The organism is Hymenobacter glacieicola, assembly GCF_014640315.1.
GTDB classification, from domain to species: Bacteria; Bacteroidota; Bacteroidia; order Cytophagales; family Hymenobacteraceae; genus Hymenobacter; species Hymenobacter glacieicola.
This window is the reverse complement of sequence record NZ_BMGS01000005.1, coordinates 1-115,343: the sequence shown is the minus strand read 5'-3', so window position 1 is coordinate 115,343 and position 115,343 is coordinate 1. Positions and strand designations below refer to the sequence as shown.

89 protein-coding genes and 4 tRNA genes (1 of these 93 running past the window's edge) are annotated in these 115,343 nt (G+C 60.0%); 41 read left to right on the top strand and 52 right to left on the bottom strand.

All coding sequences use genetic code 11. The annotated features are described in order from the left end of the window. Nucleotides 1–1,234: the 3' portion of an alginate O-acetyltransferase AlgX-related protein gene (locus IEW18_RS10490; RefSeq protein ID WP_188557803.1), read on the top strand. 68 nt of this gene lie to the left of the window's left edge; the window shows 1,234 of its 1,302 coding nt (coding positions 69–1,302); the start codon falls outside the window, past its left edge; it ends in the stop codon at nt 1,232–1,234. 109 nt (nt 1,235–1,343) lie between these two features. Here IEW18_RS10490 and asnS read toward each other — a convergent pair whose 3' ends face one another. Then, nucleotides 1,344–2,750 (bottom strand): asparagine--tRNA ligase, encoded by a 1,407-nt coding sequence (gene asnS, locus IEW18_RS10485; protein ID WP_188557802.1) that lies wholly within the window; start codon nt 2,748–2,750, stop codon nt 1,344–1,346. 282 nt (nt 2,751–3,032) lie between these two features. Here asnS and rpoN point away from each other — a divergent pair, with 282 nt between their 5' ends. The 3 genes from rpoN to IEW18_RS10470 all read left to right on the top strand — a co-directional run bounded on the left by rpoN (nt 3,033) and on the right by IEW18_RS10470 (nt 9,112). Further along, the gene (rpoN, locus tag IEW18_RS10480; RefSeq protein WP_229728691.1) at nt 3,033–4,622 is read left to right on the top strand and encodes an RNA polymerase factor sigma-54; all 1,590 of its coding nucleotides are present in this window, start codon (nt 3,033–3,035) and stop codon (nt 4,620–4,622) included. 141 nt (nt 4,623–4,763) lie between these two features. Beyond that, nucleotides 4,764–5,393 carry a hypothetical protein gene (locus IEW18_RS10475; protein WP_188557801.1) on the top strand — a complete coding sequence of 210 codons (630 nt, stop codon included), beginning with the start codon at nt 4,764–4,766 and terminating at the stop codon, nt 5,391–5,393. A 116-nt stretch (nt 5,394–5,509) separates the two neighbouring features. Beyond that, nucleotides 5,510–9,112, top strand: a complete 3,603-nt coding sequence (locus IEW18_RS10470) for a PAS domain S-box protein (RefSeq protein ID WP_188557800.1) — start codon at nt 5,510–5,512, stop codon at nt 9,110–9,112. Between the two features lie 93 nt (nt 9,113–9,205). Here the strand turns inward: IEW18_RS10470 and IEW18_RS10465 are convergent, their stop codons facing one another. After that, complete coding sequence (locus tag IEW18_RS10465; protein WP_188557799.1) at nt 9,206–9,940, bottom strand: LytR/AlgR family response regulator transcription factor; 735 nt, start codon at nt 9,938–9,940, stop codon at nt 9,206–9,208. A gap of 335 nt (nt 9,941–10,275) precedes the next feature. Then, nucleotides 10,276–11,655, bottom strand: a complete 1,380-nt coding sequence (locus tag IEW18_RS10460; protein ID WP_188557798.1) for an FAD-dependent oxidoreductase — start codon at nt 11,653–11,655, stop codon at nt 10,276–10,278. Between the two features lie 655 nt (nt 11,656–12,310). On the opposite strand from IEW18_RS10460, the gene IEW18_RS10455 reads away from it, so the two are divergent. Together IEW18_RS10455 and IEW18_RS10450 are read left to right on the top strand one after the other, a co-directional pair. Then, nucleotides 12,311–14,938 carry a TonB-dependent receptor gene (locus IEW18_RS10455; RefSeq protein WP_262891890.1) on the top strand — a complete coding sequence of 876 codons (2,628 nt, stop codon included), beginning with the start codon at nt 12,311–12,313 and terminating at the stop codon, nt 14,936–14,938. A gap of 313 nt (nt 14,939–15,251) precedes the next feature. Further along, a complete protein-coding gene (locus IEW18_RS10450) occupies nt 15,252–18,017 on the top strand; it encodes a TonB-dependent receptor (protein ID WP_188557796.1) in 2,766 nt (921 codons plus the stop codon). Between the two features lie 213 nt (nt 18,018–18,230). On the opposite strand, the gene IEW18_RS10445 is transcribed toward IEW18_RS10450, so the two are convergent. The 5 genes from IEW18_RS10445 to IEW18_RS10425 form a co-directional block, all read right to left on the bottom strand. After that, on the bottom strand, nt 18,231–18,830 hold the full coding sequence (locus tag IEW18_RS10445; protein WP_188557795.1) for an alpha-ketoglutarate-dependent dioxygenase AlkB family protein: 600 nt from the start codon (nt 18,828–18,830) through the stop codon (nt 18,231–18,233). A 9-nt stretch (nt 18,831–18,839) separates the two neighbouring features. Continuing rightward, on the bottom strand, nt 18,840–19,520 hold the full coding sequence (locus IEW18_RS10440) for a hypothetical protein (protein WP_188557794.1): 681 nt from the start codon (nt 19,518–19,520) through the stop codon (nt 18,840–18,842). Between the two features lie 115 nt (nt 19,521–19,635). Next, nucleotides 19,636–20,916, bottom strand: coding sequence for a kynureninase (kynU, locus tag IEW18_RS10435; RefSeq protein WP_188557793.1), 1,281 nt, complete (start codon nt 20,914–20,916; stop codon nt 19,636–19,638). Nucleotides 20,917–21,153: 237 nt separating this feature from the next. After that, on the bottom strand, nt 21,154–22,164 hold the full coding sequence (locus tag IEW18_RS10430) for an amidohydrolase family protein (protein WP_188557792.1): 1,011 nt from the start codon (nt 22,162–22,164) through the stop codon (nt 21,154–21,156). Nucleotides 22,165–22,184: 20 nt separating this feature from the next. Then, entirely contained in the window at nt 22,185–22,715 is a 531-nt protein-coding gene (locus IEW18_RS10425) for a 3-hydroxyanthranilate 3,4-dioxygenase (protein ID WP_188557791.1), read from the bottom strand. 146 nt (nt 22,716–22,861) lie between these two features. On the opposite strand from IEW18_RS10425, the gene IEW18_RS10420 reads away from it, so the two are divergent. From IEW18_RS10420 to IEW18_RS10410, 3 genes are all read left to right on the top strand, one after another. After that, complete coding sequence (locus IEW18_RS10420) at nt 22,862–23,647, top strand: SDR family oxidoreductase (protein WP_188557790.1); 786 nt, start codon at nt 22,862–22,864, stop codon at nt 23,645–23,647. A 120-nt stretch (nt 23,648–23,767) separates the two neighbouring features. Continuing rightward, nucleotides 23,768–24,493 carry a glycosyltransferase family 2 protein gene (locus IEW18_RS10415; RefSeq protein ID WP_188557789.1) on the top strand — a complete coding sequence of 242 codons (726 nt, stop codon included), beginning with the start codon at nt 23,768–23,770 and terminating at the stop codon, nt 24,491–24,493. 65 nt (nt 24,494–24,558) lie between these two features. Further along, the gene (locus IEW18_RS10410) at nt 24,559–26,397 is read left to right on the top strand and encodes a hypothetical protein (RefSeq protein ID WP_188557788.1); all 1,839 of its coding nucleotides are present in this window, start codon (nt 24,559–24,561) and stop codon (nt 26,395–26,397) included. 88 nt (nt 26,398–26,485) lie between these two features. Here IEW18_RS10410 and IEW18_RS10405 read toward each other — a convergent pair whose 3' ends face one another. Together IEW18_RS10405 and IEW18_RS10400 are read right to left on the bottom strand one after the other, a co-directional pair. Continuing rightward, a complete protein-coding gene (locus IEW18_RS10405; protein WP_188557787.1) occupies nt 26,486–27,049 on the bottom strand; it encodes a hypothetical protein in 564 nt (187 codons plus the stop codon). A 178-nt stretch (nt 27,050–27,227) separates the two neighbouring features. Then, the gene (locus tag IEW18_RS10400; protein ID WP_188557786.1) at nt 27,228–27,773 is read right to left on the bottom strand and encodes a carbohydrate binding domain-containing protein; all 546 of its coding nucleotides are present in this window, start codon (nt 27,771–27,773) and stop codon (nt 27,228–27,230) included. Between the two features lie 186 nt (nt 27,774–27,959). Between IEW18_RS10400 and IEW18_RS10395 the strand changes: the two genes are divergently transcribed. Both IEW18_RS10395 and IEW18_RS10390 read left to right on the top strand, forming a co-directional pair. Beyond that, on the top strand, nt 27,960–28,940 hold the full coding sequence (locus tag IEW18_RS10395; RefSeq protein WP_188557785.1) for a glycosyltransferase family 2 protein: 981 nt from the start codon (nt 27,960–27,962) through the stop codon (nt 28,938–28,940). Next, nucleotides 28,937–31,288, top strand: coding sequence for a DUF6311 domain-containing protein (locus IEW18_RS10390; RefSeq protein WP_188557784.1), 2,352 nt, complete (start codon nt 28,937–28,939; stop codon nt 31,286–31,288). The genes IEW18_RS10395 and IEW18_RS10390 overlap by 4 nt, the downstream gene beginning before the upstream one ends. 91 nt (nt 31,289–31,379) lie before the next feature. Here IEW18_RS10390 and IEW18_RS10385 read toward each other — a convergent pair whose 3' ends face one another. Continuing rightward, nucleotides 31,380–31,919, bottom strand: a complete 540-nt coding sequence (locus IEW18_RS10385) for a hypothetical protein (RefSeq protein ID WP_188557783.1) — start codon at nt 31,917–31,919, stop codon at nt 31,380–31,382. Nucleotides 31,920–32,232: 313 nt separating this feature from the next. Here IEW18_RS10385 and IEW18_RS10380 point away from each other — a divergent pair, with 313 nt between their 5' ends. The 3 genes from IEW18_RS10380 to IEW18_RS10370 are packed head-to-tail and all read left to right on the top strand — an operon-like array spanning nt 32,233 to nt 35,447. Beyond that, nucleotides 32,233–32,988, top strand: coding sequence for a class I SAM-dependent methyltransferase (locus tag IEW18_RS10380; RefSeq protein WP_188557782.1), 756 nt, complete (start codon nt 32,233–32,235; stop codon nt 32,986–32,988). Nucleotides 32,989–33,020: 32 nt separating this feature from the next. Beyond that, nucleotides 33,021–33,974, top strand: coding sequence for a glycosyltransferase family 2 protein (locus IEW18_RS10375; RefSeq protein WP_229728690.1), 954 nt, complete (start codon nt 33,021–33,023; stop codon nt 33,972–33,974). Between the two features lie 30 nt (nt 33,975–34,004). Beyond that, nucleotides 34,005–35,447 (top strand): aldehyde dehydrogenase, encoded by a 1,443-nt coding sequence (locus IEW18_RS10370; protein WP_188557780.1) that lies wholly within the window; start codon nt 34,005–34,007, stop codon nt 35,445–35,447. A gap of 14 nt (nt 35,448–35,461) precedes the next feature. Here the strand turns inward: IEW18_RS10370 and IEW18_RS10365 are convergent, their stop codons facing one another. Beyond that, entirely contained in the window at nt 35,462–36,043 is a 582-nt protein-coding gene (locus IEW18_RS10365; protein ID WP_188557779.1) for a Uma2 family endonuclease, read from the bottom strand. A gap of 196 nt (nt 36,044–36,239) precedes the next feature. Further along, complete coding sequence (locus IEW18_RS10360; protein ID WP_188557778.1) at nt 36,240–37,706, bottom strand: energy transducer TonB; 1,467 nt, start codon at nt 37,704–37,706, stop codon at nt 36,240–36,242. A gap of 165 nt (nt 37,707–37,871) precedes the next feature. On the opposite strand from IEW18_RS10360, the gene IEW18_RS10355 reads away from it, so the two are divergent. Next, nucleotides 37,872–38,792 (top strand): pirin family protein, encoded by a 921-nt coding sequence (locus tag IEW18_RS10355; RefSeq protein WP_188557777.1) that lies wholly within the window; start codon nt 37,872–37,874, stop codon nt 38,790–38,792. 198 nt (nt 38,793–38,990) lie between these two features. On the opposite strand, the gene IEW18_RS10350 is transcribed toward IEW18_RS10355, so the two are convergent. After that, on the bottom strand, nt 38,991–41,216 hold the full coding sequence (locus IEW18_RS10350) for a S9 family peptidase (protein WP_188557776.1): 2,226 nt from the start codon (nt 41,214–41,216) through the stop codon (nt 38,991–38,993). A gap of 172 nt (nt 41,217–41,388) precedes the next feature. On the opposite strand from IEW18_RS10350, the gene IEW18_RS10345 reads away from it, so the two are divergent. Next, on the top strand, nt 41,389–42,339 hold the full coding sequence (locus IEW18_RS10345) for a hypothetical protein (RefSeq protein WP_188557775.1): 951 nt from the start codon (nt 41,389–41,391) through the stop codon (nt 42,337–42,339). Between the two features lie 106 nt (nt 42,340–42,445). On the opposite strand, the gene IEW18_RS10340 is transcribed toward IEW18_RS10345, so the two are convergent. Further along, on the bottom strand, nt 42,446–43,963 hold the full coding sequence (locus IEW18_RS10340) for an OmpP1/FadL family transporter (RefSeq protein WP_188557774.1): 1,518 nt from the start codon (nt 43,961–43,963) through the stop codon (nt 42,446–42,448). Between the two features lie 82 nt (nt 43,964–44,045). Next, the gene (locus IEW18_RS10335; RefSeq protein WP_188557773.1) at nt 44,046–45,362 is read right to left on the bottom strand and encodes a hypothetical protein; all 1,317 of its coding nucleotides are present in this window, start codon (nt 45,360–45,362) and stop codon (nt 44,046–44,048) included. Nucleotides 45,363–45,551: 189 nt separating this feature from the next. Here IEW18_RS10335 and proS point away from each other — a divergent pair, with 189 nt between their 5' ends. Continuing rightward, a complete protein-coding gene (gene proS, locus IEW18_RS10330; protein WP_188557772.1) occupies nt 45,552–47,027 on the top strand; it encodes a proline--tRNA ligase in 1,476 nt (491 codons plus the stop codon). 266 nt (nt 47,028–47,293) lie between these two features. On the opposite strand, the gene IEW18_RS10325 is transcribed toward proS, so the two are convergent. Further along, complete coding sequence (locus IEW18_RS10325) at nt 47,294–47,539, bottom strand: hypothetical protein (RefSeq protein ID WP_229728688.1); 246 nt, start codon at nt 47,537–47,539, stop codon at nt 47,294–47,296. 54 nt (nt 47,540–47,593) lie between these two features. Beyond that, on the bottom strand, nt 47,594–48,112 hold the full coding sequence (locus tag IEW18_RS10320; RefSeq protein WP_188557771.1) for a GreA/GreB family elongation factor: 519 nt from the start codon (nt 48,110–48,112) through the stop codon (nt 47,594–47,596). Nucleotides 48,113–48,216: 104 nt separating this feature from the next. Here IEW18_RS10320 and IEW18_RS10315 point away from each other — a divergent pair, with 104 nt between their 5' ends. Beyond that, entirely contained in the window at nt 48,217–48,702 is a 486-nt protein-coding gene (locus IEW18_RS10315) for an NfeD family protein (protein ID WP_444542864.1), read from the top strand. Between the two features lie 7 nt (nt 48,703–48,709). Here the strand turns inward: IEW18_RS10315 and IEW18_RS10310 are convergent, their stop codons facing one another. Beyond that, nucleotides 48,710–49,945, bottom strand: coding sequence for an alpha/beta hydrolase-fold protein (locus IEW18_RS10310; RefSeq protein ID WP_188557769.1), 1,236 nt, complete (start codon nt 49,943–49,945; stop codon nt 48,710–48,712). A gap of 135 nt (nt 49,946–50,080) precedes the next feature. Between IEW18_RS10310 and floA the strand changes: the two genes are divergently transcribed. Then, nucleotides 50,081–51,082: a flotillin-like protein FloA gene (floA, locus tag IEW18_RS10305; protein ID WP_188557768.1), complete on the top strand. Its 1,002-nt coding sequence runs from the start codon at nt 50,081–50,083 to the stop codon at nt 51,080–51,082. Between the two features lie 156 nt (nt 51,083–51,238). Here floA and IEW18_RS10300 read toward each other — a convergent pair whose 3' ends face one another. After that, on the bottom strand, nt 51,239–53,281 hold the full coding sequence (locus tag IEW18_RS10300; RefSeq protein ID WP_188557767.1) for an OmpA family protein: 2,043 nt from the start codon (nt 53,279–53,281) through the stop codon (nt 51,239–51,241). Between the two features lie 405 nt (nt 53,282–53,686). Here IEW18_RS10300 and IEW18_RS10295 point away from each other — a divergent pair, with 405 nt between their 5' ends. Further along, nucleotides 53,687–54,664, top strand: a complete 978-nt coding sequence (locus tag IEW18_RS10295; RefSeq protein WP_188557766.1) for an isopenicillin N synthase family dioxygenase — start codon at nt 53,687–53,689, stop codon at nt 54,662–54,664. Nucleotides 54,665–54,857: 193 nt separating this feature from the next. Beyond that, nucleotides 54,858–56,084 (top strand): chromate efflux transporter, encoded by a 1,227-nt coding sequence (gene chrA, locus IEW18_RS10290; protein WP_229728715.1) that lies wholly within the window; start codon nt 54,858–54,860, stop codon nt 56,082–56,084. Between the two features lie 104 nt (nt 56,085–56,188). On the opposite strand, the gene rfbA is transcribed toward chrA, so the two are convergent. The 7 genes from rfbA to prmC form a co-directional block, all read right to left on the bottom strand. Further along, a complete protein-coding gene (gene rfbA, locus IEW18_RS10285; protein WP_188557765.1) occupies nt 56,189–57,067 on the bottom strand; it encodes a glucose-1-phosphate thymidylyltransferase RfbA in 879 nt (292 codons plus the stop codon). Between the two features lie 49 nt (nt 57,068–57,116). Next, the gene (locus tag IEW18_RS10280) at nt 57,117–58,124 is read right to left on the bottom strand and encodes an SDR family oxidoreductase (protein ID WP_188558091.1); all 1,008 of its coding nucleotides are present in this window, start codon (nt 58,122–58,124) and stop codon (nt 57,117–57,119) included. A 93-nt stretch (nt 58,125–58,217) separates the two neighbouring features. Beyond that, a complete protein-coding gene (gene rfbB, locus IEW18_RS10275; RefSeq protein WP_188557764.1) occupies nt 58,218–59,273 on the bottom strand; it encodes a dTDP-glucose 4,6-dehydratase in 1,056 nt (351 codons plus the stop codon). A 113-nt stretch (nt 59,274–59,386) separates the two neighbouring features. Then, nucleotides 59,387–60,406, bottom strand: a complete 1,020-nt coding sequence (gene galE, locus IEW18_RS10270; protein WP_188557763.1) for a UDP-glucose 4-epimerase GalE — start codon at nt 60,404–60,406, stop codon at nt 59,387–59,389. Nucleotides 60,407–60,499: 93 nt separating this feature from the next. Then, the gene (locus IEW18_RS10265) at nt 60,500–61,795 is read right to left on the bottom strand and encodes a nucleotide sugar dehydrogenase (protein ID WP_188557762.1); all 1,296 of its coding nucleotides are present in this window, start codon (nt 61,793–61,795) and stop codon (nt 60,500–60,502) included. Between the two features lie 74 nt (nt 61,796–61,869). Beyond that, nucleotides 61,870–62,502 carry an acyltransferase gene (locus IEW18_RS10260; protein ID WP_308428049.1) on the bottom strand — a complete coding sequence of 211 codons (633 nt, stop codon included), beginning with the start codon at nt 62,500–62,502 and terminating at the stop codon, nt 61,870–61,872. A gap of 96 nt (nt 62,503–62,598) precedes the next feature. Further along, nucleotides 62,599–63,462, bottom strand: coding sequence for a peptide chain release factor N(5)-glutamine methyltransferase (gene prmC / locus IEW18_RS10255; protein WP_188557761.1), 864 nt, complete (start codon nt 63,460–63,462; stop codon nt 62,599–62,601). A 103-nt stretch (nt 63,463–63,565) separates the two neighbouring features. Here prmC and ribD point away from each other — a divergent pair, with 103 nt between their 5' ends. The 3 genes from ribD (at nt 63,566) to IEW18_RS10240 (ending at nt 65,910) form a co-directional block, all read left to right on the top strand. After that, a complete protein-coding gene (gene ribD, locus IEW18_RS10250) occupies nt 63,566–64,606 on the top strand; it encodes a bifunctional diaminohydroxyphosphoribosylaminopyrimidine deaminase/5-amino-6-(5-phosphoribosylamino)uracil reductase RibD (RefSeq protein WP_188557760.1) in 1,041 nt (346 codons plus the stop codon). 146 nt (nt 64,607–64,752) lie between these two features. Continuing rightward, entirely contained in the window at nt 64,753–65,235 is a 483-nt protein-coding gene (gene msrC / locus IEW18_RS10245) for a free L-methionine (R)-S-oxide reductase MsrC (protein ID WP_188557759.1), read from the top strand. 102 nt (nt 65,236–65,337) lie between these two features. Then, nucleotides 65,338–65,910, top strand: coding sequence for a dihydrofolate reductase family protein (locus IEW18_RS10240; protein WP_188557758.1), 573 nt, complete (start codon nt 65,338–65,340; stop codon nt 65,908–65,910). Between the two features lie 82 nt (nt 65,911–65,992). Here the strand turns inward: IEW18_RS10240 and IEW18_RS10235 are convergent, their stop codons facing one another. The 4 genes from IEW18_RS10235 to IEW18_RS10220 form a co-directional block, all read right to left on the bottom strand. Further along, nucleotides 65,993–66,673, bottom strand: coding sequence for a phosphatidylserine decarboxylase family protein (locus IEW18_RS10235; protein ID WP_188557757.1), 681 nt, complete (start codon nt 66,671–66,673; stop codon nt 65,993–65,995). A 258-nt stretch (nt 66,674–66,931) separates the two neighbouring features. Further along, a complete protein-coding gene (locus IEW18_RS10230) occupies nt 66,932–68,221 on the bottom strand; it encodes a Glu/Leu/Phe/Val family dehydrogenase (RefSeq protein WP_188557756.1) in 1,290 nt (429 codons plus the stop codon). Nucleotides 68,222–68,541: 320 nt separating this feature from the next. Then, the gene (locus IEW18_RS10225) at nt 68,542–69,522 is read right to left on the bottom strand and encodes a phosphatidate cytidylyltransferase (protein WP_188557755.1); all 981 of its coding nucleotides are present in this window, start codon (nt 69,520–69,522) and stop codon (nt 68,542–68,544) included. 65 nt (nt 69,523–69,587) lie between these two features. Continuing rightward, nucleotides 69,588–70,640 (bottom strand): CPBP family intramembrane glutamic endopeptidase, encoded by a 1,053-nt coding sequence (locus IEW18_RS10220; protein WP_188557754.1) that lies wholly within the window; start codon nt 70,638–70,640, stop codon nt 69,588–69,590. Nucleotides 70,641–70,790: 150 nt separating this feature from the next. Between IEW18_RS10220 and dusB the strand changes: the two genes are divergently transcribed. The 3 genes from dusB to IEW18_RS10205 all read left to right on the top strand — a co-directional run bounded on the left by dusB (nt 70,791) and on the right by IEW18_RS10205 (nt 73,661). Next, nucleotides 70,791–71,780, top strand: a complete 990-nt coding sequence (gene dusB / locus IEW18_RS10215) for a tRNA dihydrouridine synthase DusB (protein WP_188557753.1) — start codon at nt 70,791–70,793, stop codon at nt 71,778–71,780. A gap of 144 nt (nt 71,781–71,924) precedes the next feature. Beyond that, complete coding sequence (locus IEW18_RS10210; RefSeq protein ID WP_188557752.1) at nt 71,925–72,884, top strand: DMT family transporter; 960 nt, start codon at nt 71,925–71,927, stop codon at nt 72,882–72,884. A gap of 402 nt (nt 72,885–73,286) precedes the next feature. After that, the gene (locus tag IEW18_RS10205) at nt 73,287–73,661 is read left to right on the top strand and encodes a hypothetical protein (RefSeq protein ID WP_188557751.1); all 375 of its coding nucleotides are present in this window, start codon (nt 73,287–73,289) and stop codon (nt 73,659–73,661) included. Between the two features lie 144 nt (nt 73,662–73,805). Here the strand turns inward: IEW18_RS10205 and proA are convergent, their stop codons facing one another. Together proA and IEW18_RS10195 are read right to left on the bottom strand one after the other, a co-directional pair. Further along, nucleotides 73,806–78,644 carry an anti-phage protein ProA gene (gene proA, locus IEW18_RS10200; protein ID WP_188557750.1) on the bottom strand — a complete coding sequence of 1,613 codons (4,839 nt, stop codon included), beginning with the start codon at nt 78,642–78,644 and terminating at the stop codon, nt 73,806–73,808. A gap of 106 nt (nt 78,645–78,750) precedes the next feature. Further along, nucleotides 78,751–80,529 carry an amino acid permease gene (locus IEW18_RS10195; protein WP_373285720.1) on the bottom strand — a complete coding sequence of 593 codons (1,779 nt, stop codon included), beginning with the start codon at nt 80,527–80,529 and terminating at the stop codon, nt 78,751–78,753. Nucleotides 80,530–80,723: 194 nt separating this feature from the next. Between IEW18_RS10195 and IEW18_RS10190 the strand changes: the two genes are divergently transcribed. Beyond that, a complete protein-coding gene (locus IEW18_RS10190; RefSeq protein ID WP_188557749.1) occupies nt 80,724–81,428 on the top strand; it encodes a carboxypeptidase-like regulatory domain-containing protein in 705 nt (234 codons plus the stop codon). Between the two features lie 53 nt (nt 81,429–81,481). Continuing rightward, nucleotides 81,482–82,612, top strand: a complete 1,131-nt coding sequence (locus tag IEW18_RS10185; protein WP_188557748.1) for a lipocalin-like domain-containing protein — start codon at nt 81,482–81,484, stop codon at nt 82,610–82,612. 24 nt (nt 82,613–82,636) lie between these two features. Here IEW18_RS10185 and IEW18_RS10180 read toward each other — a convergent pair whose 3' ends face one another. Continuing rightward, a complete protein-coding gene (locus IEW18_RS10180) occupies nt 82,637–83,824 on the bottom strand; it encodes an ATP-binding protein (RefSeq protein WP_308428048.1) in 1,188 nt (395 codons plus the stop codon). A gap of 276 nt (nt 83,825–84,100) precedes the next feature. Here IEW18_RS10180 and hemA point away from each other — a divergent pair, with 276 nt between their 5' ends. Then, entirely contained in the window at nt 84,101–85,372 is a 1,272-nt protein-coding gene (hemA, locus tag IEW18_RS10175; protein WP_188557746.1) for a glutamyl-tRNA reductase, read from the top strand. 96 nt (nt 85,373–85,468) lie between these two features. Here hemA and IEW18_RS10170 read toward each other — a convergent pair whose 3' ends face one another. After that, nucleotides 85,469–85,777, bottom strand: a complete 309-nt coding sequence (locus tag IEW18_RS10170) for an ArsR/SmtB family transcription factor (protein ID WP_044003755.1) — start codon at nt 85,775–85,777, stop codon at nt 85,469–85,471. A 328-nt stretch (nt 85,778–86,105) separates the two neighbouring features. Here IEW18_RS10170 and IEW18_RS10165 point away from each other — a divergent pair, with 328 nt between their 5' ends. Then, nucleotides 86,106–87,335 (top strand): Glu/Leu/Phe/Val dehydrogenase dimerization domain-containing protein, encoded by a 1,230-nt coding sequence (locus IEW18_RS10165; protein WP_188557745.1) that lies wholly within the window; start codon nt 86,106–86,108, stop codon nt 87,333–87,335. A gap of 117 nt (nt 87,336–87,452) precedes the next feature. Next, nucleotides 87,453–88,562: a mechanosensitive ion channel family protein gene (locus IEW18_RS10160; RefSeq protein ID WP_188557744.1), complete on the top strand. Its 1,110-nt coding sequence runs from the start codon at nt 87,453–87,455 to the stop codon at nt 88,560–88,562. A gap of 86 nt (nt 88,563–88,648) precedes the next feature. On the opposite strand, the gene IEW18_RS21860 is transcribed toward IEW18_RS10160, so the two are convergent. Then, a complete protein-coding gene (locus tag IEW18_RS21860) occupies nt 88,649–89,554 on the bottom strand; it encodes a TerB family tellurite resistance protein (RefSeq protein WP_188557743.1) in 906 nt (301 codons plus the stop codon). A 181-nt stretch (nt 89,555–89,735) separates the two neighbouring features. Beyond that, on the bottom strand, nt 89,736–92,222 hold the full coding sequence (locus IEW18_RS10150; protein ID WP_188557742.1) for a YhdP family protein: 2,487 nt from the start codon (nt 92,220–92,222) through the stop codon (nt 89,736–89,738). Nucleotides 92,223–92,406: 184 nt separating this feature from the next. On the opposite strand from IEW18_RS10150, the gene IEW18_RS10145 reads away from it, so the two are divergent. From IEW18_RS10145 to IEW18_RS10135, 3 genes are all read left to right on the top strand, one after another. Then, nucleotides 92,407–92,481: transfer RNA gene (locus IEW18_RS10145), tRNA-Val, on the top strand. 23 nt (nt 92,482–92,504) lie between these two features. Further along, a tRNA-Val gene (locus IEW18_RS10140) sits at nt 92,505–92,579 on the top strand. Between the two features lie 78 nt (nt 92,580–92,657). Further along, the gene (locus tag IEW18_RS10135; RefSeq protein WP_188557741.1) at nt 92,658–94,325 is read left to right on the top strand and encodes a glycosyltransferase family protein; all 1,668 of its coding nucleotides are present in this window, start codon (nt 92,658–92,660) and stop codon (nt 94,323–94,325) included. Here the strand turns inward: IEW18_RS10135 and IEW18_RS10130 are convergent. Further along, nucleotides 94,257–95,552 carry a hypothetical protein gene (locus tag IEW18_RS10130; RefSeq protein WP_188557740.1) on the bottom strand — a complete coding sequence of 432 codons (1,296 nt, stop codon included), beginning with the start codon at nt 95,550–95,552 and terminating at the stop codon, nt 94,257–94,259. The two genes, IEW18_RS10135 and IEW18_RS10130, sit on opposite strands and share 69 nt — an antisense overlap. Nucleotides 95,553–95,627: 75 nt before the next feature. Between IEW18_RS10130 and IEW18_RS10125 the strand changes: the two genes are divergently transcribed. Both IEW18_RS10125 and IEW18_RS10120 read left to right on the top strand, forming a co-directional pair. Further along, a complete protein-coding gene (locus IEW18_RS10125; RefSeq protein WP_188557739.1) occupies nt 95,628–97,271 on the top strand; it encodes a glycosyltransferase family protein in 1,644 nt (547 codons plus the stop codon). Nucleotides 97,272–97,317: 46 nt separating this feature from the next. Further along, entirely contained in the window at nt 97,318–98,493 is a 1,176-nt protein-coding gene (locus IEW18_RS10120; protein ID WP_188557738.1) for a GNAT family N-acetyltransferase, read from the top strand. Between the two features lie 171 nt (nt 98,494–98,664). Here IEW18_RS10120 and coaE read toward each other — a convergent pair whose 3' ends face one another. The 8 genes from coaE to IEW18_RS10080 form a co-directional block, all read right to left on the bottom strand. Next, a complete protein-coding gene (gene coaE, locus IEW18_RS10115) occupies nt 98,665–99,276 on the bottom strand; it encodes a dephospho-CoA kinase (protein WP_188557737.1) in 612 nt (203 codons plus the stop codon). Between the two features lie 31 nt (nt 99,277–99,307). Further along, nucleotides 99,308–100,273, bottom strand: a complete 966-nt coding sequence (locus tag IEW18_RS10110; RefSeq protein ID WP_188557736.1) for a YbbR-like domain-containing protein — start codon at nt 100,271–100,273, stop codon at nt 99,308–99,310. Between the two features lie 143 nt (nt 100,274–100,416). Then, nucleotides 100,417–100,734 carry a preprotein translocase subunit YajC gene (yajC, locus tag IEW18_RS10105; protein ID WP_188557735.1) on the bottom strand — a complete coding sequence of 106 codons (318 nt, stop codon included), beginning with the start codon at nt 100,732–100,734 and terminating at the stop codon, nt 100,417–100,419. Between the two features lie 93 nt (nt 100,735–100,827). Continuing rightward, entirely contained in the window at nt 100,828–101,352 is a 525-nt protein-coding gene (locus tag IEW18_RS10100; protein WP_188557734.1) for a DUF1573 domain-containing protein, read from the bottom strand. A gap of 191 nt (nt 101,353–101,543) precedes the next feature. Further along, entirely contained in the window at nt 101,544–102,548 is a 1,005-nt protein-coding gene (locus IEW18_RS10095; RefSeq protein WP_188557733.1) for an isocitrate/isopropylmalate dehydrogenase family protein, read from the bottom strand. Nucleotides 102,549–102,825: 277 nt separating this feature from the next. Next, the gene (locus IEW18_RS10090) at nt 102,826–103,137 is read right to left on the bottom strand and encodes a YtxH domain-containing protein (RefSeq protein ID WP_188557732.1); all 312 of its coding nucleotides are present in this window, start codon (nt 103,135–103,137) and stop codon (nt 102,826–102,828) included. 132 nt (nt 103,138–103,269) lie between these two features. Beyond that, complete coding sequence (gene nusB / locus IEW18_RS10085; RefSeq protein ID WP_188557731.1) at nt 103,270–104,454, bottom strand: transcription antitermination factor NusB; 1,185 nt, start codon at nt 104,452–104,454, stop codon at nt 103,270–103,272. 99 nt (nt 104,455–104,553) lie between these two features. Continuing rightward, entirely contained in the window at nt 104,554–105,645 is a 1,092-nt protein-coding gene (locus IEW18_RS10080) for a Glu/Leu/Phe/Val dehydrogenase dimerization domain-containing protein (protein ID WP_188557730.1), read from the bottom strand. A gap of 476 nt (nt 105,646–106,121) precedes the next feature. Here IEW18_RS10080 and IEW18_RS10075 point away from each other — a divergent pair, with 476 nt between their 5' ends. Further along, nucleotides 106,122–107,906: an ABC transporter ATP-binding protein gene (locus tag IEW18_RS10075; RefSeq protein WP_188557729.1), complete on the top strand. Its 1,785-nt coding sequence runs from the start codon at nt 106,122–106,124 to the stop codon at nt 107,904–107,906. An 85-nt stretch (nt 107,907–107,991) separates the two neighbouring features. Here IEW18_RS10075 and IEW18_RS10070 read toward each other — a convergent pair whose 3' ends face one another. Further along, nucleotides 107,992–108,405, bottom strand: a complete 414-nt coding sequence (locus IEW18_RS10070; RefSeq protein WP_188557728.1) for a T9SS type A sorting domain-containing protein — start codon at nt 108,403–108,405, stop codon at nt 107,992–107,994. A gap of 295 nt (nt 108,406–108,700) precedes the next feature. On the opposite strand from IEW18_RS10070, the gene IEW18_RS10065 reads away from it, so the two are divergent. Then, nucleotides 108,701–108,774: transfer RNA gene (locus IEW18_RS10065), tRNA-Pro, on the top strand. Nucleotides 108,775–108,878: 104 nt separating this feature from the next. Beyond that, nucleotides 108,879–108,952, top strand: a tRNA-Pro gene (locus IEW18_RS10060). A gap of 128 nt (nt 108,953–109,080) precedes the next feature. Here the strand turns inward: IEW18_RS10060 and IEW18_RS10055 are convergent. The 5 genes from IEW18_RS10055 to IEW18_RS10035 form a co-directional block, all read right to left on the bottom strand. Next, nucleotides 109,081–109,605, bottom strand: coding sequence for a hypothetical protein (locus tag IEW18_RS10055; RefSeq protein ID WP_188557727.1), 525 nt, complete (start codon nt 109,603–109,605; stop codon nt 109,081–109,083). A gap of 66 nt (nt 109,606–109,671) precedes the next feature. Next, a complete protein-coding gene (locus IEW18_RS10050) occupies nt 109,672–111,450 on the bottom strand; it encodes an ABC transporter ATP-binding protein (protein ID WP_188557726.1) in 1,779 nt (592 codons plus the stop codon). Nucleotides 111,451–111,553: 103 nt separating this feature from the next. Continuing rightward, nucleotides 111,554–112,345 carry a tRNA pseudouridine(38-40) synthase TruA gene (gene truA, locus IEW18_RS10045; RefSeq protein ID WP_188557725.1) on the bottom strand — a complete coding sequence of 264 codons (792 nt, stop codon included), beginning with the start codon at nt 112,343–112,345 and terminating at the stop codon, nt 111,554–111,556. A 93-nt stretch (nt 112,346–112,438) separates the two neighbouring features. After that, a complete protein-coding gene (locus IEW18_RS10040) occupies nt 112,439–112,978 on the bottom strand; it encodes a GNAT family N-acetyltransferase (RefSeq protein ID WP_188557724.1) in 540 nt (179 codons plus the stop codon). 41 nt (nt 112,979–113,019) lie between these two features. Next, the gene (locus tag IEW18_RS10035; RefSeq protein WP_188557723.1) at nt 113,020–114,219 is read right to left on the bottom strand and encodes a thiolase family protein; all 1,200 of its coding nucleotides are present in this window, start codon (nt 114,217–114,219) and stop codon (nt 113,020–113,022) included. 91 nt (nt 114,220–114,310) lie between these two features. On the opposite strand from IEW18_RS10035, the gene IEW18_RS10030 reads away from it, so the two are divergent. Beyond that, nucleotides 114,311–114,787, top strand: coding sequence for a DUF4293 family protein (locus IEW18_RS10030; RefSeq protein WP_188557722.1), 477 nt, complete (start codon nt 114,311–114,313; stop codon nt 114,785–114,787). Nucleotides 114,788–115,343 lie beyond the last annotated feature (556 nt).

Here is a 115,343-nt window from a genome sequence, read left to right as displayed (position 1 = left end):
GCGCTTTTACCCGGAAGGGGAGCTGGCCGGAGCCTTTACCCGGGCCCCGCACCCCGATTTCAGCTGGGAAGGGCTACGCAGCACCGCCTACCAGGAAGCCCTGGGGCGGTACGTAGAAGACCGTCTGGGCTTTCGTACCCTGGCAATTCGGCTGCACAATCAGCTTTCCTTTTCGCTATTCCGGGTAGCTGGCCTCACCGACCTGACAGTGGGGGAGCACGAAGTACTTTTCCAGCCCGGCCCCATTGCCACGTTTGCCGGCCAAGACTTACTGGATGAGGCCGAGGTGCGGTTCCGGGTGCGGCGGCTCCGCCTGGTGCAGCAAGAACTGGCCCGGCGCGGGGTGAAGCTGCTGTTCGTGCTGGCGCCCAACAAGGCTCGTTTTCAGCCCGAAGACCTGCCGCTTCGCCTGCGGCCCGCTCCCGGCACCGTCACCAACTACGACCTGTTCACGCGGGCCATGCGCGCCGACAGCGTGGCCCTGCTGGATCTGGTGCCCGTATTTGCCCGCTGGAAAACCACCAAGCCCTACCCTCTTTTCCCGCGGGCCGGCACGCACTGGAGCGGCTACGGCGCCACCCTGGCCGCCGACACGCTTTTGCGGCACCTGGAGCAGTTGGGCAACTTGCGCTTTCCGCAGGTGCGCACCGTGGGCCCGCCCCGCATCATTAGCTCCTCTGATTCCTTGCGGGCCACGGATAACGACCTGGGCTGGCCCCTGAACCTGCTGTGGCAGCGCGAGGCTACTCCGCTGGCTTACCGGCGCCTGGCGTTCCTGCCCCCGCAAGCCGGCCAAACGCGCCCCTCGGCCTTATTCGTAGGCGACAGTTTCACCTGGGGCCTGATGCAGTTCAGCCCCTACGTACAGCGTGAGTTTGCCGACGATACCCGCTTCTGGTACTATAACAACGAGGTGCACCTGCCCGACAGCACCTACCACGATACGGGCGAGCGAGTAGCCAACCTGAACTTGCAGCAACAGCTCGAAAGTCGCCGTTTCGTCATCCTCCTGTTCACCGAGCACAACCTCAAAGACCGGGAATACGGCTTCACCGACCACGTGTACCGCCTATACCATCCGCTTACGGCTACCGACCAGGCGGCTATTGATCAGCTCGCGCAAAAGCTAGCCCGCGAGGCTTCCTGGGAAGAGCAAACCAAAGACCTGGAGGGTTTTCAGCAGCGCATCCGCGCCAAAGCCCAGGACCTGTATGAGCGGCAGCTGCTGCAGTAAGCAAGCACAGTCAACCATTACGCACGCAAACGGCCGCCCTACGCAAGCAAGGCGGCCGTTTGTCATATACAAATCCGTGCAATCCGATAAATCCGGCTAAATCCGTGATTTAGAATTCCGCGCTTTTGGGGAAGCGGGGGAAGGGAATGACGTCGCGGATGTTGCTCATGCCGGTGATGAACAGGATAAGGCGCTCGAAGCCCAGGCCGAAGCCGGCGTGCGGGGCGGTGCCATACTTGCGCAGCTCCAGGTACCACCACAACTCATGCTCGGGCACGTTCATGGCGGCCATGCGGGCCTGCAGCTTGGTCAGGTCCTCCTCGCGCTGGGAGCCCCCGATGATTTCGCCGATACCGGGGAACAGCACATCCATGGCCCGTACGGTTTGGTCGTCGTCGTTGAGCTTCATGTAGAAGGCCTTGATGTCCTTGGGGTAGTCCGTCAGGATAACCGGCTTCTTGAAGTGCTTCTCTACCAGGTAGCGCTCATGTTCGCTCTGTAGGTCGGTGCCCCAGTCCACGGGAAACTCAAACTTCTGCTTGGCTACCTTCAGAATTTCCACGGCCTCAGTGTAAGTAAGGCGCTGGAAATCATTGTCTACCACAAACTGCAGGCGACTGAGCAACTCCTTGTCATACTGCTCGTTGAGAAACTGCAGATCGTCCTGGCAGTGCTCCAGGGCGTAGCGCACCAGGCTCTTGAGGAAGTCCTCGGCCAAGTCCATGTTGTCCTGCAGGTCGTTGAAAGCTACCTCGGGCTCGATCATCCAGAACTCGGCCAGGTGGCGGGCCGTGTTGGAATTTTCGGCTCGGAACGTGGGGCCGAACGTGTACACCTTGCCCAGAGCCATGGCGGCTACCTCGGCCTCCAGCTGCCCGGAAACCGTGAGGTTGGTTTGCTTACCGAAAAAGTCCTGCTTGTAATCTACCGCCGACTTGTCTTCCGTCAGGGGCGGGTTTTGGTCGGGCAGGGTGGTGACGCGGAACATCTGGCCCGCACCCTCGGCATCGGAGCCGGTTACGATGGGCGTATGGACGTAGTAGAAGCCTTTGCTGTTGAAATAGTTGTGCACGGCAAACGCCATGGCGTGCCGGATGCGCAGCACCGCCCCGAACGTGTTGGTGCGGGGGCGCAAGTGGGCAATGTCGCGCAGGAACTCCAGGGAGTGCCCCTTCTTCTGCAGGGGGTAGGTAGTCGTGTCGGCCGAACCGTACACGGTGATTTCCGAGGCCTGAATTTCAACGGTCTGGCCCTTACCCTGGGAGGCTACCAGCTTGCCGCGTACGGCTACAGCGGCCCCGTTTTCTACTCCGTCCGCCTTCAGCTTTTCCTCCGGAAACTGCTCGGCGTTGGCTACTACCTGAATGGAATTAAAGCCGGAGCCGTCATTCACGGCAATAAACTGCACGTATTTGTTGCCGCGGCGGGTGCGTACCCAGCCTTTCACCAGCACTTCGCGGTCCAGGTCAGTGCTGCAGAGCAGTTCCTGCACGCTGGTTTTTCGGAGGTCGGACATCGGGAGGTTGTTCTTCTGAAAAGGTAAATCACTAAGAACAGCAAAGGTAGAAGTTTTAAGGGGTGCGAAAACCGCTATTTGCCGGCCAGAACCAAGCACAACGCCTTGCCCGCGCCCAACTGCCGGCCGCGGCGGCCCCTACCCCTCAAGCCAGGCGGCACTTTGCGTCGTCCAAGCCCACCAGGAAAGCCAACATTTTCGCCGTAACTCCAGTAGAGAAAGGGCTATATTTGGCCTAACCACCCCGTTTCCAAACCGGCGGGGCGTACGCGTTTTTGGAGTATGCAACGACTGGACATGAAGCAGCTTCTCTCGCAGAAGCTGAGCCCCCAACAGATTCAATTTATTAAGCTCCTGCAGATTCCGACCGCAGAGCTAGAGGCCCGTATTAAGGAAGAGCTGGAAGTAAACCCGGCCCTGGAAGAAGGCGACGAGCCCGATGATGAGTTTGAGGACCAGGACCGTGACGACTCCAGCGACTCGGACGAAGACTTCGACAACGACCCCGACTCGGAGTTCGATAACCCGGATAACACCCTCGACGAGGATTTTGACGGTGGCCAAAGCGAAGAGCAACCCGAAATAGAGCTTCCCACCAAGGAGGAGCCCGCCGATAGCAAGGAGTCGTCGGATAACGACGACCTGGACCTGAGCGACTACCTCAACGACGACGAAATAGCGGGCTACAAAATGCAGGGCGACGGCCCGGGCGAAGACGAGGACGACCGGGAAATGCCCCTGGCCGACACCAGCGGCTCCCTGATGGACAACCTGCTGGACCAGCTGGGTTTTGCCAACCTCGATGAAAAACAAGAAGCCATTGGCCGCCAGCTGATTGGCTCCATCGACGGGGACGGTTACATCCGCCGCGACTTGTCGGCCATTGCCAACGACCTGGCGTTTTCCCAGAACATTGAGGCCTCCGTGCCGGAAATTGAGGCCGTGCTGCACGTCATTCAGTCGTTTGACCCGCCCGGCATTGGCGCCCGCGACCTGCAGGAGTGCCTGCTGCTGCAGCTGGAGCGCCGCCCCCAGGACGAGGCAACCGAGCACGCCGAGCAGATCCTGAACGAAACCTTTGACGAGTTTACCAAAAAGCACTACCCCCGCATTCAGCAGAAGCTGGACCTGGAAGACGACGAGCTAAAAGAGGCCATTGCCCTGATTCTCAAGCTTAACCCCAAGCCCGGTGGCACCGGCCCGGTAGGCATGGGCAAGGTGCAGTACATCATTCCCGACTTTATTCTGACCCACGACAACGGCCAGTTCAACCTGACGCTGAACTCGCGCAACGCTCCTGACCTGCGGGTGTCGCCGGCCTACACCGATATGTTCCGGGCCTACGACAAGGCCTCGAAGAAGGACAAGAAGATGAAAGAGGCCGTAACCTTCGTCAAGCAGAAGCTGGACTCGGCCAAGTGGTTTATTGACGCCATCCGTCAGCGCCAGAACACCCTGCTGCGCACCATGGACGCCATTGTGCGCTATCAAAGCGAGTTCTTTGCCGAGGGCGACGAGAGCAAGCTGCGGCCCATGATTCTGAAGGACATTGCCCAGGAAATCGGCATGGACATCAGCACCGTAAGCCGGGTAGCCAACTCCAAATCGGTGCAGACTGAGTTCGGCATTTATCCGCTTAAGTACTTCTTCTCCGAAGGCATTGCCACCGACTCGGGCGAGGACGCCTCGAGCCGGGAGGTAAAGCACATTCTAAAGGAAATCATTGAGGGCGAGCAGAAAAACAAGCCTCTTTCGGATGACAAGCTGGAAAAAATGCTCAACGCCCGCGGCTACAATATTGCCCGTCGCACGGTAGCCAAGTACCGCGAGCAGCTGAACATTCCGGTAGCCCGCCTGCGCAAGGAGCTGTAGGCCGCCCGCCAAGTGGCAAACCAACCGGGCCCCCGTTAGCGTAGCTTCGGGGGCCCGGTTGGTTTGGGGGGTAGCCCCGCCGCTTCCCTACATTGCCGGCTGCCGTACCTTCGTTTGCTTCTGCCCTAGCTCTGCCTATTCGTGACGCGTGGTTTTGCCACGGCTCTGTCGGCGGTGTTTCATCCGCTGCTGGTGCCGTTTTACCTATTCTACATCGTCTGCTACCAGTTGCCTGGGGTAGTAATTCTTCCGCCCCTGCCCGACCGGTGGCTGGTGCTGGCGGTGGTGTGGGGCTTCACGTTTCTGCTACCCTGCCTGGGCACGGTAGTGCTTATTAAGTTTGGGCTGGTCGACTCGTTGCAGATGCCCGAGCGGGAGCAGCGGGCCTGGCCCCTGCTGCTGGCCGCCAGCAGCTTCGGGGCGGCGGCCTGGCTGCTGCACCGGCCGGGCCTGTTCGATCCGCTGCTACCCCGCATGATGACTGGCATGACCGTGGCCGTGCTGCTCACCTTCCTGCTCACCCTGCGCTGGAAGATTTCGGCCCACGGCGTGGGCATGGGCGGGGCCGCCGGACTACTGGCGGTTCTGCACTTAAGTGAGCCCGACAGTGGCCCTACTGTGTGGTGGCTGGCCGGCACTATTCTGGCGGCCGGGGCCGTGGGCAGCGCCCGGCTGGCCCTCAATGCTCATACCGAAGCACAGGTATGGGCTGGCCTGGCACTGGGCGCGGGGCTGGTGCTGGGAGTAAGTGCGGGGCTGGCCTTGGGCTAGCCCGGAATCATTCCTATCTTTCCTATACCAACCGGCATTCTCGCTTGCCGGCTCTACTACCTTACTAGCTCCAGGTTAGCGTCTTAAGCTGCTACTGCCTGATTCTGCCGTTTTCTATGTCTTCCTCTGATTCAACTATTGACGCGGGTACCCTGGCCGACCAGTTGGCCCAGGAGCGACGGGAACGAATGGCGGCGGAGCGGCAGGTGCAGGCACTGCGCCGCCACCTGACGGCTACTCAGCGGGTTGTTGGGCGCCTGACGGGCAGCATTACCCGCCTAACCCAGAACCTGCGGGTGGCGGTGTTGGTAGCCCACCAAAATGGCAAAGTCGTGTTGCTGAACCAGGAGTTTTGTGACTTGTTTGGGCTGGAAGACGCCTCGCCGGGCATGCAGGAGCAGCCCGCGGAGCCCCTGCTGGAAGGCCTCATTAACCAAGCAGCCCGGCCCGAGGCCATGCGCCAGCGCCTGGAGGCCATGCGTGCCGTAAACCAGCGGGTGCTGGGCGAAGACCTGGAGCTGGCCGATAGCACGGTGCTGGAAATGGACTTCATTCCGCTCAGCGGCCCGGATGACCTGGTGCCGACGGGCTTCATGCTCTCCTTCCGCGACGTAACCCAGGCCCGCCGCGCCGAGCAGTACCTGAACTCCCTCTCCCGGATTCCGGGCCAGAACCCCAATCCGGTGCTGCGCCTGCACGCCAACGGCCGCGTGCTGTACGCCAACCCGGCCGCCGAGGAGTTGCGGCAGGAATATATGGACCCGCGGGAGGAGCCGGCCTTCTCCCAGAATCTGTACCAGGCCGCTACTAACGCCCTAGCGGCGGGGGTGCCCACCCAGGCCGAAATCGGCTTTGCTGACCACTGCTTTCAGCTGGCCATTGTGCCCTTCGTGCACGACCAGTACGTGAACCTCTACTTCACCGACATTACCCAGGTAAAGGACGCCGAAAAGCGCTTGGTGGAGCAGCAGGAGTTTTACGAGACCGTACTCAACCAGCTGCCCGCCGACGTGGCCGTTTTGGATACCCAGCAACGCTACCGGTTCGTGAACCCCTCCGCCATCCGCGACGCAGCCCTGCGCGAATGGATTATTGGGCACAACGACTTTGAATACTTCGAGTACCGGAACCGCCCACTGGAACTGGCCCATCGGCGGCGGGCCATCTTCGAGCAGGCCGTGCAGCAGCGCCGCCTGATGGCCTGGGAAGAAACCCTGGATACGCCCGAAGGTCAGCGCCTGTCTTTGCGCCACATGCACCCCGTGTTTGGCCCGGAAGGCGACCTACGCATGGTTATTGGCTACGGGCTGGATATTACGGAGCGTCACGAGGCCGAGGAGAAAGTGCGGCGTAGCGAAGCCCGCCTGCAGGAGCAACAAGACTTTGTGCAGCAGGTAGTTAACACCACCCCTATCATTATTTGGGTGTGCGACGCGGAGGGGAAAACGCAGTTTTCCAACCAGGCCTTCGAGGATCTGATGCGCACCGGCCGCCACCGCACCACCAGCTCGGCCAGCCCCGAAGACCCGGTAGCCACCGAAAACTGGGCCCACGAGCAAAGCATTCAGCAAGTGCTGAAAACGGGCCAGGAAATAGCCTACGAAAGCTCCTTTACCCAGCTCAGCGGGGCCGTGCGCTGGTTCCAGACCAGTATTCGGCCCTTGCTTCGGGCTGATGGCAGCCTCAACGTCATGGGCGTGAGCACCGACATTACGGAGATAAAGCAGGCCGGTACTACCCTGGAGCGCACGGCCAAGCAGTACCGCGACCTGATGCACTACTCCCAGGCCCTCATCTGCACCCATGACTTGCAGGGCGTGCTGCTGTCGGTGAACCCCGCGGCGGCCCAGCTGGTAGGCGTGGTACCGGAGCTGCTGGTAGGCCGCACTCTGCACCAGGTGCTGAGCCCTGAGCTGCATCCCCAGCTTGAGCTGTACCTGGAGCAGGCTCACCAGCAGCAGGAACTCATGGGCCTGATGACCCTGCACGGCGCCGACGGCCGCCCTCACCACCTGATGTACAACAACTACCGCGTGGAGGAGCCCGGCGAGCTGCCTTATGTCATTGCTTACGGTCAGGAAATAACCGAGCGAATTCAGGCCGAGCAGGAGCTGCTGCGCGCCAAGGAGGAAGCCGAGAATACGGCCCGGGCCAAGGAAAATTTTTTGGCCAACATGAGCCACGAAATTCGCACACCCATCAATGGCATTTTGGGCATGGCCGGGCTGCTGTCCAAAACCCCGCTCGACCCCGCCCAGCAGGAGCACCTGCGCATCCTGCGCAACTCAGGCCGCCACCTGCTCACCGTCATCAACGACGTGCTGGACGTGGCCAAAATCGAGGCCGGCAAGCTGGAGCTGGAGCGCATGGCCTTCGATATCAACCAGTCGATTCAGGATGCGGTGCAGAGCCTGGCATTTCGGGCCGAGGAAAAGGGCATTGGCTTCCGGCTGGAGCTGCTACCGCTGCCGCACCCCGTCGTCATCGGCGACCCGGGTCGCATCAACCAGATTCTGCTCAACCTGCTCAGCAACGCCGTAAAGTTCACAACCCGCGGCGAGGTAGCCCTTACCTCCCGCCTGCTCGAGGAAACCCCAACGGAGCTAACCCTGGAGTTTGAGGTGCGCGACACGGGCATTGGCATTTCGCCGGATAAGCAGGACACCATTTTCGAAAGTTTCTCGCAGGCCTACGCCGATATTTCGCGCCGCTTTGGCGGTACGGGTCTGGGCCTGACCATCAGCCGCAGCCTGGTGCAGCAGCTGGGCGGGCAGATGCGGGTGGAAAGTGAACTGGACAAAGGCAGCTCTTTCTTTCTTTCCCTGACCTTGCCCCGGGCTCAGCACGCCCTGCCCGAGCCTACCCGCCTACCCCCACCCGACTACGCCAAGCTGCGCGGCAAGCGCGTGCTGCTGGTGGAAGACCACCCCGTAAACCAGCAGCTGGCCCTGCTGATTCTGGAAGGCTGGGAGGTGGAAACCCATGTGGCCTCCGATGGCAACGAGGCTCTGGACCAACTGGAGGCCCGCCTGTATGACGTAGTGCTGATGGACATTCAGATGCCCGGCATGAGCGGCCTCGACGTGACCCACCGCCTGCGCCAGCACCCTGACCCGCTGCGCGCTACTACTCCCGTTATTGCCCTCACGGCCAACGTGATGCGCTCCGATAACGAGACGTACCAAGCCGCTGGTCTGGACTACCTCTCCAAGCCCTTTGAAGAGGACGATTTGTTTCGCAAGCTGGAAGCCAACCTGCGCCCCGTTGCGGTGGCCGTGCTGGAAGCTCAACCAGCCCCGACCCCTACCCCGGCCGATGCGCCAGCACTTGCCGGAGCCCCAACCGAGGTGCCAGTAGAAGCGCCGGCCTCGCTGTTTGATCTTACCCGCCTGCGCGATACGGCCCACGGCAGCACCATCTTCATGCAGAAAATAGTGGGCTCTTTCCGGACACATACGCCGGCTGCTGCCGCTCAGCTGCGGGCCGCCGGGGCCGCCGCCGATTGGCCGGCCGTAGGCGCTGTTGTGCACAAGCTGCGGCCGTCCTTGCAGTTGCTGGGCATTGAGGCCGCCCAGGAATTAGTAGCCGCGCTGGAGCCGCTGTCCAGGCCCAATGCGCCCGCCCTGGCCACCCCCGACCAGCTCCCGGCCCTAACCTGCCAGCTTGCCGATTTGCTGGAAGCCGCCGTAGAGCAGCTTGGCAATGCCCACGTTGAGTAGAAAACAGCGCCCAAAAGCGTTAAGCGGGCTACCTTTCCGCACCCGCTGGAAAAGTAGCCCGCTCCGTATGTTCAGAGGGAAGCCGGGGCAGCGCTAAATGCGGTTTAGCTTCCGGAAGAAGGCTTCCTGGTAGGATTTGCCGATGGGCACGTGCTGGCCACCTGGCACCACGGCAGCCCCGTCCTCGATGGCTTCTATGCGGCGCATGTTCAAGATGTAGGACCGGTGCACGCGCACGAAATGGTCGAAGGGCAAGCGGGCGTCCAAGGCCTTCATGGTGGTGTACACAATGTACTTCTGCTTGTCCGTGACAATAATGACGTAGTCGGACAGGGCCTCGATGTAGAGCACCTCATCGAAGTTGATGCGCACCATCTTGTTGTTGACCTTCACGAACAGGTCGTTGTCGGGCGGGGCCGGGGCAGCTACGGGGCTGGCGGCGGCTGGCACCGGGGCGGCGTGCTGCTGCAGAGCCCGCTGCACGGCGCGGCTGAAGCGGGCATAATCAAAGGGCTTCACCAGATAGTCGGTCACGCGCAGGTCGAAGGCATCGACGGCAAAGTCCTCGTGGGCAGTGGTCAGGATGACGATGGGCGGATCGGAGAGCACGCGCAGCAAATCCAGGCCGTTGAGTTGGGGCATCTGGATGTCGAGAAAGAGCACATCAACCCGGTTACCGGCCCGGAAATAGTTTAGACCCTGCAACGCGTCATCCAGGGAAGTAACCAGTTGCAAGGAATCAGTCAGGGAGATGTAGTGCTCCAGCGTCAGCCGATTGATTTCTTCGTCATCAATAATAGCACAGGTCAGAACGGGGGCAGTAGCCATAAGGAGCGGGGAAAGGAAATCGGGGCGTGTACCACCTTACTACCCATTGACACGCAAGATGTACCTGTCAGACAAGTGGTTTGGGGTTGTTTTGAATAGCTAAACTACTCTACTTCTAGTAGTCAATCAAGTTAATTGTATTTCTTCCGTCCTATTGTCTCAATCTTGGACCGACTAGGAGCTAGCCAAGCAGCAAAATAGCCTTTAGAAGCTGCTTGTACTACTTTAACCAGCCCAACCCGCTACCGAATATTCCCGGATTGGGTTGCCCGTACCAACGAATTGTCCAATGATCTGGATTGCAGATGGGGGTTAGCAACTGGTTTTTGTGTGGGCTACGCCCGGCGGCGCGCCATTTCAGCGGCCACCAAGGCCTGCACTTCCGGCCGCTGGTAGTCCTCCTCCGACTGGATGTGGGGCATGAGCCGCTGCATAATCTGCTCTTGCTGCTGGCCGTTGGCCCAGGCCTCGGCGTAGGGCAGGTGGGAAAAGGTTACCTGCGAGTACAGGGGTAGCCACTGGTTAGGGTACTGGGCGGAGATTTTGCTCTCGATTTTTTTCTGAAGCAGAAACCGGGGGTCGGCCACCCGGTCGCGCATTTCCTCGAAATTGTACACGGCCAGATCTGCCATAGCGTCGGCATTGGGCTTGCGCACCTGCTGAAACTCCTGAAAAATGGTGTTCCAGTCGTGGCCGTGGCGGCTGAGCAGCTCGTGCAGTACGGTGCAATCCTCGAAGCCGGCGTTCATTCCTTGCCCGTAAAATGGCACAATGGCGTGGGCTGCATCGCCGAGCAGCAGCACTTCATCGTGGTGGGTCCAGGGGTAGCAGCGCACGGTTACCAGGGAGCTGGTCGGGTTTTCGAAGAACTCGGTTTCCAGTTCCGGCATCAGGGGCACGGCGTCGGGAAATACTTGCTCGAAGAAGGTTCGCACCTGAGCGGGCGTTTGCAGGGCCGCAAAGGAGGCCGGGCCTTCAAAGGGGAAAAACAGCGTGCAATTAAAGGACCCATCGAGGTTGGGCAGGGCAATCATCATGTACTGCCCGCGGGGCCAGATGTGCAGGGCGTGCTTTTCCAGGGCCCAGCCACCGCCGGGGGCGGCCGCAATGGTCAGCTCTTTGTAGCCGTAGTCGAGGTAGTGCTGGGAGTAGTTGAAGCGGTCAGTGCGTTGCAGGGCGGCCCGCACGGCGGAGTAGGCTCCATCAACCCCAAACAGGCGCCGGAAAGGAATGGTCCGGCTTTGGCCGAGCTCCGTATCGAGCACATCCACGGTTTGCTGGCGCAAATCAACGCGCTGGCACTGCTGGTTGAACGCCACCCGGATGCGCGAATTCCGCTCCACCAAATCCAGCATGCGGCGGTTGAGGCCCGCCCGCGACACGGAGTAGATAGACTGTCCTTCCTGCCCATAGGGCTGATACGTGAGCTGACCCTGCACGGCGTGCATCATGCGGCCGTGCATGGCAATGGCCACATCCCGCACCGACTCGGCAATGCCTACCCCTTCCAGGGCCCGCCACCCCCGGTCAGAAAGGGCTAGGTTAATGGAGCGAGCCTCCACGGGGCCAGCCTTTCGAATGTCGGGCCGCCGCTCAAACATTTCCACCGAGTGCCCGTGCTGCGCCAAGTACAGGGCCAGCAGGGAGCCGACTAAGCCGCCGCCCATGACGGTAAGAGTTTCAGAGTCAGCGGCAGTAGATGCAAATTCGGCCATGGGGCGCACAAGGGTAAGCGAAAGGAAAAGGAGCGGATAGACCAACGAAAGTAACCGATTCTGCTGGTATCGATTGGCCGAGAATCTGCGGGGGTTGAACGGGCAGAACACGGGGGTTGAACGGAAGAACGAAAACTGGGTCAGTTCATCCGGCTTTATTTGAACTATTAAATGATTTTATATCCCTCGACCTGGACAATATGCCGGCCAAACTTCCTACTGCACGCCTGATTACGGCAACTGGCTGCTGCCACCACCGGCCGGCAAGGCCCCGCTGGGTCCGGCTGGTCCGGAACGGAGCCGTTGCTCCGGCAACGGCAGCAGCACCCACCTCTCGCAGTTCACAAACTCCGGTTCGCTCATCGGATGCTACCTCTGCGAAGCCATCGGTATTGCGGCTTGGCGACTATGCCATTGGCGACGAGGACTGCCCTTTGCTATACGGCCCGTCTGATATACGGTACTAATCCCAGAAACAGAATGCACGAACCATCTTTCTGGCGGCACTCAACAGCAGTATAGTACAATTCCTAATTCTTAAGCTAACCATAAGTCTATCAATAGATTAGTATTAGGTTATTTAGCCTTTATAGGATACATTTGCAGCCCTTTCTGAGTAGAATGGGCTTTTTCATTTTTGTAATTTTTTCTTGATATGGGAAAACCTTACCGTTTTCTATTACTTCTTCTGGTACTACTGGGGTCATTCTCAGTGGCTTTAGCGCAGGAATTAGGGACCGTGGCCGGTGTAGTGCAGAACCAGGCCGGGGACCCAATGCCCGGAGCGACGATATTTATTCGGGGCACTTTTATTGGGACTAGCACGAACCGGGAAGGCAAGTTTCTTCTGCGCACGGAGTTTAATCAGGGCCCAGTGGTGCTTTCTGTTTCGTTTGTGGGCTACGAAAGCCGCGAGGTCACCCTCTCGCAGCCCGACAACGCAGTCATCATACAGCTTAAGATTGACCCTACCCAGACCAACGAGGTAATTGCTTCCGCTTCGCGGGTAGAGGAAGGCATTCTGCAGGCGCCCGTAACGGTGGAAAAAATAACTTCCCAGCAGATTCTGCGGCTGCCGCCGCCCGATGTGCAGGTGGGCCTCAACCAGTTCAAGGGCATCGACGTGAACAGCACCAGCATGCTAATGAACTCCTTGAGCACGCGGGGTTTCAACTCGGCCAAATCGGAGCGTCTGATTCAGCTGACGGACTATTTCGACACCCAGTCGCCCTCCCTGAACATCAACGCTGGCAACCTCACGGGCCTGCCGGAGCTAGATATTGAGAGCATCGAAATTATCCACGGTCCGGCTTCGGCCTTGTACGGCGCCAATGCCTTCAACGGCGTGCTGCTGCAAAACTCCAAGGACCCCTTCGTGAGTGAGGGCCTGAGCCTGCGGGTGCGGGGCGGCGAGCGGAGCTTCTTCGACGGACAGGTGCGCTACGCCAAAAAACTAGGCGATAAGCTGGCGTTCAAAATCACGGGCGCCTACCTCACGGCTAACGACTGGCTGGCCAGCAACTACGCTGCCACCAGCACCCAAGTGCAGCAGAACAACAATGCCCAGGGCTCTACGCTGGGCTACGAGGCCGTGAACCGCTACGGCGACGTGGCTTACGTGGTGCCGGCTACTTACCCGGTGGCAGATTTGCGGGGCAAAACCCTCTTTATGCCGGGCTTCGAGGAGAAAATTCTGGTGGGCGACGACGATAAGGCCAAGTCGTTGAAGGTGCACCCTTCGCTTTCCTACCTGCTTACCAGCACCGTTAAGGCTACCGTTGGGGTAAACTACAACCGGGGTACGGCCAGCTACCAGAGCACGAGCCGCTACCGGCTCAATGACTTCGGCACCAACCAGTACCACGGTGAAGTAAAGGGCGAGCGGTGGTTTGTACGGGGACAGTCGGTGCAGGACTTTGGCGGCGCTACCTATGACTTGTCTTTCCTCGGGGCCTTCCTGCAGAACTCTCCTATTGCTACCAGCGGGGCAGGCACTACCTACGCGCAACGCTATTTCGGTACGTACCTGAGCACCTACGCCGGGGCCCGCCAGAGCGGCCAGAGTGCGGCCCAGGCGCAGGCCACAGCCCAGGCGGCAGCTACTCCGCTGCAGCTAGACCCCAACAGCGCCGAGTTCCGCAACTTGCGCAATCAGATTGCGCAGGATGCCACGGCGGGCCGCGGCGCCCGGATTAATCCCAGTTCGTTGCTGAACGAAGGCAACGCGCAGTATAACCTCAACTTAGGCGAAACCTCCGACCTGATTGTGGGCGCTGCCTACCGCAAATTCCGCATTGGCTCCCAGGGCAACCTGTACTCCGACGTGGATGGCCGGATTCAGAACCACGAAGTAGGCGGTTACGCCCAATTCACGAAAAAACTGCTGGAAGAGCGCCTGAAGCTGGCCCTGGCCGGCCGGCTGGACGCCTTTAAAAACTTTGATCCGGCGTTTTCGCCTCGGGCCTCGGCCGTATATTCGGCTGGCAGCAAGCGCCAGCATAACTTCCGGGCCAGCTACGGCCGTGCCTTCCGCTCCCCCACCCAGCTCGACCAGTACATCCGCCTGGATCTGGGTCCGGTGTTGCTGCTGGGCAACGTTGACAATGGCTTCCAGGGTTATAGCCTGACCAATGGTCAAGCCGTTAATGTTGCGGCGCTGGAGCTGGAGCGCCTGAGCAGCTACGAGGTAGGCTACAAAGGTGCCCTGAGCGAGAAGCTGGTACTGGACGTGAACTACTACCGCAACTACTACAACGACTTTATTGGAGCTCAGCGCTTTATCGGCAACGCCGATGGCAGCCGCCCCGCCACGCCGGCCACCGGCCGGGTGCTGCAAGTGTGGACCAACGCCAACCAGGAAGTGCGCACCCAAGGCGCCGCCGTGGGCCTGACCTACGCTTTTGCTCCCTTCCTGAACCTGGCGGCCAACTACTCCCTCAACGTGCAGGACCGCAGCGACGTGCAGGACGCGGAGTTCCAGACCTACTTCAACACGCCCAAGCACAAGTACAACGTGGGCGCTACTGGCACCGTTGTTTCTCACCTGAGCTACGCCCTGAACTACCGTTGGGCCCAGGGCCACGAGTACGGCTTGCCCTTCGCCGTTGGGCAACTTTCTGATTACAGCTCGTTGGATGCCTACTTAGGCTATAGCTTCCCCAAAATGGGGCTTACTCTGCAGGGTGGCGGGTCTAACCTGCTCAATTCGAATAACATTCAGGTATACGGTGGCCCCCAAATCGGGCGGCTGGCGTACGTAGGTGTACAGCTGGACATCAAGTAAAGCCTGCTTTACCCGGTTTAATTAAAGCGCGGCCTTCCTTACTGGAAGGCCGCGCTTTTTTGCGCTTATGGGGCGGTCTGCAGGCATGATCAGTCTAGAAAAGGCCACTCAGTGGCGGAAGGATCCAAGGCAACCGAGTTATTCCCAAAACAGGAAAGTTATCCGGGAGTGAGAAAACAAGGGGCACCCTTGACTTTGCCGAAAGCCTAGTTTAACCGTGTAGGTACCCGGTTCACCGAAAAGCTCAACTATAGCGCCAGGAGGGCAGGTAGGTTTGTCGCCGATTTATAGTTGACTTCTTCGCATTCCGCACATGAAACCTTTGTACCCGTCCGTTCTGACGGCTTTGCTGCTACCTCACCTTGTTGCCGCTCACTCTTCACCTGCTACCTCTAGCAGCCCTTCCACTACCATCCGCGTTGCGGAGCCAGACCCGGCGGAACGCTCTGTGGCCGGCCAGGTACTCACCGATAGCGGCGAGCCGCTGCCCGGAGCCACCGTCTTTATCAAAGGCAGCTTTATTGGCACCAGCGCAGACCAATTCGGAAAATTCAGCCTGAACACCAGCTTTGAGAATGGCCCCGTAACGCTGGTTTTCTCCTACGTTGGCTACGACAGTCGGGAAATTGTGCTGCCGAACCCAGAGCTAACCCTCACTATTGGCCTCAGCCCCAGCGCTACCCTGCTCAACGAAACGGTTGTATCGGCCTCGAGGGTGGAGGAAAACATCCTGCGCGCCCCCGTCACGATAGACAAGCTCTCGACCCGCCAGATCGAGAAGATTACGACCCCGGAAATTCTTAGCGGCCTGGGCCAGCTCAAGGGGCTCGACGTTAGCTCGGCCTCCATGCTGTTTACCAGCGTGAGTACGCGCGGCTTCAACACGGCCAAATCGGAGCGGGTAATTCAGTTGGTTGACTACATGGATACCCAGCTGCCCTCCCTGAACCTGAGCCCAGGCAACCTGGTCGGCATTCCGGAGCTGGACATGGAAAGCATCGAAATTATTCACGGCCCGGCCTCGGCGCTGTACGGCTCCAATGCCCTGAGTGGCGTGATTCTGTTCAACTCCAAGGACCCGTTTGTGTACGAGGGGCTGAGCGTGCGCCTGCGCGGCGGCGAGCGAAACCTGCTGGACGGGCAGGTGCGCTACGCCAAAAAGCTTACCGACAAGCTGGCCTTCAAGATTAACGCCAGCGCTTTCCGGGCCAACGACTGGATTGCCGACAACATGGAGGCTACCCGCAGCTCCGTGAACCCGGCCGGCTCCACGCTGGGCTACAACGCCGTAAACCGCTACGGGGAATCCAGCTACACCTACACGTCCAGCCAGGCCGGCACCAACGCCGAGCTGGTGGGCCGCACGGTGTACCTGCCCGGCTTCACGGAGCAGCAGCTGATTGCCGACGACACCCGCACTTCCTCGTACCGGGTGCAGGGCGCCCTCTCCTACCTGCTCCGCGACGACTTAAAACTCACGGCAGAAGCCAAGTACGCCGAAGGCACGGCTACCTACCAGAACATCAGCCGCTTCCGGGTGAAGGGCCTGGGCACCACCCAGTACCGGGCTGAGCTAAAGAGCAGCAAAGGGTTCCTGCGCCTGTATTCTACCGAGGACTTTACGGGGGACTCCTACGAGCTAAACCAGTTGGGCTCCCTGATTCAGGCTTCCCCGGCAACGGAAGGGGGTAGCGTGAGCTACGCCCAGCAGTTCTACGGCAGCTACAACGCCGCGTACACCCAGGCCCGCCGGGCCGGGCAGTCGGTAGAAGCGGCGCTGGCTACGGCCCAGACGGCGGCCAGCGCTACCCAGCTCAAGACTTCCGATCCGCGTTTTGCTACCCTGCGCGAGAGGATTATCCGGGACCGGCAGCCGGGTCGGGGCGCCCAGCAGTACTTTAACTCCTTCCTGCACGACATCAGCGGGCAGCGCAGCTTCCGCCTCTCCGATGCTGGCACCGACCTGACCGTGGGCGCGGCCTACCGTGAGTACCGCCTGGGCTCCAACGGCATCCTGTTTTCAGACCAGAACGGCAAGCGCATCCGTAACTACGAGTACGGCGCCTACGGCCAGCTAACCCAGACGTTGCTGGATGAGCGCCTGAAGCTGGCCTTGGCCGGCCGCGTAGATGAGTTCAAGAACTTTAAGCCAGCGTTTTCGCCCCGGGCCTCGGCCGTGTACTCACTGGGCAAAAACAAGCAGCATAACTTCCGGGCCAGCTACGGGCAGGCGTTTCGCTCGCCCTCACAAACCGAGCAGTACCTCTACAACGACATTCGCACGGGCCTGCTGATTGGCAACATTGGCAATGGGTTCCAGGGCTACAATGTGACGTTGTTCAACTCCCCGCAGCTGCTGGCGGCAGCCCAGAGCAATCCGGCTGTGCTTAAGCCCTACGAATATACCATCAGCCCACTGAAGCTGGAGCAGGTACAAACGGCTGAGGTCGGCTACAAAGGCGTCTTGCTGCCCAACCTGTACGCCGACGTGAGCTACTACCGCAGCCGTTACCAGGATTTCATTGGGGCTCAGACCTTTGTAGGCAACACCGACGGTAGCCGCCCCACGCCCCAGCAGCTAGCTGCCGGCTACAGCACTGCCTACACCAACCAGGCGCAACCCACGCGCGTACTGTTCGCCTACTACAACAGCAACCAGGAAGTGCGCACCCAGGGCGTTACGGCAGGCCTGACCTACTACTTCCGTAAAGCCTTCAACCTGACGGGCAACTACTCCCTGAACGTACTGAACCGCAGCAACTTACCTACTAACTTCCAAACCTATTTCAACACGCCCAAGCACAAGTACAACATAGGCGCCAACGGCGCGGTAGGCAACCTGACGTACTCCGTAAACTACCGCTGGGTGCAGGGCCACCTGCAGGAAATGCCCTTTGCCGTGGGCACCATTCGCGACTACAGCACCACCGATGCCTACCTGGGCTATACCGTGCCCAAGCTGGGCAGCACTTTCCAGGCCGGGGTTTCCAACGCCTTCAACGCCAACAACGTGCAGGTATTCGGCGGCCCCCAAATTGGCCGTCTCGCCTACCTGGGCTTGCGGGTGGATATAAAATAAGCGGAGATGCCGGGACTGAGTGAGTGGTTGTACAAGGCCTAGCCGCAGCCATTCGTCATTCAAAAAGTGTTACCCCGCTGAAACAGAACAAGCCCTTACTTCCCGCACGGAGGTAAGGGCTTGTTCTGTTAGTAGGCTTATTGCGGAACCGTGGACGAATGGCTGCGGCCAGGCCTCACTTAACTACACATCTACCCATTCCATTACCGCTCTCTATTGTACTATCACTTGGCGGAACGTGAGGTTCAGGCGGGGGCCAACGGGACGGGTGGTTTTGGGCAGGGCGTGCAGCCAGTGTTGCTGAGTAGGGCCGCGCATGAGCAGCAGGCTGCCCGCAGTGAGCGGCAAACTCAGGGGCGCGTGCGGCGTGTGGTGGGGGTTGCGGGGCTTAAGCCGGAAAGTGCGGGTAGCCCCCAAAGTCACGGAGGCAATTACGGGTTCCGAACCTAGCTCCGGCTCATCGTCGGCGTGCCAGCCCATGCTGTCCTGGCCAGTGCGGTAAAGGTTGAGCAGCACGCTGTTGAAGGCAGTACCAGCGGCAGCCTCTACTTGCTGGCGCAGACTAAGCAATGCGGGCGTCCAGGGCTGGGGCTGCAACTGCAGCCCAGAGTACTGGTAGCTGGCGCCCGAGTCGCCGTGCCAGGCCGTAAGGCGGGGCTGTAGCAGCTCGCGGCCAAAAATCCGGATGGCCTCGTGCCGCCACGGAATGGTAGCGGTTAACTCCGTCAGCAAAGCCGCGGCCGCCGGCGGAGCCAGAAAATCAGGATCGAAAAGCACTTCGGCAGCAGGTAGCCGAATGGGAAGCAAGGCCATCGGGCAGGGCTACATCACCGGCATAGCTCCTTTGAAGCGGAGCGCGAAGTAGTAAAAAGCCAGCATAATCAGTCCGCACACTAGCAGCGGCCCCAACCACGACCGGCTGCGGTAGGGTTGCGGCCCAATGTAGCGGGGCCAGAAAAACAAGTTGTAAAGCAACACAGCCGGCAAATTGAAAAACGACCCGAGCCAGTTGTACTGGTCGCCATAGAGCTGCTTGAGCCAGAACAGCAGGTAGCCCCCGCCTACCATGTACGCAATCATGAAGGCGACTACCAATAAGGCGGGCCCGGTACGGCGGAGCGTGCGCAGATTAAGCACCAGCAGCAACCCGCCCGCCAACATGCTGAACAGCACCGAGAAAATGGTAATCGTGCCCGGCGAGTACAGCGCCGGGCCGGTAGCCTCCGCCAGCTCCGGGTCGACCTGCCCGCGGGCAATCCGGCGGGTTTGCTCCTGTTCGACAACTAGCTCCCGCGCGGCGGCTTCGCGGCGGTTAGTGTCCTGCTGGCTGATGCGTAGCTCCTCAGCCAAGGCGGCCGCCCTTGGCTCGGGCGTGCCGCGGCGGGCCAACTCGTCCAGGGCCGCCAGCACGGCTTCCTCCCGGTACTGGTAGCGGTTATCGACGTAGTCGCGCAATTCGGCGTCGGTTTTGCGGCTCATTTTCGCCGCGTAGTCTTCGGCCATGATGGATAAGTGCTTAATTCAGAAACTGAAACAGCCCGCGGGCTATTCCCTCTACGCATAACAGCCGCTGCCAGCGAAAAACTTCCCCACTGGGGCCGAATTCTATTACTAACGGCTACGCCTGGCCGGCCCACTCGGCCAGCACCGCCCCTACCCGGTACACGTCCTCGAAGGTATTGTAGAGCGGCACCGGGGCCAGCCGAATCACGTTGGGCTCGCGCCAGTCGCCGATAACGCCCACGGCCATCAGGTGCTCGAACAGGTCGCGGCCATTCTGGTGTACCAGCAAGGAGAGTTGGCAGCCGCGCTGGGCGGGGTCAGCAGGGGTAATGATTTCGAGGCGGGTTTTGGGTAGGCTGAGGCGGGTGATGAGAAACTCCAGGTAGCCCGTCAGCAGCTCGCTTTTGCGGCGCAGAGCTTCCATGCCGCCGGCGGCTTCGTGGATGGCCAGGGCCGCCTCGTGCACGGCCAGCGTCAGGATGGCGCCGTTGGAAAGCTGCCAGCCGGCCGCCCCGCGCATGGGCCGAAAGCCCTTTTTCATCTTGAAGCGCTCCTTGTCATCGTAGCCCCACCAGCCGGCCAGGCGCACCAGCTCGGGCTGATCGGCAAACCGCTCGTGCACGAAGGCGCCAGATACGCCCCCGGGGCCGGAGTTCAGGTATTTATAGGAGCACCAGCAGGCAAAGTCCACGTCCCAGTCGTGCAGATGCAGGGGAATGTTGCCGGCGGCGTGGGCCAAATCGAAGCCCACCAAAGCGCCCACCGCGTGGCCGGCCCGGGTAATAGCGGCCATGTCGTAGACCTGGCCCGTGTAGTAGTTGATGCCGCCCAGCAGCACGGTAGCCAGCGAATCGCCCAGCTCCTCGATTTTGGCCAGAATGTCTTCGGTGCGCAACGTATGCTCGCCGGGCCGGGGTGCCAGCTCCACAATGGTATCGTCGGGGTTGAGGCCTCGCATGCGCACCTGGCTTTCCAGGGCGTATTGGTCAGAGGGGAAAGCGCCGCCCTCCATCAGCACCTTGTAGCGGGTAGCCGTGGGCTGGTAGAAGGAAATCAGCAGCAGATGCAGGTTGGTCGTGAGGTTGTTCATCACCACTACTTCCACGGGCTTGGCCCCCACAATGCGGGCCGAAGCCGCCTCCAGGCGCTGATGAAAGTGCATCCAGGGCGTTTCGCCCTTGAAGTGTCCTTCCACGGCCAGCTGCTGCCAGTTCTGAAACTGCTGCTCGGCGGCGGCGCGGGCCGTGCGCGGCTGCAGACCCAGGGAGTTACCGCAGAAATACAGGCACTCCTCCCCGTTGGGCGCGGGCGGAATCAGGAATTGCTGGCGGAAGTCGCGCAGCGGGTCCTGCGCATCAAGTTGGCGGGCGAAGTCGAGGGTGGGTTCGAAGGTCATCGGCAGTAAAGATACCAGCGGTGAAGTTGTGAAGTGGTGAAATTGTGAGTTGGTGCCATGGCGAGCGTCGCGACGCTCTCCGTCCTGAAACAGGACAAGCCCTTGACGCAACCCCACATCAAGGGCTTGTCATGTTATTAAGCTGGCCACAGAAGAGGGAAAGAATGGCGACGCGTGCCTCCTCGCCCTGACAGCTTGGTAGAAACTCAGGCGTAGGCAACTCACTAAATCATCATCTCACCGATTGAAACGGGACGCTTCCAATCCCAGCCAGTCCAGGGCATTCTGGCCCAGCATCCGGGCTTTTACGTCCTCAGGATAAGATAAGGAACGGATCAGCTCACCGGGCACGGCTTCACCCAGGGGGAAGGGGTAGTCGGTGCCGAGGGTGATTTTATCGGGCCCGATGGTTTGGGCCAGGTAGTCGAGCAGGCGCGGGTCGTGAACCAGGGAATCAACCCAGAAGCGGCCCAGATACTCGCGCGGGTGCACCGGGTTATCGACGGCGCACAGGTCGGGCCGCACCTCGAAGCCGTGGCCGATGCGCCCGATGGTGGTAGCAAAGGTGCCGCCGCCGTGGGCCACCGCCACCCGCAGGCGCGGCAGCCGCTCCAGCACGCCCCCAAACACCAGGGAGCAGAGGGCACGGGTACTTTCGGCAGGCATGCCCACCAGCCAGGGCAGCCAGTACTTGGGCATCTGCTGCTGGCCCATCATGTCCCAGGGATGAATGAACACGCAGGCACCCAGCTCCTCCGCGGCCTGAAACACCGGAAATAGCTCCGGGGCATCCAGGTTCCAGTCGTTGACGTGGGAGCCAATCTGCACCCCGGCCAGCCCGATTTTCATGCACCGCTCTAACTCCCGGATGGCCAGATCGGGGGCCTGCAGGGGCAGGGTACCCAGCCCTACGAAACGGGTAGGGTAGCGCCGCACCACGTCGGCAATGTGGTCGTTGAGCAGCTGGCTCAAATCCAGCGTATCGAGGGGGCGGGCCCAGTAGCTGAACATCACGGGCACGGTGCTGAGCACCTGTACTTGGGTCCCGAACTGGTCGTACTCGCGCAGGCGCACCTCCGGGTCCCAGCAGTTGTCCTGCACCTCCCGGAAAAACCGGTCGTCCTGCATCATGCGGGCGCAGCAGGGCCGGTGGTGCTCCAGCCGCACAAAGCCCCCGTACCCGTACCGCTCCCGCAGGTCAGGCCACCGCTCGGGCAGGATATGCGTGTGAATGTCAATAGTTAGCACGGCGGGGGCGGGGCAACAGGTTATTCGGCGGGGGCGGCCTTGGGGGGCGCTTCCATGTAAGTACCGCACACCGGGCAGGTGCGCAGCGTATCGGAAGCCCAGAAGCGGTTCATGATGGGTGGCAGCTGGGCTACGATGTCGGTGATTTCGGCAAATTCCTCGTGGAGCTTGTGGCCGCAGTTTTCGCAGTACCACTGGAAGCCGTCCAGCTCGCCGGGGGTGCGGTAGCGCTCCAGCACCAAGCCCACGGAACCGGCCGGGCGGCGCGGGGAGTGGGGCACGCCGGCGGGCAGCAGGAACATGCTGCCGGCTTTAATTTCAATGTCGACGGGCTTGCCATCCTCAATGACCTTCACCACCATGTCGCCCTCCAGCTGCAGGAACAGCTCCTCGCCCTCGTCCACGTGGTAGTCTTTGCGGGCGTTGGGGCCGCCCACCACCATCACAATAAAATCTTTGTTATCCTTGAATACCTGCTGGTTACCAACGGGCGGCTTGAGCAGGTGACGGTGCTCCTCAATCCACTGCTGAAAGTTGAAAGGCCGAATCATAAGGCGAAGTGCTGGGGTGAAGACGTGAGTAGGCAACGGGTGCGTACCGGCAAATAACGACAATCCCGCGTATCGGGTCTACCGACTTTGCCTGCATATTTGGCGGGTAGCCCTTGTCTTTTCCGTATTCCCTACCCCCTTCCCCAATGGACTTACTTTCCCGTCGCGCCCTGGTGGGCGGCAGCACCCAAGGAATTGGCCGGGCCGTGGCCAAGGAGCTGGCCCGGCGCGGTGCCACCCTCACGCTGGTGGCCCGCAACGAAACCGCCCTGCGCGAGGTAGTGGCCACCTTGCCCACGCCGGCCCAGCTACCGCACACTTTTATCGTGGCCGATTTCAGCTCGCCCGCTACCTTGGCTCAACGCGTTCAGGAATACCTGGAGCAGGCGCCCTACGGCTTCGATATTCTGGTCAACAACACGGGCGGGCCGGCCGGCGGACCCATTCTGGAGGCGCCGGTGGAGGCGTTTCGGGCGGCGTTTGAGCAACACGTGGTGTGCAACCACCTGCTGGCCCAGGCCCTGGTGCCGGGCATGCGCCAGCGCGGCTGGGGGCGCATCATCAACATCATCAGCACCTCCGTGAAGCAGCCGCTGCCGGGCCTGGGCGTGTCGAACACCATCCGGGGGGCCGTGGGTAACTGGGCCAAAACCCTGGCCAACGAGCTGGCCGCCGACGGCATCACCGTGAACAACGTGCTGCCCGGCGCCACCGTCACGCAGCGCCATACTTCCCTCATTGCCAAGAAGGTAGAACAGACGGGCCAGACCACCGCGGAGGTGGAAGCGGCCATGCTGCGGGGCATCCCGGCCGGGCGGTTCGGGCAGGCCCGGGAGGTAGCGGCAGCCGTGGCTTTTCTGGCCTCGGAGGCCGCCGCCTACATCACGGGCATCAACGTACCCGTGGACGGGGGGCGCACCAGCAGCCTGTAGCCCGAGCAGCCTGAACCCTGCACGCATAAGGTCAGCCGCCGGGGCCGGGGCGCGCCCGAGCCCTGGTTTCCGGGTCTCACCAATATCTTTGGCTGTTCTTGACCTTTAACGCTCCTGCATTTGGTACCCTTCCGTACGCTTTCTATCATCATTCCGGTTTATAACGAGGCCCGCACCATCCACCAGATTCTTGATGTGCTGCGCGAGCTGGAGCTGATCAATACCATTGGAAAGGAAATTATTCTGGTCGATGACTGCTCCTCCGACAACTCGGCGGCGGTAATTGAGGCCTACGCCGCCCGCTACCCCGCCCTGGGCCTGCGGCTGCTGCGCCACCGCGTAAACCAGGGAAAAGGCGCGGCCCTGCACACCGGCATCCGGGAGGCGACCGGCGAGTACGTAATTATTCAGGATGCCGATTTGGAGTACGACCCGCAGGAGTATAACCTGCTCATCCGGCCCATTCTGCGGGGTATGGCCGATGTCGTGTTTGGCTCCCGTTTTATGGGGGGCCGGCCCCACCGCATCCTGTTCTTCTGGCACAGCATCGGCAACGGGCTGCTCACCTTCCTCTCGAACATGGTGACCGATCTGAACCTGACCGACATGGAAACTTGCTACAAGCTGTTCCGCCGCGACCTTATTCAGGGCTTGCCGCTAGAGGAAAAGCGCTTTGGCTTTGAGCCCGAAGTAACGGCCAAAATAGCGCGGGTACCGAACGTGCGCATCTACGAAGTTGGCATCAGCTACTACGGCCGCACCTACGCCGAGGGCAAGAAAATCGGCTGGCGCGACGGGTTCCGGGCCATATATTGCATCCTGAAGTACGGGCTGCTGGCCCGTTAGGCGGCTGGCGAAACCGGTTTCTTCCTTATCGGGGGCTACTACCACGCGCCCTTTCCCTCCCAACTATGCTCCTTTCTAAACAATACGCCACCCGGTGGCCGCTGCGCCTGGCGTTGGCTACCATGCTGGTTCTGCTGCTGTTTGCCTGGCATTTCTACCTGGAGCGGGCGGCCTACTACGACTTGGCCTACCACTTGTTTATCTACCTGAAAGACAAGGCGCTTTTCGTGCAGAACCGGCGCTTCGTGGCCATTGTCACGCAGCTACCCACGCTGCTGGCCCTGAAAGCCGGGCTGCCGCTGAATGCCGTGCTACGGCTGTACTCAGTGGTGTTCATTCTGTACTACCTGGCGGTTTTCCTGGCCTGCGCCTACTGGTTTCGCAACGAGCAGGTGGCCCTCGTTGTGGCCCTGCTCTACGTGCTGCTGGCGTCCCGAACTTTCTACTGGGCGCAGTCGGAGCTGCCCCAGGGCCTGGCGGCACTGCTGCTGTTTTACGCCGGAGTGGCCCGGCAAGCTCCTCTGCAACTGCGGTTTAGCACTCTGGCCCTGGCGGCGCTGGTGCCGGTTTTTATCTTCGGGCACCCCCTTATTATTCTGCCGTTCCTCTTCCTTTGGGCTTACGATTGGCTGCTGAACCGTCGGTTTCGGGATTGGGCGTACTACGGCATGTTGGCCCTGGCCCTGGGTATGTACCAGCTGCGCGCCATGCTTATTCCGCCCGGTTCGTATGAGGCGACCCACATGACTTTCACGCCCAACCTGGTCAAGTACTTCCCGAACTACCTGGCCATCGGCAGCTTCGATACTTTCTGGCAGCTGTGCACCCACGGTTTCCTGGCCTTGCCTCTGCTGCTGCTGGCGCTTACGGTGTTGTACGTTCGGCAGCGCACTTGGCTGGCCTGGCTCCGGCTGGGGCTGATGTGGGGCTTTGTGGCGGGCTACACCTTTATTATCAACGTCTCGAACCCCGGCTACACCGAGGCTACGTACCTGGAAAACCTGTACCTGCCGCTTACGCTTTTCGTGGCGGTTCCCTTTGCTCTGGAGCTGCTACCGGCCCTGGAGCGCAGCTGGAACGGGCGCGGCCCCGTACTGGTGGCTTCCTTGCTGGCGGTGGTGCTGGTGGCCCGGCTTGGGCTGGTGTGGTACCGCCACGTGCCGTACACGGCGTATCAGCAGTGGCTCAGTCACTTGCTGACTTATACCAGCCGGTTTCCGGAGCGGAAGTTCATTATGTACCCCGACAATGTGGACCCGCACCGCCTGCGGGCCGGCTGGCCCTGGTGGGCATCGGCTAGTGAAACCATGATGGTTAGCGCCCGGCACAGCCCCGATTCGGTGCAGACCGTGCGAGTGGGCTGGGATATTGATCAGCTGGCCGAGGCTGGCTCGCGCCCAGGCGTGCTGCTGGGGCCCTTTGAAACCATGAACACGGCCGACTTACCCGCTGCCTACTGCCGTTTTCCCAAGGCTGCCGTTTACCGCGTCCTCAACACCCTACCCCCACTCGATACGGCGGCCCTACGCCCCTACATTGCCGCACATCAGCAGGTGAAATTATCGTTGCCGGGCATGGTGCCAACTACGTGGCGGGCCGGCCGCCAGCAAACGGTACAGGTGCTGATAGACGTACCCGCGGCCGCGCAACCCCTGCACTCGGGCACGCGGGTTCCCCATCCTACCCTGCTGCGCACGGCATTTTACAAGTCACACGACTGGCCCTCCGACACGAACCCCATGGAAGTAGCCCTGGAAGTTGACGTCTGGCAGCCCTGGACGCAAACCGTGCCGCTGCAGGCGCCGCGCCAGCCGGGCCACTACACCTTCGAGGTCAGCCTCATCAGCAAAGACTACCGCGACTGGCCCGTGCGCCTACGCTTGCCGGTGGAGGTAGTGAAATAGGTTACTTTTCTACAATACAGAGCGGGTAGTGAGGAGAAGATGACTGGTTTTCTGCCCTTACTACCCACCGAACTATTTGCTGAACAAGCTATTTCTGGCCCGCCAGTGTGATTTTCAAGTCGTCGAGGTAAACGGGTTCTTTGCTATCGGCGCGCCACAGGTATACGAGCAGGCGGCTATCGGGCTTGGCGGTAGTGGGCAGGGTAATGGTTTGCTCCACGTATTGCCACTTGTTGTACCCCTTGGCTTCTTTTGCCAAATCGACTCCCACCCAAAGCAAGGAAGGATCTTTATCGGTGGGGCCTTTCACCTCAGTAACTAGCTTGGCGGCGGCCTGCTCGCTGGGCAGTAATACCCAGCCTCCTATTGTGAGTTGGCCGGGCCACTCGGGGGAGAGGCGGCTGAGCGCATTCATGTAGCCTAGGCTGAAGTCTTTTCCGGGGCCTACCATGGTACTATAGCTGCCCGTGTGGGCTTGGTCGCGGGTGAGCGTGGCGCGGGCGGGCAAATCGGCCAGCCAGCCATCCAGGTTCTCGAAGCTAGTGGCAGCGAGGGGCTGCGTACCGGCCGGCACTTCCGTTTCGGGGACCGAAGAACAGCTGGTCAGCAACAGGGCTGGGAGCAACGCCGCCACAAAGGCATATTTGAGCATAGCAAGTAAAAAGTCAAAAGGAAATAAACTGGCCGAAACAAGTAAGAAGCTGCCAGAAGCAAAGGACCTTACTCAAGGAAGAAGCCCGGGAGCGGATTACCCCAGCCGTTAACCCATTGTTCGTCAGCTGCCTGTAAGCCATCCAGAGTTGGTTACTCTTCAACTGACCCGGGCTTATCTACTCCAGGCGGGTCAGGGTCAGATCGTCGAGGTAGGAGGGCTGGGCGGCGCTATTGCGCCACAGGTACACGTGCAGTTCCTTTTCAGCCGTGAGGCCCGCAGGCAGAGTGAATTCTCGTTTGAAAGGCTGCCACTGATTTACTTCCTTGAGCTCGTCGGCGAAATTGATGGACTGCCAGAACAGCTGCTTGCGGTTTTGGGCGGGGTCAATTACTTCGGTTACCAGCGTGGCCGTGCCGTCTTTGCCGGCCCGCATGGCCCACCCACTTATTACCAGCTTGTTGATGCGGTTGGTGCTGGCTTTACCCAAGGCGTTGGCGTAGTTGAGGCTGTACTCCTGGGCGCCATCTACTTTTATCGAAAACCGGCCGGAGTGCGCGTGCTCCGTAGTTAGGGACGGCACGGGAGTTCCCCAGCCATCCAGGGCCTCAAAGTCATTAAAAGTAATTTGTTGGGCGGTTTTGCCAGGAGCCGGGTCCGAGCACGCCGCCGCCCCGGCCAGCAGGGTGACGCCCAGCAGCTGGGAAAAACGAAATTTCAGCATACGTGATAATGAGTCCGTGAGGAGCCCGGCAAAGATAGAAGCTCCTTGCCGCCGGCCAAGCCAGGAGGCTAAAGCAGCGTGAGGATGTGGCACTTCACAGGATATCCCGTAGTTTTGACCGCCGCGGGCCCCCTTTTACTACAGTCGCTCCTTTCCGCGTTCCGCTTTTCAGAGGTCCTAGCTTGCATGAAGATATCCGTCGTTATTCCGGCCTATAATGAGGAGGAAAATCTACCGGAAATAGCGGCGCGGGTGAAAGAGCACCTGCCGGGCCGCTACGAGCGGGAAATTATTTTCGTGGACGACGGCAGCAAGGACGACACCCAGCGCATCCTGCGGGAGCTACGCACCCAGGACCCCGAGATTCACTACATCCTGCTTTCCCGCAACTTTGGTCATCAAAGCGCCCTGCGCGCGGGCATCGACTACGCCACCGGCGACTGTATTATTTCCTTGGATGCTGACTTGCAGCACCCGCCCCGGCTGCTGCCCGAGCTGCTCGGTCATTGGCTGAACGGCTACGATATTGTGTACACCCAGCGCGCCGACGATGAGCGCCTGCCCTGGCTAAAGCGGCAGACGTCGGCCGCCTTCTACCGGCTGATGAACAGCCTGTCCAGCGTTGATTTTGAGCCGGGTACGGCCGATTACCGCCTGATTGACCGGCGCGTAGCCGAGGCCGTGCGCAGTAGCCCCGACGTGGATTTATTTCTGCGGGGCTTTGTGCACTGGGTGGGGTTTCGGCAGAAGCGCGTGGCCTATACGCCGGACGCGCGCTTCCGGGGCCAAACCAAGTACACCGTCCGCAAAATGGTGAAGCTGGCCCTGAATGGCATTACCTCCTTCAGCGTCCGGCCCCTGCATTTTGCTACCCTGGCCGGCATGGGCATCTCGGTGCTGGCGTTTTTGTACGCCTTGTATGCGCTTTATATTCTGATGTTTACCCAGGACGCGGTGCCGGGCTGGGCTTCCGTATTGATTAGTGTACTCTTTATTGGGGGCATTCAGCTGCTGGTGCTGGGCATCATGGGCGAATACCTGGGTAAGCTCTTCGTGCAGGCCAAGCAGCGCCCACCGTACCTGGTGCGGGAAACCGACCCGGGCCTGGCCGACCTACGCCCCGTGCGTCCTCCTTCCGATTCCTTTGCTTCTGACTCCGCCCTATGATTTCGCCTCGAACACTGCCGCGCCCCACCACTACCGACCGGTACTGGCTGGTAGCGCTGGTAGCGCTTCACTTATTCATTCTGTGGCTTCGGGTTGGGCCTTTACTGCTACATCCTTCGCAGTACCTGTTTACTACCGGCGGCGACGGTCTTAAATCGTACTTTTCCCTGCTTTACTACCTGCAGGCCGACCACGGCGTGCGGTTTACAGGAATGCACTACCCTTATGGGGAGTTGCTCCTCTTCACCGACGGTTTTCCGCTGCTGGCCTGGCTTCTCAAAGTCTGGAAAAACCTGTTTGGGCTAAGCCTGAACGATGCCTTGGGCGTTTTCAACCTTACGGTACTGCTCTCCTCGGTGCCGGCCACTCCGCTGGTGTTCACTCTAATTCGGCGGGGCGGGGTAGCGCCTTGGTTTTCTGCCCTTAGCGCCCTGTGCATCGTCTTTCTTTCGCCCCAGTTCCACCGCATTGGGGGGCATTATACCCTGGCTATTCCGGTAGTAGTGCCGCTGCTGTGGTACGTGCAGCTTCGCGTAACGGAAGCAGCTACGCTGCCCGTTCGGGTTCGGTGGGTAGCTGCCTATACGCTGGCGACGGTGCTGCTGGCTCTGATTCATCCGTACTACCTGTTGCACGCCTTGCTGCTGCCCGCCGCTACGGCCCTGGTGCTGCTGGTGCAGCAGGCCGCCAGCCGGCAGCCGCGGTGGTGGCGTATGCCAGCCTGGTTGCTGGCTACGGGCCTACTGCCGGTGGTGCTTTTTCAGGGCTGGATTAGCTGGCTAGACCCCATTGCCGACCGTCCCATCAACCCGTACGGCTTTTTTGTCTACCATTCTAGCCCGGCCGCCGTGTTCGGACCAGCTACGGAGCCGTTTAAGTCGGTATTTCGGTTTATTTTCCGCACCGGCGACCCCGCCTTCGAGGGCGTGGCCTACGTGGGCTTACCGGTGGTGCTGGGCTTGCTGCTGTGGGTAGCGCGCGTCGGCTGGCACTTGGTGCACCGTCACTGGCGGCGGGTTCTGCGCCCTACCCTGCCCAACTTTCTGCAACCCACCGTATGGGCCGCGGGGCTGGTGCTGGCGTTTGCCATGTGCCTGCCGTTCAAACTCCCCGGCTTCGAGCCTTTGCTGGATTGGCTACCGGCGCTTAAGCAGTTTCGCTCCCTGGGCCGCTTTACCTGGATTTTCTACTACGTAGCCGCCGTGCTGGCTGCCGTGCAGTTCTGGCAGCTCTACCGGTTTCTGCGCCAGCGGGGCGCGGGCCGCGTGGGGCAACTTATACTGGGGCTGGTACTGCTCATTTGGGGGCTGGAAGCCAAGTACCAGCTGGAGGCCATTACCCGACCCTTACTAGCCAACCGGGTGGCCACTACCTTCCTGCAGCCTGGCAATAACTACGCCGAGCTATTGGCCCGCGCCGGTCACTATCCCGATCAGTATCAGGCCATTCTGCCCATGCCCTACTTTTCGCTGGGCTCCGAGAAGTTTGATTTGTCGGGCATTATCGACGTCAGCGCGGCTGAAAGCTTCCGGGCAGCACTCAGCCTGAACCGCCCCGTGGCCGCCACCATGATGTCGCGCACTTCCACGGAGCAGACCCTGCGCCTGCTGGAGCTGTTTTCCTCCGACCTAACGCCCAAATCGTGGCCTAGGCAGTTGCCTTCCCAGCAGCCGCTGCTGGTGGTAGCCTCCCGCCGCGACGCCCTTCGGCCCGCAGAGCAAGCCCTGCTTCGGCGCGGGGCCAAGCTCCTGACGGAAACCCCACTGGTCCAGCTCTATGAGCTGCCGCTTTCGGCCTTTGCTACCCAGCGGCCGGCCGCCGAGCGAGCCTGGTTTACGGCCCACCAAACGGAGCTGCTCCGCGAGGGAGAGCTGTGGCGCACGGCCCCCGGGCCAGCAGTTATCTGGCGCAGCTTTCAAGAGAAAACCGCGCCCGGCGGCGTAAGCTTCACCCGCCCTGGCGCCGCCCACGCCGCCAAAGGCATGCTTCCTATTTTCGATGGCCCCTTGCCCGGCGCAACGGACACGACAACCTACGAACTGAGCATTTGGGCCTACGCCAAAACCTCCGACTGGCTGCCCTACATCAGCTACCGGCAGCTAACGCCCGAAGGGCAAGAGCTGGAACGCCTGGATCTGTCCCTGAAAGAATCCACTGAAATTCACGGCGACTGGGCCCGCTTCAGTCTGCCCATCCGCCTGCGCAACCCCGCCAACCGAGTAGTGGTAGAAATGGGTGGGGCCGATATTGTGGTGGACGACCTGCTGATCCGGCCCCGCAGTACCCATGTGTACTGGCTGGATGCCCGCCAGCAGCCCGTGCTAGATGGTTTTCCATTGGCAGAATAGGCGCTGGCTAACAGTAAAAGGCCCAGCCGGCGCGGCTTCCTGATTCCGGAAGCCGCGCCGGCTGGGCCTTTTACTGTTTTGCGGCTGGTGCTTACTCGGCGGCCGTTACGGTCAGATCATCCAGATACACCGGAGCCGCACCGCCGGTGCGCCACAAATACATTTGAAACTTGTTGGTAGGCGTCACGCTTTCGGGTACGGTCAGCTCATTACTGATTTCCACCCACTTACCATACTGGCTCTTCACGGCGGCTACCACGTCGAGGCCGTCCCATACGGCGGGCTTGGCGTCGGGAGCCGGATCAGTTATTACGGTTACCAGCTTGGCCCCAGCCTGGGCGCCAGACACAAATACCCAAGCGTTGATCTTAAGCTTTTTAGGCCGGGTATCGTGCATCTTACCCAGCTGGTTGGTGTAGGTTCGGCCGTATTCGGTGGTGCCATCTACTTTCAGTGAGTACTGGCCGGAATGTGCTTTTTCGCGTGTGAGGGAAGTGGTATTTAAGTCGTTCACCCATCCTTCTAGGCTTTCGAAATCGTTCGAAATCAAGGTATCGTGGCTCTTGGGGGAGGTTTTTTCACCACAGCCGGCCAGGCTCAGCACCAGCAGGGCCCAGGGTAATTTTTTCATCACGCGAAAGAAGTGCTAAGAGGTTCAGAGTGTAAAAGTAAAGGTATTTGCCAGCCATCAGGTAATGTTTCTACTAATCTAGCGCGTCCGTTTAGCTGGCGTCACTTACCCATCGTCGGGCGCTATAACCAACAGTAAGCAGTAGCGGGTAGCAACTGCCAATAGCGCTGCCCGCGGCGCGCATCTGACAGCAGGTTGGCGCTGGCCGCCGGGCAGGGCGGGCTGAACCAGTACAGCTTGATTACCTGTTTACTAGCAGCAATGCAGCCCCAGGTAGCAGGCATGGCGTTAACTCATTCCGTACTTTCGCCTCATGCAAGTTCAATATGAGGCTCTTTATCATCAACTAGAGGAAAATCACTGGTGGTTCCGGGGGCGGCGCGACATCGTGTTTGACCAGATAAAGCGCCTGGACCTGCCAGCTACAGCGGCTATTCTGGAAATTGGGTGCTCCGGCGGGCCCCTACAGCAGCAGCTGCGCCAGGCGGGCTTTCACAACCTGACCGGCATCGACATCAGCGAAACAGCCATTGCCCTGGCCCACCAGCGCCAGATTCCCAACGTTTCGGTGATGGACGGGGCCCGGCTGGATTTTCCGGATGCTTCCTTTGACCTGGTAGTGGCCTCCGATGTGCTAGAGCACATTGATGACGAGCAGCAAGCCCTGCGCGAGTGGCGGCGGGTGCTGCGCCCGGGCGGGCAGCTACTCGTGTACGTGCCTGCATATCAGCAGCTTTGGAGCCAGCACGACGTGGTAAACCGCCACTTCCGCCGCTATACTGCTGCCTCCTTGCAGCAGGCCCTGCGCACCGGCGGGCTGCAGGTGCTGCGCCATTCGTACTGGAATTTCGCCCTGTTTTTCCCGACCTACCTCATTCGGCAGGCCCAACGCCTGACTAGCGGTACAAAACCCGCCGAGGCTGGCGGCACCGGCGACCTGGCCGCCCTGCCCCAGCCCCTGAACCGCTCCCTAATCTGGCTGCTTCAGGTGGAAAACCGCCTGTTGCGCCACATCAACCTGCCGGTGGGTGTGAGCGTGTTTGCCCTGGCCCGTAAGCCGGTTTCCTGATGCAGCCGGTCGCTTTCCCTTCCGCCCGCCCCGTGGACTTGTCCGTTATCATTCCCATCTACAACGAGGAAGCGAACATTGGCAGCCTTTATGAGCGGTTGCGCAGTGTACTGGACCCAATGGCCCTACCCGGCGGCTACGAGCTTATCTTCGTCAATGACGGCTCCCGCGACCAGTCGCTGGCCCTGGTTCAGACCCTGGCCCTGCGCGACCCGCGAGTGCGCTACCTGGATTTCAGCCGCAACTTCGGGCACCAGATTGCCGTGACGGCCGGCCTCGACCGGGCCGAGGGACAGGCCGTATGCATCATTGATGCCGACTTGCAGGACCCGCCCGAGCTGATTCCGCAGCTGCTGCAAAAGCTTCAGGAGGGTTACGAGGTAGTGTACGCCAAGCGCCGCTCCCGCCAGGGCGAAAGTGCGGCCAAGAAGCTCACAGCCAAGCTGTTTTACCGCGTTCTGGCCAGCATTACGCACATTTCCATTCCCGTGGACACCGGCGACTTCCGGGTGATTTCGCGCAAGGTGGTGGAGGCGCTGCGCCGCATGCCGGAGCAGAACAAGTTTATCCGGGGCCAAATTTCCTGGATTGGCTACCGCCAGACCTACCTGGAGTACGACCGGGCCGAGCGGGCGGGCGGCGAAACCGGCTACACCTACCGCAAAATGCTCAAGCTGGCCCTCGACGGCATCACGGCCTTTTCCGACGTGCCCCTGAAGGCGGCTACTGTCAGCGGCTTTATCGTCTCGGGCATTGCGTTTCTGGTGATGCTTTATACCCTGTATTCCCGTTTCGTAACCAAGGAGTACGAGCCCGGCTGGCCCTCCCTGATGGTGAGCATCTTGTTTTTAGGTGGGGTACAGCTGATTGCCGTGGGCATTATCGGCGAGTACATTGCCCGCCTTTCCGCCAACGTGCGGCAGCGGCCCTTGTATATTGTGTCGGATTCCAACCTGCCCGAGCCCCCGGCCCAGCCCCAGCGGTAGGCCCGCGCCGCCGGGCCCTACCCCCGGCTTATGGTTCAGCTACATAATTTCATCAACGGCGAGTTCCGGGCGCCCGCCGCGGACGGCTACCTGCCCCTGCTGAACCCGGCCACCGGCCAGGTGTTCGGGCACGTGCCCGACTCCACGGCCGCGGATGTTGACCAGGCCTTGCAAGCGGCTACGGCCGCCTTTCCTGCCTGGCGGGCCGTACCGGCCGAGGAGCGGGGCCGCCGGCTGGTACGGCTCGCGGAGCTGATTGAGTTGAACCTGGAAACCTTGGCTCAGGCCGAAAGCCAGGACAACGGCAAGCCGCTGAGCCTAGCCCGCACCCTGGATATTCCGCGGGCGGCTAGCAACTTCGCCTTTTTCGGCACGGCGGCCCAGCATTTTGCCACGGAAACCCACTTGCAGGAAGGCGTGGCGCTCAACTACACAGTGCGCCATCCACTGGGCGTGGTGGCCTGTATTTCGCCCTGGAACCTGCCCCTGTACCTGTTCACCTGGAAGATTGCGCCCGCCCTGGCCGCCGGCTGCTGCGTGGTGGCCAAGCCCTCGGAAGTGACGCCCTACACGGCCTACCTGCTCAGCGAGCTAAGCCGGGAGGCGGGCCTGCCGCCGGGCGTGCTCAACATTGTGCACGGCACGGGCCCCGGGGCCGGGCAGGCGCTGGTAGAGCATCCGGGTATCAAGGCCATCAGCTTTACCGGCGGCACGGCTACCGGGGCCCACATTGCCCGCACAGCTGCCCCGCAGTTCAAGAAACTTTCCCTGGAGTTGGGCGGCAAAAATCCCAACATCATCTTCGCCGACTGCGACCTGGACGCCGCCGTGCAAACCAGCCTCCGCAGCTCCTTTGCCAACCAGGGCCAGATTTGCCTCTGCGGCTCGCGCATCTTCGTGGAGCGTGGTGTGTATGAGCCGTTCAAAGCCGCCTTTCTGGCGCAGGTGCGGGAGCTGACCGTCGGCGACCCGCTGGCGGCCAGCACTAGGCAAGGGGCCATTGTCAGCGAAGCGCATCTGCACAAGATTCTCTCCTACATCGACTTAGCCCACCAGGAAGGCGGCCGGCTGCTGACGGGCGGACAGCGCGTACAGGTGCCGGGGCGTTGCGCCGAAGGTTACTTCCTGCAACCTACTGTGTTTGAGAACTTAGCCCCCGACTGCCGCGTGAACCAGGAGGAAATCTTTGGCCCCGTGGTCACGCTCACTCCCTTCGACCACGAAGAAGAAGCTGTGACTTGGGCCAATGGCACCGACTACGGCCTCTCCGCTACCATCTGGACCCGCGACCTGACCCGGGCGCACCGCGTTGCCCACCAGCTGCACGTCGGGGTTGTGTGGGTTAACACCTGGCTGCACCGCGACTTGCGCACGCCCTTCGGGGGCATGAAGAACTCGGGCCTGGGGCGGGAAGGCGGCTTGGAAGCCTTGCGCTTTTTTACCGAGGCCCAGAACGTGTGCGTGAAACTCTAGGCAACACCTTGCGCCTACCCCGCCAGCACGCCCGCGTACGCATCGGCCAGGGCTACCCGGCAGCCGATACTAGCTAACTCCAAGAGGGCCTGACGGTCAGAGGTTTCCACGAGAATCCAGCGTCCCTGCTCGTCGCGGGTGTGCAGCTCGGCGTGGACGCTTTGCGAATCAAGCAGCAGGTATTGCTGCAGGCCCGGAATCTGACGGTAGAGGAAGAATTTGTCGCCCCGGTCGTGGCTTTTGGTGGTCGGCGGCAATACTTCCACCAGCAGCGTAGGATTGAGCAGGGTGTCAGGCTTGGTGTTGTCCTCAAATTGGGGTTGACCACAGACTACCGTCAGGTCCGGATACACAAACGTGGACTCACTCAGGACTTGCACACGCTGGTCGCTACCAACCACGGAGCAGCTTTTACCTTTGAGTTGGCCGCCTATCTCGATGGTCAGATTTGCCGCTATCCGATTATGATCGAAGCTAGCTCCGGACATGGCCCGGATTTCCCCGTTCCAGTATTCGTGCTTGGTTTCGGCTTTACGCTCGGCATCGAGGTATTCTTCGGGCGAGACGTAGGTGAGCGAGGTAGCAGGTAGTCCCATAGTGTATCAGCAAAACGCTGGGCAAGATACTATTTCCGCTCCGGCAAGGTTACTCTTCGAGTATGGCTTCACGCAAGGTCACGCCTGAAAATCAGCACGCCCATCCGGCGCGACGAACATCGTTCCGGATGGGCGTGGCGGTAAGTTAGGTTGCTTACTTCTGGCCGAAAGCGTATGGTTAACCGCCTTACATCGGCTAATCGAGCTTGGCTAAAGTGGCTTCCAGATCGGTGAGGGTAGTTTCCTGGAAGCGGAGCGTATCGGAAGGAGTGCCGGTAGTGGCTTCGCGGCGGGCCAGGAAGGGAGTACCGTTTTCGTAGCGCAGACCGAGTACCACCACGGCCGCTCCACTAGGGGCCGTAGCAAACTGGTAGCCAGCGTCCTGGGGCGTGCCGGCCAGCACCACGCGACGGCCCGGGATGAGCAGGCGCACGGTGGTATGGTCGCCATCGGCGGGGGTAGCGGAGGGCACGTAGAGCGTCGCCGCCGACCCGGCCCAGGGCTGCCCCACGGCCAGCCAGCCCAGCTTGGTGGGCTGCAAGGCGTTCGGAGCCGGGGCCAGTTCATCCGAAGCAGCTACTGCTTGCTCTTCTTCCGCTGGTTCGGGCAGGGCGGCCGGCGCCGGGGCCGAGGCCAGGCCGGCCTGGAAGTTAAAGCGGATGGGCAGCACCATTTTCACCTTCACGAAGCGGCCATCCTGCTGCCCCGGGGTCCAGCGGCCCGAAGTCTGGCGCAGCACCCGCAGCACTTCTTCGTCGCAGCCGTCGCCGAGGCCGCGCAGGATGCGGGGCGACCGGACGCGGCCGGCCTCATCCACCACAAAGGAAGCGAATACCAGCCCCTGCGTCTGGCGCTCCTGGGCCTGCTGGGGGTAGCGAATCAGGCGGTTAATGTCGGCGGGGCCCTGGCCGTAGCGGGGCATCTGCTGGGCCGTAGTGTACACCTGTTCCGAGGGCGTAGCGGTGGCCGGGGCCTCGCCTTCCAGCCACCGAACGGGCGCGGCGGGGGCAGCCGCCTGGCCGTAGAAGAGAGGATGCCCTGAGTGGCTGCCGGCCAGCTCCAGCTGCAAGCTGCGGCCGGCGGCCAGCAGGAGCTGTTGCCCCGCGGCAGTGGCCCGCACCAGCACGGCCCCGGTTAGCTCCAGGGGGGCGCCGGCCAGGGTTTCAGTCAGCAGATTGGAGAGCAGCATGTCGGAGGCGGCGTAGCACTCCTTCAGCTCCACCCACACGGCGCCGGTGGCGGGCCGCTGGCGGCTGTCAACTAAGGAGCCGGCCGGAATGCGGACTACGGTGCCTTCGCGGCCGCGCACTTCGGCGGGTTTGGTGGGGTCAATCTGGAAGTACTCGCTGGCTTTCAGGGTCAGGTCCTGGAGGCGGGCTTCGGCGGGTGGGGCATCGGCTCCTAGTCCGGCGGGCCGGCGGGTGCTGCCCCGGTACACAATTAAAGGGGCGCGGCGGTTGGTTGGCTGCTCCAGGCGGTGCCAGTCGCGGCGCACGGGGGTAGCGCCCACGGGTTGGGAAAGGGAGTCGTACGCCAGGGAATCGGCCAGGGCGGGGACGGAAGTGGGTGTGGCGCGTTGGGCGGGGCGCTCCTGCTGGCACGCCGCCAGCAGTACGCTAGTGGTGCCCAGCAGCAGCAAGCGAATCGGGGTACACATTGGCATAGGACCTCTCTACGCGGGAAACACTGGTTTTATTGACCCAAGGTTACGCTTTTCTGCTAAATAGTTGAGTGAAAATGGGTTTAGTTCTATTCATCTTTGTATTGGCGGCCTCGTTCCGGCGTATTCGCTTTCTTTCGGTCACTTTCCAAACCTATCCTTACCCGTATGCTCGACCTCGTTATTGAAGCGCGCCAGGCGGCCCTGAGTCCTGGTTTTGAGGTGCGCCGCATTCTGCCCTACCGCCTGCGCCGCATGCTCGGGCCTTTCATCTTCATGGACCACGCCGGCCCGGTTAGCTTCGCCCCGGAAAAGCTGCCCGAGCTGGACGTGCTGCCCCACCCCCACATCGGCCTGAGCACGGTTAGCTACCTGTTCGGGGGCCAGGTTACGCACCGCGACAGTCTGGGCGTGGAGCAGATTATCCGGCCGGGCGAGGTGAACTGGATGACGGCCGGCTCTGGCATTGCCCACTCCGAGCGGTTCGAGGATCCGGCGGCCTTGGCCGGCGGGGCCCTGGAAATGATTCAGACCTGGGTAGCCCTGCCCGAAAAGGACGAGGAAAGCGCCCCGGCCTTCACCAACTACCAGCCCCAGGAACTCCCCATCTTCACGGAGCCGGGCGTGTGGATGCGCCTGATTGCCGGCGACGCCTTTGGCCTGCGCAACGAGGTGCGCACTCATTCGCCCCTGTTCTACCTGCACGTGGTGTTGCAACCCGGCGCCCGGTTTGGGCTCCCCCGCGGCTACCCCGAGCGCGGCGCCTACGTGGCCAAAGGCCTGGTGGAAGTAAACGGCCGCGCCTACGGCCCCGGCCAGCTGCTGGTCTTCACCCCCGGCATCGACCCGGTGCTGGTGGCCCGCGAGGCCAGCACGCTGATGCTGCTGGGGGGCGAGCCCCTGGGCGAGCGGTTTATCTGGTGGAACTTCGTGTCCTCGAAGCGGGAGCGAATTGAACAGGCCAAAGCCGACTGGCAGGCCGGCCGCATTCTGCTACCCCCCAACGACAACCAGGAGTTTGTGCCCCTGCCCCAGGACAAAACCCGGCCCGCGGGCACCGGCTCACCGCCCCCGCAGGCACTATCGTAAACACGAAAAAGCGCTTGGCTGCTGTGGCAACCAAGCGCTTTTTCGTGTCTTATTCCTAACTCCTTCCACTCGTCATCCTGAGCCCAGCGAAGGACCCACGCTGCCACGACTGGCGTAACAACGACTCGTTCTTGCGTAATAAGGTCCTTCGCTGGGCTCAGGATGACGGAAATGTGGAGTTCCTGTACATGCTGAGCCTTATAGGTTCTTCAGCACGAAATCCGTCATCTGGCGGTAGAGGTGCAGGCGGGTGTTGCCGCCGTAGATGCCGTGGTTGCGGTTAGGGTAGTACAGCGTCTGGTAGTCTTTGTTGGCCTTAATCATGGCCTCGGTGAAGGCTACTGAGTTCTGGAAGTGCACGTTGTCGTCGCCGGTGCCATGCACCAGCAGCAGCTTGCCTTTCAGCTTGTCGGCGTATTGTACCGGCGAGTTGTCGTCGTAGCCCTGGGGGTTTTGCTGGGGCGTTTTCAGGAACCGCTCGGTGTACACCGAGTCGTAGTAGCGCCAGTTGGTTACGGGCGCCACCGACACGCCCATCTTGAAGATGTCGGCGTTTTTGGTCAGGGCCAGGGCCGTCATGTAGCCCCCGAAGCTCCAGCCCCAGATGCCAATGCGCGACTTGTCCACGTAGGGCAGGGTAGCCAGATACTTGGCGCTTTCGGCCTGGTCGATGGTTTCGAGCTTGCCCAGGTTGGCGTAGGTGCTTTTCTTGAACGCCGCGCCCCGGGCGCCGGTGCCGCGGTTATCGACGCTCACAATGATGTAGCCGTTCTGGGCCAGCAGCTGGTGCCAGAGGTAGTTGGTGAAGGCAATGCCGCCGCCCACGTCGTCCTTCACAGTTTGGGAGCCAGGGCCGCCGTACACGTACATCAGCACGGGGTATTTCTTGCTGGCATCGAAGTTGGCGGGCTTCAGTACGGAAGCGTTCAGCGCTACCCCTTCGGCGGTTTTGAAGTTGATAAACTCCAGTTTGCCCAGGTTGTACTGGGTTAGCTTCTGGCGCAGGGCAGCGTTGTCTTCCAGCACTTTCACCAGCTTGCCGTCCTGGCCGTTGCGCAGGCTTACCACCTGGGGCTCCCCGGCCTGGGAGTGGTAGTTGAGGAAGTAGCGGGTGTCGGCGCTCATGTTCACGGCGTCGTTGCCGGAGCCGGCTTCGCTGAGGCGGGTTTTGCCCTTGCCTTTCAGGTCGATGCGGTAGAGGTGGCGCTGCAGGGGCGAGGCTTCGGTGCTGGTGAAGTACACGAGGCCCTTCTTCTCATCGAAGCCATCAATGCTGGTAATTTCCCACGGGCCCTTGGTGAGCTGGCGCACCAGCTTGCCGTTCAGGTTGTAGAGGTAGAGGTGGCGGTAGCCATCCTTCTCGCTGCTAAACAAAAACTCCTTGCCGCCGGCCAAGTAGCGCAGATCGTCGTTTACTTCCACGTAGGCCGGGTCGGTGTCGGTCAGGACTACCTGGGTGTTGCCGGTGCGGGCGTCGGCGTGCAAGATTTCCAGCTTGTTCTGCAGGCGGTTCATGCGCCGGATGCTGAGCAGGTTGGGCGTCTGGGTCCAGGTGATGCGCGGAATGTACTGGTCCCGCTCCGGCCCCACGTCCATCTTGGTGTTTTTGCCAGCCGCTACATCGTAGGTCGAGATGCTGACGATGGAGTTTTTCTCGCCGGCTTTGGGGTACTTGTAGCGGTAGTCTTTGGGGTAGAGCGGGCCCCACTCCTGCATGTTGTACTCGGGCACCTCCGTCTCATCGAAGGTGTAGTAAGCAATTTGCCGCGAGTCGGGCGACCATTGGAAGCCCTGGGCAAACTCGAATTCTTCCTCGTACACCCAGTCGGTGCCGCCGTTGATGATGCGGTTCTGGGCGCCATCGGTGGTTACGGCGGTTTCCTGCATGGTCGCCAGATCCACCACAAACAGGTTGTTGTCGCGCACGAAGGCTACGCGCTTGCCGTCGGGCGAGAAGGTAGCGTAGAGTTGCTTGCCGGCGGTTTTGCTCAGGGGCACCAGCTGCTTGCTCCCCTGGTCATACACAAAGAAATAGGACTTGCTTGAGCGGCGGTAAATCGGCTCGGTGTCGGTGCTGAACAGGATTTTGGTTTCGTCGGCGTTGAAGCTGTAGCCGTCCACGTCGAGGGGCTGGCTCTGGCCGGCCAGCTTCAGGTCTTGGCCGCTAACCAGGGTTTTCACCGGCTGCCCGGTCGTTACGTCGTTCTGCACCAGGTTGCCCTGGCTCAGGGAGGAGTAGTAGCGCCCATCCTTCATCCAGTTGAAGCCGGGCACCGAGCGGGCCTGAAAGGTGCCCTTCTGCCAGATGTCTTCGAGGGTAATGCTTTGTTTTTGCTGGGCAAATGCGGCGGGTGCGCTGCCGGGTAGCAGGGCCGGGCTGGCCGTCGTCAGAAACAGGGCCAGGCCCAGGAAACGAAAATTCATGCAGGTGGAAGTAAAATGTCGGCGGGAATCAGCCGTTAAGGTAGGAAATGCGGGCAGCATGGTTGCACGGGGCCGGAGTTTCTGGCTGAACTGTGCCCCGCTACCATCCGTTCCACCGTGGCGGTTGCTTTTCCTGCCAACTAATCAGGCCCAAATTCCGACCTTCGTGGCTATGCGCTTTCGTTTTCTTGCTCTGCTACTATTTCCTACCCTCTTCACCGCCTGCGAGCCAGGGCTGGAGTCGGGGCCGCGCGTAGATTTAATCGGCAGCTCCCGCTTCAGTACCGCCGACCGCCGCCTAACCAAACCCGCTGATACCGTGGCCGTCAAGATGTTCGCGGAAGCCGATGACAGCCCGCTTACGCGCCTGACCATCACGGCGGAATACGGGCCCGTGCCGGAGCCGATTGTCTACCCCTCCACAACGGCGGAGATAGATAAGTTGCCGCCCTTTACCTATACCTACCTTGATTCCGTGCTGAACCCGGCTGGCAACACTACCACTCAGGTAGCGCTGCAGCACGTACTCAGCTCCCGCACCACGTCGGGGCTGGAGGTGTGGCGCTACCAAGCCACCGATGAGAAAGGCCGTACGGGCGTCCGCAGCTTGCGCCTGCGCTTCAGCCGCCCCGATTCAACCCAGGCCTACCATAGCTACACCGTGCCGGTACAGATCCCGAATGCTTTTGCGAACCGGAGCTTTTTGGCGTTGCGGGAAGGGTTGGTTTTTCCGAAGTTTTCCGTGCACAAGCTGGCTGCCAACCAAGCCATCGTCGACCTGGTGTACCTGCCCCAGCGCAGGACTGGGGCCCCGACCCTGGCGACGGCCCTGGATGATACCCTGAACCTGAAGTGGAGCACGCGCCGCGCCACGCTTATCCGGAGCACCTCACTAACCGCGGCAACGTTTGCCACCACCGCAACCGCTGCCGCCTTCACCACGGCCTTCACCCAGGGCACCGCCTTTACGCCGCGCGCTACCAGCACGGGGCCACTGGTGAAGGGTCAGGTCATTGCTTTCCAAACGCCGGCCCCCGACAGCAAATACGGCCTGATACTGGTTCAGGACATCATTACTACTGGCATCCGGAGCCTGGTACTGGAAGTCAGAATCAGCCGATGACCTGTTCCGGCCCATCAAGCGGATCAGCAGCGCCTATAGCCCAACAGAAGGGGCTCCTCAACAACTGAGGAGCCCCTTCTGTTGCTGAGTACAATACGACTAGCGACTAGAACAGGAAGCCGGCCGTGAGGGTAGTGGTAAAGCGCTTGTCTTCCACATCAATGGCTGGCGTTTTTTGCGGGTTAGCCAGCTCGTAGGGTGTATATACCTGGTTACCGGAAGAATACACCCCAGCCACGTCCAAGAAGAAATTCTTCTGGCGCAGGCCAAGCCCGCCCGTGTAGAAACTCTGGCTCCGGTCGAGGCGGCTGTTGTTTTTGTAGGGGTCGCCGTAGTGGGCAAAACCGGCCCGCACCCGGAAGATATCCAGGCGCAACTCCCCGCCTACCCGCAGGTTCACCGTCGACTGGTATTGCTGCTTGATGGCGTCGTTGGTAGGCCCTAAGTCACTGGGGTCGACGCCGCTGCTATTGGCATCGGTGTCGTCGTAGCCCAGCCGAGCCTGCCCGTAGTTTACGTACTCCGCATCCGCACTCACGAACCCGTACTTGCCCAAGATGAACGCAGCGCCCCCGGTAGCCCGGAAGGGCGAGGTGAGAGTATACCCCAGGTCCTCGGCCGGGAAGTTGGCGTTGCCCGAGGAGAAGGTGCCCCCATTAGGCAGCGTAACAGGCGTATCATACGCTACGTCCAGGGAAGCGCTGTACGTCTCTACTAGTTGAGAGTAGGTAGGTGACTGCACCGAAGCACCAAGCCGCAGGACGTCGTTAGGCCGGTAAATGACCCCGAGGCGGGCGTTAATGCCTGTGCCGCGAGTCTGGATGTTTTCCCGCAAGCTTAGGTTGGCGAAGGCTGTGCCGGGGGCGCTGCTAGGCGCTGCCGGGTCGGTAGCCGTCAGCGTGGACACCACGTTGTAGCGCGTGCTCACAATACCAATGGCCCCGCCCACGTACAGTTTGTCCTGGTAGCTGTTGGCGTAGCCGAAGTCAAACTGCGTCTGTCCGCCGCTGCGCTGAATGGTTTCGCGTTGCGTGAGCTGACCCGTTGCGTCGTAATCGGCCGGAATGTACGCGCCTTCATCATCCCGCTCCGTAAGCAATGCCTCGTAGGCCAAGTCATCCAAGATGGTTAGCTGACTCGTGGGCACGTTATTGAGCCGCTCAAAAATATCCTGGTCCAGGGGCGGGGTAGCGGAATAGCGCAGGTTCTGGTTTAGGTCGTTGATACGATTCAGACCGAAGGCAAAGGTGCCGCCGCGCCACGGCGTGGGGTTGTCCCCGTCGGGCCGACGACCGGAGAAGGCAATGCCTAAGCTCCCGATCTGCAAGAAGTTGCGCGAATCAGAGCTGCTGGTGCCAAAGGCCTGGGTAGAGATGTTGCTAGCGCCAAAGCCAGGTGAGAAACTGATTTCCGAGCGCTGGAAAAGCCCCAACCCCGCCGGATTAGTCAAGATACCCCCGAAGTCGGCCCCCACTGCGGAGCTGGCTCCGCCAATACCCAAGGTGCGCGCCGTACCTCCAATTTGGGTGCGGGAAAAGCGCAGCGCATCCGATGAGCTTTGGGCAAAGCCGTAGCTAGCCGGGCCGAGCAAAGCCGCGGCCAGGTAATATTTCAGGTTTTTCATGTGGGTGAGAATAAGCGCCGGCTCCCTTTGGAGCCGGCGTTACACATAAAATATAGGATGAGTTACCCGGAGGTTCGGTTACTTAGTTACCCCGGCCCCGGCCGCCACTGCTACTTCCGCCGCCCCCGCTGCTGCGAGTACCGCTGCTTCCGCCACTGTTGCCGCCGCCATCGTAGCTGCGGGACGGCTGGGAGTAGGACCGGGAAGGCTCAGAGTACGTGCGGGAAGGCTGCGAATATGACCGGCCCGACTCAGAAGAGCCCGAAGACTCCGAGTAGGTACGGGTCGGCTGCTGATACACCCGCTCACGGCGCGGCTGCGCCACGGTTCCACCGGCCTCGCTGGCCTGGCTGCGCGTGCCCGCCGTGTTATCCCAGACCCGACGGCTGCGGGTAGGCTCGGTGCCGGCTTCCGTGGCTGCCCCCGTGTTATTTTCGCTTAGAACGCGCCACCGGCGCGCGGGCGGCACAGTAGTGGCAGGCGTAGCTTCTGCTACCCGACCCTCACTTGGGGCAGGGGTCGTTGGCTGCGCTCTGTCACCTGGAAGCGCGTCCCGGTAACGGCCCCGTCCACCCGTAGGCGAAGCAGCAGGCGTAGCCGTAACCCCAGCCGAGGTGCCGGCGTCGGGCGCTACCAGCCCATTTTCGGCCATGCCAGCGCGAGTACGGCTGCCCACTACGGGGCGGGGCGTAGTATCAATGGAGCCGCCCGCGGTGCTGTTCATCTGGCTGCGGGTGCCCGTCACAACGGAGCGTTGCACCCGGTCATAGCCTCTGCCCCCAAAGTAACCGCCACCACCGTAGCCGCCACCATAGTATCCACCGCCATAGTAGTTGCCGAAGCCGCCTCCGTAGTAACCGCCCCAGGGCCGGCCAAAGCCATAACCGTAGGGGTTATACCCGTAGTAGTCGTAGGGGCTGTAGCCGTAACCGCCCCAGGGGCGGTACCAAGGCCGCCCGAAGGCAATGTTGATGTTTACAAAGGAGCCCATGCCCCAGTACGGGCTATAGAAGGGGTCGTAGAACGAGTACGCCGGGCCACCATACCAGAAGGGGTCGGTGTAAGCGAAATCGTAATAGCCCAGGCCTAAGCCCCGGTACGAGGGCTGATGAAAGCGCCGCAAGCGGGCCGCGTAGTAGTCGTCATCGTAGTACTCCGAGCTGCCGCTGGTCCGGGCACTGCTAGCGCCGGTGTAGTCAGGGTTGGCTACGTCGCCGCTGGTATCGGTAGTTTCTTCCGTGCTGGCCACGGCGGCAGTAGTTTGCACGGCCGTAGTGCGGTCCTTGGAAGAATAATAGACACCGTCCGTCTCCGTAGAGGTGAGGGCCGATGTGCCCGCGCAGCTTCCTAGCGTAAGCAGGGCCATGGCGGGTAACACAGATGGAAATAATCTTTTCATGGCTGCTTGCGCGTAAGGAATGATCCGGAAGATGAAGAGCGAAGATGACCCGGCGGCGCCAGGACCAGAAACGGGCCTTCACCTCCGAATTTAATAACGTAATTTGGACCCGAAACGGTGCCCTTTTTTGTGCGACAAATCTTGTACCAAAAAAAGGAACTTTTTCACTACCTCTAAGATACTCTGAATATGAGCAAAAGTTTGCCCAAGCGCAGTGAAGATTACTCGCTGTGGTACAACGAGTTGGTAAAGCGCGCTGGTTTGGCCGAGAATTCCTCCGTGCGGGGCTGCATGGTGATTAAGCCCTACGGCTACGCCATCTGGGAAAAGATGCAGCGCACCCTCGACGACATGTTCAAGCGCACCGGCCATCAGAACGCGTATTTCCCGCTGTTCGTGCCCAAAAGCTTGTTCGAGGCGGAAGAGAAAAACGCCGAAGGCTTCGCCAAGGAATGCGCCGTCGTTACGCACTACCGCCTGCAGAATGACCCCGAGAAGCCGGGCAAGTTGCGCGTCGACCCCAACGCCAAGCTGGAAGAGGAGCTGATTGTGCGCCCGACCTCGGAGGCCATCATCTGGAGCACCTATAAAAACTGGATTCAGAGTTACCGCGACTTGCCCCTGCTGATTAACCAGTGGGCCAACGTAGTGCGCTGGGAAATGCGCACTCGCCTGTTTCTGCGCACCGCTGAGTTTCTGTGGCAGGAAGGCCACACGGCCCACGCTACCGCCGAGGAAGCCCTGGCCGAAACCCGCCAAATGCTGGAAGTGTACGCCCAGTTTGCCGAGGAGTGGCTGGCTCTACCCGTGGTGAAAGGCGTGAAAACCGAGAATGAGCGGTTTGCCGGCGCCATCGAAACCTACTGCATTGAGGGCTTGATGCAGGATGGCAAAGCCCTGCAGGCGGGCACCTCCCACTTCCTGGGGCAGAACTTCGCCAAGGCTTTTGACGTGCAGTTCGCCAACAAAGCCGGCAGTCTGGAGTACGTGTGGGGCACGAGCTGGGGCGTGAGTACCCGCCTGATGGGCGCGCTGGTGATGGCCCATTCGGATGATGAAGGCCTGGTGCTCCCCCCCAAGCTAGCCCCAATTCAGGTGGTGATTGTGCCCATCTACAAAACCGGCCAGCTCGAGGAGCTGATGGAGCGCATCCGCCCCATGCAAATGGGCCTGATTGAGCGCGGTATTTCGGTGAAGGTAGACGACCGGGACACCGAGCGCCCGGGCTTTAAGTTTGCCGAGTGGGAGCTGAAAGGCGTGCCCGTGCGCATCGCCGTGGGCATGCGCGACCTGGACGCCGGCACCCTGGAAGTGGCTCGCCGCGACACCAAGGAGAAGCTGACCCTCCCCCTGGCTGACATCGTGAACAGCGTGGATCAGCTGCTACAGGATATTCAGCAGAACATCTACCGCCGGGCCCTCAACTTCCGCGAGGAGCATACGACCCGCGTGGAAAGCTACGAGGAGTTCAAGCAAGTGCTCGATGGCAAGGGCGGCTTCGTGGTGGCCCACTACGATGGCACCTCCGAAACCGAGGAGCGCATCAAGGAGGAAACCAAAGCCACTATCCGCTGCCTGGCCCTGGCCGAGCCCGAGGAAGAAGGCATCTGCATCGTGACGGGCAAGCCCTCTACCCGCCGCGCCCACTTCGCCCGGGCGTACTAGCTCCCGGTACCTCGCGCTACCCTCAGTAATGCCTATTAACTTCCGGTAGTAATAAACAGAAAACGGTTTGTTATTCTTCGCTCCCGCTCAGGATGACAAACCGTTTTTATTAGGCAGTAGCTGAAAATCAAAACGCGTTGCGTGTCATTCCGGGCAGGGCGAGGAATCTGAAGGTAAGCTGTTGCATGGTAACCCCAGATTCCTCGCCCTGCCCGGAATGACACGCAACGCGTTTCGGCTACTACTTACTGATGAATATTCCCGTTTTACCGCGCGGCCGCAATGGCCTGCTCCAGTTCCTCATCGGAAAGACTTTCCTGCCAGTTGGAGGTTAGCTCCAGGCGTACGGTTTGAGCGCCCCCGCTGGGCGTGCATACCACCGTGACGCCATCTTCCTTGGCGGTACTCCGCTCCACGGCTTCGGCCGTGGCGGCGGTTTCTACGCCAGCGTAAGCTTGCACGCAGGTCCAGGTGGTATTATGGGAGTCGGTTACTTCGCGTTGTTGCATCATGCGGGGTAGTACGCCGGAGCCGCGGCCGGGTTCCCTACCCCGGAGCTGGCCGGTCTACTCTTCGCCGTAGCGGATGGCTGCTACCTCTAGTTCCTCCGCCCTGGGGCCGAGCCGTACCTGCACCCGCTGGCCCAGCTTGGCGCCTTGCACGGCGCGGGCAATGGGCGCCACAAACGCTACTTTGCCCGCCGCCACCGACGCTTCATCTACCCCCACAATTGTAAAGCGCCGCTCAGCCCCTACCCCAGCAACCGGCCGCAACGTAACGGTAGCCCCGAACCGCACCTCGCCGGCGGGCTGACTGCGCGGGTCGACCACTTTGGCGCTGGCCAGGCGGGCGTTCAGGGCGCTGAGCTGGCCATTGAGCACGGTGAGGCGGCGGGTGCGGTCGGCCTCGTTTTCCCGGTTGGCCTCGGCCAAGGTGCGCTCGGCTTCCAGGGTTGTCAGCTCCTGACGTAGCAACTCCAGGCCTTCCGGGGTAACGTAGTTGGGCGTACCCGGGGGCAGGGCGGGGCGGGGCGGAATAATGGGGGCTTCCAGCGAATCATCTTCCTTGGTAAATGCACGGCTCATAGCTTCTGCTAACGCGCCAACCAATGTGGGGTTGCCACCGCCCGGCGCCGAAACTTCCCGCGCCACTGCGGTAGCTTCTGCGTATCTTTTCTTAACTAACCCCCTTGCAAACCCTTACCGCTATGGACTGGCTCACGATTGCGCTGCTGCTTGTATTTGGCCTGCTGTTTCTGGTGGCCGAAGTGATTTTCATTCCGGGGACTACCGTGGTGGGGCTGGTGGGGTTTGGCCTGCTGGCGGCGGGCATCTGGTTTAGCTACCGCGACTTGGGCGCCCCTACCGGCCACATTCTGCTGGGTAGCTCCACGGTGGCTATCGGGGTGCTGGTGTATCTGGGGCTGCGGCCCCGGGCCATCAACCGGGTAGCCCTAACCAACGTCAACCACGCCCGCGTGCACGATGCGCGCCACCCCGATGTACAGCCCGGCACCACCGGCCGCGCCCTCTCGGCCCTGCGCCCGGCGGGCACCGTGCTCTTCGACGACGACCGGCGCGAAGTAACTACCCGCGGCGAGTTTGTGCCCGCCGGTACCCAGGTGCGCGTGCTAGGGATTGAGCACAACCGCATTGTAGTAGAAGGCATAGCCTGAGCGGCGGCTATTTTTTTAGCTGCTCTAGCTGCCGCCGCGTTTTTGGATCGTCCTGAATTTTTAACGCTTGTTCTAGAAGAAGGATAGCGGAGTTCTTTTCGCCCACCTGCACGAAATAGTTGCCAAGTGTAGCTTGCGCATTGAAGCTTTCTGGGTAGTTAGCCGCGTTGAGCCTAAAAAACTCACCAGCCTTTTTTAGCTGTTGGCTTTGTAAGTAGCCCCACGCGTACATATTTATCATGTCCTCAGGGGGCAACACTCGGTAGCCATACAGAACTGACAACTCGCTGTAGTATTTTCGAACAGCATCCAATGTAAAACTGCCGTCTGTTAGCGAAATAGGCAGTGGTTGCGGTGGATGCTTAAACAGCAGACGTAATGCATCATGAGTTGCTAGCAAGGGCAAAGAGCCATGGGTTTCGGCTGGGTAGTACTTCCACTGCCATTGCAGGCCCGGGGCATTGGCTTGGCGGAGCTTATCGACTAATAGAAAGTTGGCTCGCATAGCCCCCATTACCCGGCTGGTATCCTGTCGAAGGCGCACCGTATCTCGTCCTGCGGGCAGCGTATTAGCCAAGGCCACATACAGCTTGCGCCCGGGAGTTGGCTGCTTTAAAGCAACCCCTAGCTTATTGACTATAATATTCTTATCCCACCAAGTGCTCGGGTCCAACGCAACATTTGCTTGAAACAGGTTGGGTTTTGTGGCCATAGCATTTAACACAGTTAGTCCCCCAAATGAATGCCCTACCAGCAGCCGGTAATGTAACGCAGGATAATGGCCCTCTACGTGCGGAATAACCTCCTGCTGCAGAAATTCAAGAAATTGCGTGCCTCCACCGGAGCTTACCGGCATCCGGTCTATTTGCCCATTATAAGTTTGTCTAGAGGTCGTCGGCGTCAAGTCGCGGGTGCGGGTTTTATAGGTATTGGGTATGCCAACTACGATCATTGGTGGGCACAGATCATTGCCATTTACCATACTCAACTGCTGCACCAACCCTACTACTGCAGTGAAATGCATCTCTGCATCAAGCAAATACAGCACTGGGTACTTTCGGGGGGCATAACTTGGCTCCAATCCTGGCGGCACATAAATCCATAACTCCCGCGTTTCTCCCAATATTCGGGAAGTAAGCGTATCCACGCGTCCTATTTCGAGAAGTTTCCCTGTTTGTGCTTGAAGGTCTCCACTGTTGAATAGAGTTAACAGCAGGTATAATACAAGATAATTGAAACGCATAATGACAATATTTTTCGACTAAAATATGTGATTAAGGGCCCACTTATACAGTACGGAAGATGATTCACCTAAATCTCACTTTTAAGTTGTTAGTTAACACTCTAATTCACATTGATTTTAACACCAGCCAGCCGCATGGACTTCCCCTTCTTCCCGATTATTGTCGGCGGCATTGTGCTGCTGGTGTTTCTGTACTTCTTCCCCATCAGCCTCTGGATTACGGCGCTGTTTTCGGGGGTGCGGGTGAGCCTGTTTCAGCTGGCGTTTATGCGGGTGCGCAAGGTGCCGCCCTCTCTCATCGTCAACTCCCTGATTACTTCTACCAAAGCGGGCCTGGAGCTAACGGCCAACGACCTGGAAACCCACTACCTGGCCGGGGGCAACATTCCCAGTGTCATTAAAGCCCTGATTTCCGCCGACAAGGCCAACATCCCGCTCAGCTTCAAGCAGGCTACGGCCATTGACCTTGCGGGGCGCGACGTATTCGAGGCCGTGACTACCTCCGTAAACCCCAAGGTAATTAACACGCCCAACGTGGCCGCCGTGGCTCAGGATGGTATTCAGCTGATTGCTAAAGCCCGCATTACGGTGCGCGCCAACATTGCCCAGCTCGTGGGCGGGGCCGGGGAGGAAACCATTCTGGCCCGGGTGGGTGAGGGCATCGTGACCAGCATCGGCTCGTCCCGCTCTCACAAGGAAGTGCTCGAAAACCCCGACAAAATTTCCAAGCTGGTGCTCAGCAAGGGCCTGGATGCCGGCACGGCCTTCGAAATCCTCTCCATTGATATTGCCGACGTGGACATTGGGGAAAACATCGGGGCCAAACTGCAAACCGACCAAGCTTCCGCCGACCTGCGCGTGGCCGAAGCCCGCGCCGAGGAGCGCCGCGCTATGGCCGTGGCCATGGAACAGGAAAACCGCGCTAAAACGCAGGAAGCCAAGTCGAGGGTAGTGGAAGCCGAAGCCGAGATTCCCAAAGCCATTGCCGAAGCCTTCCGCTCTGGCAACCTGGGCGTGATGGACTACTACCGCATGCGCAACATGCAGTCCGACACCGACATGCGCGACTCCATTGCTAACCCCGGCGGCCAGAGCAGCAGCACCAAGCCCGGCCGCGACGAAGGACGGCTTTCTTGAGGAATGTGAGAAATGTGGTGAATGTGAAAATGAAGTAAAACAGCAGGGCCGGTTTCAGCTTGAAACCGGCCCTGCTGTTTTTAGCAATTATAGGCAGGCGTAAGCTGCTCCATTGCCCACCTTACCCCCATCCTCACATTCACCACATTTCTCACACTACTTCTTTGTAATGCGGAACTCTACGCGGCGGTTGAGCTTGCGGGTTTCCTCCTGGTCGTTGCTGGCAATGGGCTTGCCGCCGCCGAAGCCTTCCGTGGTGATGCGGTTGCCGCTGATGCCTTTACTAACTAGGTACTTCTTTACCTCGTTTACGCGGTCCTGGCTGAGCTTTACGTTCAGCTGCGGGTCGCCCTGGTTGTCGGTGTGGCCTTCCAGCTTGATTTCTACCTGCGGGTAGTCTTTCAGGATGCGCACCAGGCGTAGCAGCTCGGGGTAGGAGTTTTCGCGCAGATAGTATTTGCTCTGGGCGAAAAAGATGTTGTTCAGCTTAATGCTCTGGCCCACGGCAAAAGGCACCAGAAACAAATCCTGGTTTACCTCCGAGTACTTCTGCCGGTCCGTCACGTCCAGGTTGTCCGATTCGGCCAGGTAGTCCTTGGCCTCAGCCCGGTAGCCGTAGTGGGCACCCGAGGGCAGTACAATGGTGTAGGAGCCGTCGATGGGACTGGTTTCGGCCACCCCGATTTCCTCGCCGGTCAGCAGGTTTTCGTAGCGAATGGTAGCGGCCACCGGCTTCTTGGAAGCCGCGTCGAGCACTTTGCCGCGCACCAGGGTTACGACCTCCGGGCGGAAGGTAGGCGTCAGGCTGATGCGGAAGATGTCCTTGGAGCCGCCAATACCATTGCGCGCCGACACGAGGTAGGCATCCTCACCCGCCGCCGACACGGTATAGTAGGCGTCAAAATCGGGAGAGTTTACGCTGGCGCCCAGGTTGCGGGGCTTGGTCCAGTTGGTCCAGCTGTCGTCGAGGCGCTTGGCGTAGAATACGTCACTCTTGCCGTAGCCGCCGTGGCCTTCCGAGGCAAAGTAGAGCGTTTTGCCGTCGGCGGCCAGGAAGGGGGCAAACTCGGGCTTTTTGGTGTTGATGTTGGCCCCGAGGTTTTTGGGCTTGCTCCAGGTTTTGCCGTCGGCCTTCATAAAGCTCACGAAGATGTCCTGCTCGCCCTGCCCGTCGCGGCGGTCCACGGCCATGAGCAGCACCTTACCCGAGGTAGCGAGGTAGTAATCCACGTTTTCCTCGTCGTTGTTGTAGAAATCCTCGATTTCAATCTTGATGGGCTGGCTCCAGCCAGTTTTGGTGCGCCGGGCAAGGCTCAGGCCCTTGGGGTCCAGGGAGCCGTCGGGGTTGTACACATTGATCAGCACGGCCGTATTACCATCCGACGATACCGAGGCCAGCCCGTTGGGGCCGGTGGTGTTGATGGGGCTGCCGATGTTCTTGGCTTGGTTCCAGGTTTTCTTCTGGGGGTTGCTCAGGTTGCTGTACCACACGTCCTGCACGTCTTTGGCGCCGCCCACATTCTGGGGGCTTTCCTGGCGGGCAAAGAACAGGGTGCGGCCATCGGGCGAGATAACCGGGTGGGTATCAACGTACTTGGAGTTGACGTTGGGTCCCAGGTTTACCATGGCCGAGTCGAAAGTCACGCCAGGCTGCTCGTTCTTGAACTCCTTTTTCACCATCGACTCCGCCACGTCGGCAATGCCGATGGCATCAATCTGGTTGACGCCGTTGACGGCTTTAGTGTTCATGGTTACCACTACCCCAATGGTGCGGTACGTACCCGGCGAAAAAGTGACCTGCAAGGAGCGGAACTGCTCGGGCACGGGTCCGGGGCTGTCGTTGGTATACACCTGGTGCTTGGCCCCGCGGGTGTCTACCAGCTCAATTTTAGAAACTGAGCCCGGATTGAAGTTTTCTACTACCGTCACCTGCTTGGCTACCAATGACTTGCCAAAGCGCACTTCAATAAATTCGTTGTTGCTTTCCTTTTTCGGAATCCAGGCCTCGTTACTGGCTTGGCCTAACGGGGTAGCGTTCGGCTCGCCCAGTACTTTTTCCGGCGAGAACGGCTCCTTGCCTTCCGTTTTCTGCGACGAAACGGCTACAATTTTTGCTGCCCACACGGCGTGTTGCGCCTTCGCCCATGTATTCATCCCGACTACCAACCCCAGCGACAACAGTAACTTCGTAACGTTCATACAATCAAGGCCAAAACAAAAGCTTTCGGGAGACACCTCCTGTTACATGCACTTCCAGAGTTTTCAAGACGTCCTGAACCGGCCGGAAGTTTCGGGGCCGGGTGAAAGCAGTCCTAAAAGTACCACCTATTGGCGTGCAGATTCATTAACTCAAAGTTAAAAAGCTAAAACTGTCCGCGCCCTTTTCCCGGCCCGGCTACTGTAATTTTCCAAGCGGCCGATTCATGAGGAAAGCTTCTCGGGAAGTCAGGTTACCGAAACCCAACGCTACCAGACTCGGTTCTAAAGGTAACAGTTGCACCCCGATGTGCTTTAGGGCCGCGGCCGAACTGGGCACTTCGGGCGTTTTTTAAGTATCTTGCGCCCTACGTACCGTCCCCCCACAAGTACCATTTTCTCTTCACAATGGAAGAAAAGCTGCTGGAGGTTATTCCCTCCCTCGATTTGGCTGATTTCCGCTCCGGTGACCCGGAGCGCAAAGCCCGCTTCGTACAACAACTCGGCGAAGCCTACCAAAATATCGGCTTCGTAGCCCTCAAAAACCACGGCCTTACCAACGAGCAGACCGAGAAGCTCTACTCCGATGTAAAGTCCTTTTTCTCGCTGCCCGACGACGTAAAGCGCCAGTACGAGAAGCCGGAGTTGGCCGGCCAGCGCGGCTACGTGAGCAAGGGCAAGGAGCACGCCAAGGGCCGTAACACCGGCGACCTAAAGGAATTCTACCACGTAGGTCAGGAAGTGGACGATGCAAATGACCCCATCAAGTCCGAGTACCCCGACAACATCTGGCCTTCCGAAGTAGGTAGCTTCGCCGATACGTCCCTGACCACCTACAAAACCCTAGAGTCAGCGGGCAAGGACGTGTTGCGCGCCATTGCCCTGTACCTGCAACTGCCGGAAAACTACTTCGACGACAAGGTACGCAACGGTAATAGCATCCTGCGCCCCATCCATTACTACCCCATCGAAAACCCCGATGAGGTACCGGCCGACGCCGTACGCGCCGCCGAGCACGGCGACATCAACCTGATTACCTTGCTGATGGGTGCCTCGGCCGATGGCCTGCAGGTGCTGCGCCGCGACGGAAAATGGATTCCGATTACGGCCCTTCCCGACCAGATTGTGGTAAACGTGGGCGACATGCTGCAGCGCCTGACCAACGGCGTGCTCAAGAGCACCATTCACCGCGTGGTAAACCCACCCCGCGAGAAAATGAACTCCTCGCGCTACAGCATTCCTTTCTTCATGCACCCGCGTTCCGAGATGAGCTTGGCGGCCCTCGACAGCTGCGTAACCCCCGACAACCCCAAGAAGGAAGCCGACATTACCGCCGGCGAGTTCCTGAATGAGCGCCTCATCGAGCTGGGCCTGAAGAAAAAGTAATTACGGTTGTTACTTCAAGCAGAAGCGAGGAAGCTGGAAAGTTCACCAGTTAATAACTCCAGCTCCTATCTTCCTGAGAAAAAACACGGCTAACTTTCCGGCCCCGACTGCTTTATGTAGCCGGGGCCGGTTGTTTTTCCGGCGGCTTTCCACTTCCTTGTTAGGTAGCCACCCGCCTTTGCCTTCGCCCTTGATTCCGCAAGAAGATATTCAGCTGGCCCCACCGTCTCGCCGTCCTAAGCAAGTGAAGCGGGTGCGCAACATTATTTTCCTTAAGGACGTGGCGGCCCTAGGGCTATCGGCCTTTGGCGGGCCGCAGGCACACTTGGCCATGATGCTGCGCCTGCTGGTGGATAAGCGCCGCTACCTGACGGCCGCGGAGCTGCTGGAACTCACGGCCCTTTGCCAGATTCTGCCCGGCCCCACTTCCACCCAAACCATTACTGCCATTGGCTTTCGCTTGGGCGGCCCCAACCTTGCTTACCTCACCTTGCTGGTTTGGATGCTGCCGGCGGTGTGCATCATGACCAGCGCGGGCCTGACCATCAGTTATTTGGATAAGGCGCAGGTAGCCCGGCTAGTGCAATATGTACAGCCGGTGGCCATTGGCTTTGTAGCCTACTCCGCCTACAAGATTGCCGAGAAGGTTATCCACACGAAAACCTCCGTGGCCCTCATGGTAGTAGCCGCCATGCTGGTGTACCAGTTTCAGGTACCGTGGCTGATGCCCCTGCTACTGCTGCTCGGTGGGCTGGTCACGACCTTCCGCTACCAAAAGCTACCCCAGGAACCTAAAGTGCCTTTGCGCATTGAGTGGTCGAACTTTGTGCTGTGGTTGGGCGTGTTTGTGGGTGCGGCCGTGCTGGGCCAGTACACCCAGCTGCTACCCGTGCGGCTGTTCGAGAACTTTTACCGCAATGGCAGCCTCGTGTTTGGGGGTGGGCAGGTACTGGCGCCGCTGTTTTACACCGAGTTTGTGGAATTCAAGCACTACCTCTCGCCCGAGGAGTTTCTTTCAGGGCTGGGTATGGTACAGGCGCTGCCAGGGCCCAATTTTTCCTTCGCCGCCTACATTGGGGCCCTGGCCATGCGCCGCGACGGTAGCGGCCTGGATGGGCAGCTGTTGGGGGCACTGGTTGGGGCCGTAGGCATCTTTATGCCCGGCACGCTGCTTATCTTCTTCCTGATCCGCTTCTGGGACCAACTTAAACGCTACCGGGTTATCAAGGCCTCATTGGAAGGCATCAATGCCGTATCGGCCGGGCTAGTGTGCGCTGCCACCTTCCTACTCTATCACCCCTTGCCCGACACTCCCATCAACCTGATTCTGATTGCCGCTACCTTTCTGGTGCTACTCTGGGACCGGGTGCCCTCCTACCTGATTGTGTTGGTAGCACTAGCGGCCGGTTTCGTGTTCTAAGTCAGATTCTGAAAGCCAACAGTAACTGTCAGCCGGCAGCAAATACACTGGCCCAGCCCTCTAAGCTGAGGACCGGGCCAGTGCATGAAGAGTCAGTGGTTGGGCTAGCCTTTCACTACCAGTTGCTCCGGCAGGTGCATTAGGTAGTCGCCGTAGCCGCTTTTGCGCAGGGGCTCGGCTATTTTGCGCAGTTGATCGGCGTCGATAAAGCCCTGGCGGTAGGCTACTTCCTCAATGGAACCCACCTTGAGGCCCTGGCGCTGCTCAATTACCCGCACAAACTCGCCGGCCTGCATCAGGCTCTCGAAGGTGCCGGTGTCCAGCCAGGCGGTACCCCGGCCCAGGATGCCCACTTTCAGCTTGCCGCGGCGCAGGTACTCCTGGTTCACGTCGGTAATTTCGTACTCGCCGCGGGAGCTGGGCTTCAGGTTGCGGGCAATTTCCACTACCTCGTTATCGTAGAAGTAAAGGCCGGGCACCGCGTAGTTGCTCTTCGGCTGCTTGGGCTTTTCCTCGATGCTGAGGGCCTTGTTGTTCTGGTCGAACTCTACTACTCCGTAGCGCTCCGGGTCGTGCACGTGGTAGGCATATACCACGCCGCCGTCGGGGCTGTTGTTGGCTTTCAGCAGCTCTTCCATGCCTTCGCCGTGGAAGATGTTGTCGCCGAGTACCAAGGCTACCTTGTCGTCACCAATAAAGTCAGCGCCCAGCACAAAGGCCTGGGCCAGCCCGTTGGGCACTTCCTGCACCACGTACTGGAAATTGCAGCCCAGGTTTTGGCCGTCGCCGAGCAGCTTGCGGAACTGGTCCTGGTCGTGGGGCGTCGTGATGATGAGAATATCCTTGATGCCAGCCATCATCAGAATCGACAAGGGATAATAAATCATCGGCTTGTCGTAGACGGGCATAAGCTGCTTGCTTACGGCCAGGGTAAGCGGGTGCAACCGGGTGCCGGAGCCGCCGGCGAGGATAATACCTTTCATGGGTAAGGATGTAGGTCTGGGGGCACTGACTGCGCTGTGTAACAAGTAGTTAGTTTCGCTCAGCAATAAATTCCTGGTGGGTTTTAAACCACTCCAAGGTTTTTTGCAGGCCTTCCCGAATGCGAATCTGAGGCTGGTAGTTGAGCAGGTTGTTCGCCTTGCTGATGTCGGCCAGGGAGTCCCGGATGTCACCGGCGCGGTCTGGCCCGTACTCGGGCGTGATGTCGGAGCCGGCTTCCTCTTTCAGGATGTTGAACAGGTCGTTGAGGGAGGTACGATCGGCCACGGCCACGTTGTACACCTGATTTACGGCCTCGGGGTTTTGCACTAGCGCCGCCTTGATGTTGGCTTGCACACAGTTCTCTACGAAAGTGAAGTCGCGGGTCTGTCCTCCGTCGCCGTTTATACGGGGCGGACGGCCTTCCAGCACGGCATCAATAAAGAGCGGAATTACGGCTGCGTACGCACCATTAGGATCTTGGCGGGGGCCAAAGATGTTGAAGTAGCGCAGGCCAATGATTTCCATGCCGTAGGTCTTACCGAACACGTCGGCGTAGAGTTCGTTAGCATATTTAGTTACGGCATAGGGTGAGAGGGGCTTGCCAATCCGGTCCTCCAATTTGGGTAGGGCTTTATGGTCGCCGTAGGTAGAAGACGAGGCCGCGTACACGAAGCGCTTCACCCCCGCCTCTTTGGCCCCCACCAGCATGTTCACGAAGCCGCCTACGTTCACATCGTTGCTCGTAATCGGGTCGTTGATGGAGCGGGGCACGGAACCCAGAGCTGCCTGGTGCAGCACCACATCAATGCCCTGGCAGGCATCAATGCAGGTCTGCCGGTCCCGAATGTCGCCCTCAATCACGCGCAGGGCCGGGTTGCCTTCGAACAGGGCCACGTTCTTGCGGAAACCATTGGAGAAATTGTCCAGCACGCGCACTTCTTTAGCGCCGTACTTCAGCAGATATTCTACCAGGTTTGAGCCGATAAAGCCGGCCCCGCCAGTTACCAGGAAGGCCAGGTTGTCCAGTGGCTGGTCGTGAAAAGGAGTATTATACACGTTGTTGGTGTGCAGATTAATGATGAGTTGATGTGCCGATGATAGTGCTGACGTACCAATCATCGGCACATCAACTCATCACCAATCAGCACATTAGCGAGCCGCGTACTGCTGCTGGTAGTACGTCTGGTAGGCGCCGCTGGTCACGTTATTGAGCCACGCCTGATTTTCCAGGTACCAATCTACGGTCTGGGAAAGGCCCTGCTCAAAGGTGACAGAAGGCTTCCAGCCCAGCTCGTTCATGATCTTGCTGGAGTCAATGGCGTAGCGCAGGTCGTGGCCAGCTCGGTCCGTTACGAAGGTGATGAGCTTACGCGAGGTGCCTTTTTCCTTGCCGGTTTTTTCGTCCAGCGTGTCGCAGAGCAAGTGAATCAGCTCCAGGTTAGCCCACTCGTTTACGCCCCCAATGTTGTAGGTTTCCCCGACTTTGCCTTTGTGGAAAACTGCGTCAATGGCAGTAGCGTGGTCTTTCACAAACAGCCAGTCGCGCACGTTTTCGCCTTTGCCGTACACGGGCACGGGCTGGCCGTGCTGGATGCGGTGGATGGCCAGCGGAATCAGCTTCTCGGGGAAGTGGTTGGGGCCGTAGTTGTTAGAGCAGTTGCTCAGCTTTACGGGCATGTGGTAGGTGTGATGCCAAGCCCGCACAAAGTGGTCCGACGACGCTTTCGAGGCCGAATACGGCGAGCGGGGGTCGTACGGGGTGTCCTCGGTGAACATGTCGGGGCCGAAGTCCAGAGAGCCGTACACTTCGTCGGTGCTGACGTGATAGAAGACTTTGCCTTCGTAGCCCAGGGGCTTCCACAGGTTTTTAGCGGCGTTAAGCAAATGCACCGTACCCAGCACGTTGGTTTTTACGAACGCCAGCGGATCGGTAATGCTGCGGTCCACGTGCGACTCAGCTGCCAGGTGAATCACGGCGTCGGGCTCCTCGGTAGCAAATAGCTGGTCCACAAAGGCCTGATCCGTAATATCCCCCTTCACCAACCGGTAGTTAGGTGCCGATTCAATGTCGCGCAGGTTTTCCAGGTTGCCGGCGTAGGTCAGGGCATCCAGGTTCAGAATCTGATACTCCGGATACTTTGTCACGAACAGGCGCACCACGTGCGACCCAATGAAGCCGGCTCCGCCGGTGATGATAATCTTCATAATGCGTTGATTGATTGATGGGCCGATGGGCTGATTATGTCGATGAGCTATGTGACCGTACCGAATCGTTTCTTGAACGATATCAGCACATTAGCTCATCAGTAATCAACCCATTACAAACTCTGCTGCCACTTCCAGGCGCTGGCCAGGGCTTCTTCCAGAGTGGAACTGGTCTGGAAACCGAGCTCCTGCACCGATTTAGTTACGTCGGCGTAAATGGCCGGCACGTCGCCGGGGCGGGGCGGCCCGATGGTATAGTTCAGCTTCTGACCGGTAGCACGCTCGAAGGCCTGCACTACTTCCAGCACCGAGTTGCCGCGACCAGTACCCACGTTAAAGGTCTCGACGGTTTCGCCGATGCCTTTGAGCAGGCGCTGCACCGCCACCACGTGTGCCTTGGCCAGGTCCACCACGTGCACGTAGTCGCGAATGTTGGTGCCATCGGGCGTGTCGTAGGTGTTGCCGTGAATGGTGAGCTTTTCCCGGATGCCGGCCGCCGTTTGGGTGACGTAGGGAATCAGGTTCTGCGGCACGCCGAGGGGTAGCTCCCCAATTTTGGCCGAGGCATGGGCTCCAATGGGGTTGAAGTAGCGCAGCAGAATGGTGCGCAGCCCACCCGCAGGAGCAGCCGCCACGTCCCGCAGAATGTCCTCGCACATCTGCTTGGTAGCCCCGTAGGGCGAGTTGGCCTTTTTGGTTGGCGTCTGCTCGGTTACGGGCAGGGCGTCGGGGATGCCGTACACGGTGCAGGAAGAGGAGAAAACCAAGGAGGCTACTCCGAACTCGCGCATTACCTGTAGCAGTGTCAGCAAGGAGCCCACGTTGTTCTGGTAGTACTCCAGGGGCTTTTCCATCGACTCACCCACGGCTTTGTAGGCGGCGAAGTGAATGACGCCCTTCAAGCTACCTTCTTCCGCAAACACGGCCCGCATGGCCTCGATGTCGTTGCAGTCGATGCCGTGAAAAGGAATCTTCACGCCCAGAATCTCCTCTACACCAGCCAGGGCCGACTGCTGAGAATTACTGAAGTTATCAACAACTACAGGCTGGAAACCAGCTTCGTACAACTCAACTACTGCGTGCGAACCGATGTAGCCAGCTCCACCCGTTACAAGGATTTTGGTTCTTTCCATCTGTCAAAATGTGAAGTGGGGAAGTAGTGAAGTGGCGAGTTGTTGCGCTGATAGCCAAACGTCAACCTCACCACTGCACAAGTTCACTTGTAGTTACAGGCTCCAGTAAGCCAAATCCTGAATTTTACCGCGGAACAAGCCCTTAATGTCAATCACCACGGCGGGCTGGTTGGTAATGCTCTTGAAGTAAGCCTCGTCGAGCTGGGTGTAGGGCTGGTGGCTTACCGCCACAATAATACCGTCGTAGTCCTGGCGCACCTCGTTTTCGGGCGTCAGGCGGAAGCCGTATTCGTGCTGCAGCTCGTCGGAATCGGCGTGCGGATCTACGATGTCCACATTCACCGAGAAATTTTTCAACTCCTGGATAACATCGGCCACCTTGGAGTTGCGGATATCTTCCACGTTTTCCTTGAAGGTAGCACCCATCACCAGCACCCGGCTTTTGGACACGTCCTTGCCCTGCTTAATCATGGTCTGCACCGTTTTGCGCGCGATGTAGGCGCCCATGTTGTCGTTGGTCGTGCGGCCCGACAGAATCACTTTTGCGTCGTAGCCCAGCTCTTTGGCCTTGTACGTCAGGTAGTACGGGTCCACGCCGATGCAGTGGCCGCCCACCAGGCCGGGCGAAAACTTCAGGAAGTTCCACTTTGTGCCCGCGGCCTCCAGCACCTCGTAGGTGTTGATGCTCATGCGGTCAAAAATCATCGACAGCTCGTTCATCAGCGCAATGTTCACGTCGCGCTGGGTGTTTTCGATGATTTTGGCGGCTTCGGCTACTTTAATGCTGCTGGCGCGATGCACCCCAGCCTGCACGACCAGCTCGTAGGTTTTGGCAATTTCCTCCAATGATTCGGCGTCGCAGCCGGCTACCACCTTCACAATGCTGGACAGGGTGTGCTCCTTGTCGCCGGGGTTGATGCGCTCGGGCGAGTAGCCTACCTTGAAATCCTGGGGAAACTTCAGGCCCGAGAGCTGCTCCATCACCGGAATGCAGTCTTCCTCGGTGCAGCCGGGGTACACGGTGCTTTCAAACACCACGTAATCGCCTTTCTTCAGCACTTTACCTACCGACGAGGAGGCGCCGAGCAACGGCTTCAAATCGGGCTGGGCGTGCTCATCAATGGGCGTGGGCACGGCCACGATGTAGAACGTAGCCTCGCGCAGCACGTCCAGGGAATCGGTAAACTCAATGTCGCAGCCCTCGAAATCCTTGGCCTCCAACTCCCCGCTCGGGTCAATGTTGTTGCGCATCATCTCGACCCGCTTGGCGTTTATATCAAAGCCAATGACCTGGATTTTGCGGGCGAATTCGAGGGCAATGGGCAGGCCTACGTAACCAAGGCCAATGACGGCCAGCTTGGCCTTTTTCTGGAGAAGTTGCTCGTACACGATAGCGGAACTTAGGAACTTGAAGACTTAGGATCGGGGCTCGCAAAAGCCGAAAAACTGAAACTTACCGCCGGCTAGCCGGGGCTGATACGGGAAACACGGCCGTCGGTTAGCTGGTAGCGCTCCTGGCCTTCGGGGCAGGCAGCGCGGCCAGCCTCATCGAAGGCTAGACGGTGACCCTGGGCGCTCATCCAGCCGCGCAGACGAGCCGGATTGCCATACACCAAGGCGTAGGCTGGCACGTCGCGGGTTACCACGGAGCCCGCACCTATGAAGGCATATTCACCCACGGTTACCCCGCACACAATCGTGCTGTTGGCCCCAATACTGACGCCCTGGGCCAAGCGGGTGGGCTGGTAGTGGCCCGGGCCCCGGCGGGGCACCGCGGCGCGCGGGTTGCGCACGTTGGTGAACACCACGGAAGGACCAATGAACACATCGTCGGCGCACTCTACGCCGGCGTACAGGCTCACATTGTTCTGGACTTTCACGTTGCGGCCCAGCGTCACGCCATCGGCCACAAATACATTCTGGCCCAGGGAGCACTCCGGCCCCAGCTCTGCGCCGGCACTCACGTGACAGAAATGCCAGATCCGGCACCCGGCGCCAATACGGCAGCCCTCGTCGAGGACGGCAGTAGGGTGCGCATAGTAACCAGAAGTGTCGGGCATGCCGAAGAAGTTGGTGAGCAGAATTTCAGCCGACAAAGGTAGGTGTTTTGGAAGTGTGATAAGAATTTATTGCCACACTTCCGCCTGAATATCGGCTCTTTGAATTGGTAGGCTACCTCGCCGGATGCCACCTTACCCCGCCCAGGTAGCCCGTACTAGTCGAGCTTTGCCAAACAAATCAAGGCGGGGCTCGACCTGCTGGTAGCCTAGAGCTTGCAACATAGCCATGGTTTCGGCGGCAAACTGCTCGTTAATCTCGAAATACAAAGCGCCGCCGGCGGCCAGCATTTCCTGGCCTAGTTCCGCAATGCGCCGGTAGAACAGCAGCGGATCGTGGTTGGGCACGAACAGGGCCGTGGCGGGCTCGTAGTTCAGTACGTTGGGCCGCATCAGGGGTCGTTCCTGTTCTAGCACGTAGGGCGGGTTGCTGACCAGCACGTCCAGCGGAGCCCCCAGCACCGGCTGCTCCCACAGAATATCAACCTGCTGAAAGTCGATGGCCACCCCGCAGGTAGCGGCATTGCGCCGGGCCACGGCCAGGGCTTCCCCTGAAACGTCTACGGCCGTTAGGTGGGGGGTGGGGAGCTGCTGGGCCAAGGCCAGTGGAATGCAGCCTGAGCCCGTGCCCACGTCCAGCACGTGCAGGCCTGCGCGGTGGCGCTGCTCCTGCACAATCAATGCCACTAATTCCTCTGTTTCGGGCCGTGGAATAAGGGTAGCAGGCGTTACTTCCAGCTCTAGTCCGGCAAAATACGCCACGCCCAGCACGTATTGCAGGGGTTCGTGGCGCAGCAAGCGGGCTTGTAGGGGCTCCAAGGCGGCCAGCGTGTCAGCGGGCACGGGCTGGGCGGCTTGCATGCGGCGCTGCAGGGGCGAGAAACCCAGCAAGTGCTCCAGCACCTGCCCGGCTATGGCTTCGGCCTCCGGGGCCGGGTAGATAGTAGCAAGATCAGCCGCGAGGCGGGTTGTAAGCTGGCGAAGCGTGGGCGGAAGCATATCACAAAAGTACGCCGGATTCACGACCGGCGCGGCGGGCTAGCCCTGGTTGCGCGCGGGCCCGTATCTTCACCGCCTGACCTCTGGCCTACCCCTCCCGCCCATGCCTACCCCTACCTCCTTCGATGAGCTTTTCATGCGTCGTGCCCTAGACCTGGCCCGCCTCGGCACCGGCTACGCGCGGCCTAACCCGCTGGTAGGCTGCGTTATCACGCACGAGGGGCGCATTATCGGGGAAGGCTGGCACCGGCAGTACGGCGGCCCCCATGCCGAAGTAAACGCCGTGGCCGCCGTCACGGACCCCGCGCTGCTGCCCCGCAGCCGGGTGTACGTCACGCTGGAGCCTTGCTCCCATTTCGGTAAAACCCCACCCTGCGCCGACCTGCTCATCGAAAAGAAAGTAGCCGAAGTCGTCATCTGCAACCTCGACCCCAACCCGTTGGTAGCGGGCCGGGGCATACAGAAGCTGCGGGATGCTGGTATCCAGGTAGAAACGGGTGTGCTGGAAGCGGAAGGGCGGGCCCTGAACCGGCGCTTCTTTACCTTTCAGGAGCAGCAGCGGCCCTACGTAGTGCTGAAGTGGGCCGAAACGGCGGATGGCTACCTGGCCGGGCCCTACTTTCAGCCCGTGGCCATCAGCGCAGAGCTGGCCCGGGTGGCCGTGCACCAGTGGCGGACCGAGGAGCACGCCATTCTGGTGGGCACCCGCACGGCCTTGCACGACAACCCGCGGCTGAACGCGCGCGAGTGGCCCGGTCCCGACCCCATCCGGCTGGTCATCGACAAGAACCTGAGCTTGCCGCCGACTCATCACCTCTTCGATGGCAGCCAGCCCACCGTCGTGTTTACGTACCGGGAGCGGGCTTCCCAGCCGAACCTGACCTACGTGACGCTGTCGGAGGCGGAAGACTTGTTTCCGCAGATTCTGCACCACTTATACCAGCAAGGGGTGCAGTCAGTGCTGGTGGAGGGTGGGCCAACGGTGCTCAACTCCCTGCTCAAGGATGGCTTATGGGACGAAGCGCGGGTAATCCGCAGCCACCGGCAACTGGGCGGAGGGGTTGCGGCCCCGCGCATTGGGCTAACGGGCCTGCGCGAACAGCTAGTGCTGGGCCCCGACGAGGTAATTATCTATGTGAAGTAGGCAAGGCGTGAATTTTTGAAGAAGTGAAGTGGGCCCGGCCCCACGGCGCAAGGTTGCTACCAGTACCTTTGGTAGTGAAGTACGCTGGCCTACTCGTTGATTAGCGTACTTCAGCATTTCCCCAACTCATCAACTCCCAGCAACTCATGGCTGAAGAACTTCACCTCGATACTACCGTCAGCAAGGCGGAACAATACCGCCAGCTTCTCCCCCAGATTGTAGCTCTTACTACCGGCGAGCCAGATCGGGTAGCCAACCTGGCCAATACGGCGGCGGCGCTGCGGCAAGCGTTTGGCTTTTTCTGGGTAGGCTTTTACTTGGTGCAAGGCCAGGAGCTGGTGCTGGGGCCTTTCCAGGGCCCCATTGCCTGCACCCGCATCCGGCACGGGAAGGGCGTGTGCGGGGCCAGCTGGGCCCAGGCCGTTACCCTGCTCGTGCCCGACGTAGAGCAGTTTCCCGGCCACATTGCTTGCAGCTCCGACTCAAAGTCAGAAATTGTAGTGCCGGTGCTTAAAAATGGCCAAGTAGTGGCCGTGCTGGATGTAGACAGCGACCAGCTAAACGATTTTGATCAAGATGACCAGCAAGCCTTAGAGCAGCTGATGACGGTGGTAGCGGAGTGGTTTTAGCGGAGTGGGGGCCGCGAAAAATAGGATAATCCGTTGGCTGGTGCTGATCTACCGCGCTCAGTGGCTTAACTTACTCCGCACAACCCCACTCCACCCCCACCCATGCGTAAAGTAGTATTATACATTGCCACCAGCCTCGACGGCTACATTGCCTCCCCCGACGGGTCCGTAGAATGGCTGCCCACTCCGCCCCCGGGCGAGGATTACGGGTACGCCAACTTCCTGGCCACGGCCGACGCCACGCTGTTAGGTCGGGCCACCTATGAGCAGGTGCTCTCCTTCGGGGAGTGGCCCTACCCGACCCTGACCAATTACGTGTTCACCCACCGGCCACCCGCGGAACCGGCCCACGCCTCGGTGCACTTCATAACGGAAGACCCCACCCGGTTCGTAACCCAGCTGAAGCAACAGCCCGGTAATACCATCTGGCTGATTGGGGGTAGCACGCTGGCTTCTCCGCTGCTGGCCGCCGGCCTGATTGATGAGCTGATGCTGTTCATTGTGCCCCAGCTGCTGGGCTCGGGCATTCCGCTGTGGCGGGAGCAGCCCCGGCCGCGCGCCCTCACCCTGCAGCGCACCCAAACCTGGCCCGATGGCACCACCCTGCTGCATTATCAGCTGCCAAGTACCGTAAAAAGTCAGATGGAAAGCCAGCAGCAGGGCGTTTTGCAATAGCTGGCCCCGTTATTACAAAAAGCTGAGGCCCCACTACCAGGTAGCGGGGCCTCGGCTTTTTTATTAGTATCTGACTTCGAGGCTAGAACAAGGAAGGAGCGTCGGTTTTGAGCTGGGCAATGATGGTTTGGCCACCTTTTACCTTTTCGCCAATCTGCACCTTCACTTCCGTATCAATGGGTACGAAAATATCCACGCGGGAGCCGAACTTGATGAAGCCGAACTCCTCGCCCTGGCTTACTTCGTCGCCTTCATTCACGTACCACACAATGCGGCGGGCCATGGCCCCGGCAATTTGCCGAAACAGTACAAACGGGCCGGCTTCCGACTCTACTACCACCGTAGTCCGCTCGTTTTTGGTGCTGCTTTTCGGGTGCCAGGCCACCAAGTAGTTGCCGGGATGATACTTGAAGTAGCGCACAATGCCCGAAATAGGGTTGCGGGTAATGTGCACGTTAATCGGCGACATGAAGATGCTGATCTGCTTGCGCTCATCGTCGAAGTATTCGGGCTCGTGCACGTTTTCGATGACGACCACCTTACCGTCGGCGGGAGCAATAACCAGGTCCTCGTGGGTGAACAAGCGCCGGGCCGGGCTCCGGAAGAACTGAAGCAGGGTCAGGAAGACGATAACGGAGATGCCCGCGAAAACTTTGTTGAAGCCGTCGTTTTCGGCATTATAGCGGAACAGCAGCAGGTTGGCGGCCAGCAAGGCCAGCAACGTAAAGAACAGAATACGTCGTCCTTCTTTGTGGATCTTCATATATCACTGATTAGCGCCAGCTTGGCAGAACTTCCTGCCGAAGGCGTCAATACAAGCTAACGGGAAAGGCAGCAACGAAAGTTGCCCTGAGTGGGAAAACAACCGTTCCTCGGCTTACAAAGATAGCCCGAGCCGTGAGGCCCGGGCTATCCGGAAGCAAATATAAGGAGGAGTTAGGAGACAGGAGGTAGTAGTGCGTGATGAAGAGACCAGAGCGGTTTTTCCCGCCTCCTCTTTCCCTACTACTACCCTCTGCTATTAGAAACCACCGCGGAATTTGTAGGTCTGGGCTACTTTATCAATGGCTACCACGTAGGCGGCAATGCGCATCGGGATGTTGTACTTCTGGGAGGTAGCGTACACCTTCTCGAAAGCCTCGTTCATGATGCGGTCGGCGCGTTCGGTCACCATGTCCTCGCTCCACTTAAAGCCCTGGCGGTTCTGCACCCACTCAAAGTAAGATACCGTTACCCCACCCGAGTTGGCCAGGATGTCGGGCACTACCATGATGCCTTTCTCATTGATAATGGGGTCAGCGGAAGCGGCCGTGGGGCCGTTGGCGCCCTCCACAATCAGCTTGGCCTTGATGTCGTGGGCGTTGTGCTCGGTAATCACGTCTTCGACAGCGGCCGGCACCAGCAGGTCTACCTCGGAAGTCAGCAAATCGTCGGCGTTGTCCATGAGGGTAGCACCGGTGTAGCCATCGAGGCGGCCCTTGTGCACGTTTTTGTACGCTACGGCCTCGTCGATGTTGATGCCGTTCTCATTCCAGTACGCGCCGCTTACGTCGGAAATGCACTTAATTTTCACGCCCTGCTCGCTGAGCAGCTTGGCCGCCCAAGAGCCCACGTTGCCAAAGCCCTGGACGGCGGCCGACGTCTGCTTGGGGTCCATGCCCAGCTTTTTCATGGCGGCCAGCGCCGATACCATCACGCCGCGGCCCGTGGCCTCGGTGCGGCCCAGGGAGCCACCCATTACCAGGGGCTTGCCCGTTACTACGGCCGGGGAGGTAGCGCCTACCGTTTTGCTGAACTCGTCCATCAGCCAAGCCATTTCGCGCGGACCGGTGCCCATGTCGGGAGCCGGAATGTCGCGGTCGGGGCCGAATACGTCCTTCATGGCCAGGGTGTAGCCCCGGGTGAGGCGCTCAATTTCGCCGGCGCTCATGGTGGTTGGGTCGCAGATAATACCGCCCTTGGCACCGCCGTACGGGATATCCACCACGGCGCACTTCCAGGTCATCCAGGCGGCCAGGGCCTTCACCTCGTCGAGGTGCACGTTCTTATCGTAGCGGATTCCGCCTTTCGAAGGGCCCAGGATGGTGTTGTGCACCACGCGGTAGCCCTCGAATACCCGCACTTTGCCGTTGTCCATCGTCACGGGAATGTGCACGATGATTTGCTTGTCGGGTGCTTTCAGGACGTTGTAGGTTTCGTCATCGAGCCCGAGGATTTCCGTGGCCACGTTGAAACGTGACATCATAGATTCCAGGGGATTTTCGGCATCGACGCGGGGAGCCGGCTCTTTGTACACCGTGGTGGCAGCCATACGGGGTTGGGGTTGGGGTGGGTGAGATTAAAAAAGCAGGCGACTCAAGCGGTGGGAGCTACAAGTCGCGCACGAGAAAATTGGGTGGTCAAAGGTAGTAGGTTTATGCCATACGGCAGGAAGCGGATGCAGGGTGCAGAACAGCAGCCAACTGCCCGCTGCTCAACTTCTCAGGGAAGCCGGCTGTCCACTACGAAGGTTTGCAACTGCTTGCGCCAATACCTGCTTGCATTTATAAAAGTTGCGGCCGCATTTTCCACGAAAAAGCCGAACGCCCGGCGCTGGGTCATTCGGCTTTTCCGGGGGCAGAGCAACCAGCACTACCCCAGCAGCAGGCGCAGTAGGGCCAGTACCGGCAGAATAAAGAGGAAGGCATCAAACCGGTCGAGCAGGCCGCCGTGGCCGGGCATGATGCGGCCCGAATCTTTGATGTCGACGCTGCGCTTGAGCATGGATTCGGCCAGGTCGCCCAAGGGGCCGAACACGGCTACCACGCCGGCCACTACCAGGCGGTAAGTCAGGGAGAGTTCGGGCAGCAGGTAGCCCAGAGCCCAGCCCATGGCCAGGGTGAGCAGAAAGCCGCCTACGGCCCCTTCCCAGGTTTTGCCGGGCGAGATTTTCGGGGCCAGCTTATGCTTACCAAACGTTTTGCCGGCCGCGTACGCCCCAATATCCGAAGACCATACCAGCAGTAGCAAGGCAAAGATGCGGCGGTAGTCGTAGCCGGCTTCGGTGAAAGCCAGCACGTTGAGCAGGCTCATCGGCAAGCTCACGTAGAGCAAGCCCAATAGCGCCACGCCCACGTTAGAAAAGGGTGAAAACTCCTGATTTGCGCGGGGCCAAGCCGCCATTTCCCGCAGAATTAGGATAACGGGCAACAGCAGCACCAAAGAAAAACCTAGCCGAAGCACCAAGTCTTTCACTGCCTCGTCGCCAGTAGTCAAGCTGCTAGGATTGAGAGTACCTAGAGATGCCCCCCCAATGTGTAGCTCGTTGAGGTAGTGAGGCATAGCACACAAATAAGCCGCCCCCATAAACAGCACCAGGCTCAGCCCGCCTCCCAACATAGCCGCCGGCTTGTAGCCTACCTCCCGCATCATGCGGTAGAATTCCCAGAGCATCCGCATTTGCACCAGCCCGAAAAACAGCGCGAATGTCCAGGCGCTGTACCAGACGCTACCCAGCAGCAGCACGGCCCCGATTACGCCAAAAATGATGCGCTGAGTCAGATTCGACATGGCAGGCTTACCCGCTGGGGGCTCGGTGGTAGTGGGGGAAGCGGGCGTGGGAGAGGTCGACAACGGGCAGTAGTAAGGGTTGGGAATTGGGAAGGAAATGGGTCGGAGGTGACGGCACTACGGGGCGTTTAGCCCTCTGAGCGGGTGGCATCCACGCCATCGTGGCTGAGGGTGCGGGCCCCGGCAGAAGCCGCCCCGGCCTGGCGAACCGCCACACCCGTACTACCCAAGGTGCGCAGCTGGGTGGGCTCGTCCTCGGGCCGGGTGCCCTCCATCTGCTCGCGCAGGTACCAAAGCAGGCCCGCGCCAATAAGCAGGGAAGCCACCACCAGGTACCAGGGCATGCTTTCCGTCGAGTCGGGGTCGAAGCTGGCCGCCGACCATTGCCGCTGCTGGGCATATAATATGAGCAACTGAAAGGCATTTTGGGTGAAGTGCGCGGCCATGGGCACCAGAATGTTACCGCTCCACTCGTAGAGGTAGCCCAACACCAGCCCCAGCACAAAGCGCGGTACGAAGCCGAAAAACTGCTGGTGAATGGCGCTGAAAATGGCCGCGGCCAGCCAAATGCCTACATGGCGGGAGTTAAACCACTGCACCAGATTGCGCTGCAACACCCCGCGAAAAAACAGCTCCTCGCTAAAGGCCGGAATGACGGCCAGCACTACCAGCGCTACCAGCAGGCGGGCGGTAGAGTTCAGGCGCGCCAGAAATTCCGTGGCTTTCTTGAGTTCCAGCTCTTTGGCCTGGGCCCACTCTTCAAACCCGCTTAAAAAGCCAGGAAAGTGAATTCCCTGATTCCACTCGATGAGCACAGCCATGGCGGGCAGGCTGCTGATAATCAGGAGGGCCGCCAGCAGAAGCCATTGGGCCCGTACCGGCCGGCGGGGCGTGAAGTACTCACTCCAGCGGTAGCCGGTAACGGCCGCAAGCCCCAGGGCCGCGCCGCCCAGCATTACCAGCAGCGTAACGCCCTGGGAAAGCATGAGCACGCCCCAGCCGTTGGGGTGGCCCTGGGGGTTTTGGGCAACGTTGCCCAGCTCCTGCATGCCTACCCCGAACAGCAGCTTGTTGAACACCATGGTGAAAAAGCCCGCAATACACAGCGTGGCGACGGTAAGCAGCAGCAGCAGCGCCAGGTTGGCGAAGGGGTGCAACCGGCTGGAGACGAAACCTTTCATGGGTGGTTAGGGTCTTAGAGACTTCGGGTCGGGGGTCTTGGAAGCGGTGGAACGGCTCTACGCTGGTGCGTCAGTTAAGCCCCGACGCTCCCCGGATATGAAGACCCTGAACTAATCGTAAATTTGCGCAAAATACTAGAATAGACTGCCGTGGTACACATCCGCAATATTGCCCTGCCTGATTTCCCCTTACTGCTCGCGCCCATGGAGGACGTGTCGGACCCGCCGTTCCGGGCCGTGTGCAAGCAAGGCGGGGCTGATTTGATGTACACCGAGTTTATTTCCTCGGAGGGCCTGATTCGGGCGGCGGCCAAAAGCCGGCAGAAGCTGGACGTGTTCGACTACGAGCGGCCCATTGGTATTCAGCTATTCGGCTCCGATGTAGACACCATGGGCGAGTGCGCCCGTATCAGCACCGAGGCCGGCCCCGACCTCATCGACATCAACTACGGCTGCCCCGTAAAGCAAGTGGCCTGCCGGGGGGCCGGCGCGGCCCTGCTGCGCGACATTCCGAAGATGGTGCAAATGACCTCGGCCGTAGTAAAGGCTACCCACCTGCCCGTGACGGTAAAAACCCGCCTGGGCTGGGATGATACTACCAAGAACGTGGAAGAGGTAGCCGAACGCCTGCAGGACATTGGTATTGAAGCTCTTACCGTGCACGGCCGCACCCGCGTGCAGATGTACAAGGGCGAAGCCGACTGGCGGCTGATTGCCGCCATCAAAAACAACCCGCGCATTAAAATTCCCATCTTCGGCAACGGCGACATCGACTCGCCCCAGAAGGCCGTGGAGTACAAAAACCGCTACGGCGTTGATGGCGTGATGATTGGTCGCGCGGCCATTGGCTACCCCTGGATTTTCCGGGAAGTAAAGCACTTCGTGGCCACCGGGGAGCTGCTGGCGCCCCCTACCGTGGAGGAGCGGGTGCAAGCCTGCCGCATGCACTTCGAGAAAAGCCTGGAGTGGAAAGGCCCGCGGGCCGGCGTGTTCGAAATGCGCCGCCACTACGCCCAGTACTTCCGGGGCCTGGAGGGTGCCCGCCAGTGGCGCAGCCGCCTGGTGGAAAGCAACGACCCGTTGGAAATCCACGCCATCATGGATGAAATCATTGCCGCTGAGCCGGTTTTGGTGGGGTAGTTTACTGTCTACTTTCTATAAACGTCATTCCGAGCGGAGTCGAGGAATCTCGCGTGCTGACGTTGTTACCATTGCAACGTCAGCACGCGAGATTCCTCGACTCCGCTCGGAATGACGTTCTACATTTTATCAATCTTCTCCCCCATGCCTACTGCCCCCACTCCGGCTGTTGCCACGGCTCCTACCTCGCCGGCAGTTGCGCCGCCCCCACCCCACCGAACGCCCACGTCGGCCTGGGTGCTGCTGCTGATTCTGGCCAGCATTTGGGGCACGTCCTTTATTCTGATGAAGAAGGGGCTGGTGGTGTTTTCGGCCTTGGAGCTGGGCGCCACGCGAGTGAGCGTGGCGGCGTTGCTGCTGCTGCCGTTTGCCCTGAAGCACCTCGGCAAGGTAGACCGGGGGCATTTCAAGTGGCTGGTGCTGAGCGGGGTGGTGGGCACGCTGGTTCCGGCCTTCCTCTTTGCCTACGCCGAAACCCAGCTGGCCTCGGGCCTGGCCGGCGTGCTGAATGCCCTGACGGCCGTGTTTACCCTGGTGGTGGGTGCCTTGTTTTTCGGGCAGCAGCTCACGGGCCTGCGGGTAGCTGGTATTGCGCTGGGCTTGGTGGGCACGGTGGTGCTCATGCTGCTGGGCGGCAGCGGCGGCGACGCTACCCCGACCGGGGAGGGCAATGCCTGGTACGGCCTGTATATTGTGCTGGCAACCCTGGGCTACGGCGTGAGCGTGAACGTAATCAAGCACCGCTTCCACGGCATTCCTTCCGTGGCCGTGACGGGGCTGTTGCTGCTGTTCATCGGGGGGCCGGCCCTGGCTTTTTTGCTAGTGGGCACCGAGTTTCTGCACAAGCTAGCTACCGTACCCGGGGCCTGGACGGCCTTTGGCTACATTGCCTTGCTGGCAACCATGAGCACGGCCGTAGCCATGGTCCTGTTCAATAAGCTCATCCAAAGCTCCACGGCCTTATTTGCGGCTTCCAACACCTACCTGGTGCCAGTAGTAGCCCTGGGCTGGGGCCTGCTGGATGGGGAAAGTTTCAACCTCTGGCATCTGCTGGGCATGATTATCATTCTGCTTAGCGTGTTCATTATCAATCGGGCCCGGTAATACCTGAAGCACCCCGCGCGGCCTACCACTTAAGCCTACCTATCTACTAAGCACAGTAAATGGGTAGGCTTTTCTGTGTGAGGAATGGCGTGATTCCTATGCTCGCCAACGGCCGGAGAAAAGCACATATCTTATTTATACCAGCAGATCGAAGTCCGTCCTTCAGGGGTAGGATGCACAAGCCAATTTCAGCAAGAAACTACCCGTAGCACGCTGGTTTTCGGCGTAGTTGCAGGCTCTGAAAACCAGCTTACCGGAGTTAAACTGAACGCCCTATTGAGTCACAAAAAACCTGGCTTAAAATCAATAGCTTATCAATAATATAGGTATGCTTACCACTAATTTTGTGTATATTATCCCTTCACCTCTGCGTCATCATGCTCTACTCCGCTGCACACACCTATGTCACATGTTTCACCGGCTGTCACGGCCTTCCCCAGCCCCGGGCTGGTTGTCAGTTATGCTGATGGCCTACGCTATGTAAAGCACCGGCTCAACTCCTTTGCGCATGGTGCGCTCAAGCCCTGGGCCGAAAGCCAAGGCATGAACTACACCATGGTCGTGAACCTGAAAAACTCCCAGCTGGCCAAGCAAACTCCGCTGCTGGTGCAGCGCATTCTGCTCACGTTTGGCTTCGAGACGGACCCTATTCGCCTGATGCAGGACGGACAGCAGTCCTACCAGTTTTTGTTTCGCACACCCGAGCAACTGCAGCTGTTTCACTCGCAGCTTTCATTTTACGAGCCAGAGGGCCCGTCTTCTTCCCCGTCACGCTAACGCAACTACCCTAGTACCTTTTCCCGCTTCCACAGCAACCAGCTCATCCCGACGCAGAGCAGGTGGTTGCTGCCCCAAGCAGGCAAGGTCAGGCCGTTCCTCTGAAAGGGCTCTGCTGCACCTGCGGCGGGGCCTTTTCGCGCGTTAAAGCGCCGGTTTTAGCACCCCGTTCACTTCCAGCAGGCTACCCTGCTCCAGCAGTTCTAACAGCACGGGCTCCAGCTGCTGCCGCATTTCTTCGCTGAGACGAGCAAAGCCGAGCAAACGCACCGCCGGCAGAAACACTGCCTCGCGGGGCAGCGCAAAGCTTTGCTCCACCACGGTGCGCAGGGCGCGGGCCAGTTCTTCCGGCGCCACAAAGCCCAGCTTACGCGAAATAGCTGGCAGCTGACTTCGGTCGCGGAGAGGAGGCTGTTGCATGGCGTTATCCCAGAGAAAATCACCCTCCCGGCGCACGTGGCGCAGGTTGTGGGCCAGCAAGGCCGCGTCCTGCCCGGCCTTGCGAATGCGGGCCCCTACCTGCGTGGCCCCGCTGGCCTGGGCCAGCCGCCGGGTGGCCTCCTCTAGGTGCACCGGGCTTTCAATGCGGACTACCTGAGCCAGCCACAGCGCCAGCTGGCCCAGGCTGTGCTGGTGCAGCTCGCGGTGGGCCACGGCGGCCGGCAACTGAGCCACCTGATAGGGTTCGGCCAGGGCTACGGGGGTAACAGGTGCTTTATCACGGGCAATACCCGCTGGCGCTTCGAGCTCCAGCGCCGGTAGTTCTTCCGGCTCATCGGCCTGGTCGAGGGCGGCCCGGCGGCGGGCTTCCTCAATGGCCTGCACGGCGCGCTCGGTTTCGGCGGCCGGGTCGCGCAGCCAGTCGGTGCTCCAAATGCGGTGCAGGCGCCAGCCCACGTTTTCGAGCACCTGCTGGCGCAGCCGGTCCCGGTCGCGGGCCGAGCGGGCGCTGTGGTACATGGCCCCGTCGCACTCAATGCCCAGCACGTAGCGCCCCGGCTGGTTGGGGTCGACCACGGCCAAATCGAGGTAAAAGCCCTGGGAGCCAATCTGGGGGCGCACCACGTAGCCGCGGGCCGTGAGGGCACGGTGCACCGCTTCCTCAAACGGCGACTCCGGGGCCCGGCCGGTTTCCTCGTTCTGGTTGAGACGGCCGTGCTGGGCGAAGCCCAGGAAGGTTTTGAGCGCGGCTACGCCCCGGGCTTTGGTGCGGCTCAGGTCCAGGTCGTCGGCAGTAAGGTTGGTAAATACTTCGCAGCGCTGCTTAGCCCGGGTAATGAGCACGTTCAGGCGCCGCTCGCCGCCTTCCCCGTTCAGGGGCCCGAAGCTCATGCTCAGGTAGCCTTCCTGGGTGCGGCCGTAGCCGATGCTAATCAGGATGACGTCCCGCTCGTCGCCCTGCACGTTTTCCAGGTTTTTCACGAAGAAGGGCTCGTGCAGGTGGCGGTTGAAGAACTCCTCGGTTTCGGGGTGCTGGCGGCGCAGCTTTTCCAGCGCATCCTGAATGGCCTGGCGCTGGGCCGTGCTGAAGGCCACTACCCCCAGCGTGAGGCGCGGGGTGGTGCGGGCGTGGTGCAGCACCGCTTCGGCCACGGCCTGGGCTTCCAGCGAATTGGTGCGCGTGGTGCCCCGCTCGTAATGTGTGTGGGGCAAATGGTGGTAGACCAGCCCCAACTGCCCCTGCCCGCCCGGACTCGGGAAAATCACCAGCTTGTCGTCGTAGAACAAGTGGTTAGATGCCGCAATCAGGCTTTCGTGGAGGCTGCGGTAGTGCCAGCGCAGCATTCGCTCGGGCATTTGGCGGGCCTTGCACAACTCCAGAATGCTTTGGATGTCGGCCGTTACGTTTTCCTCGTCCGCCTCTTCGCCAGCTCCGGTAAGCGAATCGAAAAACGAGGTAGGCGGCAGCTGCTTGGAGTCGCCGACGACTACCAGCTGCCGGCCGCGGGCAATGGCGCCCAACGCTTCCACGGGCTTCACCTGCGAGGCTTCGTCGAACACCACCAAATCGAACTCCACGGCGCCCGGCGGCAGGTAGCCGGCTACCGACAGCGGCGACATCATGAACACCGGCTTAATGGCCTGCACTGCCCGCCCGGCTTGCTGCATAAGCTTGCGCAGGGGTAGGTGGCGGGCTTTCTTGGCGAATTCGTTGCGCAAAAGCAGCATCTGGCCGCCGGCTTGCTGGTTGGGTAGCTGCTCGAAGTGCTGCTGCATGGCCCGCACCCGGTTGTGGTAGAGCGAGTCCCGGTCGGCCTGACGGAAGCGGACGGCCATTTCCTCGTGGCTGGCGCGCTCAAACTGCCGCAGGGCCGGGTACTGCTCGTAGGCCAGCTTCTGCAGGTATTCCAGCCACGTTTGGCGCACAGCCGCTACCAGGTGGTGGGCGGCCGGCTCCCAGCGCTCAGCAAGCAGGAGCAGCTCCGGCAACCCTTCGGCGTGCACGGCGGCCGCCACGTTGTTCCATTCGGTGGTGAGGCGCAGGGCCGGCAAGTCCGCCTGCCAGGCGGCCAGCGTGGCCAGCTGGGCGGCGAAGAGTTGAAACTGCAGGCGGCCGCTTGGGCCAAACCGGCGGGCTTCGTTGAGTTGCAGTGCATCAACCAGGGCCTGCAGGGCGCTGCGGTGCCGGGCCAGGGCAGCTTCGAGAGAAGCCAGCCGGGCGGTTAAGGTTTCACGTTCTGGCGGCTGGGTCAGGTAGGCGAGCAAGGCCGCTGGCAGCTCCTTGCGGCTGATGCGCTGGTGGGTGCGGAACAGGTACTCGTGCGTTTTCGCCAACGCCGACCACTCCGAGCGCAGGCCCTGCCACGCATTGCCAAACAAACCCCGCATCTGGCCGCTGGCTTCCGTAAGAAGCTGCTCGTGGCGAGCGGTTTCGTGAATGGCGTCGATGGTGCTGATTACCGCATCCGCTTCGGGGGGCAGCGGACCGCGCCAGAGGCTTTGCAGGCGCTTCTTGGCCTTGCGGTAGTCACTGTTCAGGAATTTCCACCACTTGCCTGCGTAGCTCAGGAAGGCGGCCCGCTCCGAAAGCAGTTGCTGCCCCCAGGCCTCGGGTAGCAGCAGGGGCTCGTACTGCTGACGCAGGCGGGCGTAGGCCGCCCCGGCTTCCAGAACTTCATTGATGCGGCTGGCCCGTTCCTGCCAGCTTTTGTCAGCTACGGCAGCTTCAGCCAGGCCAGGAGCCAGCAGGGCGTGGCGGGCGGCGGGCAGCAAGGCTTCGGCGGCGGCGCGGTCAGCGGGAACGGGTTGCTGGCCAAGGTGCTCAGCTAGCGCCTCGGCAGCACTCTGCAGGGTAGTTACTGCCTCTCGGGCTTCTTGCAGGCGCTGCGCCAGCTGCTCCTGCCCGGCGGGTAGTAGCACCGTCAGTTCGCTACCCCAGAACAGCAGGTCTTTTGGCCGCCCGACTTTTTGCAGGGTAGCCTGCAGGCGCGCGGCCAGGGTTTCGGCGTGGGCGGCGTCGGCATCGGTCCACTCGGGTAGGCGCGGAAGCACGAGCCGGGGCAGTTCTACCGGCCCCCGCGTCTCATTCAGGCGGGCCAGCTCGCCTACTACCTGCTGGGCGGTGCGACGGCTGCAACCCAGCGGAGCATTCACGGCCAGGGCGTAGTCGTTGAGGGCGGCGCGGTAGCGGGGCAACAGGGTCATCTGGTCGGCTACCAGCGCCGCCGTAGCGGGTCGGCCGAGGCTTAAGGTCTGCTTCAGCTCATCGTGCAGGGCTTTTTTGTTGGCTTTGTGGCTGTGCAGCTCCAGGCAGGCCGCGCCCAGGCCCAGGGTGTCGAGGCGGCGCTTTACCACTTCCAGGGCGGCCATTTTCTCGGCCACGAACAGCACTTTTTTACCCGCCCCAATGGCTTCGGCCAGCAGGTTGGCAATGGTTTGCGACTTGCCCGTGCCGGGCGGCCCCTGAATAACCAGGTTGCGACCTTCGTGCACGGCCAGCAGGGCCAGCAGCTGAGAGGAGTCGGCGTCCAGTACCTGGTGCAGCTCGTGGGCCGGGCTTTCGGTGTCAAGAAAGGCCGTGTCGCTGAGGGTAGTCGCGGCTTCCCGGAAACCCGTGTCGGGGCCCAGCAGGGCGGCAATGGCCGGGTGGTTGAGCAGGGGGGCGTCGGTGGGCCAGAGGGCGGGGTCCAGGTCGCGGTAGAGCATGAACTTACCGAAGGAGAAGAAGCCCAGCACGATAGTATTGGGGTGCATCTGCCAGCGCGGCAGGCCACCAATGGCGCGGCTTACGCTGGCAAAATACTCGGCCGGGTGCAGGTCGTCTTCGGCTTCGGGCAGGGGCAGCGCTACCCCGAAGCTGGCCCGCAGCTTGGCCTGCAACGAGAGGTTGCCTTCCACATCGGCGCCGGTGTGGCGCAGGCGGAACCGCTCGGCAGCAGTGCCGCGCTCCAGCAGCACGGGCACCAGCAGCAGGGGCGCGTGGCGGGGTTCCGGGCTGCTTTCCGCCTCGTACCAGGTGAGCTGGCCCAGCGCCAGGTACAGAATATTCACCCTCGTTTCTTCCAGACTGGTGCGGGCGGTGTAGTAGGTGTTAAGCAGCCGGGCCTCCAGTTTATCTACCGGGTCGTCGGTTTGCAGCTTATTATCCGTGAGCAGGGCGGCCTGCTCCGCCGCCGGGAGTTCCGCCGGTAGGGGCACCGGCTCCTGAGCGGCCTGATAATATTCGTCGCGGCGGGCTTGGGCTTCCGTGGCGCTTACTCCGGCTTCGGCGGCTTCCAGGTGCGTAAAGCCGCTCATGTACTGCACTGAATCCGGGGACTTTAGGGTTTTTCGGGAGCCCGGCGCGCCCTGGAAATACATGGTTTTGCCTTGGCGTACCAGCACCTCGTATACCGCCCCCGACTCCTCGCGCGCTACCGTTACGCCCCGGGCCGGCGAGGCCCGGAAGTTGAGCAGGGGGTTGCGCAGGCCCAGGTCCAGGAGCTCCTGGCGGGAAGCTTCCAGGCGCGCGGCCAGCGAGGTAGCGGTATCAGCAGCCGACATAGCGTACAGAGAAACAAAAACCGATCAGACGAAAAGTGGCAGACACACAAAACCCGCCGGCTGCCAGCGCCGACGGGTTAGGAAAGGTACCGGACGACGGCAGAATCTACTGGCTCACGGCAGCTACTTTTTTCAGCCCCAATCGGCTGTGCTTGAAGCCGTAGTTGAAGTAAAGGGCTAGGCCAATAACGAGCCAGCCGAAGAACAGCAGCCAGTTGTTGATGCCCAGCTGGGTCATCAGGTAGAGATTGGTGAGCAGGCCCAGGGTAGGCAGCAGGGAGAGGCGCTTGCGGAAGGACAACCAGGCCAGCCCGAGGCAGAACCCAATAAACACCAGCATCGGGATGTAGTGGCGGAACTCCTCGTAGCCTCCTTCGCCGCGCACGGCGCTGCCGAAGGCGCGGAGCCCCTCCTGGTTATACACGAACAGCAAGCCCAGCCCCACGAGCATAACCAAGGGCACCAGAAACTGCCCATTGATGTAGGGCACCTTGAAACGGGCCTCGCTTTGGCCGTGGGGGTCAATGATAAGGATGCCCCCGCACACCAGCGCAAAGGCAAACAAGGTCCCGATGCTCGTCAGGTCAATTACCAGGTCCATGTTCAGCAGCAGGGCCGGCACGCCCACGAAGAAACCCGTGACAATGGTACTGAACGAGGGCGTGTGAAACTTGGGGTGCACCTTGGCAAACACCGGCGGCAGCAGCCCGTCGCGGCTCATGGTCATCCAGATGCGGGGCTGCCCAATCTGGAACACGAGCAGCACGGAGGCCATGGCAAACACCGCCGACACGGCCACCACCCCGGCCAGCCAATTCAACCCCACTTTCTGGAACACAAAGGCCAGCGGGTCGCCCACGCCCAGCTCCTTGTAGGATACCATACCGGTGAGTACCAGCGTGATAATAACGTAGAGCACGGTGCAGATAATGAGGGCGTAAATCATGGCCCGGGGCAGGTCGCGCTGGGGATTTTTGCACTCCTCAGCCGTCGTGCTGATGGCATCGAAACCGATGTAGGCAAAAAACACGGCCGACACGCCCTTCAGCACCCCACCTACCCCGTTCGGGGCGAAAGGAGTCCAGTTGCCGGGCTGCACGTAGAAAACGCCCACGCCAATAACAGTGGCCACCACAATCAGCTTCAGCAGCACCAGCAGGTTGGAGGCATTCTTGGATTCCTTGATGCCGATGTAAACAATGGCCGTAATCAGCAGGGTAATCAGGCCGGCGGGCAAGTCAATCACCAGGCGCAAACCGCCGAACAGCTCGGGGGCCGAGGCCCAGGTTTGGTAGCCAGCCAGTTGAGCCGGGGAGGCTTCGGCCAGCGGCTTGCCGGCCTGCATCAGGGCCAGTACCTCAGTGTAGTGCTTGTGGGCGCTTTGCATGCCCATGGTGAGGTAGCTCGGGATATGCACCCCAATGCCGTCGAGCAGCCCGGTAAAGTAATCGGACCAGGATATGGCCACCACGATGTTGCCCACGGCGTACTCCATAATCAGGGCCCAGCCGATAATCCAGGCGGCCAGCTCCCCGAAGGAGGCGTAGGCATAGGTGTAGGCCGAGCCGCTCACGGGAATGGTAGCCGCAAACTGGGCGTAGCACAAAGCCGAGAAGGCGCAGGCAATGGCCGTAAACACGAACAGCAGCGACACGGCCGGTCCGCCGTCGTGGGAGGCGTTGCCGATGGTGCTGAAGATGCCCGCCCCAATGACGGCGGCAATGCCCAGGGCCGTCAGGTCGCGCACGGTTAGGTGCCGGGCCAGCCCCCCGCTTTCGCCGGGTCCGTGACCTTCGGCATCGGCGGGCGGGTTGTGCAGAATATCAGTCAGGCTTTTGCGGCGAAACAGGCCGCTGAGGCGCGAGGGCGGAAGAGGTGTAGACAAGGCCGTAGTGAGAGGTTAAGGGGGCAAAAGATACAGAATAATGCGCGGGGCTGCACGCCAGGAGCCCGCGCCACTACTTCAGCTACCCTGAAACAAGGTGCAGTGGCCGCGTCCTACCCAAGAAAAATTGGTGGTACACTATGGAATGTAGCCGGGCGCGGCATCAACCAGATAAACCGCTATTTTCTACGCTTATGCCCCGCCCCATCCTAACCGTTCCGCAGCCCTGCCACGAAAGCTGGGCCGCCATGACGCCCGCCGCCCAGGGCCGCCACTGCGCCGCCTGTAGCAAGGTAGTCGTGGATTTCACCCGCATGTCGGATGCCGAGTTGCTAGCCTATCTGAGTCAGGCCAAGGGTACTACCTGCGGGCGTTTCACGGGGCACCAGCTGAATCGGCCGCTGCGCGCTCCGGCTATGGCTACCCGGTGGTGGCAGATAGGGGCCGCGCTGGCCGTGCTGAGCGTGGGCGTAGCCGCGGCGCCGGTAGCGGCTCAAACCAAAAACGCGCCGGTAGAGCAACGCATTACCATGGGAATGTTGCCGATTACGGCTGACTTGTTAGTACCGCAAACCATCATCAGCGGCTGGGTTACTGATGCGGCTGGCACTCATCTGCCTGGCGTCACGGTGCTCGTGCAAGGCACTACTACTGGAGTAAGCACTGGCCCAGACGGAAGCTTTGCCCTGTCACTACCCGCTACCAATCAACCCATTGTGCTACTATTTAGCAGCATTGGATTCGAGCCCCGGCAGGTAACCGTTCAACCAAGCTCGGGCACAAGCGCCGTCACTGTTGAGCTTACTATGGACTACACGGTCATGGGATTGATGTACGCGCCCCACTGGTACACCCCGCGTGGCCTCTGGCAGCGCCTGACTCAGCTGCTTCAGCGGTAGCAAAACGTGCCGGCAGCCAAACCTTTCGGCCCCGAAAAACCTTATGCCGGGGTATGAAGAATTTGCTGCTCGCTACCCTTCTCCTGTTAGTAACCACCTCCGGCTGCGCCCTCAAGCCCACGAATAAGCACGACGTATTTACGGAGCGGGCCCAACTGCCCCAAGAAGAGGCCGTGCATAAACAGAACTCCCTGGAATGGTGGTACTTCACGGGCCACCTGCGCGACAAGGCCACCGGCGAGACGTTCGGGGTGGAGTACGTATTCTTCCACTTTAACCTCACCGGCCAGAAGGACTGGCAGATGGTCAACTTTGCCCTTACCGATCCGCAGCAGCAGCAGTTTCGCTACGACTATAAGGTGGAGCGCCTGCCCCAACTGCTGGCCCCAACCCTGCCGCTGAACCTGAGCATGCAGAAACAGGCCCAGCGCTGGACGCTCAGCGGGCAAGAAGGCCGCTACCGCCTGCGGGCCCGCATGGCCGCGCACACCGGCCACGCCATCGACCTGACGACTACCCCCACCAAGCCCATCCTACTGCACGGCGGCACCGGCTACGAGCACTACGGCCCTACGGCTACGGCTGGCTACTACAGTTACCCGCGCCTGCAAGCCAGCGGCTCGGTTGAAATCAATGGCAAAGTCCGGCAGGTAGAGGGCGAGCTGTGGTACGACCGGCAGTGGAATTGCAACAGTGTAACCACCAAGGACCTGGGCTGGGACTGGTTTAGCATTCAGCTCGACGAGCCCCGGGAGGAAATTATGGCCTACCAGCTCTACAACAAGGCCACCGGGCAAAGCATTGGAGGCGGCTCCCACTACGGAGCACAAGCCCAGAATACGCACCTCGACCAAACCGACTTTCAGCTGGAGCCCCTGGCCTACTGGACCAGCCCGCACTCCCGGCTGCGCTACCCCAGCAAGTGGCGCCTGCGCATCCCCAGCCAGGGCTACGACCTGACCATCACGCCCGTCATGCAGGATCAGGAGTTGACGCTCAAGCTATTCGCGGGCATCAAAATGCATTATTGGGAAGGCATGTGCCGGGTAGAAGGCACCCACCACGGCAAGCCCGTGCGCGGCAATAGCTACGTGGAAATCACCAATCGTGCAGAGGTGAAAAAGGTCCGGGAAGGGGCGAAAGACGTTACCACGCAGGAGCGGAAAACTGAGCAAAGCAACTAGCCCTCCGGCTGGCGAGCCGCTACCCTACCCGTTCAGAATTACCCGGAAGGTAGTGCCGCGGCCTACCTCGCTCCACTTCACGAAGAGGCGGCCTTTGTGGTAGTTTTCAATAATGCGCTTGGCCAGGGCCAACCCCAGGCCCCAGCCGCGTTTCTTGGTGGTATAGCCGGGTAGAAACACGCTTTCGAGCTTGCTTTTCGGGATGCCCTTGCCGGTATCGGTGATGTCGATGGCAATCTGGGACTTATTGCGCACCGGGCGGCGCAGGTGAATGGTGATGCTGCCCCTGCCGTCCATGGCGTCCACGGCGTTTTTGCAGATGTTCTCGATTACCCAGTCGAAGAGCGGTATGTTGACCTGGGCGGGCGTATCGGTGGGCAGGTCGGTTTTTATTTCGAAGCTCACCTTTCTCGACACCCGGCTTTGCAGGTAGCTAATGGCGTTCTGGGTTACGCGCAGGATGTTCTCGTCTTTGAGCACGGGCACGGAACCGATGTTGCTGAACCGTTCCGTAATGATTTCCAGCCGCCGGATGTCCTTGCCCAGCTCCTCCACAATGGGCTCACCCCTAAAGCGTTCCGACTCGCGCAAATAGGCCTGCCAGCCCACCAAGCTGCTGAGCGGGGTGCCCAGCTGGTGGGCCGTTTCCTTGGCCAGGCCCACCCACACGCGGTTTTGCTCGGCCCGGCGGGAGTAGCTAAACGCGAAGTAGGCAATAACGCCCAGGCAGCCGATAATGGCCAACTGCACCAGCGGGTAAAACCGCAGCTGCGTCAAGAGCGACGACTCCTTATAGTAAATGAAGTTGCGCACTCCGCCCCCAATTTCAATGACGATAGGCGGGTGCTGCTCCTTCATCTTTAGCATTTCCTGCTGCAGGTAGGACACGCGGGCCGTTTCGCTTAGGCCTTTCGGGACGGGCAGGTTCTGGGCATCCAGGGGGTAGCCGCTGTCATCGGCCCAGATGACAGGAATGGTGGTGTTGGCCTCAATAATTTCATCGTAGAGGAAGGATACGTTTGATTCTTCTTCGGTATTGATGAGGTAGCGCTGGGTTTTGGCGTAGAGGTCAATCTGCTTCTGCTCCCGCTCCGAGAGGCGCTGCACCAGCAGGTTGGTATAAATAACCGTAGCCGCCCCAATCAGCAGGGCTACGCCTACAATTACGAGCTTGATGCGGGACTTCTGGTCGTAAATCGGGATGGGCAGCACAGAGCAGAAACGAACGGATGGCAGGTGCAGCATACGGCCCGCACCCCGGCGAAGATACGAGCCTGCCAGCGAGGCAACTCAACAGTAAGCAAACCGGGCGTAGTTCAACGAAATGATTTTTGTTAGATTAAACGAGAATAACCACTCTTTAATCTGCCTAAACCCCTCTTTCGGCGCCAATGTGGGTTTGCCCGAACCACCCGGGGGTATCAACTGTTTTTAAGCTAGCAATTTGTACTGTATTTTTGCCCTCTGATTCTCGCACTAGCACAAGCTATGCTCCATCCATTCAAGGCCGTTAGTCTCTCCTTCAAGAAAGCTCCTCTGGAAATCCGGGAGCTGATTGCCCTGGATGAGGCTGCCTGTCGCCGTTTCTTGCACACCCTGCACCACGAGCTGGCTCTCACTGACCTGCTCGTGCTGAGTACCTGTAACCGCACGGAAGTGTACTATTCCGCTGAGCGCGACCAGAGCCCCGCCATTATTGAGGCCCTGGGTCAGCTCAAGCATCTGCCCGAAGTGGCCGAGTACTTTCCTTACTTTGATATTCTCGACCAGCACACCGACGCTGTACGGCACCTCTTCGAGGTATCCATGGGGCTTGATGCCCAGGTAGTGGGCGACATGCAGATCAGCAACCAGGTGAAGCAGGCCTACCAGTGGTCGGCTGACGCCGACGCGGCCGGCCCGTTCCTGCACCGCCTGCTGCACACTATCTTCTTTACCAACAAGCGCGTACAGCAGGAAACCTCTTTCCGCGACGGGGCAGCCTCTACCTCCTACGCCGCCCTGGAACTGGTAGAAGAACTGACCGCCGACATGGCCAACCCGCGCGTGCTGGTGGTGGGCCTGGGCGAAATCGGGGCCGATGTCTGCCGCCACTTCGGGGACAGCAAGCTGTTTCAGGACGTGACCATCTGCAACCGCACCCGCTCTAAGGCTGATGAGCTGGCCCAGGAGTGCGGCCTGAAGGTTATTGACTTCGAAAGCTTGGTCCCCGGCCTTAAGGACGCCGACATCATCATTAGCAGCATTGCCCGCGACGAGCCCTTCTTCACCCGCGACATGGTGGAGCGCCTTGATGTGCTGAGCTATAAGTTCTTTATTGACCTCTCCGTGCCTCGCAGCATTGCCACTGACGTGGAGCAGGTGCCCGGCGTGCTGGTGTATAACATCGACGCCATTCACAGCAAGGCCTCAGCCGCCCTGGAGCGCCGCCTAGCTGCCGTGCCGCAGGTGCGGGCCATCATTGAGGAAAGCATGATTGGTCTGCAGGACTGGACCAAGGAAATGATGGTGTCGCCGACCATTCAGAAGCTGAAGAACGCCCTGGAGCAGATTCGCTTGGAGGAAATGGACCGCTTCCAGAAGAAGATGAGCCCGGAGGAGGCCAAGCGCATGGACGACATTACCCGCTCCCTGATGCAGAAGATTCTCAAGCAGCCCGTGCTACAGCTAAAAGCTGCCTGCAAGCGCGGCGAGGCCGACCAGCTCATCGACGTGCTAACGGACCTGTTTGACTTAGAGCGCCAGCCCGACGTAGCCTAACTTAGGCGCAAAGCTTAAACATACAAAAAGCCCTTCTGATCATCAGAAGGGCTTTTTATCTATTAATAGTTACCGTTGCTCCTTCGAAGCCGGGGCTTACATGGTGTCGCAGCAATCCTCCAGGGAATCGATTACGTCCAGTAGCTTCGGAATGGAAAGAGAATAGTAAATCTTGGTACCCACTTTGAACGAGGACAGAATGCCCCGGTCTTTGAGGGTGATGAGGTGCTGGGAGGCAATAGCCTGGGGCAAATCGAGGGAGCGGTAGATTTCCGTGACGGTCATCTTCTCCTCTTTGCCGAGCAGATCGACGATGGCCAAGCGTTTGGGGTGCGCCAATACTTTCAGCATGGCGGCGGCCTTGTCTACTTTTTTGGACTCTACTCTTGAAAGCAATGGTTTCATATGTCGTTACAACGGTGGTACCAGGGTGGGGCAGGCAGGAATATGGCTAATACGATATTCTACGGCTGCATAGTTCCTTTTAACGTACCAGCTGCCAAAAAAATTTACAAATCCAACGGATTTGCATCCTCTTTCCCTTGTACGCAGCAAGTAGCCGCAACGACGAACTCGACCTTGTAAAGCATTACTAGTCAGGGAATGGGCTACGCAGACCACGAAATTAGCAGCGCCAGTCTGCCGAGGCCTTGCCCGCGCGGCATGACCACAGGCCAAAAGCCGCTGCTTACCTTTGCGCCGGAACCCCTACCCTACTCCCGACTATTTTTCGATGAAAGACCTGCTAGCTACGTTTGAAAACAAGCGCCCCGAAATCGTTTTTGAGTGGAAAGACGCCGAAACCGAAGCCGAAGGCTGGGTTGTGATTAACTCCCTGCGCGGCGGGGCAGCCGGTGGGGGCACGCGCATGCGCAAGGGCCTCGACAAGCGGGAGGTGGAGAGCCTAGCCAAAACCATGGAAGTGAAGTTCACCGTCTCGGGTCCGGCCATTGGCGGCGCCAAGTCAGGCATCAACTTCGACCCTCAGGACCCACGCAAGCGCGGCGTGCTGGAGCGCTGGTACCGGGCCGTAATTCCTTTATTGAAAGCATATTATGGCACTGGCGGCGACCTGAACGTAGACGAGATTCACGACGTCATTCCGATTACGGAGGACTACGGCCTCTGGCACCCGCAGGAGGGCATTGTGAACGGGCACTACCGCGCCACCGAGCCCCAGAAAATCCAGAAGCTGGGCCAACTGCGCCAGGGCGTGGTGAAAGTGCTCGAAGACGCTACTTTCTCCCCCGACTTAAGCCGCAAATACACCGTCGCGGACCTGATTACGGGGTATGGGGTAGCCGAAGCCGTCCGCCACTACTATGAGCTTTGGGGCGGCCGCTCCGTGGCCGGCAAGCGCACTCTTATTCAGGGCTGGGGCAACGTAGGCGCGGCGGCGGCTTACTACCTGGCCACCCAGGGCGCCCGCATCACGGGCATCATCGACCGGGCGGGTGGCCTTATCAAGGAAGAAGGGTTTTCGCTGGAAGAAATTCGGACGCTGTTTTTGCAGCGCGAAGGCAATGCTCTGGCGGCCAGCAACCTACTTTCCTTTGAGGAAGTAAACCAGCGCATCTGGAGCAGCGGGGCCGAAATCTTTATTCCGGCGGCGGCTTCCCGCCTGGTAGCACGCGGGCAGGTAGAGCAGCTGGTAGCGGGCGGACTAGAAGTTATTTCCTGCGGGGCCAACGTACCCTTCCAGGACCCGGAAATCTTCTTCGGGCCCACCGGCGAGTTTGCCGATGCCAACGTCAGCGTAATTCCTGATTTTATTGCCAACTGCGGCATGGCCCGTGTGTTTGCCTACCTAATGGAATCCAACGCCGAAATTACCGACCAGGCTATTTTCCAAGACACCTCCACCATCATCCGGGCAGCCCTGCAACGCACTCGTCAGCAGAGCGAGGCGACTACCGGCATTGCCCAGAAGTCGTTCGAAATGGCACTGCGCCAGTTGGTATAATTGCGGCTTGGGGTCTTAGGAATATAGGCCTTGGACGATGTGCAACGACGCAAGAAGCTAGCAGCACACCAGCCAAGAACCGCAGTTCTCAAGCCCCCAGCCCCCCAGACCTCACCCATGACCCTTCAGGAAATTCTGAACTACCGCTTCCTTGGCAACAACGTGGGGGCCTACCTGACGTGCCTGGGCATTTTGCTGTTCGGGTACGCCTTTAAAACCTTGCTTTCCCGCCTGCTCTCGAAGCTGGTGTTTCGCTTTATCCGCAAGCGCACGGAGGGCGTCAGTGAGCAGCAGTTCCAAGCCCTGCTGATTCAGCCCGTGTCCATCGTGGTGTTTTTCGTCACGATATACTTGGCCTTCCAGATTCTGGACTACCCCGTGCGCAGCGCCGATATTTCCAAGCATGAGCCCTGGCCCCAGGTCGCGCTGTTCCGGCTCTATCAGGTTGCCATTATCACGGGCGTAGCCTGGATTGGGCTGCGCCTGATCGACTTTCTGGTGCTGGTGTTTCGCCGCCGGGCAGAAACGCAGGTTTCCCGCCTCAACGACCAGCTCATTCCCTTCGCCAAAGACCTGCTGAAAGTCCTGGTCCTGACGCTGGCTTTTCTGGTGATGCTCAGTAAAGTATTCGGAGTCAACGTAACGGCCCTTATCGGGGGCTTAGGCATTGGCGGGCTGGCCGTGGCGTTTGCCGCCAAGGAAAGCCTCGAAAATCTGATTGCCTCCTTTACCATCTTCCTCGACCGGCCCTTTGCAGTTGGCGACCTGGTAGAGGTAGGCGCCGTAACGGGCACCGTGGAGAAGGTAGGCTTCCGGAGTACGCGCCTGCGCACGGCGGAGAAAAGCTACGTTACGGTGCCCAACAAAAGCATGATCGACAAGCCCCTGGACAACCTGTCGCTACGCACGGCCCGGCGGGTAAGCTTCACGCTGGCGCTGAGCCACGCTACCACCAGCCAGCAGCTCCACCGTATTGTGGAAGAAGGCAAGCTGGCCCTCGAAGAAAACCCACTGGTAACCAAGGAAGTACAAGTTCAGTTTGCGGCCCTTACTCCCGCCGCCAAGGAAGTAACCGTGCAGTACTTCGTAGAGACTACGAACTACGAAGAGTACTTACAGGTGAAAGAGCAACTCAACTACCGCCTGGTGGAGGTAGTGGAAGCCGCCGGCGGGGCCTTCGCCAGCACGGGCACTACGGTGGTGCAACTGGTCGGCTTACCAAGCTAGGGCGACCTAACAACCATAGAAAAGGCGGGCTGCCCCCAAGAGGAGCAGCCCGCCTTTTTTATGCCTTATTTCTTGGGCAAGAGGCACTACCGGCCGCCGAGCAGACCGCCGAGCAAGCCGCCCATGCCGCCGTTCATCAGGCCGCCCAGCCCGCCACCGCCGGCGCTGCGGGGCTGCATGTTGGGCTGGCCACCTAGGCCGCCCAAGATGGACATCAGGGAGCCCAGGCCGCCGCTACCTACGTGCGAGCCTTGCTGCGGATAGTTGCCGTAGGAGCTTTGCTGCCCCCCGCCGCCCATCATGCCGCCGAGCAAGCCGCCCCCGAGCAAACCGCCCAGCAAACCACCCATGCCGCTTTGGGCCGCTCCACCGAGCAGGCCCCCCATACTACCACCGCCGGTCATGCCGCCCAGCAAGCCACCACCGCCGGGCATACCGCCGCCACGGTTCATCACTTTCGAAATAACCATGGGGGCTACTACCCCCAACAAGCCGGCCATCAGGGCTCCTTTGGGAATCCCAACGTTGGAGAGCTTGTCGGTGATGCCACCCAGGAAGCCTTGCTTGGCTGGGTCGTTGGCATCGTGGGGTACTTGCGCGGCCTGGTCAACTACTTGTTCCAGAACCTGCGTTTGCTGCTGATTGATGCCGAGGTAGGCGGCAATTTTGTTTACCATTTCTTCCTCCGTATTGGAGTAAGCACCATCGGCGCGGGCAAAGCTGATCAAGTCAGTTACCAGGGAAAAACGCAGGTCGCTGGAGCGCAGGGCATCCAGGTTGCCTTTGATACTTTCATTGGAGGCATCTTTGGCAGCACTTAGCACCTGTTGGGTGGCGCCACCGCTCAGGTTGGCCTGGTGGGCAAGTTGCTGCAGGAATTCTATTTCAGCGGCGGAAGCTTCGCGGTCAGCGGAAGCTAGGCTAGCAATAACGCTCAAGTAAGCGGCTTTTTCCTGGTCGGAGTAGTTCTGCAGGAGTTGCGTATCGTTCATGACAGGAAGGAAAGTAGGTGGAAATAAATCAGCTACCCTTAACGCAAGCTCTTCGGATAGGTTAGCCTCGCTTCCTGACCACAATCAGCCCCCACTTGTCCTACCCGCTCAGCCACCTTCCACTCTTTAGCACTGACTTACAACGCCTTACTTCCTCGTTCAGCGCCTGTTCTACCTTATTCTAGAAGTCAAAGTACTCGCCGGTTTGCGGCTGAGCCGGCTTTTTTACCGGTTTTTTTATCTCAAAACTGGGCTTTGCCACGGTGGCAGGAGCAGCCGCAGCACCCGATGTATTACCCAGGTCACTGGGACGGGTACCGGTGGCCGGTCTCGCCACTGCTGGCGCAGCGGGCTCCCGAACGGCCCGCTCGTAGCGAATGGTGAAGTCCCGCTCATTGCCCTGAATAGCCAGGCGCAGCATGGGCCCCTCGGCCCCCGCCCGAACTTGAGGCAGCAGCCCAGGCAACAGCGGAATCCGGACGTGGTAGTCCATCTGCTGATCAAACGTGTGCGTGCCCGTCACCCGGATCAGGGAGGCGGCTTTTACGTTGGACCGAATATCCATTTCGGGCACGTACACAGTCCGGCTTTGCACGTAGAGGCGGTTCTGCAGCTCCGCAAACCGCAGGTGACGCAGGGTGGCGCGGCTGGCCAGAAAGCTCAGCTTCTGCATGGGCTCGAAGTTAAGTAGCTCACCCTGCCGGACGGTAGCGTGCACCTCAGCCTCGAGGCGGTCCGTAAGCGGAGTTAAGTGCTGGTCGAAGTAAGAATCCACTTCGGCCGTAGCCGTGAGCCGGCCCCGCAAGTGGCGCTGGGTGATGAACTGCTGCCCGAAATCTTCGAACACATAGAATAAGCTATCCAGCGGCACCTGCTGGCAGCCTACCACAGTGCTGGCTTTCACAAGCTGGGGCTGGCGCACATCCACACGGCCCCGCACGCTTACTTGGCCCCCGGCGGCCAGCAACGTCAGACCAGCAGAGGTGAATACCCGGTCCTGCAACTGCAGAGTTCCGCGCAAGTTGCGCCCCCGCAACCGCCGAAAGCGAAGTTGAGCAGCCGTAGTCTGTAGGTTGAGGGCGATGCTGGCCGGCACGCGCAACCCGTCTCCTCTTGCAGCACTGTTTTGGTTTTTGACAGTAGGGGTAGGTTGGTAGGCGTAGAGCAGCTGGTTGAAATCAAGTAAGCGACTGGTTACCACGGCCTCCAGGCGGAGTGGCTGACCAGGCCGGAGCAGCCAACTGGTTACGTTGCGCAGGGTGCCTCGGCCCCGGAAGTCGGAGTTGCCGAGCTTCCCACTTAGGGTGGGCACGGCCACATCGGGGCCTTGCAGCTGCAAACGGCCCGTGAGGTGCGTAAACGGCTGCCGAAAGTCGCGCAGCTGCAGGTACACGTCCCGCAGGGTCAGCTCCCCGCTGGCCTGGGCCGCCGTGGGCCGCTGGCGCAGCTCCTGTAAGCGCCCGTTTAGTTGTAGCCGCACCGTGGCATTGCCGCGGGCCTGGCGCACGGTAGCGAGCGGGAAGAAACGCACGGCGCGGGCTACGTCCAGTTCCGCCTGAGCCTGCAGTTGTAGCCGTGGGTCCGCGAAGTTGCGGATTCGCACATTGCCACTAAAAGGCCTACCGCTGAGCTGTCCCCGCACAGTAGTCAGGGTTAGCTCGGTGGTACGGGCGGCCTGAGCGCTTCCGTTGGTGAAAGCCCCGGTGAGGCTGACGTGGTCAATGGCCTGCTGATAGCGGGGGTGGTAGAAAGAGGCTTCCTTACAACCGAATTGCACCGCCACTGTGGGGTTTCGGGTCCCGGACAACTCGCCGCGCACCGTACCCCCGAAATACACCGCCCCCTGGCTTCGGTAGCCCGCTAGCCGCCGGGTCAGGCGGGGCGGTAGCAAGGCCAGCACCGACTGCACGTCGGCTCCGGTGGCCTCACAGCGCACGTCCAGCACGGCGGCCCGCTGGTAGTCGATGGTGCCCGCCACGGCATAGGCCGCGGGGCCGATGTGGATCTGGGAGGGTTGAATAGTCAGCTGCTGGCCAGGCCGGTCGATGACCAGTGTCGTGCTTACTGTCAGCTCCTTGTTTTGAAAATACTCGTCGTTCCCCAGCCGCAAGGCTTCCACTTGTGCTACCCCTTGGGCGGCAATATCTAGTTGGGTATCCGATATGCCCAGGGTAGCCCGCAGTTGCGGGGTGTGCAGGCTGAAGTGCTGATGCCGGCCGGCGTCTTCATACAGCACCCGCACCCGCTGCAGCTCAATACCCTCCAGCTCCATACTGAAGGGTGAGGTGGCAGCGGAAGCAGCAGTATCGGGGCGCAGGACGTGGTAGTTGCCCCGGCCCTGGGCGTTGCGGCGCACCCGCACCTGCGCGTCGGCTAGGGTTACGGCCCGAATACGGTAGCGGCCGGCCAGCAAGTCCCAGGCATCAAAGGCGCAGTAGAGTCGTCGGGCCCGGGCCAGCTTCACAGTGTCGGCGGGCTCGGAGCCGGCCACTACCACGTTGTGCAAAGTCACGGACAAGCGCGGAAACTGATCCAGCACCGACACCTCCAGGCGGCTGGCCTGCACGGGTACTTGCAGGTGCCGGTTCAGGGCCTGCACAAACAAGCCGATGATTCGGTCCTGCCCCAACCACACGCCGCCCACCACGCTAACGAGGAGCGTGAGCAAGGTTAAAAAAGAAATTTTCAGAAATCTGCTCACCGTGTTTACCTCCTGAAACTTCTGACTGGCAATCAGTTTCCCGCACAACGCGCACCAGACAGCAAAATTTCTTGACCCAAAGATGGGACAAAGTGTTGCGTATTCGAAAATGACCTCCCATATTTGCCATCCCAAACGGGATACGCCCAATGGGAGATTAGCTCAGCTGGTTCAGAGCATCTGCCTTACAAGCAGAGGGTCACTGGTTCGAACCCAGTATCTCCCACTTTCTTTTTACGCATACCCCTCGGGAGATTAGCTCAGCTGGTTCAGAGCATCTGCCTTACAAGCAGAGGGTCACTGGTTCGAACCCAGTATCTCCCACGAAAGGACAGTCGGTAACGGCTGTCCTTTTTTGTTTTGGGCGAGTTTGAAACTGGGCAGCGCGTATTTTCGCTCCTAATGACTGTTGCTGCTCCTATACGTCGGGTTTCTCGCTTTACCATTGGATTGTTTTTCGGGCTGGTGGCCATGGTGGGTAGCCTGCTGGTTACGGACTACGGTATTTCTTGGGATGAGCCCACCGACCACCGCAACGGCCTAGTATCGGTGCGCTACGTGGCCGATCTGGTGGCTCCGGCCTGGGCAGCGCGACAGCCCGTGCTGCAAGGGCTCCCCCCCTTCGAATCGAACCTGGACAACGACCACGGCGTGCTGTTTGAGATGCCGCTGGCCTTACTGCACGTGCTACAGCCCGGTCTAGACTTGGGCACATTTTATCAGCTGCGCCACTTCGGGGTATTTTTAGTTACGCTGGGGAGCCTTTGGTTTCTGTTTCGCTTGGCGGTGCTGCGGTTCCGCGACGAGCGGCTGGGACTGCTGGTAGTAGCACTCTTTCTGGCCTCGCCCCGCTTCTTTGCCGAGTCGTTTTACAACGGCAAGGACCTGGTTTTTCTGGCTTTGTTTACGACCGGCACATACACCTTGGCCCGGCTGCTGGCTCGCCCAACTCTGGGCCGGGCTGCCCTGCACGGGTTAGCTACCGCCGCCGCCATCGACGTACGGATTCTGGGCCTGCTGCTAGTGCCCGCTACCTTCGTTTTGCTGGCAGTACCCGGCCCTTCTGAGCGGCTGACCGCGCTGTTTCGGCGGCTTATAAGGGTAGCCGCTTGCTACGCTGGCGTAACCCTGGTAGCCACTATTGCGGGCTGGCCTTACCTATGGGAGCATCCGTTGCAGCATTTTCTGCTGGCTGGGCGGCATATGAGTCATTTCCCCTGGGTTGGCCAGGTTCTTTATTTGGGCGAGCTGTATTGGGCGAATGGCCTGCCGTGGCACTACGCGCCGGTTTGGATAGGGCTCACCACCCCGGGGGCCTACTTGCTAGCCGCCGCAGTTGGCCTAGCCGCTATTAGTTACCGACTACTCAGCAGGCCGCTACCCTTTCTGCGGACCTTATCAGGCCGGCTTGACGTGCTGCTTATTGGCTGGCTAGTGGCTCCTCTGCTGCTGGTGATGGTGCTACACTCGGTGCTGTATGACGGGTGGCGCCACCTGTATTTCGTGTACCCGGCCCTGCTGTTGCTGGCCGTGCGCGGCGGACTTGCCCTGCACCGAGCCGCGCAGCCCCTGCCGCGCTGGCGGAGCCTGGCCCGGGTAGCGGCCGTAGTGGCCGTTCTGGAGGTGCTAGTTACAGTAGGGCGCATGGTCCGGATGCACCCGTTTGAGCACGTATACTTTAACTACCTGACCCCAGCCCAAGCGGAGCGCCTATTTGAGCGGGACTACTGGGGACTTTCGTTTCGGCAGGGCCTGGAGTGGCTGGTGCGGCAACGGCCTACGGGCACTATTCCGGTAGATGTATCGCACCTACCCCTGCTGGAAAACAACAAGCTGCTACTTTCCGCCGCCGATCGGCAACGCTTAACCTTGGACCCACCGGCCGCCGGACGCTACTTCATCACCGCCCACCGCATTGTGGGGCACCGCAGCCTCTCGCAGCTATACGCCGATAGCTTGGGCCAGGAAGTATTCGCCATTCGGGCCGACGGGGCCCGCATTTTAACTATTTTTTGGCGGCAGCAGGGCCAGCCGCTGGCGCAGCCGGTGCCCCACAATCAGGGGAAATAAGAGCAGGGCCGGCTCGGCGAAAAACCGCCACCGAAAGCCCACGAAAAACACCAGACTGATAATCCAGGTAGCCAGCAGCGGCAGCAGCAAGAGCAAGTCCCGGCTTTCAAACCGCAGGCCCCGGTAGTGAAACAACGTCAGGGCTAGGGCCGTGAAAAAGGCCAGATGCACCACCGCCGTAAAGGGGTTCCAGGGAGTGCGCGGCGCATCGGCCACAAAGTTTTCCGGCGAAAAAAACAAGGCGGTTTTTTTCGCCCATAACTGGACTTCCGCCAGCGGGTGCGCCGCCACCCATTGCCGAGCCAGCCGGGCGCGGGCACGGCTTTCCTGGTACTGGTTTAGCGAATCGAGGTTGGGAATAGCGGCGCGCACGTACTGGTCGAAGGGAGCCGTCCGGTCGTCCCAGTTGAACATGAACCGGCCCTGGGCCACCGGATTATGGCCTTGCAGCAGCTCAAACCCTGCCTGGTTGCTGAGCGTGTACGCCCCGAACTGCCGGTAGTTTTTCAGCAGAACGGGCACGTGAGCTACGACGAGCAGCAAGAGCACCGCGGCTCCCAGGCCCCAAGCCGCGCGGCGGGCAGCAGCGGGCACCGCTTGGCGTAGCATCAGCAGCAGAAAAACGGCGAACAGGCTACCATACACCGCCAGCAGATATCCCCGCAGCAGGCACGATACGACCACAGCTGCCGTTATGACCACCGCATCCGGCCAGCGCAGCGGGCGGCCCCCGTGTAAGCGCAACAGCTTATACACTACCATAATTAGCAGGGGTAGCGTGATATTCTCAAACCACCAAAAGGCCCCCACATAGTAGACTACCCCCGGCGAAATGGCCCAGAGCCCGGCCCCAGCCCAGGCTGCCCCGGCCGCCAGCCCGAAGTAGCGCAGGGTGCGCTGCACGTAGAGCCCGCCGAGCAGGTAGCAGCCAGCCGCCGCCGCGTACACCAGCAGCGTCAGGTAGTGGTGGGGTAGGCCGGCCTTGCTCCAGCCAATGTACACGAACACCGGAAAGCTGGCGTGGAAAGAGTCGGGTCGCAGCTGCTTGCGCTCCGGGTCGAGGCTCACGTAGCCACGGCCGGCCAGGTAGTTGTCGGCAATGCGGCCGTTGCGGCGCTCGTCGTAGTTCCACTCCAAGCCCGGATTCAGGCCCAGGTTGAGCGCTAGGCGGATAACCAGCAGCAGAACTGCTACGGGCCAGATAAAGCGGGGAATGGAGCGTAACACCAGCGGAGTAAAGCGTGAGTTGGCAATGAATTGCCGAATTTAGCCGCGTTTTCCGCTTTCCTCGCCTCCCCATTTATGCCCGCTTCCGTTCCGCCCCGCCTTCCCGCTTCCACTGGCCCGTGGGCCCGCTGGGTGGTAGGCAGTTTCTTCGGGGTGCTGGTGCTGCTGGGCGTGGCCCTGCACCGCGACTACGGGGTAGGCTGGGATGAGCAACTCGACCGGCTGAATGGCATCATCAACGCCAAATACGTGGCCTTGCGCCTGGCCCCGGAACTGGCCCGGCGACAGCCTACGTTCGCAGAAATTCCGGACATGAGCGAAAACTCGGACGCCGACCACGGAGTGCTGTATCAGCTGCCGCTGGTAGTACTGGAAAAAGTAGCCGGCGCCGAGGATTCCCGGGACGTGTATTTCCTGCGCCACCTGGTTATCTGGCTGACCTGCGTGGCCGGTACCTACGCCCTGTACCGGGTGGCGACGGGCTACCTTGGCAGCTGGCGCTGGGGCCTGCTTATTGCGGCGGCCCTGGTGCTTTCCCCGCGGCTATTTGCCGAGTCGTTTTATAATTACAAGGATGTAGTGTTTCTGGGATTTTTCACGCTCGGCATTGCTACCCTCCGGCGCTGGCTCCGGCAACCTATCTGGCGGCACGCGGCCGTGCACGCCCTGGCCGTGGGCGCGGCCATTGACGTGCGCACCATGGGCGTACTGCTGCTGGGCCTTACGGTGGGCTTTGCGGGCCTGGAAGCGTGGTTTCGGCCCGCAGAGCGGCGCCAACTAGCCACCAGTTTGGCGGTGTTTGTTCCCCTGACGGCGGCCGTGGTAGTGGCAGGTTGGCCCTACCTCTGGGAAAATCCGGTGGGCAACTTTCTATCGGCTTTCCAAAGTTTCAGCCGCTACCGCGCCGAAATGCTAACCGTGTACCTGGGCCAGGAAATTTCCATTCAGCACCTGCCCTGGCACTACGCGCCGGTGTGGCTGCTGGTGACTACGCCCCTGCCCTACTCCGTACTATTTGGGGTGGGCGTGGGGGTAGTGGCCGCGCAGGCTTTGCGCCGGCCCGGGGCGTGGCTGGCTTCCACCATTGGCCGGGCCGACCTGCTGATGCTGGCCTGGTTTTTTGGGCCGCTGGGAGCCGTTATTCTGCTCAACTCCGTGCTGTATGATGGGTGGCGCCACCTGTACTTCGTGTATCCGGCCCTGCTGCTGCTGGCCGGGCGGGGCCTGCAAGCGGCCTGGCACTACTGGCGCGCTACCCCTGCCTCCGGGCCGGTAGTGCGGGGGCTGGGCTACGGGGCGGCGGGGCTGCTGGCGCTGGGAGTAGGCCAACCGGCCCTGCGCATGGTCCTCGACCATCCTTACCAAAACATGTACTACAGCTTCCTGCCCGGTCCCGTGGCCGGCCGCCTGTTTGAGCGCGACTACTGGGGCCTTTCCGGGCGGGAAGGGCTGCAATGGATCCTGGACCACGACTCCAGCGCCACGGTACCCGTAGCCACCGACCCGCGCACGGGCCTGATGCTGCACAACGCCCAGCTGCTGCTGCCGCCCACCCAGCGCGCCCGTTTGCGCATGGTGCCCCTGGAGCAGGCCCGCTACTTTCTGACTACCTACCGCTGGCACCCGGCTGCTTACCCCAGCAGCATAGGCCCGGAAGTATATTGCCGCCGCGTACAGGGTATTACCCTGGTTTCCGTTTTCCGACGGCCCGGCCCCTAACCCGCCCGAACCGGGCTGTCTTTTCCTTATTCTGCCTTTCTTGTCCATGCCTCTTCTGCTTGAAGTTTCTTCTCCCCAGCATATTCGTCAGTTTCTGGACTTGCCCGCGCGCCTGTACCAGGATCAGCCCAACTGGATTGCCCCGCTTGACCACGAAATAGAAGCTGTTTTCGACCCGCAGCGCAACCATAGCTTTGCCAACGGTGAGGCCATCCGCTGGATTTTGACCAGTGAGGCCGGCACGGTAATCGGACGGGTAGCGGCTTTTATCAACCACGAAACGCCCCAAACCGACCCGACATTGCCCGTGGGTGGCATGGGCTTTTTCGAGTGCATCGACGACCAAGCGGCGGCTAATGTGCTGTTCGACGCCTGCCGGCAGTGGCTCAGCCAGCGCGGCCTGCAAGCCATGGACGGCCCCATCAACTTTGGGGAGCGGGACCGGTACTGGGGCCTGCTGACGGCGGGCTTCACGGAGCCCAACTACGGCATGTTCTACCACCTGCCCTACTACCAGCAACTGTTTGAGCAGTACGGCTTTCAGGTCTTTTTCAAGCAATACACCTGCTACCGCGAAGTAGCCGCCCCCCTGCACGAGAGCTTCAGCCGGGACGCCGTGAAATACGCCCAGCAGTACCCAGAATTCCGTTTTCAGCACGCCCAGAAGCGCAACGCCGAGAAGCTGGCCCGCGACTTTCACCACGTCTATAACCTGGCCTGGGCCAACCACAGCGGCGTTAATCCCATGCCCCTGGAAAAAGCCCGGGCCCTGGTAAAGGAGATGAAGCCCGTAGTGGATGAGCGCCTGCTGTGGTTTGCCTACCACCACGAGGAGCCCATTGCTTTCTTTGTGAGCCTGCCCGAACTCAACCAGATTTTCAAGCACGTGGGCCGCAACTTCAACCTCTGGGGCAAACTGCGCTTTCTCTGGGAAAAGCGGAAGTATGACCAGCGCCCCGACAAAAAAATGTTCGGCGTCATCTTCGGGGTAGTGCCCGAGTGGCAGGGCAAAGGCATCGAGTCGGCCCTGATGGTGCACGCCCGCGCCGAGTTCATGCGCGCCGGCTACACCGATATCGAAATGAACTGGATTGGCGACTTCAACCCCCGGATGCTGGCCGTTACCCGCTCTATTGGGGCCCGCATTCACAAAACCCACGTCACCTACCGCTACCTCTTCGACCGCGCCCGCCCCTTCGAGCGCAGCCCCATCATTCGGTGAATGAGTGAGTTGGTGAATTGGTGAGTAAGGGAAAAACTTAAGCCCTCACACAAAACCGCTTGTCATCCTGAGCGCAGCAAAGGACCTTATCACGACACGAGGTTGTAGCAACGACTCGTTTCGGCGTGGTAAGGTCCTTCGCTCCCGCTCAGGATGACAAGCAGTTTAAAATCACTGAATCCTCGTTTCACCGCTCCTAAACTTCTGGTCCAGTTGCAGCACCTGCGGCAGCAGCAGGTGGTGGTCGTCGTTGTGGATGACGTAGTCGGCCCGGCGGATTTTCTCCTCCTCGCTGAGCTGCTTGCCGATGATGGCCAGAATATCATCCGGGGTGCGGTGCGGGTCGCGGTGGAGCACCCGGGCCTGGCGGATTTCCAGGGGGGCAAATACGGTGATGATGCGGTGTAGCTGCTGGTAGGCCCCGGATTCGTAGAGCAGGGCGGCTTCCTTGAGAAGGTAGGGGTGGCCGGCCGCTTGTTGGGCAGCGGCCCAGGTTTCAAAGTCGCGGCCTACGTGGGGGTGCACCAGGGCGTTGAGGCGGGCCAATTGGGCGGGGTCGGGGAAAGCCACGCGGGCCAGGTAGGTGCGGTTTAGCTGGCCCTGCGCATCGAACGTTTCGGGGCCGAAGGCGGCCGTGAGTTCCTCCCGCAGCTGCGGGTGGTGGGCCATAACCCATTTGGCACGGGCATCGGAATCGTACACCGGTGCGCCCAGCACCTGAAACAGGCGGCACACCACACTTTTCCCGGACCCTATTCCGCCGGTAATTCCAATTTTTAGCATCACTTCCTCTGTTGAAGTATTCCGGGTAGCCTTACTGCTCTACCCGATGCACCTGTACCCCGCGCGTGAGCACCAAATAGCCCCGCGCCTGGGCCGGCTTTTCGGCCAGGAAGGGGCGCAGGCTGGAGTCGCGGTTGGTGAACTGCCCGTAATGCAGTTGCACCCGCACCTGCTTGCGCTGAAAGCCCACGGTATCCTCGGGGAAAAACTGCAGCCGCACGTGCACGGTAGCGGGCGAAAAGCGGTAGACGTGACCCGCGGGAGCATCCAGGAGTTCCGGCACCACCTCCACCGGCACCGTCACGACGGGCCGGCGCAGTAGGCGTACACGTACATCCTGCACGTTGGTTTGCACTAAATCGGGCCCGCCAATGGGCACCCGAATATCACCCGTGGAGGAGCCGGCGGGAGCCTGGGGCAAGTGCACGGGGTAGGGAGCAGGCAGGTAGTTCACCTTACTGGCCGGGCCCCGGAATACCACACTGGCGGGCTCAAACCGGGCATCGTAGGGCAGCGCCGCCCCATCGGTGGCGGGGCTCAGGCCCAGGGGCAGCCGCCGGCTCACCAGCCGGTCCAGCTCCACCCACAGCGTATCGGAGAGCAGGTAGTTGAACTGGAGCCCCTCCATGGCCTGCTGCAGGGCCGGCCGAATAACCCGGGCGGTAACGTAGCGGGTAGCGGCCGGGGCACTCAGGGTCAGCTCGGCCGGCTTCACGTCCAGCATGAGCTGGCGGCGCAACAGCTTCCAGCCCCGCCCGGTCACGTTCACGGGTACTTCTTTGGGCAGGGGCTGCACCGGAATAAAGCGGCTGTTATCGTAGCGCCACGCCAGGGGGTAGGTAATGCGGGTGGTGTAGGTTTTGTTGAGGGCGTTGAGCAGCCAGAACGTGCTGGCCACCAGAAAACACGCCGTCACGGCCCGCCAATAGCTCCGCTCCTGCCCGTAAAACGGGTTCACAAACCAGCGCAGCACACGGTCAGGACGGGCAGAGGGCACGAGCAGGGTAGTTAGGGAAGAAAACGAGTATCCCGAAGCAGGGCTTCACCTCGCCCAACCAGCAGATACTGGTGCAACAAGGTACTAACCTTGCCGCTTTGGTGCGAGCGAAACTTCTGCTTCGGGATGCCGGAAACTAGAAATTACACGGTGGGGGTAGCGCTTTTGCTGACGACCTCGCGGGCAATGGCCGAGCGGTCGAAGCGCAGGCGCACGCCTTTGTCTACTTCCACCGTCACGGTGTCTTCGTTTACGTCGACTACCCGGCCGTGCAGGCCCCCAATGGTCACCACGTTAGCCCCTTTGGCCAGGGACGCCCGGAATTTTTTGGCTTCGGCGGAGCGGCGCTGCTGGGGCCGAATCATGAAGAAGTACATCACCACTACCATGGCCACGAGCGGCAGGTAGGAAATTAGGCCGCTGGAGGTAGGCGTGGCTTGGAGCAGAAGCGTGGCAAACATGAGCTGTGGAATCAGGAAGGAAAGAAAAGCCTGTCATCGGCAGCAAACCCTACAGGCTTACTGCCGATGACAGGCTACTACGCCGGCGCTGGCTTAGCGCGTGGGACCGTTCTGGCCGTCGGGGAGAATGTTGGCCTTAATCACCACTTTCGTGATGCTGGGCTGGGTGTTAGCCTGAATGGCTACCTCCTTGTTCTGAATGCCCATTTTGCCGTGCGAGTCAAACTGCACGTCGATGGTGCCTTTGGCGCCGGGCGCAATGGGTTCCTTGGTCCAGTTGGGGGTAGTGCAGCCGCAGGAAGCCGTGGCGTTTTCAATCAGCAGCGGCGACTTGCCGGTGTTGGTGAACTCGAAGGTATGCTTTACCACTTCGCCGGGCTTAATATCCCCGAAATCGTGCTCGGCTACGGCAAAGCTCATCACGGGGGCGTTCGGGTTCGGGGCGGCGGTTTCGTTGGTGACGTTCGGGTTGTCAACTACTGGGTTGGCCACGGCCTCATTGGCGTTGGCGGCGGCGGCGTTCATGCCTTCGGTGCCTACATCGGCCTTGTTGTTGTTACAAGCACCCAGCAGCAGCGCGCCGGAAAGCAGGAAAGCTGAAAACAGATTGCGTTTCATGTTAATCGGAAAAAGAAGCTGACCTGATTAGAAGCCAGCAGCTTAGTAGAAAGACGTTTACTACCGTGAAAGTACAGTATTAACCCCAAATTGAGCGGATAAGTTGAGGGCTGGAACAGATAGAGACCCGGGGCCATTCGCCCCAGCCTCACCCCGTTTTAACCGTCAACTTACCCGTCTCCTTTGCGGTGCTACTTGTTCAGGTTGTTGATGATGGCCTGGGCAAACTCGCTGGTTGAAGCGCTGCCGCCGAGGTCACCGGTGCACTTCTGTTTGTCCTGCAGCGTCGTCTCCAAAGCCCGCTCAATGTTGTTGGCGTGCTCATGCTCGCCAATGTGGTGCAGCATCATCAAGGCCGAGCGCAGCAGGGCCGTAGGGTTGGCTTTGCCTTGGCCGGCAATGTCGGGGGCCGAGCCGTGCACAGCTTCGAAGATGGCCATGTCGTCGCCGATGTTGGCGCCCGACACTACCCCTAGCCCACCTACCAGGCCGGCGCAGAGGTCGGACAGAATGTCCCCGAACAGGTTGGTAGTCACAATTACATCGAACTGCTCCGGCTTGGTGACCAGCTGCATGCACATGTTGTCGATGATCTTGTCCTCGTACTGCACCTGCGGAAACTCGCGGGCCGCTTCTTGGGCAGCATCCAGCATAATTTTGCCGGGCACTTTCAGAATGTTGGCTTTGTGGGCCAGCGTTACCTTTTTGCGGCCGTGCTTGGCGGCGTAAGCAAAGGCGGCGCGGCAGATTTTGCGGGCACCCGTCACCGATACGCGGGCAATGGAGTCGCCGATGCCGTTGTGCTCATCGAAGATTTCGAGGCCAGCGTACAGGCCCTCGGTATTTTCGCGGAACAGCACCAGGTCGATACCCGAGTAGCGGGTTTGGATGCCTTCCGTGGTTTTGGAAGGACGCACGTTCTGGTAGAGGTCGTACTTCTGGCGCAGCGTAACGTTGATGGAGCGGAAGCCCTTGCCGACGGGCGTGGTGATGGGGCCTTTCAAGGCTACCTTGTTTTTCTCCAGCGACGTGAGCAGGGCCTGCGGAATCAGCTCGCCCGACTGGTCGAAGGTGGTCTGGCCCGCGTTCTGCTCCTCCCACTGCACCGGCACCTGCGCCGCCGCGAAAATGTCGGTTACTGCTTTCGTGATTTCGGGGCCAATGCCGTCGCCGGGAATGAGAGTGATGAGATGCATTCTATTGAGTTGGGGTTAATGGGCAATTTCGGGTGGTGGGCAACCCAAGGGGTAGCGGCTGCGCCGGCCTCAGCAAGTGGCTAGCGGCGGCAGCCAGATGCTGGCATTACCCTTGGAAGTGCCGGCGGCCCGTATTGCTACATGCTTCGGGCACCCCCACACTATGATACAAAGGTACCCAGCATTGGCGGGTACTAAAAATGAAGATGTGCTGATAAGCTGCCGGCAGGAACCTGCCTATCAGCTTATCAGCACATCGGGTACTCAGGGCATCTGGTTATACCGTTTTCCGGGAGTTGATCTGGTTAATCAGCTGATCAACGTCGCCGAGCAGCTGCTCAGCCTTGCTCTTGGCGTCCTGAATCACGCGCTGGCCTTCGCTCTTGGCGGAGCTGGGGCCTTGGTCGGCGCGGCTGGTTACCAGGTTCTCGGTTAGCTCAGCCAGGGTTTCGCGGTACTTTTCCAGCTGGTAGCTAAGCCAGCTGCGCGTTTCGCGGCCTTTTTCAGGTGCGTACAGTAGTCCGATAACGGCCCCGGTGAGGGCGCCGCCGGCAAAGCACAGAATGCCGGTAGTGGTTTTGCTACCCATGATGAAAGGAAATGAGTACGGAGGGTGAGAAGTAAGACAGGGAGTACGGATACGTACGTAGAACTCCGGCGCAGGATATATAAAAAGCTGAATATAACTTCTGCTTCCTGCCCTTGGGTCTACGTCGCCAGCTTACTGGTTGTCCAGCAAGCCCCGGCCCGACTTGCGGATGGCACCGCTAGCCGTCAGATCCTGCGCCAATTTATCCAGAATCCCGTTTACAAACTGCTTACTCTTGGGCGTAGAGTACATCTTACTAATTTCGATGTACTCGTTGATGGTCACTTTCACCGGAATGGCCCGGAACAGGTGCATCTCACAGAGGGCCATTTTCAGTAGAATCTTGTCGGTCAGGGCTACGCGCTCCACGTCCCAGTTCTGCACCGATTCGGCAATCAGCTTCTCGTACTTCTCGTCGTCGGCCAGGGTTTGCTTGTAGAGGCTTTCGGCAAACTCCTTATCCTCCTGCCAGTTAGCCGACAGGGACATGAGCACCAGGTTTTCATCGGCCGCCTCGTCGAGCATCTTGACGGTTTTCACCACCAGGTTTTTCACGATGGCGCGGTTTTCCTCCCAGTTCAGGTCGTCCTCCTCGATGTAGGCCGGCAGGCTCTCGCCCTTGAACACGTAGGTTTTGTAGATGTGCTTCAGAATTTCCTGGTCCTGCTGGTAGTTGCCGGCCGGGGCCGCCAGGTAGCTCAGCAGCTCCGGGTCCTGCTTCATTTCGTTGCGCCAGGCGTTGCGCAGGGCGTCCAGCTCGTCCTCGCCGTGCCACTTCAAGGAGCGGCGGATGGTCAGGTCCTGCAGCTGCAGGTTGTTGATGAGCTTCTCAATTACCGGGTTTTCCAGCAAACGGGTAGCATCCAGCAAGGGCTCCTTGGCCGCCGTAAACCGGCGCGAGTCGCGCACCTTCTCTTCCTCAATTACCTGCAGCAGCGCCTCCGGAATATTGAGCAGGTGAATGTACTGGTCGTGAATGCTCTCGGCAGCGTGCACCATCTGGCCTCCGTAGTAGGTAGCGTCCTTGGCTACGGCCTTCTGGTAGTACTTGATGGCTTCTTTTACGGCGTCGTTCACGTCCGCATCCTCGGTAGGCTCCGGCTGCTCGGCGGTTTTGTGCCACTCTTTGAAAATGACCTCAGCCATCTTGCGCTGGCCCTGCAGCTGCTTGCGGTCCTGGGGCTCCGGCGAGTTCAAATCGGGCGCGAAAGCATCCGCAATCTGGTCGAGGGCCAATAAAAAATCGGACCCGACGGCCTGATGGTAGGCGTACAGGGCCTGCATGACCTTGATGCGAAGCGTGCGACGGTTGAGCATTCTATGGGAAGTGAATGAGTAAATGAGTGAATGAGTGAGGTAGCGAATGGCTTATTAGAACAACCACTTCACTTAATCACTCATTCACTCACTCGCTATTTAATACGTTGATTTAACCTTGCCGATGGCGGCGATACGCTCCTCGGCCTGGCGGGTAGCGGCGGCCTGGGGGTGGCTGCCTTCCTGGGCGGCGCGGTTCAGCACCTGAGTGGTAATGTCGTAGATGCGCTCCGTTTGGGTCATCACCGACTCGCGGTTGCCACCCTGCACTTCGGAGCAGACGTTGATGAGGCCGCCGGCATTGATGAGAAAGTCGGGGGCGTACACAATGCCTTGCTCCACCAGGGCCGGACCGTGCACGTTCTCGTTGGCCAGCTGGTTGTTGGCGCAGCCGGCTACTACCTGGCACTTCAGGCGGCGCAGGGTGTCGTCGTTGAGGGTAGCACCCAGCGCGCAGGGCGAGTAGATGTCTACGTCCTGGTCGTAGATTTCGTCCAGGCCCACGGCTTTGGCCCCGAAGCGGGCGGCGGCTTCCAGGGCGCGGTCTTCGTAGTAATCGGTGAGTACCAGCTTGGCGCCTTCCTTCTGCAAGTATTCCAGCAGGTAGGTTCCTACGTGGCCCACGCCCTGCACCGCAATGCGCTTGCCGGCCAGGGAGTCGGAGCCGAACGCTTTTTTAGCGGCGGCTTTCATGCCCATGTAGGTGCCGTAGGCTGTCACCGGCGACGGGTCGCCGCTGCCGCCCATGCTCTCGGGCAGGCCCGACACGTGCCGCGTTTCCATCCGGATGTACTCCATGTCCTTGGTGGTCATGTTTACGTCCTCGGCCGTGATGTACTTGCCATTCAAATTCTGCACGAAGCGGCCAAACTTACGCAGCAAGGCTTCGGTCTTCATGGTTTTGGCGTCGCCGATGATAACGGCCTTGCCCCCACCCAGATTCAGGCCGGAAATAGCCGCCTTGTAGGTCATGCCGCGCGAGAGGCGGAGCACGTCGTTCAGGGCCTCGGCCTCCGAAGTGTAGTGCCACATGCGCGTGCCGCCCAGCGCGGGGCCCAGCACCGTGTTATGAATACCAATGATGGCGCGCAGGCCCGTTTCGTGGTCGTGGCAGAACACTACCTGCTCATGCTGATGCTCGGCAATTTGCCCGAAGACCGACGTTTCGGTCAACACTTTCGTTTCTACCATACGTAGGGTGGAAAAAGAAATGGGGGTGGGGTGGTTGTTGTACCTTTACGGCTGGCTTTCCGGAAGAAATTCACTTCGCAGCTCGCTTAAACAAATGGCAACGCCCAGTGGCTATTTTCCCGTCGTTCAAGGATACGCGCAGCTTTACTCTCCCCCGGGGGCTCCCGCAATGCGGGTGCAAAAGTACTCCGATTTTCCGACTTCAACCAGCCGGTAACCGTCTTTTCCCAGGGTTTAGCGCCGTGGGGCCGAATCGGTTAGCCGCCCGGCAGGCGCCCTACTGAAACCCTTTTGCAGCGTTTTAACTTTCTACTTGCCAAACTTCTATTCTTTTCCGGCCGCCATTGCCAATCTGATGGGTTGCCCTGGCGTCACACGGAGTTTCGGTTGGCGGCAGGGAGTAGTTGGCAGTAGCTCCTACCTCCTGGCAACGGTCCGACGTTCTTCCCCGTCCTTGTACTTTCTAACTTCCCCTCGTGCGCGCCCTCTCCGCAACCAATAAATACCTGCTGCGCTACAAGTGGCACTTCCTCGGCGGAGTGCTTTTCGTGGCGCTTAGTACGCTGCTGGCCATTTTCCCGGCCCAGATTGTACGTTACGCCTTCGACCTGGTCAGTGAGGGCATCGACTTATATCACCTCTACGCTGGCACCCGGGCCCAGAGCGGCGTCTATGAGCTGTTCGGGCGCAACGTGCTGCTCTACGGGGTGCTCATCCTGCTGATGGCCTTGCTGCGCGGTATCTTTCTGTTCTTCATGCGCCAGACGCTCATTGTGATGAGCCGGCACGTGGAAAACGACCAGAAAAACGAAATCTACCAGCACTACCAGTCCCTACCCCTCTCCTTCTACCGCCGCCACAGCACCGGCGACCTGATGTCCAGAATATCGGAGGACGTGGGGCGGGTGCGCATGTACATTGGGCCGGCCCTCATGTACTTTATGCAGCTCGTGATTCTCTTCGTGCTCATCGTGCCGCTCATGCTCATGGTGAACGTGAAGCTGACGCTCTACACGCTGCTGCCCCTACCCATCCTGAGCGTGAGCATCTTCTATGTCAACAACCTGATTGAGAAGAAGTCCGATGAGATTCAACGCTCCCTGGCGTCCATGACCACGTTTGTGCAGGAGGCGTTTTCCGGAATTCGGGTGCTGAAGTCCTTTGTGCGCGAGGAGGACTCGCACCGGCAGTTCGCGGAGGCTTCGGAGCACTACAAGCAGAAGTCCCTGAGTTTGAATTTCGTGAACTCCCTGTTTTTCCCGCTGATTCTGTTTTTGGTGGGCATCAGCACCATTGTTACGGTGTGGCTGGGCGGGCAGGAAGTAATTCGCGGCACCATTACTACGGGCAGCATTGCGGAGTTTCTGATTTACGTGAACCTGCTCACCTGGCCCGTTACGGCCCTGGGCTGGACCAGTTCTCTGGTGCAGCGCGCCGAAGCCTCGCAGGCCCGCATCAACGAGTTCATGCACCAGCAGACGGACATCGTGTCCCAGCAGAATCGGGAGCTGGACATTCAGGGCGACATTGTGTTCGACCACGTCACCTTCACCTACCCCGACACGGGCATTCAAGCCCTGCGCGACGTCTCGTTCCGCATTCGGCCGGGCCAGACGCTGGCCGTCATTGGCAACACCGGCGCTGGCAAAAGCACCGTAGCCGCCGTGCTCTCGCGCCTTTACGATGTAACCAGCGGCCGCATCCTGATTGACGGCGTGGATGTGCGCGACCTGTCACTTCGTTCCCTACGCAGCCAGATCGGGTACGTACCCCAGGATGTGTTTCTCTTCTCCGACTCCATCCGCAACAACATCAACTTCGGCCTCGATGCTCCGGACGAGGAGCGCATGCTCCAGGCCGCCAAGGATGCTAACGTGTACGAAAACATCCTGCGCTTCCCGGAAGGCTTCGACACGAAAGTGGGCGAGCGGGGCATTACCCTCTCCGGCGGCCAGAAACAGCGGGTCAGCATTGCTCGGGCCTTAGTGAAAGAGCCCAAAATCCTGATTCTGGACGATGCCTTGTCGGCCGTAGACACGAATACGGAGAATGCCATTCTGGGGGCCTTGCAGCGCATCATGCACAACCGCACCAGCCTGATTATCTCCCACCGCGTGTCGTCGGTAAAGCTAGCCGACGAAATTCTGGTGCTCGACGATGGACAGATTGTGCAGCACGGCACCCACGAAAACCTGATGCAGGACGAAAACGGCCTGTACCGCGCCCTTTATGAGCGGCAGCTTCAGAGCGAGGAAGTTTAGCCTTCACGTCAGCCCGAAAAAGCAAACGCCCCCTACACCAGACGTGTAGGGGGCGTTTGCTTTTTATATAGACTCTGCTCAGGACTTACTGCCCAATAACAACGCGCTTCATGCCCCGCCGCTCACCGGAAGTACACTGCACGAGGTAGGTGCCTTCCGGCAGTCTGCTTACATCCAGCACCGCAGCGTCGTCCCCCGAAATCAGGTCGCGGGTCATGACGGGCCGTCCGTCGGTACCGTTTACCTCCACGCGGGTAGGGCCGGTAGCGTTGGTGCGCACGGTCAGGCGCTTGGTCAGCGGGTTGGCTTCGGCCCGCACCTTAAGCGCATCCGTGTTGGGTGTCGGGTCAGCCAGCTTATCGGTAATAAGGGCCGGGGGTGCGGGTGTTACGGCTGCCGAAGCTACCGCCGCAGGAGCCGGCTTGGTAGTTTGCGCCTGCGCCGGCCGCAACAGCGTGAGCATGGCTAGCAGGCAACCCAGGAAAGTAAAAGTTTTCATACGCGTTCCTAAACGAAGATGATGAACGATACGGTGTTGATAAAGCAAGGAATTGCTACTCCGGCCACAAGAAATTGGCGACTGAGCAGACATTTGGCTACCCGAAGCAAGAAACGCGCCAGCCAGCAGAGTTATTTTATTTTAACGACCTCATCCGTGCAACTACCACATCACTAGCCTTCTGCCGCGGCGTAGGGCTCCCAAAGCTACGAAATACCAGCCACAAGCAATAAATTTAGCGGGTAAAGCTTGCGTGGTAGCATCCGGTCTGCTTACATTTGTGCCATAATTCTATCGGGGTGTAGCGTAGCCTGGTATCGCGCCAGCATGGGGTGCTGGAGGTCGTAGGTTCGAATCCTGCCACTCCGACCGAAGAGTTACTTGCTCGAAAAGCCTCTGGGAACCCCACCCGGAGGCTTTTTTCGGACAAAAGCAACGAGTAATTACCCGTGGTGCCCCCTGGCACTATCCCTCGGGGTGTAGCGCAGCCCGGTAGCGCGCGTCGTTCGGGACGACGAGGCCGTAGGTTCGAATCCTGCCACCCCGACACTAGTACTCTCTCCTCATAACCGCCCGCTGAACTTTGGTTTAGCGGGCGGTTTTGCTTTAAACCTTCTCAAAAAGGAAAGCCCATCCCAAATACACGGGACGGGCTTTCCTTTTTAGATGGAGCCATTATTTAATAACTGCCAGTACTTCTGGCTCCCCTTGGTCAGGGAAACGCTCCAGGTAAACATTCTGGAGCGTCAGCTTATTGGCTGCGGCGTACTCCTTGATGCCGTTATAGAGCTTATCGGGGGCCACTAGGTAGCTGGCATCTACGCGGGCATGGACTACCTTCTGGCCAGCTGCAAAGGTGCGGTAGCGGTAGTTGGTGGGCAGCGTTTGCGAGGTAGTGTCCGCGACAACAACTCCTACGAATACCTTGGCAGCATCGCGCGAGCTTTCGGGACTGTTGTAAAAGATGTTAGCGAAGTCGCCGCGCAGCTTGCCGTCTTTGCGGTACTGGTAGGCGTCGCGGGTCAGGTTGCCGAAAGCTTCGTCGTTGGCGGGGCCTTCGTAGTAACGGCCGGCCAGATAGTAGGGCTTGGCCGTTGTTTCGAGGGTAATGACGGGCGCTTTAAAGCCACCCATCTTCCAGTAGGCCACGGCAAAGCCAGCGGTTAGCAACAGGGCCAAAGCCAGGAAAATCTTATTCATGCAATCTGAGAAGGCAAGTAGTAGGAGAACAGCCGCAAAGGTAACAGCCGAAGCCGGTCACGCTGCTTACTCCGCCGACAGGACCCCTTTGTACTGCATTTGATAGAGCGTGGCGTAGTAGCCCTGGTGGCGCAGCAACTCCTCGTGGGTGCCCGTCTCCTTGATTTCGCCCTTGTCCAGCACAATAATCTGGTCGGCCTTCTGGATGGTGCTCAGGCGGTGGGCAATAACGAGGGAAGTACGGCCCTGCATGAGCTTCTCAATAGCCTGCTGAATAAGCTCCTCGGTTTCGGAGTCAACGGAAGAGGTAGCCTCATCCAGGATAATAATACGGGGCTGGTACACCATGGCCCGCACAAAGCTGATGAGCTGGCGCTGCCCCACCGAGAGCGTGGCGCCGCGCTCCATCACCTGATAATCCAGGCCGCCCGGCAGGCGCTCGATAAAGCGGCGGGCCCCCACCAAATCGGCGGCTTCCCAGATCTGCGCGTCGGTAATATCGGTTTTGCCGAGGGTAATATTGTCACGGATGGCGCCGGCGAAGAGGAACACGTCTTGCAGCACTACCCCAACGTGCCGACGCAAATCCTTGAGGTCATACTCGCGCAGGTCGCGGCCGTCAATCCGGATAGTGCCTTTATTGATTTCGTAGAAACGGCTCAGCAAGTTGATGATGCTGGTCTTGCCGGCTCCGGTAGCCCCCACAAACGCGTACGTCTGCCCCGCTTTGATTGAGAAGTTCACGTCGCGTAGCACCCATTCCTCGTCGTTGTAGGCAAACCACACGTGCTCGAAATCCACATCACCCCGCAGATTGGTTGGAATGTAGGTGCCATTGTCCGCAATTAGCTCCTTGCTGTCCAATAGCTTCAGTAGGCGCTCGGTGCTCACCAGGCCCAGCTGCAGGGTATTAAACCGGTCGGCAATCTGGCGGATGGGACGGAAGAACAGGGCATTGTACATGATGAAAGCAATCAGGGCTCCCTTCGAGATAGTGCCCTCAATCTGGCCCTGGGCGGCGTACCACACCAGCAGCCCTACCCCGGCGGCGGCCAGCACCTCGGCTACGGGAAAGTAAATGCTATAGTAGAGCACCGAGCGAATGTTGGCGCGGGTGTGCTCCTGGTTGATGGCCTTGAACTTGCGAAACTCCCGCTCTTCGTTGTTGAAGATTTGCACCACGTTCATGCCCGTCAGGTGCTCCTGCACAAAGGAGTTTAAGTTGGCCACTGCCGTCCGGACTTCCTGAAACGACTTTTTTACTTTCTCCTTGAAGACGTAGGTGCTAAACAGCAAAGGCGGAATTACCGAGAGGCTCACCAGGGTCAGGCGCCAATCAATATAAAACATGAAGCTGACGATAAACACCAGCTGCAAAATGTCGCCAATCATGGCCGCCAATCCTTCGCTAAAAACGTCCGACAGGGTTTCTACGTCGGAGATGTTGCGCGTCACGAGTACGCCAATCGGGGTTTTGTCGAAGAACTTAAGCCGCAGGTCCAGGATGTGCTTGTAAAGGTCAACCCGGATGTCGCGCACGATGTATTGGCCCAGCCACCCACCAAAGTAGGTTTGTAGGTAGCTAACAATGGCGTGGGCTACCAGCAGCACCAGCAGCAGCCCGAACATGCGGTTGAGCCCAGCCCAGTCGCCCTGCTCAATGGATACGTCCACCATTTGCTGAATCAGGAAGGGGCGCAGCGTGCCGAGAATAGCGGTGGCAACGGTCAGGAAAATCAGGAAGTAGAATACGCGCCGGTAGGGCTGCACGTAGGCCACAAGCCGGCGCAGAACCTGCCAATCGAAAATGTTGCCGCTTTTGGTGGCCGTAGTAGCTTGCTCCATGGAGGTGGGTAGCGGTGGAAGGGTAAGTGGGTAACAAGGCAGCCAGCCGATTGTGAGATACCTCAGACCCATAGAGCAGCCAGCCGGGCTGTTGCGGGGAGGCCTACACCCGGGAGAAGTACGGCAAACCAGTAGGTAACGCTGCAGCAGGGACTATATCGGCCGGATATTCTACCCGGCACAGGAACAAGCCATTGGCCAGGGCCGCCCCGCTCGCGTGCACCCGGTTCAGGCTCCGGAACACTTCCCCGAACTCCTGCGGACTCATCTTTCCTCGTCCCACCGTCAGCAGCGTCCCAACTATCAGCCGGACCATGCCCCGAACAAAGCGGTTTGCCCGAATCCGGAAGACCAGGCCACCCGGCACCTCGTGCCACCCGGCTTCAAAACAAGTGCAGAGGTAGTGCTTTTCGCTGCCCTTCACCTTGGAGAAGCTAGTAAAGTCGTGGGCCCCTAGTAGCATGGCAGCGGCCTGGTTCATAGCCGCTACGTCAGGGGCGCGGTCCAGGTACAGGCTGAAGCTGGGCGCGAAAGGGTCCGGCACGGTCCGCACGTGGTACTCGTAGGTGCGCGCCAGAGCATCGAACCGGGCGTGGGCCTGATCGGGTACTTCGTGCACGAGTTGGGCCCGAATGTCGCGGGGTAGCGCCCGGTTCAGCCGATACAGAAAGGTAGGCAGGTCCAGCCCCGCCGGTAGGTCGGCATCGAAATGAGCTACCTGGTGGCTGGCGTGTACGCCCGAATCCGTACGGCCACTTCCCAGGCAGTACACCGGCTGCCGGAGCACCTGCGAAAGGCAGCGGTCCAGTTCCTGCTGCACCGTGAGGGTACGAGGTTGAATCTGCCAGCCATGATATTGGGTGCCATCGTAGGCCAGGTGAAGAAAGTAGCGCACGTAGTAGAGTAGAAAACAGAAAATAAAGCGGCCGGCCTGTGGTAACAGGAATGGTAATAGCGAAGAGCTGCTGTTTATTGCGGTAGTATGCTCTTACACCACCAGGGCGTACAGCAGAGAATCCAGCACTTCCCCATCTTTCACGATGCTACGTCGCAGGCGAGCCTCCAATTCGTAACCCGCTTTTTGCAGCACCTTACCAGAGGCCGGATTGGTAGCAAATACTACTGCGTACAGCCGGCAGATGTCGAAATGAGCCAGCACGTAACTGGTCACCGTCCGGACAGCGGCCGTAGCTATGCCTTTACCCCAGTGTTCTTGGGCCAGCCAATACCCTATTTCCGCTGACCGCCGCCGCACATCCGTTTTAAAGTGCACGCCGATGCTACCTACTGCTTCTCCCTCCATGTCGATTGCCAAGTGCAGGTCTCGGGGGTTATCGGCTACCCGAGCCAGGAAATAAGCCGCGTCATTGGCGGTGTACGGGTAAGGAAACGTGTCGCGTAAGTTTTGCCAAATGCTCCGGTCGTTGGCATGTCGAGCCAGCGCCGGAGCATCGGAAAAGTGCCAAGGCCGCAGCTGCGCTCCTGCTACAGGCAGGGCAAGCGTGGGCAACAACTGGGGAGGTAGCATAGCGGCACCAGTTCGGATGTTAGCAAGTGGCCGCGGCGGGTTTAGAGCTTCTCGTAAATGACGGCAGCACCCTGGCCTACGCCCACGCACATCGTTGCCAGGCCGTAACGCACGTTTTCCCGACGTTGCATTTCGTGTAGAAGGGTAGCCGTAATGCGGGAGCCACTAGCACCAAGCGGGTGCCCGATGGCAATAGAGCCGCCATTCACGTTTACTTTTTCGATGTCCAGATCCAAGTCCCGAATGCACGCAATTGTCTGGGCAGCGAAGGCCTCGTTGAGTTCAATCAGATCCATATCATTCAGCGTCAGGCCGGCACGCTGTAGCACCTTTTGGGTAGCGGGCACGGGGCCCAAACCCATATAGGCTGGATCAACCCCGGCCACGGCCGAAGCTACTACCCGCGCTATCGGCTTCAGGTTATACCGCTTCAGGGCATCTTCGCCCACCAACAGAACAGCAGCAGCGCCGTCGTTAATACCCGCCGAGTTACCCGCCGTCACGGTACCATCTACCTGAAACGCGGGTTTCAGGGTAGCCAGCTTTTCCAAGCTGGACAAGCGAGGTGGCTCATCTTGGTCAAATAGCGCCGTGTCGCCCTTAGGCTGTGGAATAAAGACGGGGACAATTTCCCGCCGGAACCGTCCTTTCTCGAAAGCCCGCTGATATTTACGTTGGGAGTTAAAGGAATACTGGTCTTGCTCCTCCCGACTGACGTTGTACTTGCGCGCAACGTTTTCCGCCGTCTCGCCCATAGCGTAGGGATGGTGCATCTTGGCCAGCTTCGGATTCACGAAGCGCCACCCCAGGGTAGTGTCATGGGCAGTAAAGTCCCGCGCGAAGGCCGTAGCAGACTTGGCTACTACAAACGGAGCCCGGGTCATGCTTTCGGCTCCTCCGGCCAGATACACGTCACCTTCTCCCGCCCGGATAGCGCGCGAGGCGTCCATGATGCTCTGCAAGCCTGAAGCGCACAAGCGGTTAATCGTAACTCCCGGCACCGTAATAGGCAAGCCAGCTAGCAGCGCTGCCATACGGGCCACGTTTCGATTGTCTTCCCCCGCCTGGTTTGCGGCCCCAAACAGCACATCTTCAATGGCGTTCTTATCGAGGGAAGGGTTGCGGCGCAGGAGCTCACGCAATACATGCGCAGCCATATCGTCAGGGCGGACGCTACTTAGAGCGCCACCAAATTTACCAATCGGAGTGCGGACGGCGTCCACAATGTAAGCAGTAGGCATTGTCTGTAATGCGGTTATTCCGGCCGTTGTTGGCTACTTTTGCGAGCCCTATAGGCAGCTTATCCAAGAGCTGAACTCTCAAAACACAAAGATGATACAAAGAATCCAAAGCGTGTTCCTTCTGCTGCTTGCCTTGGCAATGCTTAGCGTACTGTTCTTGCCCATCTGGAGCAAAACGGACCCCAGCAGCCAACAAACAGTAGTGCTGACTGCTACCACTCTCAGCTTTACTAATCCTGGTCCGAACGCGGCAGCTCCAACCACTACGTGGCCCATTGCCGCCTTATCAGCTTTGTCCGCAGCTGTGGCCTTCTTTGAAATAGCGCAGTACCGTAACCGTTTCAACCAGTTGAAGCTGGGCATGCTAAATTTCCTTTTGATTGTCGGCACTATTGGAGCTGGCTTTTATTATTCAGGCATCGGGGAGCGAATGGTAAATATCAAAATACCTGGCGTATTTGAAGCAGGGTTCTACCTCCCAACTCTTGCTCTGTTGCTCAACCTGCTTGCCAACCGCTTTATCCGCCGCGACGAACAGCTGGTACGCAGCATGGACCGGCTGCGCTAGTAGTCTAGACCCCAACAACAAAAAGGCCCTTACTCATCACCGAGTAAGGGCCTTTTTGTTGTTGGGGTTTCTCGAACCCTTTTACCGTACAATTATCAGCGACCAGTAGCTCGGGTTGTGTGCCAAAGGATTCGATCCTTATTAGAACTTACAACTACTATCTATCACAGCCTGAGATCTGTTCTTTATTATATTACAGATACCAACGCTATCTGAGCCCGATACCGCCCGAGAATGTGTAAAAGTAAAGTTGTTATTACTGATTTTAATGAGGCCCCCTGATAGCGCTAGATTCAGGTATGCTTATTAATAAGCATACCATCATTATATGAATACCGAGCCTATATAATCAATGGCAGCATAGATTAAGCCATTAATATTATCGTGTCCCCTTTTCCTCGCCCTTGAGGTGGCGGCCAGCGTGGTGGCCGGCAAGCCGACGGCAGCAGCCAGAGCCCGGGGAAGGCGGAGCGGGGGCAGGGCAGGCCGGGGGCTTACAACACAACTGCCCCCCGCAGCACAAGGTCGCGGGGGGCAGCAGGATGTGATAAGGTTG

What these genes read in the sequence shown, in the direction of transcription:
- asnS (WP_188557802.1), bottom strand. Translation starts at nt 2,750, where the DNA reads ATGTCCGACCTCCGAAAAACCAGCGTGCAGGAACTGCTCTGCAGCACT.
- rpoN (WP_229728691.1), top strand. Translation starts at nt 3,033, where the DNA reads ATGCAACGACTGGACATGAAGCAGCTTCTCTCGCAGAAGCTGAGCCCC.
- IEW18_RS10470 (WP_188557800.1), top strand. Translation starts at nt 5,510, where the DNA reads ATGTCTTCCTCTGATTCAACTATTGACGCGGGTACCCTGGCCGACCAG.
- IEW18_RS10465 (WP_188557799.1), bottom strand. Translation starts at nt 9,940, where the DNA reads ATGGCTACTGCCCCCGTTCTGACCTGTGCTATTATTGATGACGAAGAA.
- IEW18_RS10460 (WP_188557798.1), bottom strand. Translation starts at nt 11,655, where the DNA reads ATGGCCGAATTTGCATCTACTGCCGCTGACTCTGAAACTCTTACCGTC.
- IEW18_RS10455 (WP_262891890.1), top strand. Translation starts at nt 12,311, where the DNA reads ATGGGAAAACCTTACCGTTTTCTATTACTTCTTCTGGTACTACTGGGG.
- IEW18_RS10450 (WP_188557796.1), top strand. Translation starts at nt 15,252, where the DNA reads ATGAAACCTTTGTACCCGTCCGTTCTGACGGCTTTGCTGCTACCTCAC.
- IEW18_RS10445 (WP_188557795.1), bottom strand. Translation starts at nt 18,830, where the DNA reads ATGGCCTTGCTTCCCATTCGGCTACCTGCTGCCGAAGTGCTTTTCGAT.
- IEW18_RS10440 (WP_188557794.1), bottom strand. Translation starts at nt 19,520, where the DNA reads ATGGCCGAAGACTACGCGGCGAAAATGAGCCGCAAAACCGACGCCGAA.
- kynU (WP_188557793.1), bottom strand. Translation starts at nt 20,916, where the DNA reads ATGACCTTCGAACCCACCCTCGACTTCGCCCGCCAACTTGATGCGCAG.
- IEW18_RS10425 (WP_188557791.1), bottom strand. Translation starts at nt 22,715, where the DNA reads ATGATTCGGCCTTTCAACTTTCAGCAGTGGATTGAGGAGCACCGTCAC.
- IEW18_RS10420 (WP_188557790.1), top strand. Translation starts at nt 22,862, where the DNA reads ATGGACTTACTTTCCCGTCGCGCCCTGGTGGGCGGCAGCACCCAAGGA.
- IEW18_RS10410 (WP_188557788.1), top strand. Translation starts at nt 24,559, where the DNA reads ATGCTCCTTTCTAAACAATACGCCACCCGGTGGCCGCTGCGCCTGGCG.
- IEW18_RS10405 (WP_188557787.1), bottom strand. Translation starts at nt 27,049, where the DNA reads ATGCTCAAATATGCCTTTGTGGCGGCGTTGCTCCCAGCCCTGTTGCTG.
- IEW18_RS10400 (WP_188557786.1), bottom strand. Translation starts at nt 27,773, where the DNA reads ATGCTGAAATTTCGTTTTTCCCAGCTGCTGGGCGTCACCCTGCTGGCC.
- IEW18_RS10395 (WP_188557785.1), top strand. Translation starts at nt 27,960, where the DNA reads ATGAAGATATCCGTCGTTATTCCGGCCTATAATGAGGAGGAAAATCTA.
- IEW18_RS10390 (WP_188557784.1), top strand. Translation starts at nt 28,937, where the DNA reads ATGATTTCGCCTCGAACACTGCCGCGCCCCACCACTACCGACCGGTAC.
- IEW18_RS10385 (WP_188557783.1), bottom strand. Translation starts at nt 31,919, where the DNA reads ATGAAAAAATTACCCTGGGCCCTGCTGGTGCTGAGCCTGGCCGGCTGT.
- IEW18_RS10380 (WP_188557782.1), top strand. Translation starts at nt 32,233, where the DNA reads ATGCAAGTTCAATATGAGGCTCTTTATCATCAACTAGAGGAAAATCAC.
- IEW18_RS10370 (WP_188557780.1), top strand. Translation starts at nt 34,005, where the DNA reads ATGGTTCAGCTACATAATTTCATCAACGGCGAGTTCCGGGCGCCCGCC.
- IEW18_RS10365 (WP_188557779.1), bottom strand. Translation starts at nt 36,043, where the DNA reads ATGGGACTACCTGCTACCTCGCTCACCTACGTCTCGCCCGAAGAATAC.
- IEW18_RS10360 (WP_188557778.1), bottom strand. Translation starts at nt 37,706, where the DNA reads ATGCCAATGTGTACCCCGATTCGCTTGCTGCTGCTGGGCACCACTAGC.
- IEW18_RS10355 (WP_188557777.1), top strand. Translation starts at nt 37,872, where the DNA reads ATGCTCGACCTCGTTATTGAAGCGCGCCAGGCGGCCCTGAGTCCTGGT.
- IEW18_RS10350 (WP_188557776.1), bottom strand. Translation starts at nt 41,216, where the DNA reads ATGAATTTTCGTTTCCTGGGCCTGGCCCTGTTTCTGACGACGGCCAGC.
- IEW18_RS10345 (WP_188557775.1), top strand. Translation starts at nt 41,389, where the DNA reads ATGCGCTTTCGTTTTCTTGCTCTGCTACTATTTCCTACCCTCTTCACC.
- IEW18_RS10340 (WP_188557774.1), bottom strand. Translation starts at nt 43,963, where the DNA reads ATGAAAAACCTGAAATATTACCTGGCCGCGGCTTTGCTCGGCCCGGCT.
- IEW18_RS10335 (WP_188557773.1), bottom strand. Translation starts at nt 45,362, where the DNA reads ATGAAAAGATTATTTCCATCTGTGTTACCCGCCATGGCCCTGCTTACG.
- proS (WP_188557772.1), top strand. Translation starts at nt 45,552, where the DNA reads ATGAGCAAAAGTTTGCCCAAGCGCAGTGAAGATTACTCGCTGTGGTAC.
- IEW18_RS10325 (WP_229728688.1), bottom strand. Translation starts at nt 47,539, where the DNA reads ATGATGCAACAACGCGAAGTAACCGACTCCCATAATACCACCTGGACC.
- IEW18_RS10320 (WP_188557771.1), bottom strand. Translation starts at nt 48,112, where the DNA reads ATGAGCCGTGCATTTACCAAGGAAGATGATTCGCTGGAAGCCCCCATT.
- IEW18_RS10310 (WP_188557769.1), bottom strand. Translation starts at nt 49,945, where the DNA reads ATGCGTTTCAATTATCTTGTATTATACCTGCTGTTAACTCTATTCAAC.
- floA (WP_188557768.1), top strand. Translation starts at nt 50,081, where the DNA reads ATGGACTTCCCCTTCTTCCCGATTATTGTCGGCGGCATTGTGCTGCTG.
- IEW18_RS10300 (WP_188557767.1), bottom strand. Translation starts at nt 53,281, where the DNA reads ATGAACGTTACGAAGTTACTGTTGTCGCTGGGGTTGGTAGTCGGGATG.
- IEW18_RS10295 (WP_188557766.1), top strand. Translation starts at nt 53,687, where the DNA reads ATGGAAGAAAAGCTGCTGGAGGTTATTCCCTCCCTCGATTTGGCTGAT.
- rfbA (WP_188557765.1), bottom strand. Translation starts at nt 57,067, where the DNA reads ATGAAAGGTATTATCCTCGCCGGCGGCTCCGGCACCCGGTTGCACCCG.
- rfbB (WP_188557764.1), bottom strand. Translation starts at nt 59,273, where the DNA reads ATGAAGATTATCATCACCGGCGGAGCCGGCTTCATTGGGTCGCACGTG.
- galE (WP_188557763.1), bottom strand. Translation starts at nt 60,406, where the DNA reads ATGGAAAGAACCAAAATCCTTGTAACGGGTGGAGCTGGCTACATCGGT.
- prmC (WP_188557761.1), bottom strand. Translation starts at nt 63,462, where the DNA reads ATGCTTCCGCCCACGCTTCGCCAGCTTACAACCCGCCTCGCGGCTGAT.
- ribD (WP_188557760.1), top strand. Translation starts at nt 63,566, where the DNA reads ATGCCTACCCCTACCTCCTTCGATGAGCTTTTCATGCGTCGTGCCCTA.
- msrC (WP_188557759.1), top strand. Translation starts at nt 64,753, where the DNA reads ATGGCTGAAGAACTTCACCTCGATACTACCGTCAGCAAGGCGGAACAA.
- IEW18_RS10240 (WP_188557758.1), top strand. Translation starts at nt 65,338, where the DNA reads ATGCGTAAAGTAGTATTATACATTGCCACCAGCCTCGACGGCTACATT.
- IEW18_RS10235 (WP_188557757.1), bottom strand. Translation starts at nt 66,673, where the DNA reads ATGAAGATCCACAAAGAAGGACGACGTATTCTGTTCTTTACGTTGCTG.
- IEW18_RS10230 (WP_188557756.1), bottom strand. Translation starts at nt 68,221, where the DNA reads ATGGCTGCCACCACGGTGTACAAAGAGCCGGCTCCCCGCGTCGATGCC.
- IEW18_RS10220 (WP_188557754.1), bottom strand. Translation starts at nt 70,640, where the DNA reads ATGAAAGGTTTCGTCTCCAGCCGGTTGCACCCCTTCGCCAACCTGGCG.
- IEW18_RS10210 (WP_188557752.1), top strand. Translation starts at nt 71,925, where the DNA reads ATGCCTACTGCCCCCACTCCGGCTGTTGCCACGGCTCCTACCTCGCCG.
- IEW18_RS10205 (WP_188557751.1), top strand. Translation starts at nt 73,287, where the DNA reads ATGTCACATGTTTCACCGGCTGTCACGGCCTTCCCCAGCCCCGGGCTG.
- proA (WP_188557750.1), bottom strand. Translation starts at nt 78,644, where the DNA reads ATGTCGGCTGCTGATACCGCTACCTCGCTGGCCGCGCGCCTGGAAGCT.
- IEW18_RS10190 (WP_188557749.1), top strand. Translation starts at nt 80,724, where the DNA reads ATGCCCCGCCCCATCCTAACCGTTCCGCAGCCCTGCCACGAAAGCTGG.
- IEW18_RS10185 (WP_188557748.1), top strand. Translation starts at nt 81,482, where the DNA reads ATGAAGAATTTGCTGCTCGCTACCCTTCTCCTGTTAGTAACCACCTCC.
- hemA (WP_188557746.1), top strand. Translation starts at nt 84,101, where the DNA reads ATGCTCCATCCATTCAAGGCCGTTAGTCTCTCCTTCAAGAAAGCTCCT.
- IEW18_RS10170 (WP_044003755.1), bottom strand. Translation starts at nt 85,777, where the DNA reads ATGAAACCATTGCTTTCAAGAGTAGAGTCCAAAAAAGTAGACAAGGCC.
- IEW18_RS10165 (WP_188557745.1), top strand. Translation starts at nt 86,106, where the DNA reads ATGAAAGACCTGCTAGCTACGTTTGAAAACAAGCGCCCCGAAATCGTT.
- IEW18_RS10160 (WP_188557744.1), top strand. Translation starts at nt 87,453, where the DNA reads ATGACCCTTCAGGAAATTCTGAACTACCGCTTCCTTGGCAACAACGTG.
- IEW18_RS21860 (WP_188557743.1), bottom strand. Translation starts at nt 89,554, where the DNA reads ATGAACGATACGCAACTCCTGCAGAACTACTCCGACCAGGAAAAAGCC.
- IEW18_RS10135 (WP_188557741.1), top strand. Translation starts at nt 92,658, where the DNA reads ATGACTGTTGCTGCTCCTATACGTCGGGTTTCTCGCTTTACCATTGGA.
- IEW18_RS10125 (WP_188557739.1), top strand. Translation starts at nt 95,628, where the DNA reads ATGCCCGCTTCCGTTCCGCCCCGCCTTCCCGCTTCCACTGGCCCGTGG.
- IEW18_RS10120 (WP_188557738.1), top strand. Translation starts at nt 97,318, where the DNA reads ATGCCTCTTCTGCTTGAAGTTTCTTCTCCCCAGCATATTCGTCAGTTT.
- coaE (WP_188557737.1), bottom strand. Translation starts at nt 99,276, where the DNA reads ATGCTAAAAATTGGAATTACCGGCGGAATAGGGTCCGGGAAAAGTGTG.
- yajC (WP_188557735.1), bottom strand. Translation starts at nt 100,734, where the DNA reads ATGTTTGCCACGCTTCTGCTCCAAGCCACGCCTACCTCCAGCGGCCTA.
- IEW18_RS10100 (WP_188557734.1), bottom strand. Translation starts at nt 101,352, where the DNA reads ATGAAACGCAATCTGTTTTCAGCTTTCCTGCTTTCCGGCGCGCTGCTG.
- IEW18_RS10095 (WP_188557733.1), bottom strand. Translation starts at nt 102,548, where the DNA reads ATGCATCTCATCACTCTCATTCCCGGCGACGGCATTGGCCCCGAAATC.
- IEW18_RS10090 (WP_188557732.1), bottom strand. Translation starts at nt 103,137, where the DNA reads ATGGGTAGCAAAACCACTACCGGCATTCTGTGCTTTGCCGGCGGCGCC.
- nusB (WP_188557731.1), bottom strand. Translation starts at nt 104,454, where the DNA reads ATGCTCAACCGTCGCACGCTTCGCATCAAGGTCATGCAGGCCCTGTAC.
- IEW18_RS10080 (WP_188557730.1), bottom strand. Translation starts at nt 105,645, where the DNA reads ATGGTAGAAACGAAAGTGTTGACCGAAACGTCGGTCTTCGGGCAAATT.
- IEW18_RS10070 (WP_188557728.1), bottom strand. Translation starts at nt 108,405, where the DNA reads ATGAAAACTTTTACTTTCCTGGGTTGCCTGCTAGCCATGCTCACGCTG.
- IEW18_RS10055 (WP_188557727.1), bottom strand. Translation starts at nt 109,605, where the DNA reads ATGAATAAGATTTTCCTGGCTTTGGCCCTGTTGCTAACCGCTGGCTTT.
- IEW18_RS10050 (WP_188557726.1), bottom strand. Translation starts at nt 111,450, where the DNA reads ATGGAGCAAGCTACTACGGCCACCAAAAGCGGCAACATTTTCGATTGG.
- IEW18_RS10040 (WP_188557724.1), bottom strand. Translation starts at nt 112,978, where the DNA reads ATGCTACCTCCCCAGTTGTTGCCCACGCTTGCCCTGCCTGTAGCAGGA.
- IEW18_RS10035 (WP_188557723.1), bottom strand. Translation starts at nt 114,219, where the DNA reads ATGCCTACTGCTTACATTGTGGACGCCGTCCGCACTCCGATTGGTAAA.
- IEW18_RS10030 (WP_188557722.1), top strand. Translation starts at nt 114,311, where the DNA reads ATGATACAAAGAATCCAAAGCGTGTTCCTTCTGCTGCTTGCCTTGGCA.